Genomic DNA, 115,343 nt, shown 5'->3' with positions numbered 1-115,343 from the left:
GTTTTCAATTGGTCGATTTTCTTGCTCATTTCTTGGCGCACGGAGCGTGGAGATAAGACTTCGATTTGTCCGCCAAAGGAAAGTAGAAAACTATAAAAGCTCTCATTCACTGGGTATTCCCCTTCTACCAGCAAACGCCCATCCTCTGCTTCTTCCACCTGCTCATAATTTTCATAAACCCGATAGGCCAGCTCTGGTGTAAAGGCAAGCCGCACCATTTGCTTCTTTTCGGTATAAATTTTTTGTGGGTCAAGCACTTTTTCTGGTGCGGTTCGTTCAAAGGTTTCAGTAGTTTGCTGGAGCTGCTTGATCCGTTTCAGCTTGAAGAGACGATACGCCTGCTTCTCGCAGCAATACGCATATAAATACCACTCTCTTGCTTTAAAAATCAGCTTTAATGGTTCAACTTTACGATCAGAGCCAAGCTTTCCTCGGCTAAAATAATGAAAACGAAGGCGTGTTTTTTGAAAAATCGCTTTTTGTAAAATCTGAAATTGTTCTTCATTTTGCGGATGCCAATCTGAAAAGTCGATCTCGAGCCAATTCGTGGTTTGTTTCTGAAAAACACTACCCAGTTTTTTTAACAACGCTTGATTGTTTTTCTCATCCACTCCACTTAAACCTTGCAAAGCGGCCAAAATCTGATTTTGTTCTTCTTCTGAAATCAAGGAACGGTTCAATATAAAATTTTCCGACAGGAAGATCCCGCCGCCTTTTCCTTGTGTCGTATAAACAGGAATCCCTGCTGAACTAAGGATGTCAATATCGCGATAGATCGTTCGGATCGAAACCTCGAACTTTTCCGCTAATTCAGGTGCGGTCGTATTGCCTTTATCCATCAAATAATACACCATCTGAAATAATCGATACTCTGCCACACTACTCACCTCCATCATCAGTATAGCATCGTAAACTGGCAAACACGTGTCAGGTTAAAAAAAGACCTTACTTTGCTTGGCTGCAGTAAAGTAAGGACGATGCTGTTTATTAGATAAGTTATCAGAAAAAAGAATAAAGAGATTGCCAAACATACATCCCCTCAACTTTCCCATCTCTATTTCAAAGGTTGATTAGGCTGCAGCAACACTTTCCCGATGCTCTTTCCGTTCTCAAGATAGTCATGTGCTTTTCGTCCCTCCGCTAAAGGAAAAATTGTTGGTTCGCTGATGCTAATTTGTCCTTTAATGAAGTAGCTGAATAAGCGCTCACTACGAACTTTTCTTTCTTCATAGCTGGTCAAATAATCCCAAAGATCTCCCGTTAACAAACTTTTTGATTCAGCCATTAACGCGACTGGATCAATTTTCACTGGATCGCCTCCAGCCATTCCGAAAAAGATGACCTTTCCACGATGCTTGATCAAATCTAAGCTTTGCTGAATGGTAGAACCGACGCCATCATAAGCAGTCGAAAATTGCCCTTTAACCGCTTCAGTCCAATTGTTTTCTCGACTTGGATAAACCTGCTTAACCCCATGAGACAACGCCAATGCCTGTTTCTCTTCAGAAGAGGCAGAACCATAGACTTCTATCCCATCTGCTATCAGCATTTGTGACAATAACTGACCAACGCCGCCGCTAATTCCTGTAATAAAGACTTTCTCGCCGGGATCATTTTTGCCGAGATCATGAGCAAGAAAATCGGCTGTCATCCCCTGCAGTCCAATGCTCGCCGCTAATTTACTGTCGATGTCCGCCGGTAAAGGAATCGCTTGCACACTTGGTACTACGACATATTCCGCATTCGCTAAAGGGACATCGACAAACAGCACTGTTTCTCCAATCGCTTGTTTCGTTACTTTAGAGCCAATTTCAACAACAATGCCTGTACCTTCATAGCCATTTATATAGGGTTTATGTTTTTCAATATGATACTCACCACGGCGGCGATAGATATCGGCAAAGTTCAAACCGATATATGCTACCTGTACTAGAACATCATTTTCCCCGATCACCGGTTTAGGAAGCTCACCATATTGTAAAACGTTACTGTCGCCAAAATTTTCAAAATACAAAGCTTTCATTAACTGTCCCTCTTTTTTATTGATTATTTTCTCAAATATACTATGAAGCTTTTTTTCCGGCAAAGAATCAGATTGCATTTTCTCCCCGCGTTTGATACCTTTGAATGAACACAAATCCTTGAGAGGAGTCCTTTGCCCATGAACTTAGTCACTTTGCCACAGGAATTATCTGTCTATCAGGTTGCAGACCTGAAGGAAATAGATTTCACCCAGCAACCACTTTTTATTAGTGTAACCGAAGAGGAAATATCGGTTGTTTCCGCTACTGCCAATGTCCCTACAAATACGATCAATCGTGAGGACAGTTGGAAAGCCTTCAAGATTGAAGGTGTATTGGATTTCAGCTTAGTTGGAATTTTGGCAAAAATCGCTGCATTGTTAGCAGAGAAGGAAATTAGTATTTTTGCCGTTTCAACCTACAATACGGACTATGTTTTAATTAAGACCGATAAGTTTGATGCTGCCATTACAGCTTTACGTGAAGGTGGATATACTGTCGCATAAACGATTTTTTGCCAAAAAGAGCCTTTTAAGGTTCTTTTTTTATGTATTTTTCATTTTTTAGACTTATCCAGCCTTTTTTCCGAGAAGAAAATAGGACTTTGATTGGACGAAACGCTTTCGCTATTCTCTTATTATGAGAGTGTAGAGATAAAACAGAAATAATCATTCATAATTGGTAAATGTTGCTGGTAGAAATTAGGAGGAATAAAAAATGAAGCGAAATGGTTTAGATATGACGGTAGTAATATTGGGAATTGCTTGCATTGGTTTATTGACAGTGAATCGGTATATTTTACGCCCTTTATGGCAATCAGAATTTCGGACTGAAATGAGACAGGTTAAAAGCGACATCCGAGAAGATGTGAACGACAGCAAAGATGATATTAAAGAAGCGTCTAAAGAAGTAAAGAATGAATTGAAGGAAAGTCGTAAAACAACCAAACTTGAGCTGGCAGAACAGCAACAAGAAATCAAGGAAGAAATGAAAGAAGTGAAAAACGAGCTTAAGGATGGTCTAGAATTGTCGTATTAAAGTCAGCTGATTTTTGTTAATTTACTTGAAAATAATCATCCTATTGAAAAAGACCTTCCTTCGCGAAGGTCTTTTTTATTCGACTTGCTGCCGAATTTTACGTTTCATTTCTGTTTGGAAAAACAAGGTTAAGAGTGTCATCAAGATGGCTCCGACAAAAAAACTGCTTTTAATAATCGTCATCACTTTTGTGTCTGCTAAAAAACCTATGTATGGAAGGTAAAAATGTGGTCGGCCGATCAAATTTCGTTCATGAACAAGTCCCATCTCTGCTTTAACAGAATTGTCTCCTTTAACAAAATAACCGTCTATTTTATTGTCAACCGCTAATACTCGCCGTGTTTTGATCGATTTTCCCTGATTTTCGTAATAAGTGATTGTGTCGCCAACATGAATAGGCTCCATCACATCCTTTACGAAAACAAGTCCGTTCTTTTGATATTCTGGTGCCATTTTATTGTCTGAAATGACATATGGTGTCACATTCAACACTTTTGGAATAACGATTGTCAAAATCGCTAAGAGAAAGATCGAGAAAATCAATACAGCATATACTAGTGTTATTTTTCTGCTTTTCAACACTCGGAACCACCTCCCTTTAAAGGAAAAAACTATCTGTATTCATCATATCACACTCGTCAAAAAAATCTATTTTTTAGTTTCTAATTGAATAAAATTTTGACTGAATATCGCAATGTGTTACTATTATTATTGTATTTAACGATTTTGATTACCTTCCTCCAAATGAAAGGGTGTTGTTTATCATTACCAAACTAAGCAACCAACGCTTTTTAAAATTCTGTTCAAAACAACGATTAATTTTAATAATATTAGTTATTTTAATAGTGATTTCAACTATCACATTAAAAACTATTGACGAACTAAAAAAAACAAACGTTACAGAATTAAAAAAACATTGGACATTTATTGTCAAGAATCATTCTGATTACTATATTTACGGAAACACAGACCAGCGATTGAAAAATGTACAACCGAATAATGCACTTATAATGCAGCAACAGCTAGAGACACCACTCAAAGAACCTCAGCTAGTTGTTCGGTCTAATCATCAGTGGGTCTCGGTAGTTGTCGGAGAGCGGCTCCTTTACAAATATGCCGCTACCGAGAAGCACAAGGAACCAGGCATGCTTCAGACGACCATCCAGCTGCCAAATGATTATCGGAAACACAAGCTGCGGATCATTACGAAGACACCTTATGAATATTACGCTGGGATTCCTGCTCAAGTATTTATCGGAAATTCCACAGAAGTCAGTCGATTCTTTCTGCTTCGTTCACTGCCACAGTTTTTACTTTTAAGTATCTGCTCGGCCTTAATTGTCCTCATGCTGGGCTTGCTTTTTTTAAGACCGAACTATACGAAGAAACAGTTGCTTTCTTCTCTGCTTTTAATCGGTTTTACGTTCTTAATTGGGCTGCAATCAATCGTTCTGAATGTTCCAGCAAGTACCTTGTTCAGTCCGAAAAGCTTGTCGATTCTTTATAATCTGACGGCGATTTTGATTCCGGTTTTTCTAACGAATTACTATTTGCTGCGGACAAAAAAATATCAGCACTACTATCTCTATGGTGTCGGTTCACAGATCACTCTTTTGACTGTCGGAACATTTTGTATTGCTATCGGAAAACTATCTTTACCAATTGCAATGCAGATTTTCAGTGGGTTTAATGTCTTTATGACGTTATACACCTCAGCAATCGCTTTAGCTGAATCTGCCGATCAGAATCGTTTTTATACTATCTGCTCACCAGGAATTATTATGGCTGCATTTGTCCACTGTTTTTTCTACATTCAATTGTTTACAGGCGCTGCAAATCTTACAACAGACTGGCCGTTAGTGCTGTTTACCGCTCTAATGCTTTTAATCTCAGGCTATCATTTTGAAGAAGAAATCAACTATATTCGGAATTATCGAATAAAGCAGCAGGAATTTGCGCAACAGCAACTTATCATAAAAGAAAAGCAAAAGAATCTATTGATGACATTCAACTTATTAGCTGAAAAAGAAGCTGCTAGAAATAAGCCAGCAGCCTCCCTAACCTCTCATCTTCAACAAATGCGAGAGTATTATCAAAAAGAATTCCGTAAACAAGCAAAATTTTTCTCCTGTCAGTACACAGTTGAAGAAGAGACGAACGTGCTAAACGATGAAACATTGTATTTGCTGATCCAACTATTCGAAAAATTTCTAAGCGATCCAAGCTTTGGAACCATCGATATTTTGATCAAACAGGAGCAAAATCAACTAATCATTGAAAGCAATACCAGCGCCTTCACTCACCACTCTCTTGATGAATCCGTCGTCACAGAAACCACGAACGATTCACATCAAGAATTGGAACAAGCGGTTAAACGGTCCAATGGCGAATGGCACTGGCAAAATAAAGAAAAGCAGCAATACTTTAAGATCACACTAACCCTATAAAAAAACGGTCTTTCCAAATGCGGAAAGACCGTTTTTTATTAATAAATTAGTGATAGAAAATCTTCTTTGGTAATATTCCCAAAATAATGTGTCAGATCAATTTCATCGATACATTCTTCTAGTGCTTTTTTATCGTAACGGGTACCGATCAATTGGTTTTCAACATCCTTGATCTCACCTAAACCGAAGAAATCACCGAAAATCTTGGCTTTTTCAATTTCACCATTGGCAACATCCAAACGAACTTCGATTGAACCAATGGGGAAACGTTTTTGTCGTTCCAAGTTGAATTCTGGCGAACGTCCATAGTTCCAATCCCAATTCTTATAGTATTCCTCCGAAATTTGGTTAATGTCTTTCCAGTCTTCCTCATTCAACTCATGAGTCTTCACCTGATCCACACTATCAACACCAAAAATTTGTAAAAGAATTGCTTGACGAAATTCTTCTGTCGTCATTGCTTGCTTATCTTTAGGTAAATAATCTTTAATGTTCGTCACACGGGAACGGATCGACTTGATGCCCTTTGATGCGATCTTATCCTTTTTCACCTTTAATGCATTCACAACTTCATCAATATCACTATCAAACATTAAGGTGCCATGAGCAAACATCCGGCCATTGGTTGAGTACATGGCATTACCAGAGAATTTCTTGTCCTCAATCACAAGGTCATTCCGCCCCTTTAGTTGCGCACCCTCAATCCCCAGCTTATGCAAGGCTTCAACGATTGGTTCCGTTAATTTTTTGAAATCTCTAAAGGAGTTGCCGTCATCTGGCATAATAAAACTAAAATTTAAATTTCCAAAATCATGATACACAGCGCCTCCGCCACTTAATCGGCGAACAACATGGATACCTTTTTCATCAACATATTCTTTATTGATTTCCTCAATCGTATTTTGATTACGACCAATGATAATCGAGGGTTCATTGATGTAAAAAAGCAAGATTGGTTCATCTAGAGGCATATTTTGTAATAAATACGTCTCAATAGCAAGATTTACTCGTGGATCACGTTCTTTGTCATTTGGTACATATAACATAGTTCCAACTCCTAACCCCTATTAAGGAATAAATTCGTTTAAATCTCAAAAACTTTATGCGGCTGAGCCAACTCGACAGGAATTTTCCCGCTAGCTGCTGCAGCTTGTCGACGCAGCTCTTCTAAATCGCCATGTTGCGGTAAATGAGTCAGAATTAACTTTTTAACTGCCGCATTTTTCGCAAATGTCCCAGCTTCGCCTGCGGTAAAATGTGCTTTATGTTTTTCGTTGCCGTCAAATAAGTAGGTGTCAGCTAAGAATAGATCCGCCTTTTTAGCAAACTCATTAAAGGATTCCAGATAACCTGAATCTCCTGTAAACACAAAAACAGCACCTGTTTTTTCTTCCACAAAACGCATCGCATAGCAAGGCACTGGATGAATCGTCTTCATAAACGTAACAAGAAACGGTCCAAGTTTCAATTCTTCTGCTTCAAAGTAAGCACGGCCTTCAGTAACACCATCCATTGTCAAATCGTTAAAATGAAATTCATCTTCCGTATGTCCATAAATCGGCAAAATAGGCTTTGGTGTTTGTGTTGGATACAGCTGCCAATAATATTGCAGCACTCCAAGATCCGCAATATGATCGTGATGATAATGAGATAAAATCACTGCATCCAAATCCAACGGATCAAGTTCCTTTTCCAATTCTACAAGAGTCGAACTGCCAGCATCCAACAATAAGTTAAATCCGTCAGCCTGCAGCAAATAACTGCTGGTTCCTTGACCTTCATACGGATACGCGCCTAAACAACCGAGTACGGTCAGTTTCATGCTAATTCCCCCTGATCAATTTTTTCCTTTAACGCTTGATCATAAAAAGCAGCACTTGCCGTATTTACATAGACTGCTACAAAAAGCAAACCCACGATCAATGCGACAAATCCTAAAATGTACCAGCCAATAAATGATAGTTGTAATAAGATATATTTCCCCCAGCGATCCTTTAATAAGATCCACGCACGCTTGATGCAATCGCCGACGCTCAAATCAGGATAATCAAATTTTACCCAAACAGCAAATTTAAAGATGATACTAATAATTGTTGTTACAAGTAAAAATAGTAACGTTGAGATGACATAAAGTCCTAATACACCAATGTTCATCAGCGTAGAAACACTTTCTGTGTTCGTTGTTAATCCACCAGTTGAAATCAGCGATACATATACACTGCTACCAGCTTGCAGCAGTAACGGGATGAAAAAGATCGCTGCCAAAACATATTGTACAATTTGGGAAAGAATATTGATAATCATCAATGGAACATAATAGCCCTGCTGAAAAACAACAAAAATTTGACCTAATTCAGCTCGACCACCCCGCACGACATACAAGCTGACATAATATAATGAGTAGCTAAAAGCAAAAAGTACTAAAATACCTAATAAAAATGAGATTCCTAACTGAATATTCGTATTATCAGTCATCGTAGAAACATTACTAATTGCTCCTGTCAGCAGCCCGACAATCACTACTAACCCTACATTAATTCCCCATTGACCATTAAGACGGTCTTTGGCTGTTTGACGATATTCACTAAGACGCATAAAGACACTCCTTCTTCGTTTTGTTGACCTTGATTAGCATGAATCGACTGCTCTCTGGCTTTGAACAGAATAATCTGACTAAAGTTGGACTGATATCCTTTTCCAAAGGCAGCAGCATCTTCCTATGACTCTGCTAATTTGGCTATTTCTTCGTTTAATTTCTTTATTTTTTGTTCAATCCGTTGTTTTTCAGGTGCAATCGGAACATTCGCAAAGGTTAATCGCTTAAATGTTTGCAATTCCTTTTTCAAGTGATCCACTTCTGTACGTTTTGTATCTATCTTCGTAGTCAAATCGCATTTCTCCTTTGACAGGAACCAAGGGACATAAAACAAACAACAACCTGTTTTAGTTAAAAAATTAGTAATTCTTGATTTCTCCAACTGTATCATAGTCTAAACGAGCAACAACTTCCGTCACTAATTTGACGGTATTAAAATAATCCTCTTCGTGAATAATTGATGTATGTGAATGCAAGTAACGGACTGGTACTGTGATAGCTAATGAAGGAACACCATCACGCGTCAAGTGCATTTGACCAGCATCGGTTCCGCCGCCGGCAATCACTGTATACTGGAATGGAATTTCTAATTCTTCAGCAACATCGATCACGAAATCCAATAATTTTTTATGAGGAACCATAGATGCATCATAGATCAAAATTTGCGGTCCTTTTCCCAGTACCGAATCTGCCTCTTTTGGTGTCATCCCTGGTGTGTCACCCGCAGTACCTGTATCTAAAGCAAAGGCGATGTCTGGATTCACAATATGCGAACTTGTTCGAGCACCCCGTAAACCAACTTCCTCTTGTACATCACTGCCGGCAAACAGTACATTATGATGCTCCCGTTTTGATAAATTCTCCAACACACGCAAAGCCACAGCCGTGCCAATCCGATTATCCCACGCTTTTGCTAGTAAGAATTTTGAATCATTCATTCGTTGATATTGGATATATGGTGTGACCATATCACCAGGGCGAATCCCCCATTCTTTGGCTTCATCATCACTTGACGCACCAATATCAATAAACATGTCTTTGATTTCGAATGGTCGTTTCCGAGCTTCTGGCGTCAACACATGTGGTGGTTTAGAACCAATCACACCATGAATAACCTTGCCTTTACGCGTTTTAATTTCGACCTGCTGCGCCAACATTACTTGATTCCACCAGCCACCAATCGTTTGAAATTCTAAAAAGCCTTTTTCGGTGATCTTGGTAACCATAAAGCCGACTTCATCTAAATGACCCGAAATAAAGACTTTCGGTCCGCCTCCGCCACCATGCTTGGCGATAACACTGCCTAGTCCGTCAAAGAAAATATCGTCAGCAAAATCCTTCGCATAATTTTTAAAGACTTCTCTGACCTCATCTTCATTTCCAGCGATGCCACGTGCTGAAGTTAAATCGATCAACAACTGCTCTTCCTGTTTTTCCACTCTTACTCCTCCTGCTTTGCTAAAAAATATAATTGCTTTGTGTTTGACTATCTAAAAAAATAATCGTTCAAATTCTCTTATAACGAGAAAGCTGGATAGCGTTTATCCATAAATTAGTATACCATTGTCAAAAAATTCTGCGTAGTATGTTGTATAATCACTACGAGGTGATGAAATGACACGTTTGTTGGCGATTGAATTAACTATGATGGTCATGCTGGAAAATGAAGCAGGGGAAATCTTGGTACAGGATCGAAAGAAGAAGGATTGGCCCGGCTGGACTTTTCCTGGTGGTCATGTGGAAAAAGAAGAAGGCAGCTATGAGGCTACTTTAAGAGAAATTGAAGAAGAAACTGGATTGGTGATCCAACCAGTTCTGCGAGGAACTGCTGAATGGAACAACTTAGCTAAGGAGACTCGTGAGCTGGCATTTCTTTATACGGCGACAGTCAAAAAGCGAACCGTTCCCAAAGATCTCTTATGGGTCAAAAAAACTGATTTAAACACACATAAGCTTGCAGGAACCTTGACCGAGTTACTACCAATCTTTTTCGGTGAAGAACAACAGATTTACTTTGATGTATAAAAATCAGCGTATCCTATTGCGGACACGCTGATTTTCCTTATACTTGAACCTTTTTATAAGCCAAACTTCCCTTTTCTCGCATCGTAATCAAATGGATCACCCAAAATGCTGCCGCAAATGCTAATAGCACGCCAGATTGGAATAGGAATTTATCCAGGAAGGCTTGATTGAAATCCACTGTTTTTCCGATTAATTCATTATTCTGGGCAAACCAATAGGTCGGGGTGAAAGCAGCAATTTTATTTACTACGTCTGGTAAAAACTCGCTTGGTACAAAGATACCGCCGACAAAACAGCTACCCATAATAAAGATATTATTGACCCCCGAAATTGCATCCTCATTTTTCATAATACTGGTAACCATAATCGAAAAGCCTACGATTGCTACAAAAAATGACACTGTATTGATCACGAAGTACCCTACTACCTGATCAAAACTGTTTCTAGTAACCAACATAACGAAGGCTAAAAATAGTACTAGACAAAAGATTGAGTAAAGTAAATTGCCAGTTGAGATTTTTCGTGACAGTTTTCGTCGCGATATAGGAGAACAGCTATTCCGACGACTGATTTCCTCGCGATTAAAGGCTAAATTTATCACTGCATAACCACTGAAAATCGACATAAACATCCCATAAGCCAATAGATTGTATATTTGACCCGAAACACGCTGTTTTTTCTTTTTATGATAGGTCGAATCAAAATTTACTTTTCCATCTTCTTTCAACGTTATCTGCGTTTTCTTTAGCAAGTCCTTTTGGCTGTCTTCCGGCATTTGTTTTTGATAGGTTAAATAGGTGTTTATAAAATTATTGACCGTCGTATCTACTAATGATTTAGAAAAGGTTGCCGGACGCGTCTTACTGGCTAATTTAACACCTTCTCCTTGTGCTAATTTCTCAGAAAAGTCTTTGGGGATTTCTAAAATATATTCTACTTCATCAAAATAGAGCGCATCGTCTAATGCTTTTTGCGAAGTATCCTTCAGCGTAATAAGATTATGCTGCTTAGCTAAATAATCAACGAAGCCTTTTTCGATTGCTGAATCATCCTCTGAAAGGATCGCAATTTTTGCCCCGGTTAATTTTTCCGCGTCTTTGGTTAGTTGCCCAGCGTAGAAAAAGGTGATCACAGCCATGATGATGATTCCTAGCAGCAAACTGCCCTTTTTTCTTTTTAAAATTTCCAGAATTGCTTTATAAGTGGTCATATTGCACCTTCCTTTCAAAAGAATAATTAAGCAGGATAAACACCACGCCAAATCCAATCAGCCAAATCAAATTGGTATAAAACGGCTTCAATGATTGATAGTAGAATAATTGGTAGAGACTTTCACTGATTAAATTAACGATATTAATCCGGCCTAAAAACGGCAGATTCACATCGATCCAATATTTAATTGACTGGGAACCCATCATTCCAGCTAGGAAACTCATAATCATAGAAATTGATATCCCGATCGAAATTTTTTGTTGAAAATCCAGTTTTGAAAACACATTACCAATTAAGGTTCCAAATGAAATAGAGGTAAAGGCACCTAAAGCGCAGACAAGCAATATATAGTTCCAATGATCACCAAACTCAACTTGATAAACAAATCGATAAAACATCAAAATCAAAACTGTTTGGACAAAGAATAGGACAAAGCTTGCCAGCATATTGGCAAACGAAACAAGTAATTTATTTCGAGGAATCAGACATAAGCGGATACCTTCAGGTGATTGATTGGCCTGCTGGTCATTTGCATTGCGCAGCCCCCACATGAATCCATACATGATCGTCATACCGACTAATGTAAAGAAGTAGAAGGATTTCAAATTGAAATTACCAGTACCATTTCCATCTTTTATATAGCTCTCCTGCTGAAGCAGCTGGCTGACCTCTTGCGGTTGAACCTTCCCAGTTGCCAATAAGGTTTCTACCTTTTTCGTATTTTGTAAATATTGATTCAATACTTCTTTTAAAACGGTCTGCTGTGTGTCGCTTTTACTGACAAACAGCTCAATCTCTTTTTCATCAATTGTAAAATAACCGGAAAGCTTATCATCGGATAACTGCTCTTGAGCTTTTTTCTTAGTCATTACTCGGCTTTTAAAAACCACTTTGCCATCCTGTTTGATTTCCTTTAACACATTTTCAAAGCGTTTTTGATTGGCTTCATTAGTAGAAACAATTCCAACTGTTGATTGTTCTATCCCACCAATCTTATCGAGATCGCCAAAGGCTAGATTAAACAGCAGACCTAATACTATGGGAAAAGCAAAGGTCCAAAAAAGCAAGCTGCGATTTCTTAACAGAACACGTAATCGATACGTAAACAAACGAATAAACATCTTAGCTCCCCCCTAATCTCTCAATTCTTTTCCGGTAATTTCTAAAAAGACATCATTTAATGTCGCTTCTTGTGTATGAATATTGGCGTACATAATTTTTTCAACTTCGAAATAATTTAAAATTGGCAGCAAGGCTTCCTTCAGCTCTTTCGTCGTCACACTTAAATAGTTTTCATCATAAATTACTTCGATAATTGATGGAAAAGCTCCTACCGCCTCAACTTGTTCTTGAGATAGCCCCGGAACTTCAATAATCAGTTTTTCATTCTCACGAACCATGTTTTTCAATTGTTCTTTGCTGCCTTCTGCAATCACTTGTCCTTGGTCAATAATAACGATATGGTTACACAAAATCTCGACCTCTTCCATATAATGCGTCGTATAAACGATCGTCGCACCCAGTCGATTTAACTCCTTGATACTATCCAAAATTTTGTTTCGGCTTTGGGGATCAACTGCGACAGTTGGTTCATCTAAAAAAATCAATTCCGGCTTATGAACAATCCCGCAAGCAATGTTCAACCGTCGTTTCAATCCGCCGCTCAGCTGTTTCGGATAAAATTTACGAAACTCCTCTAAGCCAACAAGCTGGATCACTTCTTCAACATATTGTTCGCGTTTAGACTTTTCTTGAACGTACAATCCACAAAAATAGTTGATATTATCCGTTACTGTCAATTCTTCAAAGAAGGCTATTTCCTGAGGGACAACCCCGATCTTTTGCTTAATGCTATACTTTTCCGGTCCCATTTCTTCTCCAAAAATCTTGATTGATCCGCGATCATAGGTCAATAATGAAAGAATACAATTGATAGTAGTGGATTTGCCGCTGCCATTTGGACCAAGCAATCCCAATATCTCTCCTTTTTTTACAGATAAATTTAAATGATTCAAGGCGGTGAAATCCCCATAACGTTTTACTAAGTTCTCGATTTCGATCAACATTTGAAAAACCCCTTTTCCTTTTCTTCTTACATTTACTATAATGAAAATAAGCATTTGCTTGTAGTGAGTTTGCGCCAATCATACGATGACAAATGTCATTTGATCCATACAAATTTCTATCTAAATCAAATGATTCAATGTTTGATGATGCAAATCGAACCTATTTTCCAGTAATCTGAGAAATAAATCCTTTAATACAAAGTAGGAGCCGCAATGAAAAATTTAAATAGTTATTCAATAGATTTTTTCTTTTTAGAATTAATTGGTATCCTGCTGCTTTTTCAACAGGATTTTAAACCGCAAATGGTAGTTTATTTGTTGGCTAGTATCCTCTTAGCTGGTCCCGCTCTATTGCTGAAGAAGGCTTTAGGGCAAGCATTAGGCGTTTTTCCTTTACTAATCCTGAGTTTTTTCTGGCCGCCCCTGCTCCTTTTCTTGCCCGCTAACCTGCGGATCGCTTGGCGCGAAGAGATTATTTGGAGCTGGGCGCTAATCGTCTTAGCAGTTCCCTTATTGCAAGATACCTACTCTTCACCAGAGCGTATGCTGATTATACTTTTGAGTAGCTTCGCGATCCTTTTAGCCTGGCGTGGAAAAAAACAGGTCGAAGTAAAAGAAGCCTTGCTGCAATTAAAGGATGACAGTTGGGAAAAGCAAGAACTGTTGAAACTGAAAAATCAGGAGCTAATCCAATCGCAGGAAACCTTCATCGATTTAGAAATTTCCGAAGAACGAAATCGGATCGCTCGCGACATTCATGATAATGTAGGCCATCTGCTATCTAGTGCGATTATTCAGCTTGGCGCGATTGAAGCGATCAATCAATCGGAGAAGTTAAAAAAACCGTTGAACCAATTACGGACAACGATTCATACAGGGATGGATAATATTCGCGAAAGTGTTCATGATCTTCACGAGACCTCACTTTCCTTTTCGAAGGGACTTGAGTTGTTAATAGCAGATTTTCAATTTTGTGAAGTGGAGATTCGAGGGAATATTCCAGAAGGTATGGATCAGGAGCAGGAACGAACACTGCTTATGGTGCTTAAGGAAGCATTTGCTAATGTGATGAAACATAGCAATGCTAGCAATGTAACACTTTCATTTAACGAGCTACCTGCCTTTTATCGACTGCAAATTCTTGATAATGGAACACTTGCTAAGAAAAGTGGAGATGGCATTGGGTTAAAAAGCATGCGTCAGCGCGTAGAACAAATTAACGGACAGCTTCACGTCTCACAAACTCCGGATAATTTTCTGATTCACATTGTTTTGCCAAAAGATAGTCAACCATCCTTTCACAATCACCATCGAACAAGAAAATAATATTCTATCCTGCTAGGAGGAGGTATGTCATGATTCGCGTTGTTGTTGTTGATGACGATCCGTTAGTAACGGAATCATTGAAAACTATTTTAGAAATATCTGATGAAATACACGTTGTTGGTACCGGAAATTCTGCACCAGAAGCCGTCAAACTCTATTTGCAGGAACGACCGGACGTTCTATTAACAGATATTCGCATGGGAAATAGCACCGGTATCGAAGCCGCAAAAGCGATTTTTAAACAGGTGCCAGAAGCCGTCATCCTATTACTGACGACTTTTTCCGATGATGAATATATCCGAGAAGCCCTGCAGATCGGTGTCAAAGGCTATTTAATCAAGCAGGAGCTGGGCAGTATCGTTCCTGCAATCAAAGCTGTATACAATGGGCAGACAGTTTTTGGAACAGAGATCGTTGGAAAATTAGCTTCGATCTTAACAGATCAATCTCCTCAAAAACAACCAGTCATTGACTTATCTGAAAGAGAGGAAAGCATTCTCATTGCAGTGGCAAATGGCAAAAACAACAAAGAGATCGCCCAAGAGCTCTTCTTAAGTGAAGGCACTGTTCGTAACAACATCAGTCAGCTATTAGATAAATTAGGAGTTCGTGACCGAACACAGCTAGCGATCTTCTATTATAAAAATTATCAATAAGAATTGACTAGAGTCCTAAAGAATATTTTTCTTTGGGCTCTTTTATTCTGCCATTTGAAGAGGCAAAAACTATACGCACCTAAAATTAAATCACTCATCTTCTCTTCTTCTTAATACTACTCTCCTTATTTTTCCCATTGTGCTCTTTCTGATACCAATTCTCAATCAAACTCTGGACATAAGCCTCTTTATGCGTAAGCAATCTCTTCTTTTTAGTCCTCTGCGGTTTTGTCGTTGGTGGAGCAGAAACATCGTCTATGGTTTTCGGTGTAACTTTGTCTTTTAACAACGTTTGTGAACTCTGCGATTCTATCACAGGTTCGAGAAAAGATTTCTGGATTTCCAGTTCATCATCTGCTGGTTCTTCCGTCTCTTCTTCAGTAAATATAACACGGATATTTTCCAAACTAACCACATCAGGATGTCCGACGCGAACCATTGTCAGTAAATCCTGATCATTCATCGTACTCAGATCAACACCTGCTGGCACAACGATCTCGATCGTCTTCACTTCTGGTGTTTCTACTTCTGAATTTAAGACACACTCTTCCTGTTGATCTGCTGGTTGTTCCACCTGATCGACTTCTACAACTGTCTCTTTAAATGTCTCTTTTGTTCCCGGACGCTTTGCTTGAATAAATTTTACAAATCGTCTTACACCAGCAGCTGTCTCAAAGAGTGCCACAGTCGTTAGGATTTCCAGAAGTTCAGAAGTTTCTGCCCTTGAGCGTGTTTCGTCTGCATCCGCAATTGTTAAGGTATGCTTTTTACCTGACGCGTCTTCAAAGGCAGAAATGATCCGAAGAGTCAGCGCTGAATTCTGAGCCTTCTCTGTTCCAGGAGTATCTAAAAGTTTTTTATTTGAACGAGCTTCTTCGGTTAAACGATAGTATTCCTTTTTGTCGTTAAACAAGCGATGAACGACCTTATCCCAATCTCCGCTTTTTTTGAAATAATCTTTAAAATAGGCGCAGTATTCACGCAGCACATCACTAGGCTCCGCTGTCAGAAACACCTCACAAACCAATTCTTGGCAAAGAAAAGAAAAATCACTAACAACAAGCGAATTTCGTACCATGACAACTACAAGGTATTTAATGAATGTAGCAACATCTTGAGAAAATTTAAAATAGCTAGTAATTTTCGCCTCAAGTGTGGCTCTTTTTACACCAAACAATGTTCTTTGTAATAACGGTTTTTTCTGCTCAATTGTTTTCATTAAGAAATGCTCCTTCCAGCGATGTATGCGCTTTTTTATAATAAAATTATAACATTATCAATAAAACAAAAGTAAATTTAGCATAAATTTGGAGTTATTTACTTTTTTCTATAGAAAAAGAAAAATTATCATTTCCTCTTTTTAGCTGTATTTTATTAACACAATTAAAATCACAAAGCCATTTAACCATAACTTTTCTATGTTCGTTATTAGAACAGAAAAAAAGAACACCTCAAGACAAAATTAAGTCTCAAAGATGTTCTGATTAATGTTTGTGAATCACCATTAAAATCTCTAAAAAAGAACTATTTTAGATGAAATTAACGCTTTAAAACCGCTCTTTTTCTTTACTAATCCAGCCGATAAATCAGACAATCACAAGTTCACAAGCGTAATTTCCCTATTTCTATTTTATCGCTTCGGGATTCATTTCTTGCCATTCTTTGCTTAGGAAATAACGATTATTGATCGTATAATTCTCACCTTGAGAATTAGAGCTCTTCAAAAATGGAGCAATTTCTTTATCTGCCGCCAGCCAGCCCTTCCATCCTAAATGAATCGTATCTTGCATAAAGTAGGGCGTATTTTGCTGAGTTGAGTAGTCAGCGATATTGGTAAAGCCCTGCGATGTTAATTGGTATTTGATTTTAGCAGAAAATTGCTGCAGCATCTCATCAGAAAGACCCGTAAATTTTGCCCAGCGGCCATTGACTGGTGGAATGATAAAGAGTACCTTCGCATGCTTTTTCGCTAATTGATCAAGCGCCAATTGAAAATCGGAAAACTCTGGAGAATAGCGATAATCCCATTTTCGTTGCGAATTGGCAAATCGATCCATATGTGGTTCGATCCTGCGTTTAAAGAAATGCTGTTGAATCCCAAATTCATTTCCTTGGGTCGCCTGCTTGCCTAAACGATTGGCTAACTGATTCAATTTATGGGGATCATAATTTTCAGGCAGTGCTTTGACATTTTTATCGATAGCCTTCTGCTTACTAATCATGCCGATTGTACTGAACAATTCGTCCTCTCGTTCTAACATGTTTAATTTTAGTCTGCTGAAGGTGACATCCGTTTGGTCTGGTAAATTTCCCGCCATCACTGCATCTAGCATTCTTTCTAACCGTTCATCTTTTCTTACCACTCCATAGTGAGTCAAGCGTTGAGCCAAATATTTATCACTAGATTGAACTTTTTTGAGATTCATTAGCCAAGTCAAGGTCTGCTCTGGGGAATAATAGGCATCAAAGTAATCACGTTTGATCCCATTTTTAACAAACCATTGTGGGGAAATGATGAATACAACCTTGCGATCCTTCAACTCATTTCCCAATGACTGCATCATCATAAATTGGGTCAATGATTGGGTTCCAGGCGCTCCCATCAAAAAAGGCGTGTAGCCGCGATCATACTTTTCGGCTAAGACCGATGGATGGAAGGGACTGATTCGGCTCAATTCAGAAGAGCCGAAAAATGGGACGTAATGATCGGTACTTAGAGCTTCTTTTGTAATACTGTTTCCTCGCAAAACATTTCCAGCCATTGAACTTGAAGCAGCTTTGATCAGCTTTGGATCATTGCTGTTGATTTTAAATGGGGAAAAAAACAGAAGAACCAATAATACTGCCGCTAAAAGAATCGGCCCAAAGATACCGAAAAGTTTCTTTTTCATTAAGCCTGTAAAGCTTTCACTTGTTCAATAATTTTATTTGGTGTGTTCCATTGCGCGCGGTCAAACTCTGAAACAGGTACTTGCACATCTAACTGTCCTTCAATTTCAACCAATAGCTGAACGGTTGCTAGGGAGTCCATCAATCCTTCCTCGAATAAATCTACCTCAGGATTTTCTCGAACTTCCTCTGTTCCTGTGATATCTTCTAAAATACTAAATAATGTGTCTTCCATGTTACTCGCTCCATTTCGTTTTTTTGTAGTCTAGCTGTTTATCTTCCTAGAAAGAAATTGTGAAATATTAATTTATCCAAAAAACCTGAGAAGATCAAAAAGCTCAAGCAGACGGCGTTGAAGGTTAAGAAAATCGCCAACGCATGGGTAAATTTATTGGATGGAATCTGCTTCTTGTGTTTCTTCTTGAATCGCAGCCACGCATCTGTCAAACAAATCAATGCGGCATGATAGAAGCCATACAAGATGTAATACCAAGTCAAGCCGTGCCAAACGCCCATGATCAGGAACAAAGCAAAGTAGCCGACATTTGACGCGACGATCCGACTCTTGAAGGTTTTCTTTTTAATCAAGGTGAACATCAAACGCATATAAATATAATCGCGAAACCAAAAGGACAAGGTCATGTGCCAACGATTCCAGAATTCTTTGATGTTCCAGGATAAGAACGGCTTATTAAAGTTCGGTGGTGTCTCATATCCCATCAGCTTGCTGGTACCTACTGCAAACAGGCTGTAGCCAGCGAAATCGAAGAACAAATACATACTATAGACATACATATAGCCGACTAGGCCCCAAGAAATACCACCATGCTGCATCGCCATTCGATCAACGATTGGCAGAAGCACTTGACCAAAATAATAGCCGATTACAAATTTATATAAAAAGCCGACAAAAATATCGTGAACACCAGCACCTAATAAATCGACGTATTTTTCTGGTGTAGGCGGCTCCTTCAAATCCTTTTCAAAGCGGCGATACCGATCGATCGGACCAGAGGAAATCGTTGGGAAAAACAGCAGGAACTTGATATAGTTCAACGGGCTGTATTCCTTGATCATCCCATCCCGCATTTCCATGATGATCTGAACCGATTTAAAGGTCAGATAAGAAATCCCTAGAAATCCAAAGATGGAGTTTTCTCCATCTATAAATGGGGTGATCTTAACTAAAATCAAAGGAACGATACTTAAAAATACGGCTAAGTAAAAGATGCCCGCTTGATTCTTGTTTTTACGATAATGGTTGTAACACCAAACAAGAATACTTTGGAAGATCACGTAGCCGATCAATGCCAGCCCTTGGCGATAATCCTTTCCGCCAAAAGAAACATACAAGAAGAACAGTGTGATCAGTGACTGGTACCAGCCGATTCGTTTACCGCGAATCAGTAGACTTATTATCAGCGGCAACAGTGCCACACATAAGATAATGAAATAAATCGGTGACGCATAAGGCACCATGTGAGGAATCAACATCAGCTATTCACCTCGTTAATTAGTCGCTTGCGATCAATTTTGCCGTTTGCCGTCCGCGGTAATTGATCGACATAGACAAATTTTTGCGGAATCATGTAGTCCATGACAGCTTCCGCTAATTCTTCTTTCACTGCCTTGCTTAGCTGATACGTTTTCTCAAAGTCATTGTCATTGGCAACAACATAAGCCACTAATTGCTGAACCTTGTGGTCTTGATACTTGGGAACCACTGTCGCCTGCTTAACATAAGAAACCTGTTCTAAATGATGATCGATGTCTTCCAATTCGATTCGAAAGCCGTGCAGCTTCACTTGAAAATCAATCCGTCCTTCATATAGCAGTAACCCATCCTTCTGAAGTCTTCCAGCATCTCCTGTACGATAAGCAGGAACGCCATCGATCTTGAAAAAGGCAGCTGCCGTTTTTTCTGGATTATGCATGTAGCCCTTTGAAACACTCGGACCTTTAATAATGATCTCCCCGGCAATGCCGTCTGTTACTGCTCGATTTCCGTCATAAATCAGAACTTCGGTATCTTCTTTGATATAACCGATCGGCACACGATCATATTTGCTTAACACCTCTTCAGTCACTTCAATTTGCGTCATGGCAACCGTTGCTTCCGTTGGCCCGTAAGTATTAAAGACCTTCGCATGCGGAAAGCGCCGTAATAACTCTTCTGCCGTCTTTCTTGGCAGCTCCTCTCCACAGAATTGGAAAATCTTCAGTGAAGGCACATGTTCGCCATCAAAGGTCTTCTCCATTAGACAGATATCCATGAATGACGGTGTTGATACCCAGACCTCCAAAGCTAAATTTGGTAAAAAGTTGAATAATTTCTTGAAATCATTGATCACTGCTTTTTCCATCGGAATTAATGTTCCACCGCTGCAAAGTGCAGGATAGATACTCATAACGGATAAATCGAAGGAATAGGGTGCCTGCGATAAAAAACGCATGCCCGCTTCGATCTCAAAATCCTTTAGATTCCAATTTACAAAACTCAATAAATTTTTGTGACTAATCTGAACACCCTTCGGTACCCCAGTCGTTCCAGAAGTGAAGATGATATAGAAGGTTTCATCGCCCATCACTGGCTGCAATTTTTCATATGCATGTTCTGTTGTAAAAATCTCAGCTAGTTTTTCAGGCGACACGACTGGAATCGTCACGTTTAATTCTTCTGGCCAAGGCAAAACACTTAAAATCATTGCTGGCTGTGCTACCTTTAGGATCAGTTGGATACGATCCAATGGGGTAGTTGATTCAATCGGAATATAGGCATGTCCGCTTTTGGCCGCTCCTAAGAAACTGGCGATCATAGCAAATTCCAATTCTCCGAAGACAACAATCGGTGTTTTAGCTTCTATATTTTGATTCAAATAGTGTGCTAAGTTATCTGACCACTGACGTAATGTTTGATAACTGAATTCTTCCTTTTCTGATTGATAAGCGAGTGCCTCTGGCTTTTCATTAGCCCATTGGTCAATCGCTGTAATGATATTTTGCATGTTGGTCCCCTTCCCGTTCAGTTCAAGAACGAACTCTTTTCAATCGATTAAAATTCGTTATAGATAAAATTACCGCCTTGGATACTCTTGTAATGGTATAAGTAAACGAGTATTAAAAGGACGGCAAAGTAGAAAAGCGTCTTTCCAATAAAACTTAACCAGTAACGAGTAGCGGGGCGTTTAAAAAATTTCTTCATCCGATCGCCCTCTCCCTTTTATTTAGTACTCATTATAGGAGGATGCCAAAAATCTACCATTTGTTTTTCTTACATATACCGCTTTCAAACGAACAGTTTTGTCACATTGGTATCCACGGCGTTTAGAACATTTTTTTAATGGAAAAACTGCCTGCTATCATTGGTTTTCTGCCAATGTAACTGGGAAGATAACTAGACGAAAAAACAGGATATACCGAATATCGATACATCCTGTTCTTAAGATTTTATGAAAGCTTTTTCTGATATACGCACGTTGCCCAATAAAATAGCGCATAGACCACCAGCATCAGTCCACAAAACAGATAGACAAATCCATAGTTGGCATTTTTGGCAATGTGAGAAATGACCGAGATAGCTAACATACTATGAATCAGAGCCAAAATCGCTGGAATAAAGAAAACCACTCGATTTTCACGCTTAATTTCTTGATAAATTGTTTTATCGGGTATTCCCATTTGTCGTAATAAACCATATTTCTTTCGCTTTTGCTTAAACTCAGAAAGTTGCCGCAGTGTGACCATACTTGCTGTCACAATGATAAAGGTGGTGGTCACAAAGGTCACTACGAACAGCACCAACCCCATACTGCTGCGAGTCATTCGATAAACTTCTTGATACGAGGTATACTCGGAACGATATACCGTCGACCCATCTTTATTAGTTCCTTCTCCTTCTACAATATCTCCGACAATCTGTTCATTTTTCCAAGTCAGATCATAATGTATCGGATAATCCCAATCGCCCTTCAGGTTTGCACGAATAACCTGATTCAGCTTATTCTCAAAACGATCTTCTACATCGATCACCTCTAACGCATAAGAAATGCCTGATAATTCATCAAAAAGTTCATCAGAAACGACAATCATTCCCGTACCATATCGCAAGCTCGTATCACCAAAAAAATTGGGGTGCGTTTCTTGAACCTTTAGCTTCTGACTTTTCAAATATATGATTTTACTGTAACGAGCATAATCATTCAGATAACGCTGATAGGAGCTCAAAACAACTGTCGAATCAGCAGACTTTAACTGAATATTCTGCAAGGTAGGATTGGTTTTTCGAAAAGCCAGATAATCAGATATCGAAACGACATCCGTAATTTCCGGCTGAGAATTTACACCCTCTCCAGAAATTGCTACGCTTTGTTTGGCTGGCACTGCTTTTAAGTGTAAGGTCTGCCGTTGATAAGGAGCAACGCTTTGCAGCTTCGGTTCTAGCTTCTGATAGCTTTGTTGTGTCATCATTACAGAGGCCGGAGCAATTTCATCAACTAAACGCATTTGTAGTGACACAAGTGCCGCCATTCCCCCTAAAATCGCCAATGCTAAACCTAACGCAACTGTGATAGAACCCAAAAAACGCCATTCACTAAATAATCGTAATTGCCATTCGCTTCTTGATAGCATTCCCAAATTTTTGTTTAAGCGCTTTGGCCGATAGGAATTATACCAGCGCAATGTAAAAGCAAAAAATAAATAGCTGCCAAATACACATAGTAAAAAGATCAAGCCCATTAACAAAGCATTGCCTCGAAGCAAGCCGAAACGATCACTGGCTGTCCGGGAAAAAACAACATAGGTCATCGCCATTCCCCAGCCGCTTAATAAAAAGAGAGCCCCGATACTACCAGCGATTTTCTGCGGCAAAGATACCTTCATCGCTTGAATTTTACGTAAGCGAAGCGTCTTTAAATGTGAAAACTTAGACCCTGATACCAGCCATAAAATCTGGAAAGAAACAACCGCCAATATAAAGAGCACCACTAAGCCAGTTGCTATGATCGCATCGGTCGAGAAAAAGAAATGCACTCTTAGCGGCAGGTCCATAGCTTTCACAAGAATCATACTAAACAGCTTAGAAAGCAAAACTCCAACGCCGATCCCGATTACAAAAGAAAAAATCCCGATAAAGAAAATTTCTAAAATGAACCAGAGACAAATCTGATAGTAGTTCAATCCATATAAATGGAAGATGCTGATATCCTTTCGCCGATTTTCTATAAAAAAACGATTGGTATTCGTCATAAAAAACAGCAAAATCAGTACAACCGCAAAACTGCCGAAGCCTAACATCCCAACTAGCTGTGTATTTTTTCCAGCACTGCGAATTAACGGCTGCTCATAGGTCATCGCTGTAAAAGAATAATAAACCATTACTGCAAAAATCAGACTGAAGAAAAAAATCAAATAGTTCGACAACTGCTTTTTAAAGCTTCGCCAAACGATTTTAATCAGCATTGGCTTTTCCTCCTCCGCCGATCGTTGCCTGCATATCAATGACCTTTTCAAAAAAATCCTTGCGAGAAGAACGCCGGACAATTTCAGAGAAAAAACGCCCATCTTTAATAAACAATACTCGGTTACAATAACTAGCAGTGTAAGGATCATGGGTCACCATTAAGATTGTGGTTTCCTCATGAAGATTCACCTCATCTAAATAATTCAAAAATTCTGAAGCAGACTTAGAATCTAAAGAGCCCGTGGGTTCATCAGCAAACAAAACCAATGGACGGCTGATCAAAGCGCGGGCCGCTGCTGTTCGCTGCTGCTGCCCGATGGATATTTCTTCCGGGTAACGTGCTAAGATCTGCTCAATCTTCAAAATTTTCGTCAACCGAAGCACCCGTTCTTCAATCTCTTCATTAGAGAGCTTACTGACAGTCAATGGCAAAATAATATTATCCTTAACTGTTAAACTATCGATTAGATTAAAGTCCTGAAAGATAAATCCTAAATTTTCCCGCCGAAAATCCGTCAAACGAGCCTCTCGCATCTGGGTAATATCTGCTCCGTCGATTTTAACGGAACCCATTGTCGGCAATAAAATTGTGGAGAGGATATTCATCAAGGTCGTCTTCCCAGCTCCACTAGGTCCCATAATACCGATGAACTCGCCTTTTTCTACACTGAAGTTCAGGTCATTTAAAACCGTGACTTTATTGTTTCGTGTGCCAAAGCTTTTACTAAGATGCTGCACATCGATCATTTTTTTCATGAGTGCCTCCTTATTCGTTTTAATGTAATTATTTTTTTCTAAAAGAAAAAATTAGGTTGATTCGAATGCCGTATATCATTCAACTAAAGTGTTCAATCAATGTATTAGCTAATTTTGATAATTTCTTTTTTGCCTACGTCTCCTGCAAAAAGTTGAACTGACATCCTTATTCGTTTTAATGTAATCATTTTTTCTAAAAGAAAAAATTAGGTTGATTCGAATGCCGTATATCATTCAACTAAAGTGTTCAATCAATGTATTAGCTAGTTTTGATATTTTCTCTTTTGCCTACGTCTCCTGCAAAAAGTTGAACTGACATCCTTATTCGTTTTAATGTACTATTTTTCTCAAATAGAAAAATGAGTTGGTCCTTGTCTGACGCAGCAGTGATCAACATATTCAAAAAATTAATATGACGAATACTTATTTTTAATATCTAAATTTTTTTCTTTATGGTATCATATTTGAGGCGGATTCCTATGTGAAACGTCCTTCAATAGTCTTACAATTTTTTCACTTTTTTGGAAAAATATTTTTCAGTTATTTTATCATAAAGGGAAGCTTGACCTCATCAGTTTTCTTATATCTTTCAGTAAACGAGCACACTATATATAGTGTGCTTTTCTTTTTTTGACAAAAAATAATACTATATATCGTTGCAACAAACTCAGAAATGCTATATGATTGATAATGAACTTTAAAGGAAATGGAGTGTTTGCAATGATGGAAATCCACACAAAAGATTCGTTGTTCAACGAATATCAACCGTCGCTAAAAAATATTAAGGTCGTAAAACGTGATGGTCGTCACACAGCATTTGATGATCAAAAGATTTATGATGCTTTAATCAAGGCAGAAACGAAAATTAAAGGATCTGTTGATCCATTGGCTCATGAACGTATCCAGTCAATCGTTGAGCGTGTAGATGCAGAAATTTCAGAACGTTTTACTAGCGATATCAAAATATATGAAATCCAAAACATCGTGGAGCATACATTATTAGAACACAACGAATATGAATTAGCGGAAGAATATATCAATTATCGGACGCGCCGCGACTTCCAGCGCAGCAAAGCCACCGATATCAACTTTACGATCGGAAAATTGATCAACAAGGATCAAACCGTCGTTAACGAAAATGCCAATAAAGATAGTGATGTCTTTAACACGCAGCGTGATTTAACAGCTGGAATTGTCGGCAAATCAATTGGTTTGAAGATGCTGCCGCCTCATGTGGCGAACGCGCACCAAAAAGGCGACATCCATTATCATGATTTAGATTATCATCCATATACACCGATGACCAACTGCTGTTTGATTGACTTCAAAGGCATGTTGAACAACGGCTTTAAAATCGGGAATGCGGAAGTTGAAAGTCCTAAATCAATCCAAACAGCAACAGCCCAGATTTCACAAATCATCGCCAACGTGGCTTCAAGCCAATACGGTGGCTGTTCAGCAGACCGTACGGACGAATTATTAGCTCCTTTTGCGCGTCTAAATTACGCAAAACACTTAAAAGACGCTGAAGAGTGGATCGATGACCCTGAAAAACAAAAAGCGTTCGCGAAACAAAAAACACGTAAAGATATTTATGACGCGATGCAAAGCTTAGAATATGAAATCAATACCCTATTTACTTCAAACGGACAAACGCCTTTCACTTCTCTTGGCTTTGGTCTTGGAACAGACTGGTTTGAACGTGAAATTCAAAAAGCGATTCTGCAAATCCGAATCAAAGGTCTAGGCAGCGAAAAACGGACAGCAATCTTTCCTAAATTGATCTTTACTTTGCGTCGTGGTACAAACTTAGAACCAACTGATCCAAACTACGATATCAAAGAATTGGCGTTAGAATGTGCAACTAAACGGATGTATCCAGATATCTTGAACTATGATAAATTGATCGAATTAACCGGCAGCTTCAAAGTGCCAATGGGATGCCGCTCATTCTTACAAGGCTGGAAAAATGAACAAGGAGAAGAAGTCAACGCAGGTCGTATGAACCTTGGCGTTGTTACCTTAAACTTACCGCGGATCGCTTTAGAGTCTGGCGGCAACAAAGAAAAATTCTGGTCTCTATTAGAAGAACGCCTGCAAATCGCCAAAGACGCGTTAGTCTTCCGTATCGATCGTTGTAAAGAAGCTACACCAGCAAACGCTCCGATCCTTTATCAATATGGCGCGTTCGGCAAACGTCTGAAACGGACCGATGCGGTTAACGAATTATTCAAAAATAAACGGGCAACGATTTCTTTGGGCTATATCGGACTTTATGAAGTAGCCAGTGTCTTTTACGGCGGCGAATGGGAAAACAATCCAGAAGCAAAAGACTTTACCATTGACATCATGAAAGACTTGAAAGAACACGCCGATGCATGGGGCAACGAATATGGCTACCATTTCAGTGTGTATTCAACACCAAGTGAAAGCTTAACTGACCGCTTCTGTCGTTTAGATACAGAACGTTTTGGTATTGTCGAAAATATTACAGACAAGGACTACTATACAAATAGTTTCCATTACGACGTTCGTAAAAATCCAACACCATTTGAAAAACTAGACTTTGAAAAGGATTATCCTAAATACTGCTCTGGCGGGTTTATCCATTATTGTGAATACCCTGTTCTTCAACAAAATCCAAAATCATTGGAAGCTGTGTGGGATTACGGTTACGATCGCATCGCCTATCTAGGAACGAATACACCAATTGACCACTGCTACGAATGTGGCTTCGAAGGTGACTTCAAACCAACCAAACGTGGCTTTGAATGCCCACAATGCGGCAATCACGATCCAAAATCATGTGACGTAGTCAAACGGACTTGCGGATACTTAGGAAACCCTCAAGCACGTCCAATGGTGCACGGACGTCACGAAGAAATCGCCTCACGTGTAAAACACATGTAAAAAAAAACTCAACGAACATTCTTCGTTCATTGAGCCAAACAGAAATACGATTGACAGGGACGGCGCTCTTTGCCGCTCCCTGTTTTACTTGAAAGGGGAAAAATATGCGTAATCCTAAACCAAAAGAATGGCTGGCCAGCGAGTTGAGCCAACAATATATCGCAGACTACAAGGCCTTCAACTTTGTTGATGGCGAAGGCGTCCGTAACAGTCTTTACGTCAGCGGCTGTCCCTTTGCCTGTGAAGGCTGCTTCAACGCGGCTTCGCAAAATTTTCATTACGGCAAGCCTTTCACTCAAGAATTAGAAGACCAGCTAATTGCGGATACCGCTCATGACTATGTCCAAGGTGTGACCTTCTTAGGCGGTGAACCCTTCTTAAATACGCAGGTCTGCTTAAAAGTTATCAATCGAATTCGCGCTGAATTCGGCGATACGAAGGACATCTGGTCTTGGAGCGGCTACACCTTTGAAGAACTGTTGTTAGACAGCGATGATAAGCTAGAAATGCTAAGCAAGATCGATATTTTAGTTGACGGTCGTTTCGAACTCTCAAAGAAAAACTTGATGCTACAATTTCGTGGTAGTTCCAACCAACGCATCATCGATGTAAAAAAATCATTGGCTAAAGGTGAAGTCGTCATTTGGGAGAAGCTTCATGACTCCGAAAAAGCTTTCGAGCAAATCAAAAAGAGCGAACTAATTTGAACGCTCTTCCCACAAAGGCAACACAATATTTTCAAATGCAATGGGATCAAGATTAGTCAGAGTAATTCCGACTAAGCGGATCCCTTTTTCTACGCCGCCAATCTCCTCCCAAATCAAACTGGCCTGTGAAAACAAGTCTTCTTTCTTTTCTATGTAATAAGGCAAAGTGACCCGTCGTGTGACTGTCGTGTAATCCGCATAGCGAACTTTAAGAACAACCGTCTTGCCGTGACGCTGTACGCGTTTTAAGGAGCCCTCGACTTTTTCCGCCAATTGCCTTAACTGACTTAACACCTCATCATCTGTCGATAACGGGCGGCCATACGTATGTTCTTTCCCGACAGACTTTCGTTCACGCGTGATACTAACAGGTGAATCATGGATTCCCCGTACCTTTCGATACAAGGAATAGCCCATCTTGCCGAATTCTTGAATCAGGAACATTTCACTCTTCTCGTACAAGTCCGCTCCAGTAAAAATTCCCAGCTCATTCATTTTAGGAACAGTCTTCTTCCCTACGCCATGAAATTTCTCAATCGGCAAACGTTTTAAAAAGACGACGGATTCCTCTGGCGAGATTACTGTCATTCCCTGAGGCTTTTGGTAATCCGAAGCCAGCTTGGCCAGGAACTTATTGTAGCTGACTCCAGCAGAACAGGTTAATTGCAGCTCCTGCCAAATCTCTTGCTGAATCAGACGAGCAATTTTGATGGCCGAACGCGCATTGATCTTATTTTCCGTTACATCCAGATAAGCTTCATCGATCGACACCGGCTCAATAATATCCGTATAGCGATGAAAAATTTTTCGAACCTGTTGTGAAACAGCACTGTACTTAGCATGGTCACCAGGCTTAAAAATAGCCTGAGGACACAATTCATACGCCTTCTGGGCACTCATCGCCGAATGAATCCCATAAATCCGAGCCTTGTAATTCGCCGTCGTCACGACACCCTTGCCGCCAGTATCAGAAGGATGACGAGCGATTACTAAAGGATGCTTCGCCAGTTCCGGATCGTCCCGTTCCTCGACGGAGGCAAAAAAAGCATCCATGTCAATATGGATAATTTTTCGCGATGTATCATTTTTCAAAGGAAAAACCAAATCTGCCATTCTGCTCTCCCCTTCCTATCTTATCTTCATTATAACCGAACGTCTGTTCAGAGACAATTATTCCCACTAGAAGATAGAAAAACATAATTTCTGCAAAAAAAAGAACAACCTGTCCTATCAAAAACAATAGAAACAGCGTTGTCCGAATAAGTTTTTTAAGTCAATTACCTTATCTCTCGATTAAGTTCACTTTGCGAATCATCAGCTTGTCTGCCGATCCGCGTTGGAACTCCTGCGGCTCACCAAAAATTTCAGCATAGATGACCTTGTTGTGCTCCCGCCGCCTTAGCTGGTAGATGATCTTTCCAGTATCCTCCAGCTCCTTCATCATTTCTGTCACACCGCCAAAGCCGGTTTTCTTCGTGATAAAACCAGTCGCCACCATGCGTTCATCCAAATAGCGCGCCGAAATCACCGAACCTTTGGCTAATGTTGTTCTTAGAGCTGTCGCTAATTCCTCTAATTCTTCAGGAACAGGTAATTCTCGTTCCACTGGTTGATATAACGTATCTCGCAAGGTATTTAACTCCTCTACTAAGGCTTCATACTGTTCCTTAGTCAGCATCACACCAGCGATTTTTTCGCGGTTAAAAATATAAACCCCGGTCTCTGCTTTACGAGCTTGAGCAAAAACATCCATTGGTGATTTTTTTACTTCTGTAATTGAAGATGTCGGAACATCTAACTTTCGCAATCCCATTCTGCTCTCCTCCTACTTCCTAGCCCTTCAAATGAAAGAACTACCCCTTATTTTCAACTGTATCCCCTTCTACAAATCACGCGAATGTTCAAGAAACACGTGAAATAGAATGACACTCTTATCGTAGTCCTCATCATTATAGCATAACCTTTCTTTAAGAAAAATCTTGATCCAATTTTCCTTAATCAGATAATAAAACCGTCTGATATCTCTCTTGAATCAATAAAGAAGAGTCTAAAGTGGGCGTCGTTTTCAAAGCAACTTGATGACTTGCAACCACAATGTTTTTCAAGGCCAAAGCCAGCCCTTCATTTTGACAATTCCTTAGCATCGGAATTTGCCGCTTTACTTCCCTACTAAGATGATCATAACTTGACGGAACCGGTCCCTGCTTCCATTTTAAATTGAAGAGTAGTATTGGAAGTCCTTGAGATAGTCCAAAGAAAAGATCAAAAAGCTTTACGTTGAATGTACTCCTTAATAGTTCGCCTTCCAAAGCAATCGTTTCTTCAATAATTCTACTCGCCTTCCTGACTTCCTGATATAAATCAGTCTGATATTGTTGGTGGCAATGGTAAAACTCAGTAAAGCTTTGAAAATGATAGCGCAAATGATCAAAGAAGAAAAACTCTGTTAAATTTCCCTGTAAATCGAATTTTTCAATGAATCGGCTGATTAGTACTTTATCTGGATACAATACCTGGTTCACTGAAGGTGTTGGTTGATCTTTATAATACTGTTCGATTTGCTGGTAGACCTCGCCTTCTTCAAAATAATAAAAATCTCTCAAATAGCGTAATTGTAACAATAAAATGATACCTGGATCACCTAAAAGCCTGCCTGCTCGTCGATTTACCCAAAGGTTCAAATGAATCAGTTGTCGATTCAGTTCTCTCATTTTTGTGTAATCTGTGTCAGCAGAAGTCTGTTGCCAAAGAAATTGTTTGAAAAGTTTAAAGCGTGGATCTTCTGTTAACACTTTCCGATGAAGCTCTAAGAAATTTGGATGGTGCTGCCGATTAATTCGCCATGGTTTTCCTTTTATCACATAGCCCTTTTGCTGTAATTCATCACTATAACGCATCGCTGTTCGAATACTCACCTTTAGTTGCTTAGCCATTTCAGTAATCGTGTACTGTTCTTTATTTATTAATTCAAGTAGCTGCAAATAGCCATGGGTTTTCTTTCTTATTATAAATTGCCAAATCATGCCTTGTGTCTCCTCTTTTACTCATTGAATTTCCTCTTCTTTAAAAATAACATAAATAGACACAAAGTTTTTTATCAACTTTTTTTCAAAAAAAAAAGCGTCTGAATTCTCAGACGCGTAAAGTCATAGCATTTATCGCCACAATAATCGTACTTAAGGACATTAAAATCGCACCAATAGCGGGACTCAGTAAAATTCCGATAGGTGCTAAAATACCTGCCGCTAAAGGGATTGCTAAAATATTATAACCGGCACCCCACCAAAGATTTTGTATCATTTTACGATGTGTTTTCTTCGCCAAACGGACAAATTTTAAAATATCCTGTAAATTGCTATTAGTCAACACAACGTCAGCCGAATCAATCGCAATATCAGTTCCAGCACCGATCGCCATTCCGATTGTCGCTCTAGCTAAAGCAGGAGCATCATTGATCCCATCTCCTACCATCATGACTTTCTTACCATCATCGGTGTAGCGTTTAATAATTTTTTCTTTATCATCTGGTAATAGCTCGCCAAAAAATTCTTTAAGACCCAGATAATCAGCCACTGCTTTTGCAGCCTCTTGATTGTCTCCAGTCAGCATAACAGGTTCGATTCCAGCATTACGCAAGTCTTTGATGAACGCTTTGGCTTGTGGCTTTATCGAGTCTCCCATCGCAAAGAAAGCAACCAGCTCTTCATCAATTAATAGGAAGGAAATCGTATTTCCCTGTGCTTGGTACTCCTTCAATTTTTCTTGATCAAAGCTCAATGCACGGCGTTCGATTTCTTTTTGATTCGCTAAAATGACCTGATGACCTTCTACTGTCCCGCTTACACCGATTCCCTTTAAGGTCGACACCTCTTGTGCTTGATAAGGGTCAATACCTTCAGCTTTCAAATAATTCATAACGCCAACAGCAAGGGGATGGTTGGTTTGCGCTTCAAGGGCTCCGATATATTTCAGCGCCTCTTCTTTACTTGTCTCTGCCAATTTCTCAATCCCTGTCACCGTAAACTTACCCTCTGTTAAGGTGCCTGTTTTATCAAGAAAAACATAATCTAATTGATTTCCCTGTTCCAAGGCTTGACGACTTTTCAGCAGCAAGCCATTTTTAGCCGCTAATGAGGTGGAACGAGCGATCACTAAAGGAATCGCTAAACCTAAAGCATGCGGACAAGCGATGACAAAAACGGTAACCATTCGATCCAATGCTTGTGGCAAATCCGCTACAAACAGCCAGACAGTAAAAGTTAGAAGCCCAGCAACTAACGCAATGTAGAATAACCATTTCGCTACTTTATCTGAAATTGATTCTAATTTTGATTTTTCCTGCTGAGCTTGCTGTACCATTGTCATGACCTTGGCAAGGTAACCATCTTCGCCAGTGCCAGTGACCTTTACTCTGATCGTACCATCACCGTTGACCGAACCGCCAATGACTGTGTCACCGACGTTCTTTTGAACACCTTTGGATTCACCGGTCACAGCCGATTCATCGACAATCGTTGTCCCTTTGATGATCTGTCCATCGGTCGGCATTTTATCTCCAGCACGAACTAAGAGCATGTCACCACTCTTGATTTCCTGAAGCTTGACCTTTTGTGTGGAGCCATCTTCTTGGATCTGATTCACCTCGTCCGGCAGTAATTCTGCTAACTTCTTCAAGGCATTGCTGGCATTGGATACGGCGTTCATTTCGACCCAATGACCTAAGAGCATAATGACAATCAGTGTTGCCAACTCCCAGAAGAAATCCATCACGTGCTCATGAGGATTCAACTTATTGGCAATAAAGGAATACAAACTATAGATGTAAGCAACTGTAATGCCCATTGCGATCAACGTCATCATAGCTGGACTCTTCATCTTCAGCTCCATTTTCGCCCCACTCAAGAAGGGTTGTCCGCCGTAAACAAACAGAACAGTTGCTAACACTAGAACAACCCACTCAGAACCCGGAAAAGTGAATTGGAAGGGCAACTGCATTCCCATCATCGGCGAAAGAACGATGATCGGAATCGATAAAACAAGTGAGAGCCAAAATTTTTGTTTGAAATTTCCCATATGCATCGAATGATCCATGCCTCCATGCGCCATCTCGTGATGGTCATGTCCACTCATTTCCTGATTCATATTGTGATGATCGTGTCCATTCATTGAATGATTCATTTCGTGATGATCATGCTTGGAATGGTCCATTTTCATCGATTCATCCATTTGATCTCCTTGTTTCATGTTGCATGCCTCCTATTTTTTACAGCATTCTTATCCTGAGAGAATTACTTTCTGTTAAAGCTTCTTTTGATTCAAACTAAGAGAATTGAGCAGCACACTGACCGAACTAAAGGCCATCGCACCGCCGGCAATGATAGGATTCAAAAAGCCTAAAGCAGCAAAAGGAATCCCAATCACATTGTATAAAAACGCCCAGAATAAATTTTGCTTGATTTTTCTTAAGGTTAATTTGGATAGATGAATACTCTTTTCAACCGACAAAAGATCGCTGTTCATTAAGGTAATATCGGCGGTCTCCATCGCGATATCTGTACCACTGCCCATGGCAATGCCGATATCTGCTAAAGCCAGTGCAGGCGCATCATTGATCCCATCGCCGACCATCCCGACCGATTGACCATTAGACTGAAGCTCTTTAACAACCTGAGCCTTATCCTCCGGTAAAACTTCTGCAACGATATCTGATGCCTGTAAGCCAACCTGTTCACCAATATATTGCGCTGTCTGAGGATTATCACCTGTCAGCATTTTTACCTTGATTCCTGATTGATGAAGAGCAGCAATAGCGGCTTTAGAAGACGCTTTGACTTGATCCGTTACCGAGATCATTGCCAGCATTTTCTTACTGTCAGTTAAGAACATCACCGTTTTTCCTTCTTCTTCTAACGCTAACACACGATCTTCAGGAAATGAAATGTTTCGCTCTTTCAAGCCGCGTTTTGAACCAACAAAATAGGATTGCCCATTGATTACGCCGGTAACGCCTTGCCCTGTTAAGCTCTCAAAATTGTCGACGGGCAAGATTTCAACCTGATCTTTTCCATAATGATAGATTGCTTTTGCCAAAGGATGCTCTGAATGCTGTTCTAGACTTGTTAAATAAGCCAAGGCCTGCGGATCCACTGCTTCAAAATCTGCTACTACTGGCTTGCCTTCTGTAATCGTTCCAGTTTTGTCCAAAACGATTGTTGTCAGGTGAGCAATTTTTTCTAACGCGCCGCCGCCCTTAATCAGAATTCCTGATTTCGCGCCTAAACCCGTTCCTACCATAATAGCTGTCGGTGTCGCTAAACCAAGTGCACATGGACACGCAATCACCAGCACAGAGACGCTATGGACGATGGCCTGTTGCCAATCACCAGTCACTAAACCGGTCGCGAGCAACGTAAGTAACGCCAATCCCAATACTGTCGGAACAAAAATACTAGAGATTTTGTCCGCGATCTGCTGGATCGGTGCTTTTTCACCCTGCGCATCCTCCACCATCCGGATAATCCGTGAAAGGACGGTCATACTGCCGACTTGTGTAGCACTAAATTGAATGCTGCCTGTGGTATTAACGGTGCCGCCAAACACTTGATCGTCTACCTGTTTATCCACTGGTAAGCTTTCCCCGGTAAGCATGCTTTCATCAATCGTTGTCTGTCCTTTTAAAATCTTTCCATCTACCGGAATTTGTTCCCCAGGACGAACCCTCAAAATGTCACCAACCTGTACCTCTTCGATTGGTACTTCCTTTTCTTCGCCTGCCACAACAATCATTGCCGTCTTGGCTTGCAGACTCATTAACTGCTTGATCGCATCACTGGTCTTGGTCTTAGCTTTTTGTTCTAAATACTTCCCTAACAAGATCAAGGTGATAATCATGCCGCTGCTTTCAAAATACAGATCTGAATTGTGAGGATTGAAGAAACCATTATACACACTTAACGCAAAAGCAGCCGAGGTTCCCATCGCTACCAGCACATCCATATTCGGAGCTTTGGTTTTCAACGCATGATATGCCCCGCGATAAAAACGCTGCCCAACACCAAATTGCACAGGTGTCACTAGAATTAATTGAACTAATGGAAGGTGTAAAAAGTGTACCCAGCCTGCATGACTGCCTAAAAGCATCGCGATCATGGCAATCATCAAAGGAGCTGTTAGTACCGCACTTAAAATCAAATCCCGCTTCATCTTTCCAAGGTAAGCGGCCTTTTCTTCTTGGATTTTTTGCTTATGCGCCTCATCAAACAAAATCGCGCCATAGCCAATAGCCTCAACTCGTTGAATTAAATTTTCCGCCGTCAAGTTTCCATCAAACTGAACGGTTGCCTTTTCCGTTGCCAGATTCACATTCGCCTCTAGCACACCTTCTGTTGCTTTCAGCTCCTTCTCTACTCGAGCAGAACAATTGGCACAGGTCATGCCAGTGATGGCAAATGTTTCTACTGTCGTGTCTGCCAATTAGATCACCTCAGTTTCATACCCAGCTTCAGTCACTGCTGCAGCAATTTGGTCTGCGGAAACTTGCGCTTCATCGAATTTAACAACGCCTTGATTCTTCTTTAAATTGATTTTGACCTTATCGATCCCATCTAATTGATTGATCGCCTTTTCCACGTTCGCTACGCAGTGATTACAGCTCATTCCGTTGATTGCAAATTGTTTTTTCATAATAATGATCTCCCATTCCTATTTTTTTATGGCTGTCGCCAATTATTTATGATGATTGCATTCACACTGACCGGGAATACAATTGCATTCGATCGTGGCTACAGTTTTCTTATTAATTAACTGCGCTTTGATCATTTCCACATCTGCATCTGTCAGTTCCGCTTCCGCAACTAACTCCGCGATTGTTTCGCCGATTCGTTTCGCACAAATATGAGAAAACAAATTTTCCGTCGCACTTTTGACCGTTTCGCCTTCACTGATTGCCGGATAATAAATGTATTTTTTCCCAGCTTGCTCTGTCCGAACTGCTTCTTTTTTTACTAATCGACCCAGCAATGTTTTGATCGTCGCTGGTTTCCAATCCATGGTTTGTCCTAAAATATCAATAATTTCTTGCGCTGTAGTAGATTCCTGCGTCCAAATTACCCGCATGACTTCCCACTCCGAGTCACTGATTTTGATCGGTGTCACCGTCATTGTCATTACTCTTCGCCTCCTTCGTTTACATTTGTAATCTACAAACACAGTTTACATTTGTAATCTGTTTTAGTCAACTGATAAGCGAAATTTTTTTAACTACCTCCAACATACACACTACTCATTCATATTACGAAAAGGGAAACTGGCAGCTAACTCATTCAATTAGGAAATTCATTTTTCTAAAATCAGGAAAAATGAGCTTTTTTTCGTTCGCATACCATCATGCTAAACTGGACGTATAAAAATTTCTTTTTCCGTATTAAACGATCCTCTTTCCATAAAAACTGCGAAAAGCATGACTGGCAGCTAACTCATTCAATTAAGAAATTCATTTTTCCAAAACCAAGAAAAATGAGCTTTTTTTCGTTCGCATACCATCATGCTAAACTGGACGTATAAAAATTTCTTTTTCCGTATTAAACGATTCTCTTTCCATAAAAACTGCGAAAAGCATGACTGGCAGCTAACTCATTCAATTAAGAAATTCATTTTTCCAAAACCAAGAAAAATGAGCTTTTTTTCGTTCGCATACCATCATGCTAAACTGGACGTATAAAAATTTCTTTTTCCGTGTTAAACGATTCTCTTTCCATAAAAACTGCGAAAAGCATGACTGGCAAAAAGGCTCTGCAACTAGAAATAGTCGCAAAGCCTTTTCTTCTATATAATCTTATTTCACTCGCAAACAACGCATCGCATTCAACACTGCGATCACTGTCACACCAACATCAGCAAATACAGCGGCGTACATCGTTGCAAATCCTAGAGCACCTAGCAATAGAACGATGACCTTCACTCCGATCGCAAAAACGATATTTTGTTTCACAATGCCCATCGTCTTGCGAGCAATTTGGATTGCAACCGGAATTTTAGCTGGCTGATCATCCATGATCACGACATCCGCTGCTTCGATCGCTGCATCCGAACCAAGTCCCCCCATAGCGATCCCGATATCTGCTCGAGCTAATACAGGCGCGTCATTCATTCCATCACCGACAAAGGCGGTCTTTTGCTCATCAGACAATTCTGCTTCCAAATGATTGACCTTATCTTCCGGCAACAATTCACTGTAGACCTGATCAATCCCGACCTTCTTGCCAATCGCATCTGCGATCATCCGGTTATCACCTGTCAGCATCACCGTCCGTTTCACACCTAAGCTTTTCACTTCTGATAAGGCTTCTGAGACATTGTCCTTCAGTTCATCCGCGATCAATAGATGACCAATGTATTTTCCGTCCATTGCCACATAAACGATCGTGCCGATTTCATTAACTGCTTGGAAGGGAATATCGTATTTCGCTAACAGCTTTTCATTCCCGACTAAGAAATGATGCCCTTCAATCTCAACGGAAATCCCAAAGCCGGCAATTTCTTCCAATTTACTAACTGGTGATAACGGTTGGTCCACGTACTTCACAATTGATTGTGCAATTGGATGACTGGAGCTTTGTTCAGCGCTGGCAACATAGCGTAAGAAATCCTTTTGATTGATCGTTGTTTCCACCTTTTGAACTTCGAAAACGCCTTTAGTCAAGGTTCCGGTTTTATCAAAGACCAGCGTTTCCACATTCGCCAACGTTTCAATGTAGTTACTTCCTTTAATCAAGATCCCAGCTTTACTAGCGCCACCGATTCCGCCAAAGAAGCTCAACGGTACGGAGATCACCAAAGCACAAGGGCAAGAAATAACTAAGAAAGTCAACGCTCGATACACCCAACCATAAAAAGGTTCACCCATAACTAACGGCGGCACAATTGCTAACAACACAGCCAGACCAACAACGATCGGTGTGTAGTAGCGGGCAAAACTGGTAATAAAGTTTTCCGCCGGCGCCTTTTTACTGCTGGCATTTTCAACTAAGTCTAAAATCTTGCTGACGGTCGATTCACCAAAAGTCGTCGTGACCTCCACCGTCAATTGTCCGCTTTGATTAATGAATCCGCTAAGTATTTGTTCACCCGCATTGATACTACGTGGGACGGATTCACCAGTCAACGCCGAAGTATCCAGCATCGAACGTCCTTCTTTGACGATCCCATCTAATGGGACCTTCTCCCCAGGCTTAACTAAAATCTGATCGCCAACACGAATTGTTTCCGGCGCAACCTTTCTTACTTCGCCATTTTGGATTAAGTTCGCCGAATCAGGACGTATCGCCAATAGGGAACTGATGGATTTTCTTGATTTTGCCACAGCATAATCTTGGAAAAATTCTCCGACTTGGTAAAACAACATCACTGCCACAGCCTCAGGATATTCACCGATCGCAATCGCACCAATCGTTGCCACAGCCATCAAGAAATTTTCGTCGAAGATTTCACCATGAAAAATATTTGTTATCGCAGTCTTCAAAACATCGTAACCAATCCATAAATATAAAATCAGATAAGCGATGAACTCCCAAGGCATTGTTGGTTTAACAATAACTAACACGCCTAACGCTAAAATTGCCATACAAATTTGAATGATTTTCCCTTTAGAACTCTCTTCGACTTTTTCTGTTTGCACGCTATTCACTTCAACATCTGGCTCTAATTTGTTCACGACCTCTTTAGCTTCCTCGCAAACCCGCGCGATTTCCTTTTCAGGCGCTTGAATCGTTAGCTTCGTGCTCATAAAATCAACCTGCGCATTTTCTACCCCTTTAATTTGTTGGACGGAACGCTCGATTTTTGCTGCACAGTTAGCACAATCCAACCCATCCAAACGATATACTTTTTCCATGAGATACCCTTCTCTCTAAAATTACATATGAATGTTTCTTCATGTATATTATATATGAGCGACTATTCATGTGTCAAGCGGAAAAGAAAGCTTTTTCAAAAATAATTTAACAGTATAAACCCTGATATGAAAGTATTTCTATTAAATAAGGAACTTTTTTTAAAAAAAGTGGTTGACTTCTAGACCCGCGGTCGGTATTATTAAGTCAGAAGCAACGACCGACAGTCGGTTTAAAGAAAGGAGGTAAGACATGCGCATCGTAAAAGAGCATGATGAACGAAGAAATGAGATCATCATCACCGCCGAAGAATTCTTCTTAACCAAAGGATTCAACAAAACAACCGTCAATGACATTCTGAAACGAATCGGCATCGCGAAAGGGACCTTCTATCATTACTTCGTTTCAAAAGAAGAAGTCTTAGATGCCGTCATTGGTCAAATCATTGATCAAGAAATTTCAAGAGCGAAAGAAATCCAAGCTTCAAATGGATCAGCACTAGAAAAGCTCATCACCTTCCTTGCACAAAATAGTCAGGAAGATGAACGAAAAGAAGAAATCGTCGACAAATTCCAAATGCCGGAGAATTCCTTAATGAAACAGCGAGCGCTAGCCGGTACCATCAATCAAGTTTGTCCCGTCTTAGCAGAAATGATTGAAGTTGGCAGACAGCAAGGAGAATTCAACACAGCTTATCCGCTGGAGAGTATCCAATTCTTAATCGCCGGGATTCAAACGATGTTTGACGAAATTGAAAAATTACCACCTGAAATCATTCAAAACCGAATCATTGCTGCAACAGATTTAATTTACAAAACCTTGGATGTGAACCCAGAAATCCATCCTTACGATCAAACTACCGAACAATTACAAAAAATCTTTATCCCATAAGCTCAACAAAACCTGTTGAGTTTAACATTTAAAACTAAAGTGACCGACAGTCGGTCAAGAAAGAGGAATTTACTATGAACAATACAGAAATGATGGAAACACTAGCTATCCAAACAAACGAAGACGCTATGACAATCGAAAGCATTTTAAAAAGCTACGAACACTATTGCAACGAAAATATTACTCGGTACTCCAGCAAACACTTAGCTGCAATCATCGACTTTATCACTGCTGAAACTCATTTGCCAGAAGAAACCTGCTCAAAAGTAATGACCCAGTTCTTTGACACAGTGAAAAAACAAATTAAACATAAATTCTTTTAACCTAAAAAAATGAAAAGAGGAAAATAAAATGAAAAAACTTACTATCATCGCAGTGGCACTCATTACTCTAGGTGCGACTTCGCAAATCGTCGAAAAGAACATCGACAAAGAAGAAGTGAAAACTGTTGTTACTACGAATCTCAAAGAAAATGCTTCCGAGAATGAATCAATCTACTTCCAACATGAAGATGACAAACAAGGATCATTAATAGAAAAAATTGGATTTTAAAAAAGCGTCGAGGCTATCCTCGACGCTTTTGCTCTATTTCAATTATGGATAAATACGGTTCAACAGACGTGGGAATGGAATAGCCTCACGCACATGATCGATCCCAGCAATAAAGGTAATCGTTCGTTCAAGGCCTAAACCAAAACCTGAGTGTGGAACAGTACCATATCTGCGTAAATCTAAATACCATGAGTATTCTTCTTCACTAAGATTATGCTCACGGATTTGTTCTAACAAGAAATCATAATCCGTTGCACGTTCTGAACCGCCGATAATTTCACCATAGCCTTCAGGCGCAATCAAGTCCGCACAGATGACAACATCTTCCCGAGTTGGATGTGGTTTCATGTAGAATGGTTTGATCGCCTTTGGATAATTTAAAATGAAGACTGGGCGGTCAAAGGAGTTCGCGATAAAGGTTTCATGCGGCGAACCGAAATCATCGCCCCATTCGATATCATCAAAACCATTTTTCTTCAATAATTCTACGGCATCATCATAAGAGATTCGCGGATAAGGAAGTTTTGTATAGTTCTTCAAAATTTCTTTGTCACGGCCCAGTACATCTAACGCGTAATCGCAATTATCCAATACGTTTTGAACTAAGTAAGCAACGTACTGTTCTTGAACCTCTAGGCTATCCTCTTGGTGCATGAAGGCCATTTCTGGTTCAATCATCCAAAACTCAATTAAGTGACGGCGTGTTTTTGATTTTTCTGCACGGAAAGTTGGACCAAATGAAAATACTTTTCCTAGTGCCATTGCGGCTGCTTCCATATACAATTGTCCACTTTGAGATAAATAAGCCTTATGGTCAAAATAGTTCGTTTCAAATAAGTCGCTGGTGCCTTCAGGAGCTGAACCTGTCAAAATCGGCGGATCAACTTTCACGAAGCCGTTGTTGTTAAAGAATTCATAGGTCGCACGAATCACTTCGTTACGAATTAGCATGATCGCGTGCTGTTGTGACGAACGCAACCATAAGTGACGATGATCCATCAAGAAATCAACACCGTGTTCTTTTGGTGTAATGGGATAGTCATGGCTTTCACCGATCACTTCGATCTCTTTCACACCTAGTTCATACCCGAATTTTGAACGAGTATCTTCCCGAATTTCTCCAGTCACAATGATTGATGTTTCTTGCGTCAATTCTTTGGCTAAATGAAAGACCTCTTCTGACACTTCACTTTTTACAACAACTGCTTGGAAATAAGCCGTTCCATCACGCAATTGTAAAAAAGAGATTTTTCCGCTTGAACGCTTATTAGCGACCCAAGCACCGATTTTTACTGTTTCGCCAACATGATTCTTGGCATCAATGATTTGAATTTGTTCCACAAATGTCTCTCCTAACTTATTTATCCCGAATTGATGTTTTACTTTTTACTATTTTCAATAAAGCGGCGAATCCGTACAACGGCTTCTTCTAAGTCCTCCATGCTGGCTGAATAACTCATCCGTACACTATCATCAGATCCAAATCCTTCACCAGTTACCAGCGCTACTTGTTCTTGCTCCAACAGATCGTTAACCCAAGTCGTTACATTGTCATAGCCGCCCATCTCCATGGCTCCCTTGATATTTGGAAATAGATAAAATGCCCCTTGCGGTTTTTTCAGCTTAAAGCCTGGTAAATCAGCCACCTTCGGATAGATCGTATTTAAGCGCGCTTCAAAGGCTTGCCGCATTTTTTCTGCCGTTTCTTGTTCGCCAGTTAAAGCTTCAACAGCCGCTACCTGGCTGACGGAGGTTGGATTACTTGTCGCTTGAGAGGCGATTGACGTCATTCCGCCAATGATCTCAGCATTCCCAATCGCATAACCGATTCGCCAACCGGTCATAGAATAGGTTTTTGATACCCCGTTGATGATCACTGTATGATGGAAAATCTCGTCAGATAATGAAGCCATATGCGGCGCTTCGTTCCCATTATAAACAAGATGATCATAAATATCATCTGAGACAATCAGCAGTTCATGACGGACGGCCCATTCGCCAATTTCCCGCAGCTCATCTTCTGTGTAGATCATTCCTGTAGGATTTGACGGCGAATTAATAATAATCGCTTTTGTCTTCTCAGTCCGAGCTGCTTCAAGTTGATCAACGGTTATCTTATAATCATTGTCCTGAGCACCAGTAACAAAAATCGGCATTCCCTGTGCCAATTTAACCTGCTCTCCGTAACTCACCCAATAAGGCACTGGGATAATCACTTCATCGCCTGCGTCCAAAATCGTTTGGAACAATGTGTACAACGCAAATTTTGCGCCGCTGGTTACGATGATGTTCTTCGGCTCAATAGTTAGATCGTAATTCTTCTTCGTAAAGTCCACAATTGCCGTCTTTAATTCTGGTGTACCGCCGGAAGCAGTATAGAAACTAACCATTCCGCTCTTGATTCCTTCAATCGCAGCTTGCTCGATATTCTCCGGAGTCGTAAAATCCGGTTCTCCGACAGTTAGACTAATAACATCTAAGCCTTGAGCCTTCAACTCTTTGGCTTTAGCTGTAGCGGCTAAAGTGACGGACGGTTCTAGGTTTGTTACACGCTGTGACAATTTCATAACTGATAACTCCCTTACCAAGATTTTTTAAATTTTTTTGATCTCTTTGATCGTCTTGCCGTCATTAAATGCCAGCAAGTAATAATAAATCGCGCCCTGTTCATCTTTCGCAGTAATCTCCCAAGCAGTCTGGTCGCGATAGATTCCCAGATCAGCCTTTTCAAAGATTAGCTCTGGGTGATCACTTTCAAAACGTTTTTCAGCTTGCTGCTCTGTCAGACCATCCTTTTGATTAAGAACGCGGATTTTTTCCCCCGATTCTGGAACGATCACAATAATCGCTTCTCCAGAGTTGCTTTCACCAGTGACGGTGAAATACGTTTTGTCACGGTTAAACCAATAGAATTGATCTACCGTTTTTAAATCGGCATATTTCTCTGCCATTTGAACAGCCTCTCTTTTGGCTTGCTGCATCGGACGATTTGAACGAATAAAAATCATGGTCGCTACCACAATGATAATCAGTAAAAATGCCACGATTCCTAAAAGCCATCGGTTGAGCCGTTGTTGTCCTGCACTATTCGTATCCAAAATCATACTCCTCTCAGACAAGCTACATTATACCAAAAGAAGAGCTTCGCCTCATTAATTCTCTGTACTTTTGTCAGAATTTAAAAATTGGTCGGTCTCAAGTAAGATTTCTTCCAACGGTAGCTGTTTGATCGGCAATTCTTTTGGCAAAGCTTTGCGTAATTTTTCCCCATAGCCAGCAGTGATAAAGCGTTGATCTAATAACAGCATCACACCCTTATCCTTTTCTGAGCGAATCAAGCGTCCCAATGCTTGCCGCAATCGCAATGCAGCATGAGGAACCGCTTCTTGGAAAAAGGGATTGATTCCTTCTGCTGCTAAAAAATCATTGCGCGCTTTTACTTGAAGCCGCTGCGGATTTTCAAATGGTAGACGTGTTACGATTAAAATCTGCAAAATATCTCCTGGTAAATCTATCCCTTCCCAAAAACTATCCGCACCGAACAGCAACGCGTCTTTAGACAATAAGAACCGCTTCAGCAGTTTTTCACGACTGCCGCCGATACCTTGAGCTAATACTTCTCTGCCTTCGTTTAGTAAAGGGACACGCACACGCTGATAAACACGATTCAAGATATCGTGTGAAGTAAACAGAACCAAGATCGGCCGTTTTTGATTTTCTGCCATCTTATGTACGACACTCGCTACGTAATTCGCGTACTGATCAGGCGAGGTCGACTGGATACTGATACTATTAGTCGGCAAATACAAACGCGCTTGTTCGGCATAATCATAGGGACTGCTAATGATTTTCAATGCGGCATCTGGAATTCCCCAGCGCTTCGCAAAATAATGACGATCACTGCCGATTTTTAGCGTACCGCCTAAATAAAGAATCTGTTGATAGCGATCATACCATTTTGTCTGGCTGATCAATGAAGCATCTAAATCCTGTACTTGAAAGGTTTTACGTTTCGCATTAAACCAATGAATATAGCGAGCGTCCCATTTTTCGTTAAAGGTCTCAAACGCCTGCTGTTGCTGAGCCAAATTCTCTAACAATAATTGGAGGTCACTCCACTCCGCCTGTTCCTTGATACCAAATGTCTCTTTGTACATCGTAAAATACGCCTGCAACTGATCCCCTAGCGTCAAGGCGTCCTGATAAAGACGACCGATACGCTGTAAAACTTGTTCGCCAGCTAGAGAAAGCTGATTGATCATATCTTTAGTAATCAACCGCTCATTTTCTGTTGGGTATTCGTCCTTGAAAATTTGATAAAAATCAGTCAAATCCTCATTCAATTCCTGCAATACATCTTGAAAAATTTCAAGTAGATGCTGCGTCTGTTGATCCTTTTGTACGAGTGCTTGCCAAACAGAAAATTGCTGATTATCGAACAAATGAGTGATCATGCGTTGAATTGCTAGAAGATTAAAATGCTGGCTAGTAACTTTTTCCAACACCCGATTCAAATGATGTGCCTCATCAATGATCAAATAAGGACTCTTCGGCAGCTGTGGCTCTTTGCGCTGATCCTCTTGGGCTAAGTAAGCGTGATTTGTCACAATTAAATTACTTTGAGTCAATTTTTTCTGACGGTGACGAATAAAATCAACCGCATAAAAAGGGCTATTAGGGTTCAATGTATGCGTTCCTAAATGAGCTACTTCTTGCCAAAAAGGATGCTTTAAACTGGTCATATTCAGTTCATCAAAATCCCCGGTCTCGGTTTGGGTGAGCCAAACGAGCAAAGCCATTTGATAAAAAGTATATTGCTTTTGCTCAGATTTCTTTTCAAAGCTTTGATAGAAGCGTTCTAAATCAATATAATGTCGACTGCTTTTCATCACCACCGCCTGCAAAGGCTGATCCAATAAACGATTGAACAGTGGCAGATCATGATTCAAAATCTGTTCCTGCAGCAATAAAGACACCGTACTAACAACTATCGGCTTTTCTGGTGTTGCTAAAAAACTCATAGGCAACAAGTAGCCTAGTGTCTTGCCGATTCCTGTTGCGGCTTCCACCAAAACATTTTTGTCATCCTTTTTATTAAAGAAATCATACACCAGGTTCATCAAACGAGCCTGTTCTTTTCGAAAATCCAATTCACCTTGATAGACCTTCTCCTTCGCCTTTCGCGAACGCGGATAAGCCTTCGTACCAAAATAATTCTCTGAAAAGAGCGGCACCTGTTTCTTTCGCAAAGCCAAACCATGAATAATGGCTAAATCTTTTGATAATGGTTTAGGATTGGCCTGCATCTCTCTTAAGCAATTTTCCAAGTAATTCTTTGTTTGAAAAGCCATCTGATCAGCAGTATCAACTATTTTTTCTAAGGTAATGATTGGCAGCTCTTTTATTTTCGCTTCTAAGTGCAGCAATAATTGCGCTGTCACATCTGCATCGCTATCAGCCTGATGCGGGTTTTCATGAACCAAATGCAGTTCTTCTGCCAAATCCTTTAAGCGAAAGCTCAAAGTGGTAGGCATGAATACTTGCGCTAATTCTACAGTATCAATACCAGGAATCGTCAGCGGCGGCATCCCACAGCGTTCTAATTCATTACTTAAAAAGGGATAGTCAAAATGAATATTGTGAGCTACAAAGATCGTATCCGCTAATAAGTTCGTAATCGTTTGCGCCACGTCTTCAAAATAGGGGGCCCTTTTGATTCGCTGATTCGTGATTCCAGTCAACGTTTGGATCTGCGCTGGGATCGGTTGATCCGGATTGATATCAGTCGAAAAATGCGTGACAATCTTCCCATCTTCAATTAATACACAACCGAATTGAATGATTCGATCCGTTTTAGGGTCTGTTCCAGTCGTTTCAATATCAACAACGGCATAATTTTTTTTCACCTGCGCCCCTCCTTTCTCAGATTCGTAATAATTAGAAGAACTATACGTGATCGACGAAGATTTATGCTCCGTTTGTTATTAGCTTACCTCACGCATTATATCTGAATAGTACCACTTTCTACAAGAAAGTTCTTTGTTTAAAACGATTCGACTTTCTTTCGTACTCACAAATAAGTCCTTCCTTTTCAAAATCTAAAGTAAAAAATCACAAAAAAAGCCAGATGCTTACGCATCTGGCATAAAAGTCTACTATAATTAAGCTTTGTTAACGTTTGTAGCTTGAGGTCCACGTTGGCCTTCTTCAACGTCGAAAGTCACTGCTTGACCTTCTTCTAAAGTTTTGAAGCCGTCGCCTTGGATAGCTGAGAAATGAACGAATACGTCGTTTCCGTTTTCAGCAGTGATAAATCCGTAGCCTTTTTCTGAGTTGAACCATTTTACTGTACCTTGTTCCATGTTAAACATCCTCCTAGGATAAAAAATTGATTTGTAATTACTTGAATGGTGAAATAGGAAAGATGTTGTCTGAAACAAACTTGCCAATATTACCGTACAAAAACTACAATTAGAAGTATAACATAGATAAAGCGATAACACTAGGTTATCGCTCAAAAAACTTTTTCTTAATATATTTGAAATATTTCGTTTCTAATACCGCAGGATCGCCAATAAGCTTTTCTCATCCGGTGCATCCTTTTGGTCTAGAACAAAGACCTGTCCACCATTTTTGATAACATTGTCGGCAATTTCGTTCAATACTTGTCGACGATCATATTCTACGTCGGGATCTTCGCCAAACCCATCTACAAGATTTGCGGTCGCAATAAATAAATGGGAGACTTTTCCTTCTTTCGCTGCTGGAACGATATCAATCAATTGATCAATAAATTTTCTATTAATCAATTTTTGATAGGTTTGTGTTTCCACTTCTGCTAGCTGATCCGCTATTTTTTGTGCTTCTTGTTTAATATCATTGATATTCATCTGAGCAGGAGATCCACTGATCGCTGCTTTATCTGAGTAATAAGGATTTTTAGCAATTTTTTTGAATTGCGCTTGATTTTCTGGCAAAGCAAAAAGATACACTGGCAATTGATCCGGATTCTCTAATTCCTTCAGAAAATTATCGACAGCTTGGTAATAATTCACCCAATCAATTTCAACTTCTTCATCCTTCGTACTGACTCCATGAATACTACCGGCCTCACCGCCTCTTGTAGAAACACTTAGATTTCCTCCAGTCAGCTCGTCACCTAAAGCAGTCACGATATCCTTTGGTGCATCTTCTGGAAGCTCGATCAGCTCGACTTCTTTATTGCGTACAAAATAAAGTTTCATAGAATCTCTATTTAAAGCCATTAAATAATAAGCATAGTTGAATTGTGCATTCTTAATGATTGCCAAAAGATACGGCAGATCACTTACATAGTATTGATCATCAACTGCAATACTTAAACGATGAACATACATCTCTTTTGCAGTTAGGATTACTGCGACACTTTTTGTTCCGCTGCGCCAAAAATCTCCATCTGCTAGTAATTGATCGATTTTTTCTTGGAATGGTTCAAAGCTGTGATCAGTGTACTTCTTCTCAAAGCGTCGCTTCGCTTCTTTAGCAAAGTTTTTAAACATGATTTGATCTTTTTCAACATCTTGATGCGCATGATGAGTATTCAACATAAATGTGATAAAAGGACCGGTTGCTTCTTCTGAAGTCAATTCAGTTAGTAACTTTTTACTGATATTTGCCATAAATGTACCCTCCTATTTAATCTTCCAACCCAAGTGTAACATAGCTCTCAATTTCCTTAAAACGAAATGCAACCCTTACATTATGAAATAATCCTAAAAATTTTACTGTAATTTGCATAAGTCTTTTCTAATACATTTCTTAGTGATTAACAAACAGTCGTTCATGATTTCATTGATTGAATGCTTTATCATGAATTTATACCAATTATCCCGAATTGGTTTTTCATACTTACTCCTACCAAGAGTAAATAACAACCTTCATTTCCACCATAGTGACGGCTATGGTGGTTTTTGTCATTCCAACTTTTCGCAGTTCCTCAAAGTCAGACTGACAAATTTCATTCTCAAATTAGATATTGATACGAGGCGGGTAGTTGGATGATATGCGTGATGAGAATCAAATTAACTTTTTTTCGGTTTTTGAAAAAAGTTAGTACGCTAAAACGAATTAGCTGCCTGCCAGTTGCCTCTTCCAATACGTTAGTGGAATCGTATGCGTGACGCCTATCCATTTCCCTCAACAAAAATTTGTTTGCGTTTCCAAATTTTGCTAAACTAAAACTAACAAAACAAGGGGGTGGACCATGAAAACTGCCGAGGAAATGTACCAATTCTGTCAAGATACCGGGTTTTTCTCTGGTTCAGATCGTCAATGGGGTGTCAGACTTTTTTCTGTCTTAGAAAAGCAGCTAAGGACGGATGAAGAGGTACTGATTTGCTTCATTGGACTGCACAATCGAACATCTGCTACAAAGAATGATGGATTTTATGCCTACGCCTTGACTGATCAACGTTTTATACTAGGACAAAAAAAGTTGATCGGTGATGATTTCAAAGTCATTCCTTTGACAAATCTCCAAGACCTTCGACTAACCAAAGTAACCAGCTTAGATATATTGGAAATTGCTTCTTTAGAAGGAACAATTAAAATTGTCCTAACAGAAGAAGAAGCTCCAAAAGTACTGACACAATTAAAGGAAAATATACCACTCGTCACTAAAGAAAAAAACTCTGAAAAGCAATTAAGCAAAGCAGAACAACTTTTAAAGATGAAGGAATTACTGGATCAAGGAATCTTAACAGAAGCAGAATTCGCAAAAATAAAAGAAGACATTCTTAATTAAAAACACCTATCTAAGAAGGAAACAATTTCTTAGATAGGCGCTTTTTTATTGGATCGCTGCTTTACCTGTTTCACGCGTACGAATGCGTATCGCTTCTTCAATCGGATAAACAAATATTTTTCCCGTTCCGCATTCCTCCGATTGACACGTTTCTAAGATCAAATCAACCACTCGCTCGACATCTTCATCCGCTAAGATAAAACTCACCGACACTTTAGGTAATAACGTAGTGATAACTTCTTGTCCGCGAACATGGCTTTTTTGCCCCTTTTGAAGTCCACAGCCTAATACTTGACTGACTGTCATCCCGTTCACTTCTATTTCTTGATCAATCGCTGCTTTGATCATCTCTAATTTTTCTTGTCTAATAATCGCTTCAACTTTTTTCATTGCGTCCTCCTCAGGCTATTTTTAAGAATCCATTCCCATAAATGTCGGATAAGCATTTTCATCATGCTCGATTTTATCCAACCCTAGGGCTTCTTCCTGTTGTGATACTCGAATAGGCATGAAGGCTCTAATTAATGAAATAATCAAATAGCTTGCTGCTCCAGCAAATACCAGCGTAAACAGCACACTTTCAATTTGAGCGATAAATAAATGAGTTTCACCATAAATTAGCCCAACTTTTCCACCAACTGAAGGATCAGCGAAAATTCCTGTTACAATTCCGCCAAAAATTCCGCCAACACCATGACAACCGAACGCATCCAAAGCATCATCAAACCCAAGCTTTTGCTTGATGACTGAAATGAAGAAGAAACAAAATGGACTTACTAAAGCACCAATTAACAGACTAGACCAAATTGATACAAAGCCAGCCCCAGGTGTAATAGCGACCAATCCTACCACAGCACCTGTACATGCCCCAACAACAGTTGGTTTACCATTTAAAATTTTCTCAATCAACATCCAAGATAGCATCGCACAGGCGGCCGCTGTATTCGTCGTAATCATTGCATGAATTGCCAAACCATCAGCAGCTAATGCTGAGCCGCCATTAAATCCAAACCAGCCAAACCATAAAAGCCCTGTTCCCAAAACAACAAAAGGAACATTGTGTGGTCGATAATCACCAAGATGGTACTCGCGACGACGACCTAATACGATTGCTAAAACCAGCCCTGAAATTCCTGAACTAATATGCACGACATTTCCTCCGGCAAAGTCAATTGAGCCGATCTTATCAAGGAAGCCTCCGCCCCAAACCATGTGTGCCATTGGAAAGTAAACCACGACCAACCAAATCGCGATAAATAGAAAAATCGCAGAAAATCGCATCCGACCAGCAACTGATCCTGTTAAAATCGCTGTTGTAATCAAGGCAAACATCATTTGAAAGAAAGCAAACAATCCTTCGGGAATTCCATCACCTTTAGTCATAGAGACCCCATTGAAAAGTACTTTATCCAAATTTCCGATAAAATCTCCATCACCACTAAATGATAGCGAGTAGCCAATCACTATCCAAATCAAGGATGCTAGTCCCATTGTACAAATGACCATCATCATTGTGTTCAAAATATTTTTTCGTCGTTCTAGCCCACCATAGAAAAATGCTAATGCGGGAGTCATGAGAAAAACTAATCCTGAACAAATCAAAATAAATGCAATATTCGCTGCCATCAAACCACTCCATTTCTTTTTATGTTAAGTATTCTAACATCAATCTTAAATAAAAAAAGAGTTTTTACTCATTTTTTTCATTTTTTTCTAATTTAATCACTTTCCATGTCAGAAAACTTCACATAAAAAGAGCAGGGATAAATCCCTGCTCTTATAATTCGTGGTACTCTCTGTAAACATCTTGTTTCTTCAATCCATGTCGTTTGGCTACCGATTTAATTGCTTCTTTAGCTAGCTGTCCTTCTTCAACTAATGCTTCAACCTGCTCTTTCAACGTTCCTTGGAATACTTCCTCTTCCAATACCTCCGTTGTGCCAGAAACTAACAAGCAGCACTCCCCTTTTAAAGAATGCTCTGATAGATAATCCATCAATTCTGTTACCGTCCCCCGCAGATATTCCTCATATAGTTTGGTTAATTCCCGACAAATCACCACATCACGGTTTCCAAGAATTTCAGAAATATTTTTGAGTGTTTCTTTTACACGATGAGGCGACTCATAGAAAATCAATGTTGCTGTCTGATTTTTCAACTCTTCTAATTCTTTCTTCTGAGCGCTTTTCTTTCGTTGTAAAAAGCCATAAAAATAAAAGGGTTGAGGCAATAATCCAGAAGCAATCAAAGCTGTCATTCCGGCAGTGGCTCCAGGCAAGGCAACCACTGGAATATCCTCTTCTATGCAAGCTACCACTAATTCATGTCCCGGATCACTAATTGAAGGCATCCCAGCATCACTGACCTGAGCAATCGATCGGCCTTTTTTTAGGAAATCCAATAACTCAGGGATTCTTTCGTTATAGTTATGTTCATGTAGGCTCTTTTGTGGAATCTTCACATCAAAGTGATTCAGCAGCTTCTGGGTATTCCGTGTATCCTCACTGGCGATTAAATCAACGGTTTGCAATGTCTTGACTGCACGAAAAGTCATATCCTCCAAATTACCGATCGGTGTCGGTACTAAATACAATGTGCCAACTTCCTGTGAGAAACTTTTCTGGATCTTCACGATCATTCTCCTAACTCATTTTCATTTTTTATCTGTTAAAAATTACTATTTCTAATTCTTTCTCGTAAATCCAATCAAAAATTTGAAAAACTAGCGTTATCTTCGTGTACAGATCAATGCAACGATAGACTAAATCCAAAACTGATTAAAAAAGTGGGTGTGACGAACAGCGTCATACCCACTATTTCTAATTCATTTTATTTTTGTTTGCTTTCACGATAAATAACATCTAAACAAAAAGCACAGGGCTCATCTGCTTCACGCCTTGATCCATAAAGCAAGTTACATACGTGAAAGCCATCTTCATAAATTTTTTCAAGATTCAAACGAGATTCTGACAATTCTTGTCGCTCATCCAAGACTGGGGACTTCTTCTCATCAATCTCACGAATCCGCTCCCGCAATCGTTCATTTTCCATCTCTAATTTAGCATTTTTTTCAACGAGCTCCAGTAAAGTCTCTTTCATCGAGACTAAATCTTCGAGATTCTTTTGCATGTCAAGCTCTAATTGATTCAAGCCATCATACAAGGAACGTCGATCCATCATGACAGATCACCTGCTTCAACTAGTTCTTGATAATCAAAATCAATCGTCGCATCACGGCCAAACAAACGAACTTTAACAACTTTACTAAGTAAATTCAGGCCGATTACTTTTCCCCGACCTTCTGGTGTATTAATTTCCTTACCATAATCAGGCATTTCTTTTTTCGCAGCTTCATATTCACCGTTTTCATATTTTAAACAACACATTAAACGACCGCAAAGTCCAGAAATTTTCGTTGGATTCAACGATAATCCTTGATCTTTAGCCATCTTGATCGAAACCGGAATAAAATCACCTAAGAAGGTCGAACAACATAATGGACGCCCGCATGGTCCGATTCCACCAAGTATTTTTGCTTCATCACGAACACCAATCTGCCTTAACTCAATTCGTGTACGGAAAACGCCTGCTAGATCTTTTACCAGCTCGCGAAAATCAATCCGTCCGTCTGCGGTAAAATAAAAAATCATTTTACTGCGATCAAAAGTATATTCTACTCGGATCAATTTCATTTCCAATTCATGAGCGCGGATTTTTTCCTTGGCAGTTTTGAAGGCCGCCTCCGCATCCGCTTCGTTTTGAGCTACTTTTTTTAATTCCTTGTCTGATGCTTTATGTAAAATTGTTTTTAAATCATCGGACAAATCTTTTTTTTCAATCTCTATTTTTGGAATTGCCACTGTCGCAATCTGGTGCGCCTGCTGTGACTCGACCAAGACTTTATCATTATAAAAATATTCGTTTTTTCCTGGCGCGTAATAGTAAATATGCCCTGCGTCTCGAAAACGAACACCCACAACTTCAACCATGGTTCTCCCTACTCTCTTAAATAACGTTAAGCATAAACGATGTGCAACGTTACTTGTTCTGCGATATTTTGAAATGATACGTTTGCTTCTAGTTTCTGACTGGCGGATAAAACATCTTCCAATAGGTAATTGTATTTTTCTACACCTATTTGATTTTGTCTCATCACTTGATCACGTTTTTCCTTCACAAAATACGCCAACATCTCAAAGGCGAGCTGTTGCTGTGCTTTGTCCTTAAACGTCCTGACCATTTTTTTCTGAACATAGATAAACGCTTGCGGATCATTTTTTTCGAGATAATTAAACCATTGAATAACAACATCTCTAGCTTCATTAAACCATTCATCTTTTGAGATTTCAACAGCTTTTGTATAACTATTTGTTAAATTTGCTAAGAGTTTTGCAGTTTTTTCAGGAATTTGTTCTGCCTCTAAACGAGACTGCAAGCGTTCTGTGGACAACGCTTGGAAGTGGATGATCTGACAACGAGAGCGAATCGTAGGTAAAATTTTTCCTAGCGATTGGGTCTCTAGAATAATCATAAAGTTAGCTGGTGGTTCTTCCAAAAACTTTAGTAGGCTGTTAGCCGAGTTCATATTCATTTTTTCCGCTTGGTGAATAATCACGACTTTTTTCGCAGATTCAAAGCCGCTTTTGGTTAACTCACTTTGCAGTGCTCTTATTTGATCAACTTTGATGGATTGTCCATCAGGTTCGATTTCAACTACATCGGGATGATCTTTACTGGTTATCCTCAGACAATTGTTACATGTTTCGCAAGGCATTTCCTCTTGCAAATTTAAACAGAACTGATGCTTGGCAAACCATAATGCCAATTCTGCTTTGCCTGTTCCTTGGTCGCCTTCAAAAAGATAAGCATGGGCCAAACGCCCATGCTCAAAACTGTTTTGTAATTGACGAAAAACAATGGGCTGAATTGTCTGGAGTTTTTTCGCTTCTTCCATCTTAATACTGGTGGAAGCCTTCGACTGGCAAGACAAATACTGTCGCACCGCCGACTTCAACTTCAACTGGATAAGGGACTTGTCCATCCAACGAAATGTCTAAAGTTACTGGTGTTGTAACGTATTGCGTCCGCGCTTGGCATGTTTCTTTGATTAAAGCCAAAGCATCTTCCACTCGTTCGTCTTCGATCCCAATAATAAAGGTACTGTTACCAGCTTTTAAGAAGCCTCCAGTAGAAGAAAGTTTAGTTGCTCGAATGTTCGCATCAATAAATTCATTGGCCAAACGATTTGAGTCTTTGTCTTGAACGATCGCTAAAATAAGTTTCATAGTTTACACCTCTCATGATTGGAAATAGTCTGGATAACGTGTCAACAATTCGTAAAAACAAGCTCTCACGACTTCGTCTAAACGCTTCCGAGCATCGATTTTTATGATCCGATCTGGATTTTCTTCTGCTAATTTTAGATAAGCATGTCGGACCCTCTGATGAAATTGTAACCCTTCCGAGTCCAAACGGTCAATTTGATTGGTTCGGTTCTTCATGATTCGTTGCAAGCCAGTATCGGAATCAACATCCAGATACAGCGTAATGTCAGGAGTCGTCCCTTCAATCGCAAATTCATTAATCTTAGCAACTTCTTCTATACCAATACCACGACCGGCACCCTGATAAGCTAATGAGCTATCAACAAAACGATCACACAAGACAATTTTATCTTCATCAAGTGCAGGCCAGACCTTTTCAATCAGATGCTGACGGCGTGCTGCGGCATAAAGCAAAGCCTCCGTTCGATCATCCATTCGATCATTGCTAGGGTCAAGGATCACGTGACGAATTTTTTCTGCGATCGGAATGCCTCCAGGTTCTCTTGTTTTGACGATAGATCGTTTCGCCGTTAATTGTAATCTAGGATAGAGCTCATTCAAAACACTGGTTTTCCCAGCACCATCTGGCCCCTCAATCGTAATAAATAATCCGTTCACGTTCTTGTCCCCCAAAATAATTTTGATCTTCTCTCTCTAAAAAAACACCGCGAAATTTTTATAATTCACGGCGTCCTTCCACTGCTTTTAACAAAGTGATTTCGTCAGCATATTCGATGTCGCTGCCAACGGATAATCCGTGAGCAAGTCGAGTAACCTTGATACCTGCTGGTTTGATCAGACGCGATAGATACATCGCAGTTGCTTCGCCTTCTGTCGTTGCATTTGTTGCGATGATAACTTCCTTTACCTCATCGTCATGTAGACGTTTGATTAAAGGTGCGATATTGATGTCTTCAGGACCTGTACCTTCCATCGGTGACAAAACACCGTGAAGGACATGATAAAGACCGTGATATTCACGAACCTTTTCCATTGACATCACATCTTTTGGTTCTTCCACAACTAGAATCGTGCCACGATCACGAGTTGTATCCGAACAAATCTCGCAAGGATCTTCTTCCGTGATATTCCCACAAACACTGCAAAAACGCAAATCCCTTTTAACACTGATCAACGAGCGTGCAAATTCATTTACCGATTCGTCTTTCATATCAATTGTAAAAAAGGCTAAACGTGTCGCTGTTTTTTGACCGATTCCCGGCAGCTTCATATAGCTTTCAATCAACTTTGCAATTGGTTCTGGATATTGCATTCTGTCCTTCCTCTCTTCCAGAAAGGCTTCACGAACTCGTTCAGCTTTTGAGCTCCAAGTAGGTACTTGTTCCACATCAGCTCTGCAAGCAGTCACTGTATGCGTAGCTTGCGTAGAAAAGCTAGTTCGTTAAGCCGGACATGGATAATACTACTAGCAAAAACAATATATCTTTGAAAAAGTAATATTTTTTGCTGAGATCAAAGTCGCTTACATTCCAGGAAGTCCCTTTGTATATTTCCCCATCGTTTGATCGGTTTCTTTTGTAATCTTAGTAATCGCATCATTAACTGCTAAAACAATCATGTCTTGTAACATATCAGGATCTTCTGGATCAATTAATTCCGGATTGATTGTCATTGCTTTCATATTTTTATCCCCAGTAAATGTCACTGTGACTAAATCGTTGGTTGAACTTCCAGTGAATTCTTTCGCATTCAGTTCATCCTGAGCCTTTACCATTTCTTTTTGCATTTTTTGCATTTGTTTCATCATGCCTTGCATGTTTCCCATTCCGCGCATCATTGTATCTATTCGCTCCTTTAATTAATAAATTTATTTCATAAAACTACTTACCAATTGCCTTAAAGCTTAAAGTATGAAGAAAACCTAATACACTTTAATCATCTTTAATTGTTACAAGATCGCCAAACAGACTCTTTGCTTGCTCAACAACTTCATTCGTTTCCTCAGGTATTAAAGTAATTTCATCATCTGTCTCATTCGTTTCAGCTGCTACTGGGCGATCATGATGCTGACTGACAAAAGCTTGTCGTAATCGTGGCCAGCTTTCACGAGTAATAAAGACAAATTCTGGCGTGTACCCCTTGATCATCATACTCAAAGTGTTTTGCATATTCAAGCGAAGCTCATCGCTGCTATCAGCTCGTTGACAGACAATCTCATAATCAAATGCGATTAACATCAGATCAGGTCCTGCCGCCATTGGTTCGCTAGCCTTCAACATCGCCCGTTGTGTGACTGGCAAAGCCATTAACAGGTCTTCCCAAACATTCTTCACACTTAGTAAATGATCTTTAGTTGCCTCACTTAACACTTGATACACACGTTCTGTCGGAACACGATAGGTGCTTGCAGTTTTCTTCGGTGCCGTTTTGCGCTCTTCTTTTTCAACCGTTGGCTGTTTTTTTAATTGTTGAACTTCTTTTTGAAGCTGCTGTATTTGAGTCTTCAAGGCAGTGAATTCTGCTTGATCTGCTGGTTGTGTCGCAGATGCTACTGCTATTTGGTTGCTTGAAGAATCACCAATTGCAATATTAGCAGACGTTTGCGGTGTCGCCAATTTCACCGTCGCTACTTCTAAATAAACATTGGCATGATTGGTAAATCGAATCTCGTTTTGTGTCTCGCTCAAAATTTTAATCATGACATACAAACGGTCAGAAGGTGTAGAACCCGCTAATTGTTTAAACGTTTCAGTTAAATAAGCAGCACGACTTTCCAATAACTTGGGTGCTTGCTGGTAGATCAGCAAATCACGACAGTACAGTAACAAATCTTCCGTTAAGCGTCGAGCTTCTTTCCCCTCTGCTAAAATATTTTCCAGAACTTCTAGCGCTCCACTCACATCTTGCTGCAAACAAGCACCGATAAAACTGTCCATCATTTCTGTAGTCAAACTGCCAGTCACGGCTAACGCATCTTCTAAGGTAATTTTTTCATTACTGAAGGAAATCGCTTGATCCAAAATACTTAACGCATCTCGCATCCCGCCTTCAGCCGCTCGTGCGATTACGGACAGCGCCTGCTCTTCATAAGGCTGATTGCTTTGTTCAAGAATATAAGCCATCCGTCCAATAATTGCTTGAACATCAATGCGTTTAAAATCAAATCGTTGTGTTCGTGAAATGATCGTAGCTGGAATCTTATGCGGCTCAGTTGTTGCTAAGACGAAGATCACATGTTCCTTCGGTTCTTCTAACGTTTTTAATAAGGCATTGAAGGCACCCGTAGAAAGCATATGGACTTCATCGATAATGTAGACTTTATATTTCGCTGTCGTCGGCGCGTAGTTCGCTCGATCGCGAATAAAACGGATTTCTTCCACACCGTTGTTGCTGGCCGCATCAATCTCAATCACGTCTTCTTGTCGTCCGTCTGTAATTGAACGACACATCTCACACTCGTTGCAAGGTTCCCCATCCACACTATTCGGACAATTGATGGCTTTGGCAAAAATTTTCGCCGCACTAGTTTTCCCTGTTCCGCGGGGACCGGTAAATAAATAGGCATGGGAAGTTTTCTGTTGTTGGATTGCATTTTTCAGCGTTTTGGTAATCGCTTCCTGTCCAACAAGGTCATCAAACCGTTGCGACCGCCAAACGCGGTAAAGTGCTTGATACGCCATAATTCTCCTCTTTTCTTTCAAAATCACTGCTTTTTATTATACGTGATTTCGAGTAAAAAAACTATAGAAACCAATTGTCTAATGCAATTGTTTAGTGTCTTTTAATTTGTCGGTTGGCTTCCTTTCTATTTAGAAAAAGCCCTGTGGTATAATAGAAAAAACGTTTTTATGGAGGGATATTCATGGGACTATTTAAAGCAGCGACTAGCAGTATTGGCGGTGGTTTAGCCGATCAATGGCTGGAAATTATCGAACCAGCCGATATGGGACAAACAACAGTTATGTCAAAAGGCGTGGCCGTTCGAAAGGATGATAAACGCGGAAGCAATAAAAAAGGAACCAGCGATGTAATCACAGATGGTTCTGTGATTCATGTCTATCCAAATATGATGATGCTCTTAGTAGACGGTGGTAAGATTATTGATTATACCGCCGAAGAAGGCTACTACACCGTTGAAAACAATTCTGCTCCATCCATGTTTAATGGTTCATTAAAAGATGCGGTCGCTGAAACATTCAGTCGCTTCAAGTTTGGCGGTGTGACCCCACAGAAACAGCAAGTCTTTTATATTAACTTGCAAGAAATTAAAGGAATCAAATTCGGGACCAGTACTCCGTTGAATTATTTTGATAATTTCTACAATGCAGAGCTATTCTTGCGGGCGCACGGAACCTACTCCATCAAAGTAACTGATCCAATTCTTTTCTTCGCAAATGCGATCCCAAGAAATATGGATCAGGTTGATATTAGCGATATCAATGAACAATATTTGCAAGAATTTCTAACAGGCTTACAAGCTGCAATTAATCAAATGTCTGCCGATGGACAACGAATCTCATATGTTCCATCAAAAAGCTTGGAACTTAGCAAATACTTATCTGATGCATTAGATGACAGCTGGAAAGAATTGCGAGGAATGGAAATTGTTTCAGTGGCAGTTGCCAGCATCTCTTATACCGATGACTCAACGAAATTAATCAACATGCGAAATGAAGGTGCCATGTTAGGTGATCCTAACGTGCGTGAAGGCTACGTCCAAGGCTCAGTTGCTCGTGGCATGGAAGCTGCTGGTAAAAATGATGCAGGCGCTGCTACTGGTTTCTTCGGAATGGGTATGGGAATGAACGCTGGCGGAGACTATCTCAACCAAGCTTCGCAAAATAATAATCAACAAATGCAACAGAATCAACAGGCTCAACAAAAAAACACAGGTGATCAATGGACTTGCCCGAAATGCGGCGAAAAAAATTCTGGTAAATTCTGCAGCAACTGCGGAGAACCAAAGCCAGCTCCAGCAGCCGCAGCAAAAATCCAAATGAAGTGCAGCGACTGCGGTGAAACAGTTGATTTAAGCAATGGCGTTCCGAAATTCTGTCCGCATTGCGGTAAGCCCTTCAAAGGTGTTCCGATCGACTAAACTATTACTAACCATAGGAGGACCTGCAAATGGCAGATGTATTGACGCATCATTGTCCCAACTGTGGCGGACCTTTGACATTTAATCCAAGTGATCAAAAATTCCATTGTGATTATTGTTTAAGTATTTTTACAGTGGAGGATATCGAAAAATTTGAAGCTAAAGAAGCTGCCCCAGCTGAGGATGGAGTAACAGAAACTACTACCGTTAAGGAAGAAAGTACTGATGATGTCGATCTCTTTCTATGTCCCAGCTGTGGTGCTCAAATTGTCACTGATCACACTACCGCCGCAACCTACTGTTACTTTTGTCATAATCCTGTCGTATTGTCAGGACGTTTGACAGGAGAATTTTTACCGAATAAAGTTTTACCTTTTAAAATCGACCGCGAAAAAGCCACCGCAGATTTTTTAGCATGGACACAAAAGAAACGCTTTATTCCAAAAGATTTTTTCAACAAAGAACAAATCGAAAAAATGACTGGTGTTTATTTTCCCTATTGGGTAGTTGACGCTGAGACTGCTGGTAATTTGACGGGCAAAGGGACCTCTTTGCGGGTCTGGATCGTCGGTGAAATTGAATACACTGAAACAAAAGTCTATCAGATTTTCCGAAAAGGCAAAGCGAAGATTCGTCATTTAACCAAGAATGCCCTTCAAAAAAATCTGCAGCAAAAAATGGTCGAAGGAGTACAGCCTTTCCCGATTGATCAAGCCGTGGACTTCCATACTGAGTACTTATCAGGCTTCCAAGCAGAAAAGCGGGATATTGAAATCAAGGACTTAGCTGATCAGATTGAACATGAATTAACCGAGTACACAGAAGACTTGTTACGAGATACGGTTTCGGGATATACCACCTTTACAGCCGGCAATAAATCCGTAAATGTAGAGAAACAGGACAATCACTATATGTTACTCCCTGTCTGGCTTGTGACGTATCAAGATGCTTCGAAGAAAACCTATTATTATGCGATGAATGGCCAAACAGGTAAAGTCAGCGGAATTCTGCCGATCAGTAATAAACGTTTAGGATTGTTCTCAGCTGGGATTTTCGCTGCGATTATGATAATTGCTGTGATTGTGGGGTATTTCCTATGAAAAAAATCCTATTATTGATTGGCTTTTTAGCATTCTTGAGCCCGTTGAAGGTCTCTGCCGCTTCTAATACGGTAGATGATCAGGCAAATCTTCTAACACCGGAAGAACGAACCGAATTGTCTAATCAAGCAGATGCCATTAATCAAAAGATCAAAGGCGAAGTGTTTATTTTAACTACTGATACCAACTCAGAGGAACCACGAAAATTTGCGGATGATCAGCTAAGAGCACGCATCGGAAATGATCATAATGGTGCCTTGCTTTTATTGGATATGAACCAACGCGAAATTTATCTCTCAACTTCAGGGAATCTGATCGACTACATCAATGATAAACGGCGTGATAAGCTTTTAGATGATGTCGAGGGAGCAATGAGAGACGGCGATTATTATCAAGCAAGTAAAAATTTCTTGTTTAATGCACAAGAATTCGTTGACGATGGCGTTCCTGGTGGGGCTTATCGTATTGATGAAAAAACCGGAAAAATCACCCGTTATAAATCCATCAGACCAATTGAATTCATTATCGGTTTTGTCATTGCAGCAGTGGCGGCAATCGCCTTTTTTGTTTCTGTACGCTTGCGTTATCAATTAAAAGCTGGGACTTATCGTTACCCATATCGTCAAAATGCGCAATTAGATTTGACTGAACGTCAAGACCAATTAGTGAATTCCTTTGTTACCACTCGGCGGATTCCTAAACCTTCTAACAACAATGGAGGCGGCGGTGGTGGCAGTACCACTCACTCTAGCGGTGGTGGAACCTTTGGCGGTGGCGGACGCAGTTTTTAATCAAATAAAATAAAAAATGTTATCACTATACACCAGAGCCTTTCAAAACTAATGAAAAACTCTGGTGTTTTCATGTATTTTCTTGAATTCACCCTATGATTTTGCTAAACTTTTAGGGTTAATAGAAATAAAGGAGCACATCGATGAAAAAAAAGAGAAGTTTCCCCCTTGTTTTGGTTGCCCTAGTACTTTTCTTCCAAAGTCTCATTGGAATCCCCGTCCATGCGGCAGATGAGTTTTCAGTCAATGCGAATGCAGGATACGCCATTGATGCTGATTCAGGAAAAGTTTTTTTCAACCAAGACGGCGACTCTCCCAAAGGCATTGCTTCTATCACTAAAACGATCACGGCATACCTCGTTTTAGAAGCGATTAAACAGCAAAAAATCTCTTGGGAGCAAGAAGTACCGATCTCTGAATACGCTGAACAATTAAGTACTGTTCCTGAATTGTCAAATGTAACGTTGGTTCGTGATCAGAAATATACAGTCAAAGATCTTTTTGAAGCCATGATCGTTCAATCAGCCAATGCCTGTGCGGTTGCTCTAGCTGAACTCATTGCCGGCAATGAGCATACCTTTGTGAATCAAATGCGCGAACAGCTCACAGAGTGGGGCATCAAAGACGCGACAATCATTAATGCTTCTGGTTTGAGTAATGTTTATCTAGGCGAACATATCTATCCTGGTACCGAAGAAAATGATGAGAATCTAATGTCGGCTAGAGATGTGGCAATCGTAGCCCAGCACCTGATCAAGGATTTCCCAGAAATTTTGGAAATTTCTAAGATCAAGGAAAAGACATTCGCTCCAAATTCAACTCAACCAACTGAAATGGAAAATTGGAATGTTATGTTATTTGATGGTCCGAATTATAAAGAAGGCGTTGATGGCTTAAAAACTGGTACTACTGATTTAGCTGGTGCTTGTTTTGTCGGTACGATCCAAAAAGACGGACGCCGTGTTATCACAGTCATCTTAAATGCACTAAATCAACCAAATGATGAGAACGCACGATATGTCGAAACAAGTAACTTGATGGATTATTGTTTAAATAATTGGAGTCAGCAAGACGTAACTGTTGCTGGACAGACACCCACTGATAAAAAAGAACTAAAAGTCACAGATGGCAAGAAAAAAACAGTTGCTTTAGCCATGGAAAAACCTGTTAAGCTTTGGATTCGAAACGATATGGATCCTAAAAATTTAACGATTAAGACAACCTTAGATCATTCATTGCTGGACAATAATGCAATCATTGCACCGGTCCACAAGAATGAAAAAATTGGTACTGTCAGTGTCGCTTTAGCCCAAGATACTTTGGGCTATGTCCAAGAAAACGAAGGTGCAAAAACAGATCTCGTAACCAAGAGTGCCGTTGAAAAAGCCAGTACATTCGAATTGATTTGGCAAAAAATTACAGGTATCTTTGCATAAAATAAAAAAATTTCAAGAACATCGACAGTTTCAGACTGTAGAAAAAAGCTGTTCCAAGTTCATATTTCGAGCTTGGAACAGCTTCTTTTATCTAATTTATTTCTTTTCCTTTGTTTTAAAGGGAAAATACAACTCGACTTCCCCTTCTGCGAAATGTGGTAAATAATGTTCATGGATCGCACCGGCAAGCTTCAGATTTTCCATAGGGAAGATTTCTCCCAACATTAGATTTGTCGCCTCTTCAATTTTTTCCGCACTAGCCTTAACTGTCAAATAGCTCATTGGCGGTATTTCCCAACGAATCCATCCTTCAGGTGCTTGGGCTTTTTCCGGCACTTGAACACCAGCTAAATAACGTCCCTCATTTTGCCACGGCTCTAACCAATGCTCCGCATCACTCATCAGACCCCATAGCTGCAAATCCTTCATTTCTTGTCCTGCCAAAAGATCAACCAATTCTTCAAAATGAGTGTTCATTTGATCCCATAATAATGGCACCCACGATTGCCCATCCTCAGCTAAACCATGTCCTTCTTTTCCGACAACAAAAATAGTGGGCAGATCCACGCGATCAATGCCTTTAATCTTCATCCATATCCCTCCTAGATCATTTTAGTAAATTACTTTTTGAAATATACTCTTATTACGAATACTATCTTACTTAATTTATTCATCCTTTATACTCAGTTCATTAAAAATGAAAAGAGTAACTGTAAAAAGCAAAAACCGACATCCTCCACTTAAGTTTACTAATCTTCCTAAATAAAACCAACTAATAGTTCTTAACTGCGCATTTCACCCGTTCTTTGTTATACTGACATATAAACAAGCATAAGCTAATCATCAAAAAAGCTTAAAAATATATTTCCCAAATTTCAAAGGAGTGATGGGATGGATTTTCAACGAGATTTACTTGCTTTAGCCATCTATTTTATTGTTTTAATTAGTGTAATGATTCGTTTCAAACAAAACAAATTTAGTAATTTTGCATTGTGGACAGGCATTTTTCTTGTCTTATATTTTTGTGTGATTGAAATTCAAAAGAAAACCTTTTATATTTTGATCCCGCTTTTCTTCTTTTTATTGTTTCGCTATTTTTATATTAAAGAGAAATGCCGCTTACGAAATGGCTGGCTACTGAATCTTGCACTAATAAGTTTTATGGGCTACGTAGCGCTTGTAACCCTTACCGCAAGCTCTTTGATTGGTATGGGTATCTTAGGACTATTAGCACTCTTATTTTTAATGACCATATTGTTTGGTATCTACGCGGCCGTAATCTTCTTGATTGGCAATAGTTTCATTGTCTTGCGACACGAATCACGCAAACTGCCTAACTTGTTGACCTTGATTCTGGGTTTGGCGATCGTAGCATTGATTATTTTACGAACGATCGGTCCACGAATACTTCCTGATTGGTCAGTCATTTTGCTTTCGATTCCGACGACGATCGCGTTTTATTTCTTTGTCGTCTTTTGGAATTTTTTATCGATCTCATTGATTTATCAACTCAATAAACCAAAATATAATCAGGATTTTGTGATTGTTTTAGGTGCTGGATTAATCGGTGGTAAAAAAGTCACGCCATTATTGGCCAAACGGATTGATCGTGCAATTCAATTTTACCGCGAACAAAGCGAAAAAACATTATCACCGCCCCAGCTTTTAATGTCTGGTGGACAAGGACCTGATGAAAAGATTCCTGAATCGCAAGCAATGAGAGAATATGCTTTGGAGCAGGGAATTCCAGACGAAGATATTATTATGGAGGCACAATCTACCAATACTCTTGAAAACATGAAGTTTAGTAAAGAAATTATGGAACGTGAAAAACCGAGTGGCTATCACGCAATCTTTACTTCAAATAACTACCACATTTTTAGGGCCGGAATGTATGCCGAAGATGTTGGTTTAAAAATCGACGGTATCGGTTCAAAAACTGCACGCTACTATTTGCCGAATGCTTTTCTTAGAGAATTTATTGCAGTAGCCTTAATGAATAAACGTCTTCATCTGATTGTTTGTGGATTGATTACCTTTGGGTTTGTAGCCTTGGCGATCCTTAATTTTCTTTTTGTCCGATAACTAATATGCTTTTGCCCTTCAAGAATCACAAAAAGGCAGCTTCTCCTTATCTTTTAGAGAAGCTGCCTTTATTTCTATTCTGCTCGCAATGCAATTGCAGCATCTTTCTTCGCTGCCATTCTTGCTGGAATATGACCACCGATCATGGTTAATACCGTTGAAACAATGATCAAGATAACGCCGTGAACTGGATTTAATTGCGCAACATTTTCTAATTCAGTCATATTGTATAAAATCGCATTGATTGGAAAAGTTGCCAAGTAGGCAATCAATACGCCAAGTGTTCCAGATGCAACCCCTAAAATACAGGTTTCTGCATCAAATACACGAGTAATATCTTTTTTTCGTGCCCCTAAAGCTTTCAAAACACCAATTTCCTTCGTCCGTTCAATGACTGACGTATAGGTAATAATACCGATCATGATCATACTGGTCACTAAAGAAATTCCAGCAAAGGCGATCAATACATAAGTGATGGCATCCATCAAACCACCAGTCAATTCAGTCATCGTTCCTGCTAGATCAGTATAGATGATTTTATCTTCTTTTTTCTTTCCTTTGTTGTAATCATCTAAATAGCTCAAGATTTGTTCTTTGTCCTTGTAGTTATTTGGATAGATCATAATACTGCTAGGGATACTATCTCCCCCTAGATAAGCCAATGTACTTTCTTTAGTTGCATCGTCTAATTTTTCATTTGTCATGACGTTTATGTCTGTATCTCTTTGTGCTTTAACAATTTCAGAGTTTTCATTATCTTTAACGATTTTAGAGGTTAGCTCGTTACTATAGGCAATTCCCGGTGCTAAAAGATTCATTGTTGATGATTCCTTCACCCGTAAAATTCCAGAAATTTTCAGTGTGTCATTGTTGGCATTATCATACATCGCTTTGTAATCATTATTAGGAATAAAGTTACCTGTCGGTATTTTTGAATAGTATTCATTGTTATTAATCAACTTAAATTCAGTACCAACGATTTTGTCAAAATCTACCTTTTCGTCATCCTTAACGTCAAATCCAAGATTTTTCAACGAATTGATATTGGTACTATTATTCGCATCAACAATCAATACAACGTCTGTATTGGCTTTTGGATAAGCACCAGCCAGCAATTTATAGTTATCCTTTAAGAAATTACCTGAGTCTTTATCTAGCTGTGTTGGAAACGAAGACACACCCATTCCTGTCATACTAGACATCGCACTCATCATTGAAGGACCATTATCTGGCGAATCATTAGATAGTTTTACTGGCTTCACATCGCCATCAATATCACGTAAAAGATTCATACCAACCACACGAGTAAAGCCAATATTATTACTCAATTTAGGATCGATATCATTAATATAATCAACATAATCCTGATTGATTTTATTCGTATGCTGGGCTTTGTCCTCATCACTGATCTTTGCCACAACACTATTTTTCGTGTCTTTATTTGACCCGCTGGCCTTTTCTGAACCGAGTGCCCGATCGCGATTAGCCGATTGATCTGTTGTTGTTTTTGAGATCGTGATTGGATACTTCGCCATAGTCTCAGCTTGCGTGCTATCGATTTGCTTTTGGAATCCACTGGATAGTGAAAGCACAATCCCGATACTGATGATCCCAATACTTGAAGCGAAGGCAGTTAAGAAGGTCCGACCTTTTTTCGTCCGTAAATTATTAAAGGAAAGCTTCAATGCGGTCACGAATTTCATTTTCGTACGTTTTAATTGAAATTGTTCTCCTTTTTTTCCTTCAATATGCGGATGAGAATCATCCATAATCCGACCATCGGAAAATCTGATGGTCCGATCAGCATATTTATCTGCTAATTCAGGGTTATGAGTCACCATGATGACTAATTTCTCTTTCGACAATTCTTGAATTAGATTCATGATTTGCACACTGGTTTCCGTATCTAACGCCCCGGTTGGCTCATCACAAAGTAAAATATCAGGATCGTTCGCCAACGCTCGAGCAATGGCGACCCGCTGCATCTGGCCCCCAGAAAGTTGGTTCGGTTTCTTATGCATATGATCGGCCAATCCGACTCGTCGTAAAGCGTCCTCTGCTCTTTGTTGTTTCTCTTCTTTTGAAACCCCGCTTAACGTCATACCAAGTTCCACGTTGTCGATGATTCCTAAATGACTAATCAAATTATAGCTTTGAAAAACGAATCCGATGGAGTTATTACGATAAGCATCCCAATCGGCATCCTTAAAGGTTTTAGTTGATTTCCCATCAATCACCATATCACCAGAATCATAGTTATCTAAGCCGCCAATCACATTCAACATAGTCGTCTTACCTGATCCGCTGGCACCTAAAATTGCGACAAATTCTTGCCGCCGAAATGCGACTGATACACCATCTAAAGCCTTGGTTGTCGTATCCCCCACATGATAGTATTTCTTAATGTCTTTTAATTCTAACATTACGTCACCCTTTTCTTTCTGTTTACATCGTAAAGATAGCATGGCATTATTAACTCAAAATGAACAAGAATTCATACTAGGTTCACAGTGATTTGTTACTATTATTAAGCAAAAAGGAAGGTGACGCAAATGAATCGAATACTTATTGTAGAAGATGATGAAAACTTATCATTACTTTATCAATCTGCTTTAAAAAATGAACGCTTCGAGGTATTTCGTGCGATGAATGGTGTAGATGCCTTAAATATCCTAGATAAGCAATTCATTGATCTGATCATCAGCGACATCATGATGCCGGATATGGACGGCTATGAGTTAGCCGAAAGTTTACGAGAAGCAGGCTATGATTTACCTATTTTATTTATCACAGCTAAGGACTCTTTCGAAGATAAAAAACGTGGCTTTACAATAGGTATAGATGATTATATGGTTAAGCCAATTGATGTAAACGAAATGATACTGCGGGTGGATGCTTTATTGCGTCGAGCACAAATTGTCCACACAAAAGAATTAGTAGTAGGAAAAACTCGGCTGGACCAAGAAACCTACCAGATCAAAACAAGCGACCAAACGGAAACCTTGCCGCAAAAAGAATTTTTATTACTATATAAATTACTGGCTTATCCTAACAAAATTTTTACCCGTCAGCAATTAATGGACGAGATATGGGGCTTGGACTCTGATACTGATGAGCGAACCATCGATGTTCATATCAAACGACTGCGTACTCGCTTGGAAAAAAATTCGGATTTTTCGATTGAAACAATTCGCGGATTAGGCTACAAGGCGGTCATTCACTCATGAGAAAAAAATTATTTCCACAATTATGGATGTACTTCGTTGCGATCACGTTTTTAATGATGGTCGTTGTATTAGCGGTTTTTGTCGGCCTGCTTTTTATAGTCAATCACTACCAGCTGCTGGCACCTGAAAAAGAAGGGCACCTTTTCCCTTTTTATTTCATTATTTTCTTAAGCCTAGTGATTGGTGCTACCCTTTCATTTTTTGTAGGAAAGCGAATCCTTTTACCAATCGGCAATCTAAGGCAAGCGATGAGCAAAGTCTCAAAAGGCGATTTCACTGTACAATTAGACGAACAACAGCAAATGGAAGACGTTGAAGAGCTTTACCATGATTTCAATGTTATGGTAAAAGAATTAAGTAGTATCGAAACATTACGAAATGACTTTGTTTCGACGGTCTCTCATGAATTTAAAACACCGATTGCTACAATCAAGGGTTATGTACAATTATTACAAAATGAGGAATTATCAAAAGAGGAACGGCAAATTTACTTAGAACGAATGCTGGATGGTACACATCAGCTAACACATCTTACCGATAATATTCTAAAACTAAGCAAACTGGAAAACCAAGGCATCGGACTGGATTTCCAATACTTTCGTTTAGATGAACAAATTCGTGAGGTCATTTTATTTCTACAACCAAAATGGGAGCAGCTAAACTTGTCGCTAGATTTGGATCTTCCTTGGACGGAGTATTATGGCAACGAGGAATTTCTTTATCAAGTCTGGCTGAATTTAATGGACAATGCAATTAAATACAGTCGTAAGAACAGCAACATCCGTGTTTATCTAAAAAATGATAACGCTGGGCAAACCATTATGATCAGCGACGAAGGTATCGGCATGACTGAAGATGTCGCCGATCGTATTTTCGACAAATTTTATCAAAGCGATACAAGTCGTAAAACGAAAGGCAACGGCTTAGGTCTAGCTTTAGCAAAGCAAATCATTGAACTACACCATGGAACGATCAAAGTCAACAGTTCACCAAATAAAGGCAGTAATTTTAAAATATTTTTGCCAAGCAACCTAAAAAATTCATAATTAATTGACGTAAAAAACGAATTAATTCATCATTAGTTAATATTTGTCTTGTAAGCTATGAGTAACTTAAAGAAAGGGTGACTCATATGGTGGAGAAAGAAAAGGTTACCAAGTCCGTGTACTTTGTCGAAGAAACCCAAAATATCGAGGGCGCATATGTTGAAGTCAACACACTTTTTGTCGCAGATAACCAAGAACAAGCAACTGAGTTCTACGAAAAATTAGTTAAAGAGCAGCCAAAAAAATCCTTTGGCTTATTATTAAATGAATATATCATTAATGCAGATGGCGGTTTTTTCCATAACCTTTTGCAGTCCTGGAAAAATCTACCAGCAGAATTCTATCGAAAAATGCAGGTCCTAACCTATCGACCTATAGCTGAGTACCAAAACTAACAATCAAACAGGAAAAAGAGACACTCTAAAAAAGATTCTTTCTCAAGTTTGAATATGACTGAAAAACTTAGTAATCTATTTGGCTCTTATTGAAGATAAGAACAAATACGTCACTAACTTTTCTCCATACTCAACGTTAAGAAAGAACCCTTACAAGAGTGTCTCATTTTTAAATCATGGACAATAAGAAGATAGCCGCTAATCCAGTAATCACTGAAATAGCCATCGAACGAGTCTTGTATGCTACCCCAGCGACTAAAAACATTGCGATGATCCGTACATTGCCGATCACTTCAAAATGATTTCCGCTGATAAATACATCTTTAAAAACTAAAGCTGCAAATAATGAGATTGGCACATATTTCATCCAATCACTGAACCATTGCGGCACCTGTCGTTGGGAAAAATACAACATCGGAAAAAGACGCGGTAAATAGGAGGCTCCAAATAAGCAAAGAATTAGCAATAGCAAAGAAGTATTACTCATGATGAACCTCCCCACCGGTCAGATCGTAATGATCCGGTCCATCATTTTTATTATGGGCAGTTTTCCAAAAACGTTCAACCAAATAGCCGGTTAATGAAGCCAATAAAGTCGCTAAAATCAACCCAAAGGTATTTTTGAAAAGGAGCATGAAAATAATTGCTAAGACGCCAGACAATAAACCAGTGGCTAATAATAGACCATTGCTTAATTGCATCATAAACATAAAAATGAACATGGCTGTCAAAGCAAAATGAACCAATTCAGTGTCGACATGGATCACAGAACCGAAAATGGTTCCTAAAACTGTACTCCCTGTCCAAGACGCCATCGAAAACCAATTAACATATAACGCTTTCTTACGGTTCCATTCAGGATCAGTAGAATATTTCAAATAGTTGACTGCGTAATTTTCATCATTCATTGATTGTGAAAAAAGCGCAATGAATGATCGTTTTTCTTTTTTAAAAAATTGCGACAAACTGGAACCAAGTAAAGCATAACGTAGCTCCAAGAAGAAAACCATTAGGATAGTAGACACAAATGATGCATGCACACTAATCATTGAGACGACTAAAAATTGTGCGCCTCCTGAAAAAACAAGCATCGATAGTAAGGCTGTTAAGAAGATGTTAAATCCCGCTTTTTGTAAAAGCATACCACATGCCAAACCAACCGGAATGTAACTAAAACAGAGCGGCATCGCCGCGTATAACGCCTCTAACCATGGTGTCCTTTTTTTTACAGGCATGGTAAGTTCTCAATTCCCTTCACGTTCACAGGATAAAAAGCATTTTCATTCTAACACATTCTTTCGAAAAAGAGAGCACCTTTTGAATATCTTCACTCGCTGTTCTTTTCCTTCTAATCATTCGTGAAATAAGCCAATAACATTAATTTATTTTTAAGATTCTATCTATTAAAGCCAATAATCCGAATTATATTTCCATCAAAAATAAAATCATTTGTTTTCGGCTGCTAAAAAGAGGAAACTTTTAAATGATTCTTATGAAAAATTCATGTACGTTTTCTGCTATATCAGCTTTTTACTAGAAAATTCAAGAGCTGATTGTGAATCGCATAAAATTTTATCTTAATCCGCTGAATAATTTAATATATGAAAATACCTATGATATTGATTATCATTTTTCTGAAAAAATATGGTAAGATAGTCAGCGAAAAGAGATGAGTAACAAATGACTACTAGTTTTCATGAGAATCGTTCGGTCGGATTGCTATTGACCTTCATTGGCGGAATGATGGATAGTTATACCTATATTCGTTACAGCGCCTTCGCTTCAGCCCAAACGGGGAATATAATTTTAGCAATCATTCAAGCCTACGATCGGCAGTGGAGCATGGTTGGAAAAAAAATGCTTTCCACCCTATTCTTTTTTATCGGAATTCTTTTAGCAAAATTTATGATTGATTATTTCAAAAAGAAGGAAATGCATTTCTGGCGATTATTTCTGCTTTATTTTGAAGCGGTTGTCTTTTTTATAATCAGCTTAGATTTTATACAACCACATCCTGCAATTATTACTATCATGATTGCCTTTACTGCGGCAATTCAATGGGTATCCTTTGATAAAATTAACGGGCTTGCTTATACAAATTTATTTACAACTGGTAATTTAAAAGGGGTCGCAACAAATCTTTACGATTATTTGGCTACCAAAAACTCCGAGGCTAAATCACGCTTTGTGCATTTTCTATTAGTGGTTTTGGCTTTCATCGCTGGTGCGATTGTCTCAGTTTTTTCTTATCGAATGATTGGTACCGATGCGGTCTTGATTATAGCTGGTTTATTCCTATATTTAGCCGTTTCTGAATCGTTCTTGGTATGGCGGTTCCAACGAAATACGAATGCTTTCCAAAAAAAATAACTCTTCAGCGACCTTGCTGAAGAGTTTCTTTGTCTTTAACGATTAATAAAAATGATAAACAGTACCATTCCTAAACATAGGCCCCCCATTACAGTACCTATGGCAATGAGACGCTTATCTAATTTTGTTTCAGGAACAATCCGCCGTAACCCTTGATAAATACAAATTCCTAAGAAACCACCGATAAAATTCATCAGAACATCCGTTACATCGGTCGCCCCCTATTCTTAAGACAAATTGCATTCCTTCAATGAATAGCGAGAATAAAAAGAGAAACGCCAACTTCTTCATGAACGGCAAGCCCTTTGCTGAAATTCCTAGAAGAACTCCTAACAAATCAATTATCGAACAAAGGCAATCTCAATATCTGCATTACTAGTCCTAACTTCTAACTCTTTTGAACCATTCTTTTGATTGCCTAAATTGTTTGAGGCATTACTTGTTTTTGACGTGATCGAAAAATCTTCTTTATTACCAATAATCGTTCCATTCACCTCTGAATTACTGGTTTCAAGAGAAAGCGATTCTTTCGGTTTCACATTCATTAGATTAATCTTCCCATTTGACGTTTGGAATTCTCCCTCATTAAAATTCAAATCTGAAAGATCCATTTTACCATTGCTCGTTTCAAAGGACCCATCATCAAATTTGAGCTGTGAAAGCTCCACTTTTCCATTGCTGGTTTCTGCATCCACACTATTGGCATCGACATCATTGATAATCATTTTGCTATTGCTAGTTTCCAAATTTAAATTATCCAACACTAAATTTTCTGTTGACAGCTTGCCATTAGACGTTTCAACCTGCAAATCCTTCAGCTTAGCTTTTGGCACTTCAATTGTTACTCTAGGGCTGCTGTTTCCGAAATTAAAGAAATCAAAATTAAAACCAATACTTCTTTTACGCTCCAAAGTTAAGGTATTATTCGTTTGTTTAATGTTGTATTTGATATCTCTGCTCTTTTTATAGTTGATTCGCGTTCGATTCCCAGACACACCCACAATATCGACCGGCATATTCCGATCATCTACAACCAATTCCCGAACGGGCTTTGTTGTAGTGAATGTCTCATTACTCATACGATTGTGAACAAACATACTGCTAATACACACTAAAGCCGCACCAATTAAAATCAACCCTAAAACTATCTTTTTCATATTTATACCCCTTACCTGTTTTCTTATCTTTATCATAAAGAAGTTTTCAACCGTTTACATGGGACAAAAGACTGATTCTTTCTCATCACTTGTTCCGATTAAATCCAGCTTTGATCTCAATGAAATCTTGAAATAGTCGAAAAAGTTGGAAAAGCATAGCTCGTTCTTCGAAAGACTGACGACTTTCTGGTAACTTTTTTTGTTGATATCGCTGATCTGTTTCAGCAATCTTCGTTAAAATCTCTGCACCATCGTTGTCCTCTGCTAAAGTCTGAGCAGTAAATTCAAACAGTTCTTGTAGTTCCTGCACATCTTCTGGTTCTGCATCTAGACGATTTAATATCTGCAACATGTCAGATAGGACTTTTAATTGTAAGCGGCGCATCGCAAAATACTCAAAATAGTAACTATTGCCAGAAAAGAACCGATTCTCTTCATATTCTTGAGCGCGAACTTGAGCTTCTCGAACAAAGTCGCGTAAGGATAAACATTCCTGCCGCAAAAGCTCTTCCTTAGCTGGTTGATTCAGATAGGCGGACATTTGTCCCAGCATTTTTTTCATGGAAACTTCGACGACTGCTTGATCTTCTTGAATTTTTTTCTCCGTATTTGGCATATAAAGATTGGCGGCCAGCGCACAGCCCACCCCAATGATCATCAGTAGGTATTCATTAATGATCAACGGTACAGGCATCTCACCTGCTGCTAAGTAATGTGTGATCAAAACAGAACTAACGGCAATTCCCTCTGCTAAATCAAACTGAATCGACAAGGGGATGAAGAATAATAGATACAAACCGAAGACAATTGGATGAAATCCCAAGAGTGAAAAACAGATAGCCGCAATACTCGTTGCTAATGTTAATGAAAAAAGTCTATTCAGTGCAGTCTTTGCTGTAGAGCGTTTAGTATTGGTGACAGTCAAGATCGTTATGATAGCAGCTGATGCAGCCGACTCTAAGCTTAAACCTCCAGCTAATAATAAAGCGATAGGTGCAGCCACCGCGGTCTTGATCGTACGTAATCCTATTTTCATGTATATCCTCCCTCCTTAAAAGCTTACACTAAAGTCACTTAGGAAAAAAGTCGCAACTTGACGAATTATCTTGTATAGTAGATACGTTGTGAAAGTCCAAATTAATTATAGAAGAAAAATTAGTTTATATATACAAAGAAGGAGTGAATAAAATGGAGAGTTGGCTTTTTTTAGGTGTCATTTTAATAATCGCCCTTATTGCGAAAAATCAAAGTTTAATGATCGCGACACTTGCGATACTAGTTTTAAAATTAATTCCCCATTCAGATAAATTTTTATCAATCTTAAACAAACAAGGAATCAACTGGGGTGTTACGCTAATATCAGCAACGATCCTGGTTCCTATCGCTACTGGTGATATTGTCTTAAAAGATTTATTGAACACCTTAAAATCACCGTTGGGCTGGGTTGCAACACTCTGTGGCGTTTTGGTTGCGGTCTTATCTTCAAAAGGGGTTGGATTGATTAATCAATCTCCTGAAGTTACCGTTGCTTTAGTGTTTGGTACGATTATGGGGGTTGTTTTTCTAAAAGGGATAGCCGCTGGCCCCGTAATTGCCGCAGGTATCACCTACTGCATCATGCAGGTCATTCAAGTCGTGACAAATCGTTAATTTCTTGAACCCCTAATTCTTTTCTAGCGGAAATAATTAGGGGTTGTTTGTATCTCATAAAAATCTTTTGTAAGATAGAAACAAATGATATCCATCATACTCTTCATAATAGTTGCTTTAATACCTACTAGGGGGTGTAATAATGCGAGAAAAATCCAAAGCTGCTCGTTTGCGTCAAATCGTGAAAATCGTTAACCACTACAGCGTCGTTAAAAATATTACTCAACAAAAGAATCCAGAGGAAGTTCGTAAGGCCTTCGAGGAATTAGGACCCACCTTCATCAAAGTGGGGCAAATGATGTCAGTCAGGACAGATATTTTTACCTTAGACTTCACTAAAGAGCTGCGAAAATTACAAGATGACGTGAAAACAGATGATTTTGACTCTGTTAAAGCCTTAGTTGAAAAAGAATTAGAGCTACCTTTAACAGAAATTTTCGAGAGCTTTGATGAACAGCCCTTTGCCTCTGCTTCAATTGCACAAGCGCATCATGCGCGGCTAAAAAACGGGCAAAAAGTTGTCGCTAAAGTTCAACATCCTGGGATTGCTTCCGAAATCGAGTTAGATCTATCTTTGTTTGAAAAAGCCATCCCAATCGCCAATTGGGTTCCAGAAAGCAAAGTCATTGATCTCAAAAATATTTTAAAAGAGATTCGTGTGTCTCTACAAAATGAATTAGATTTTCAAAAAGAACTAGAATTAGCGGAGGAATTTTATCGTTTAAACAATGATTGGAAAGAAATTCGAGTTCCTAAAATGGAACCAGCTTACTCTTCTAAAAAAGTCATCGTAATGGAGTTAATGCCTGGGACAAATTTAAAGGAACTAATCAATACGAAGGATGAAAAAATCGTCCAAGGCGAAACAACCTATAAGGAATTAAAAAAGACGATTAGTCAATTATTGATCGAGCATTTTATGAAAGAAGTTTTTGAGGATGGTTTCTTTCATGCTGATCCACACCCAGGTAATCTTCTATTGCAGCTGATGAGCGAGGAAGAAAATCGAAAGGATCAACAGTTGAAAACAAAGGAACGTCAAGGAAAAATTGGCAATATCCCTTATGAGATTACCATTTCTCGCAATGAACAGCTGCGACCCTTTCGTCTGAACGTGATCGACTTTGGAATGATGGGTACTATCAACCACGAGATGCAGGCCAAGATGAGTAATACGATCATTGCCATTTATAGTAAAGACAATCAACGAATTACGAATGCTGTTCACGCTATTTGCAAACAAGTCGGCAGCTTTGATGAGGAGAAATTTACTTATGAGCTAGATGATTTCTTAAATCGTTATTTGAACTTACCTGTCAAAGAAATCGACCTGCAGAAAGTATTTTCTCAAGTAGTGATTATCTGTCATGATAACAATCTACAGATCGATGATTCAGTCACCATGTTGATTAAAGCCTTCGGTACCCTAGAAGGAGTCATCGAGGATCTTAATCCAGATCTCTCTTTATTTGAAGTCGTTGCCCCCTTTGCACAAAAATATTTTCTTCAACAATTGAATCTGAAAGATGAATTGCAAGAAACTGGTTTAGATTACTTAACTTCTCTAAAAGCTTTGCCAAAAATACCTAACCGTACCTTAAATGTACTTGATACGTTTGCTAAAGGTAAGGGCAAGTTAAATTTAGAGCTTAAAAATCAGCATAATTTCTTAGAACGAGCAGAAGCAATGGTCAATCGTTTGGTAATTGGCTTAATTCTTTCCGCTTTGGTTATCGGCTCATCAATTTTGGTCCAGACATCTCCTGAAGGTGATACCTTGATCTCTGATCTTGGTGTCTTTGGCTATTCCGTAGCAGCTCTTTCGATTCTTTTCTTAGTCATTGAAAGTCTCTATCGTCGATACCGTAAATGGAAAGAACGATAACAAGTTTAATTATGTAAGAAGTGGGTTCCTAGCCCACTTCTTTTTTTCAAAAATAATGCTCTTTCATTTTTTTCCGATTCAATAAAAAAAATGAAAATTTCCAAAAAAAGTTATTATCTCCTTAATTATATTACTTTTATCCACATGTAAAGAGGAAATTTACTATGGCAATAGGCAGATTCTTTTACATAAAAGGGGTGTCATTTTACTATTTGAGTGTAAACAATTTAAAAATATTGAAGTAAGGAGGTGCGGTATGAACAAATTTCTCAAAACCATCTTGATTATTTTCTCACTGGTTTTACTTTCCATTTTTCTATCCGTTGTAGCAATCTATTACTTCATCGCTTCAAACCCATTGGACTTTAGCTCACTGCAGCAATTTGTGCTGACAAATCAATATGCTCAGCTCTATTTATTTTGGGTAGCAGCAGCTTTAGCGATCTTAACGGTAATCGGTATCTTCGTAATCATATTCTATCCAAAGAGAGTAACCAAATTCTCCTTGAAAGAAAATCGTGGCGAGTTAGCTCTGGATAAGCGAGCGATCGAAGGGTATGTTCGGACAAGTATCAAACAGGAAGACTTTATGAATAACCCTAAGGTCAATGTAGCGGCGACGAAAAATAGAATTAAAGTAAATGTTCATGGTCAGTTAAAGAAAACTTCTGGTTTAATTGGTCAAACAGATCAATGGACTAAAAACGTGGAAACAAAACTTCGAGAATTATTAGGTTCTGAAGAAAAAGTTTCAATTAAAGTAAAACTACAGGCAATTGAACCAACTTCATCAGAAGCAACGGTAACTCGGCCGCGAGTAGAATAGGAGGAACAGCGATGCAAGAATTTTTAACACGAGACAAACTGCCTATGATCTTTGGTATCCTCGGTTTTATCTTAGCTGTGCTATTCTTTACAATCGGCTTTTTTAAAACGATTTTATTGATTCTGATCACGATCATCGGCGTAGCTATCGGCATCTATTTAAAAAATAATCATATTTTAGATGACTATTTAAAAAAATAGTTACACACATCAGATTACCATGATCTTTTCTTTTGAAAAGAATCATCCATTAACACAATAGGAGGACAAAAGAATGGAAAACACAACAATCAAACCAACAGAACCAAAAAAAGATATTAAAGGTGAATTAACCTATGAAGACAAAGTCATCCAAAAAATTATCGGCATTGCTTTGGAAAATGTAAATGGCTTATTAACTGTAGATGGCGGATTTTTCTCGAATATCAAAGACAAATTAGTCAATAGTGATGATGTAACTTCTGGAATCAGCACAGAGGTTGGCAAACAACAAGTCGCTGTCGATATGGATGTTGTTGTTGAATATGGTAAAGACATCGAAAATATTTATGATCAAATGAAGAAATTGATCTCTGAGGAAGTCAATAAAATGACTCACTTAGATGTAATTGAAGTCAATGTGAACGTCGTAGATATTAAAACTCGCGCAGAATACGAAGAAGACAGCGAGACTGTTCAAGATAAAGTTACTAGTGCCGCTCAAACGACTGGAAGATTCGCCTCAAAACAAACAAATCGTGCAAAAAGTGCTTTGAGCAATCAAACAGACAAAATCAGCGACAATTTAGAATCAGAACCACGCGTTAAATAACTCTTCCCCATTGACTAGCTGAACCTTAGCTAGTCTTTTTGCAGTGCTTCTAGTTGGACTGGCAAAAATTATTCCTAAAAACATGACTTCCTTCGCGATGTTTAGTTGGATGGTAGGCGGAATGAGTATTGGTTCAATTTTTTCAGGTTTTGAAAAAATTGTTTCCTTATAACGAATTAGCCGCGAGTTGCCAGTTCTGCTTTTAGCAAGTTAGTGGAATCGTAGACAGGGTTAAAATCAATTGATAAAACAAACGGCCAAGACAATGTTAGTCTTGGCCGTTTGTTTATCGATTCTGATATCCTAAATAGTCCCCATAGGTCGCTGCAGCTTTAGTTCCTTTTACAATTGCCTGACGAACAGCTTCAACCGCTAAAATCGAGACTGCTTCAAAACTAGCATTAATTTGATTTGCACCTAAAACAAATAAGGTATCACCATCATAGGTTGTATGTGAAGGACGAATCGCCCGCGCAATCCCATTATGACTGATATCAGCTAATTTGTTCATCTTAGCTTTTGGGAAAGTCGCGTTAGTCATCACACAGCCAATCACTGTATTCCCATCAAACAAGGCTGCTTCATTTTGATAATACTCGAGGAACAACTCCTCCGAGAAGCCGATTCGCTGCTCACCTGGTTTACGAGCACCAGCGATTATCTTTCCAACTTCTTCGTCAAAAACATCTCCTACAGCATTGACAGCAATCACTGCGGTTACCCATAAATTTCCATGTGCAATCGTATGAAGTCCGATCCCGCCTTTCATAGCGTTTTTTGCACCATTGATCGTTCCGACACTGCAGCCTGTTCCAGCACCATAATTTCCCGCTTGAAATGGCTGATCGTTAAATGCTGCTTCACACGCTTGGCGTCCGGCTTGATAATTTGGTCGAACATCTGAACGACCGATTCGTAAATCAAATAAACTCGCACCAACAACATTGGGTACAAAGGTGATTCCCATATCTCGTCCGATTTTGTTTTCTTCTAAAAAATCCACAATTCCAGCATTCGCGGCTAAACCAAAAGCACTGCCGCCAGATAATGTCACGCCATGGACAAATTTTCGATTATTCTCAGATTTCAAAGCGTCTGTATCCCGTGTGTTCGGTGATCCCCCTCGTACAGAAACGCCACCTGTAACTCCATCTTCGCAAAGAATTACTGTGCAGCCCGTCATCGCTTCAGAATCGGTATATTGCCCAATATGAAAAAAATTTTGATATGCTTCCATCTTGTCCTCCAGAGATATTTTCTCTAATTCTAGCTATTCCCATAAAAGAAAACAACCGCCTGTTATAGACGGTTGATTACTTCATCGACATTTTTGATCGTCACAGAAATCGTACCGTCAGGATTGTTGATAAATTCGATTAACTCTGGATTACGATAAACATCCAATGGCACAATCAATTCAATTCCATTCGATAATTTTAATTTTTGTTTGCCATATTTTTTTTCAGTGATCTCACGGACTTCTCTCAACAATGGCGCTTGATCCACATAGCCTTTTTCAACGACTTCTTCTTGAAACGCAACTTGAGCTGAAACATTGTCTTTGAAAACCTTTTGCGCCACAACTTTAGCATCAATCTGTCCGCTTTCTTCTACAATGTCGTAAACAGCTTCCTTCACGTCAGCGATTACATCATGTTTTTGATTTTCAAACTTTTCCCCAATTTTTTCCGCGACCTTCTTAATCACTCGAACATTTTCTTCCAATGATGGTGCGGGACGACTTTCGATCACTTGCGTTGAAAAGTATAAACGCTTTTCTCCTGAAAATGGGTATTTTTTTTCGATCACTTCATAACTCAGATTGTTCAGATTAACTACAATGCCTTCATCGGCTTTTTGTGTCTTACCCGAAAGCAACGCACGATGAATGATCAATTCATTTTTCAAGCCAGTATCGTCTGAATCTACGATATGTGTATAACCTTCATGGTAATTCACTTTTAGAAAGGCCAAATATAGTTGAGTGTCTTCTTCGTATAACACGACAAAGGCATCCGCACTTGGTGCTTCCTCACTTTCTTTATAAGCTTCATACCAACGCGTCACAATTTTTTCACTAGCGGGTAAAAAATCATGTTCTGCTTGTTGGCTTAATAATGCAAATGTTGAGTCCTCTGCTAGCGTTCCTGTTTTGGTTTGGGCGGAAGATAACTTTTGAATTTTTTTTATCAAATACTCACGAACGTATTCTTTTGTTAAATCTAATTCACTCTGACTATAAATCGGATCCCCTGATTCGCGATCCACAATGTGAAGTGCAGCTTTTTTTAAATAAATATCCATAAGTTCCCTGCTTTCTAAAATTGTGACTTTTAATTCTTTCTATGAGCTAAAAAAGCCAGCTTTTTTTAACGTAACTGCGTAAAACAGTATTGCCAACCTGACTATCATACACAGGAAACAGGGAAAATGGCAACTATTGTTTTAATAAAAGTTCCCTAGTTGCTTATAGGTATCAAAAAAGCTGGAAAAATTCCAGCTTTTTTAATACCTATCTTGCTTTAATAATATTGATGATTTTTTTCTTGGATCTGCTGTTTAACCAAGTTCATAAATTCGAGCTTGGTCATTTGCTTGATTTTATCGCTGCCATGTTTACGAACTGCAAATGTTCCTTCTTTTATTTCCCTGTCGCCAATTACCAAGATGTAAGGAATTTTCCGTAATTCAGCCTCGCGGATTTTTTTGCCTAATTTTTCATTTCGCAAATCTTTCTCTACACGAATACCTGCGGCATGAAACTCTTGAAATAGTTCTTCTACACCAGACTCATGAGGCGGAGCTACATTGATAAGTGCGACTTGCTTCGGAGCTAACCAGAAGGGAAATGCTCCTGCATAATGCTCGATCAAGATACCTAAGAAACGATCCAATGAACCAAAAACCGCACGATGAATCATCACTGGCTGAGCCTCCTGATTATCTTCATCAACATAAGTCAGATCAAATTTTTCTGGCATTTGAAAGTCTAATTGCACGGTGGCACATTGATGGCTTCGATTTAAGGCATCTTTGATATGAATATCGATCTTCGGTCCATAAAATGCGCCATCGCCTTCATTGATATTGTATTTGTAGCCAAGATCAGTCAATACTTTTCCTAAGGATGCTTCTGCTTCATCCCATAACTCAATTTCACCCATAAAGTCATCTGGTCGCGTCGAAAGCTCGACACCATATTCAAAGCCAAAAATCTTGTAAACCTCATCAATAATTTTCAAGGCCAAGGCGATTTCTTGTTCGATTTGATTCCGTCGTACAAAAATATGAGCATCATCTTGACAGAAGGTCCGAACTCTCAATAATCCGTTCAAAGCACCACTGAATTCATGACGGTGGACTTGGCCAAACTCTGCCATCCGCATCGGTAAATCACGATATGATCGTTTGCGATCCTTGAAGATCAAGCAATGACCAGGACAATTCATTGGTTTCAAAGCATAATCTTCATCTGCAACCTTCGTGAAGTACATATTATTTTTATAATGATCCCAATGCCCTGAACGTTCCCACAATCGTTGATTCAAGATCAATGGTGTTTTAACTTCTTTATAATCATATTTTGCCTGCAATTCTCGTAAGAATCTCTGCAATTCATTCCGAATAGTCAAGCCATTTTCCAAGTAGAAAGGCATCCCAGGAGCTTCTTCAGAAAACATAAATAAATCAAGCTCTTTCCCTAATTTCTGATGACTGCGTTTTTCTGACTCTTCCAGATAATCTAAGTGAGCAAGGAGCTGTGACTTCTCAGCAAAAACAACTCCCATGACCCGTTGCAGCATTTCATTTTCCGGGTTTCCCTGCCAGTAAGCGCCAGAAACTTTTAATAATGAAAAATATTGCGCTGTCGCTAATTCAAGCGCCATCGGTTCAAGGAAAAATTCTGTTACATTACCGAAAGAATAAACAAAGACTTGCTGATCTGCCATTAACTCAGCCAGCGCAAATAGCTTCAACTCATTGTCTTTAAAGATTTCTCTTGCCTCGGACACGCTTACCGCCGCACTTTCAATCGTAGCCCCCATTTTAATTTGCTTTTTGATATGGTGCTCCAAATCTTTTAAGATCAATGCACTCAATGGCTGATTCACACGTAAATCGACCCAAACTGTTTGCTCATCACGCTGAGCCTTAGCAAAAAGAGCTTCCGGATAAAGCGTCTTGATCGCCTCTTCCAGCAGGAGGCTAACAAGCTGACAAATTGCCGTAGTTCCTTCAGGAGAAGAACAATCATAAAAAGCGATTTCAGCATTATCTTTCACTGGAGTTGCTAAATCAACCAACTCGCCATCAATACTACCAACGACTGCTTCTTCCATCAGCTGATTTTTTATCTCGAATAAGGTGGTATATTTTGTCACCTTTTGTTTGCTTCCATCTGGTAAAACAATTTCGATTTCTTTTGACATCCAACTCAACTCCGATCCGCTTTTTCATAATATTCTTTCCTGCGTACCTTTTCTAATTAATTTTAACAAAAGGCCTGAAGGGTTTTCAATAAAAAAACGTCCCTATAAAAAATAGGGACGTCAGACTGTAGACAAAGTCCATTTTATGGATGATGTCTACAGTCTTTTCTTTTATAATAGATTTATGAAAACGAATGCAAGGAGTGATAGTTATGATGTCTAAAAACAATACGAATGGTAGAAATCAATTTGCGATGCTTACGATTGATGATCTAGTTCCTCAAGATCATCTCGTTCGAAAGATTGATGCCGCGCTTGATTTTGAATTTATTTATCCAATCGTCGAAGCCACTTACTCCGATTTAGGTCGCCCAAGTATCGATCCAGTGATTCTGATCAAATTGGTGTTTATTCAGTATTTATTCGGTATCCGTTCCATGCGACAAACCATTAAGGAAGTCGATACCAATGTCGCTTACCGCTGGTTTTTAGGCTATTCCTTCGAGGAGAAAATCCCCCATTTCTCAACTTTTGGAAAGAATTATGTCCGCCGATTTAGAGAAACGACGGTGTTTGAGGATATTTTTGCCTATATTTTAGAACAAGCAGTTAAAGCAGGTTTTGTAACAGAGGATAATTTGTATCTTGATTCTACCCACATCAAAGCTAACGCCAATAAACATAAGTTTACGAAAGAAATGACCCATGATGAAGCGAAAGCCTATCAGGATGAATTAGAAGATGAGATCAATCGTCAACGAATAGAGGCCGGAAAACGCCCTTTTACTTTGGACTTAGAAAAGGAAGTGAAGCTGAAAGAAAGAAAAATAAGTAAGGCTGATCCGGAAAGCGGCTACTACGTCAAAGGCGAACGAGAAAAACAATTTGCTTATTCTGCCCATACTTCATGCGACGACAACGGATTTATTCTTAGCACAATCATCACTCCTGGAAATATTCATGACAGTCAAGTCGCCTTTCAGCTCGTCAAACAATCGAAGAGACTTTTTCCTGAAATCAACTGTGTTGTCGCTGATGCTGGGTATAAGACACCTAAGTTTGTTCACTTTTTGACTCATTTGAACCTTCGACCTTGTTTGCCTTATTCAAGGCCCAAAGGGAAAAAGGGGTTATTATCAAAAAACGAGTTTCTCTATGACGAGTATTATGATTGTTACATTTGTCCGCAAGATCAAATGCTCGCTTTTTCAACGGTTAATCGAGAAGGGTACCGAGAATACAAATCCAATCCAAAAGAATGTGTGAACTGTCCTCTGCTAAACCAATGTACCAAAAGTAAAAATCATCAACGAGTCATCACGAGACATGTTTGGGGAGATCTGATGGATGAAGTGGAACATCTTCGCCTAACGGATCTGAATAAATCAATTTACAAAAAACGGAAACAAACGATTGAACGAATATTTGCGGATGCAAAAGAAAAGCATGGGATGCGTTGGACCAAGTATCGAGGCTTGGAAAAAGTCGCGACGCATACGATGCTAGTGTTTGCTGCAATGAATTTAAAGAAATTAGCCACCTGGCTATGGAAAGGCAAGGAGCCTTTATTTTTTTGTTCAAAATTTCGAAAGAAATCAGATAAAAAGACGTCTCAAACTCAAATTACGAGTTCGAGACGTCTTTTGTCTACAGTCTGACGTCCCTATAAAAAATAGGGACGTGAATAGACGTGTTACCACCCAAGTTCCCAAAAAGTGTAGACTTTCTGGCTTGTAAGATAGATAACGGGTATCACCCGGACCGTTTGCGGCCGCTCAAAGGGAGTAATCTGGTTTTATCGTTCAGAAGCTTCCAGCCATGGCTTCTTTCTCTGGTGAGACGAGAAACAAACTCAGATATTGTCCTTTTCATTGCATTGTATTATTGAGTAAAGCATAGCCCCACAAAAAATATTTGTCAACGCTTTTCTTCCAAGGTTATTCATTTGATTTCAGAGCATCAATCATATTGATATGCCGCAACCGAAAATGTGTCGCGACCATTACAATGACGGAAAAAAGAATAGTCAATCCGCCAGACGAAAGATATGCACCTAAGCGAATTACTAACGGAAATGTGATAGTCTCCATCGATGCTTGATCTAAAATAAATTTGGTCAAAATAATCCCTAGACCGTAACCAAACAAAATTCCTAAAATAGTAAAGACAAAATTCTCACGAAAAATGTATGAAGTGACTTCTCGGTCATAAAAGCCTAATACTTTGATTGTTGACAGTTCCCGTACTCGTTCTGAAACATTTATATTCGTCAAATTATACAACACAATGAACGCCAATAAGCCTGATAAAACGACAAAGATCCATACAATCCCATCAAGATTATCCATTGATTGTTCTTGAGCTTCTATTTGCGTAGAGATAAAAGAAGTATTTACCACTTGACCAGAACTCAACAGTTTTTGAGACAGTTCTTTTTCCTCTGATTTAGTCATTTTTTTACTTTTCAATAAATAACTATTCATTTTGAAATCTTTTCCCCGAGCCTGCTGATAGTAATCCTTTGATAAATACAAAAAGTTTCCTAGATAATTGTCAGCGATATTGGCGATTTTAACTTTAAAGGTTTGTTGATCCTCATCATGGACTGTTAAGCTGTCGCCTTTCTCTAGATTAAACAGTTCTGCCATCTTTTGTGTAATCACGGCACCATCATTTGGCAAATTAAATTTCTCACCTTGATTCTTCAAATGCAAGTAATTTATAAACTTTTGCTGATCTTTTGGCACCATCATGGTAAGTTTCTGATTGGCCTGTCCTTTTTGTTTTAATTCAACGGTTTGATTCATCATTGCCAATTCGCTAGTAAGCTTTTTATTCTGAGAAAAGATCATATTAACTTTTGCTTCATCAGGTTGATCTTTCAGAGTGACAATCGCATCATAATCAATGATCGGGCCAAATTGTTTATCACCGACTGAACTTAGTGAATCTTTCAAGCCGACTCCAGCAACCATCAACGCAGCACAGCCAGCAATTCCGATCACAGCCATGATCATCCGCGATTTATAGCGAAATAAATTGCGATAGCTAACCTTTGAGTTAAAACTCATACGCGACCATATCGGTGTGAGCCGTTCCAAGAAAATCCGTTTACCAGGTTTTGGAGCCTTCGGTTGAAGGAGGTCGGCCGGTTTTTCATGCAGCTCACGGAACAATACCAGTAGAGCAGCTCCCAAACTAGCAAATAGAAAAGCAATGGAGGCTTGGATGATGGGACGCGGCAAATAAAATGCAGTCACTCCTGAAAAATTATAGCGATCACTGGAAAGTACAAAAATTAATCGAGGCAATGTATGTGTCCCAATCACACTACCTAAAACAATTCCTATAGCCGCTGCTGATAAAGCATAAATAATATACTTGATCGAAATTTCAAAACGTGAATAGCCCAGTGCCTTTAAAGTACCAATCTCTCGTCGATTTTCCTCTACCATCCGAGTCATTGTTGTAAATGTGATTAATGCTGCAATGAAAAAGAAAAAAATAGGAAAGACATTAGCGATCGCTGCAATCCGCTCGGAAAGGTCTCCATATTCTTGAAAGCCTGGATTGTCTGCCCGTTGGTCAAAAGAATAACTAGGCGTTTTCAACTCGCTGATTTCTTTTTCACTATCGCTGATTTTTTGTTGAGCCTCGACTAGTTGTTCACGGTTTCTAGTAAGTTCTTTTTGCTGTGCATCTAGTTCTTCCTGAGCCTTTGCCAATTCTGGATTTCCAGTTGGTACCATGACGGCCTGTTGTTCTAACTGAGCCTTGGCTTGATCCAACTCCTTTTGTCCGGCATCCGCCTTCGCCAAATTATCAGTTACTTCAACTTTTCTTGGCAGTAAATCCTTTTCTGCTTCTGCTTTGATCTCTGCCGCGCGTTCTTGCGGTCGTTCTGCAAAAAGCTTTTCAACTTTGTCGATATTTTGATTCATCTTTTTCTCGTAAGCTTTACCATAGGTTTCTTTCCCATCGACATTTGAAAATCGGAGATAGATTACCGATTTTATCTCACTGGAAAAATTATTCTCTGGTAAATAAGCGAAGAAATCAACACTGCCGTTTCCGACGTTCGAAAGACCGCGTTCTTCTGTACTTATATACATTGGTGATTGTACAAATCCAACGATTTTAAAGTTTTTACGTTTCAACTGATCTGGCTGATCAATTTTATATGTTTGATTGAGACGATAGCCTTCCTCTTTGGCTTTTTCATCCAAGACAATCTCATTATCTTTTTTTGGCAAATGTCCCGATTTTACAATCAATTGATTCTGCTGATTGTCTTTGTCATAAGAATAAAGCTTCACTACTTGATTCTTATCACTATCAGCATAAAACAATTGATATCCACTTTCGACTTCAGCATTTGGGACTGTCTCTGCCAATTTTTCATCTTCTTTTGTCAAACCACCAGTTGAAATAATTTGCAGGTTCGATAACTCCTGCTTATCCACAAACTGACTAGCCGAATGATTTAAGATTGGGCCAGTTGCTTTGATCCCTACGTACAATAATGTGCCTAATAAAATAATTAAAACGATTGAAATGAAACGGCCTTTTGAGTAAATGATTTCTCGTAAACTCGCCTTTAGATATGTTTTATTTTTCATCTGTCTACTCCTGTTTTTTCGTCCATTTCATTCTAACACAAAACGTTTTCATGACTGGCACAAAAAATTTCAACTAAAATTAAGAAAGGCTTCGCGAACTCGCTCAGCTTTTGAGCAATAAGACCAAAATATTTCTAAATTGCTTCTCAAATTTAGAAATATTTTTGCTTATTGCCGATAAAGCTAGTTTGTGAAGCCGGACATGAATATTCCCGTTGTAAAGCAATTAACTCATGTGAAAATTTTATACTTTCTATATTGTCAAAAAAAGAACACTACAAAAGTTTCCACTCTTGCAGCGTTCTCTTAACAATCACTTCTATTAAATTTAGTTCTTAAATGAGTGAATCGGAGCTGGAATTCGTCCACCGCGAGCGATGAAATCATCAGAGCCAGCTGCATTAACAGCCATAACTGGTGCTCTACCCAGCAAACCGCCAAATTCAACCATATCACCAATTTTTTTATCTTTCGCTGGAATGATCCGAACAGCGGTAGTTTTATGATTGATCACACCTATTGCCGCTTCGTCTGCGATCATTGCCCCAATGGTACTAGCTGGTGTATCGCCAGGAATTGCGATCATATCTAAACCTACCGAACAAATCGCCGTCATAGCTTCTAGTTTTTCAATCGATAAAGAACCATTATTCACCGCATCAATCATCCCGGCATCTTCTGAAACAGGAATGAATGCACCAGATAATCCACCAACATGATTACATGCCATGACACCGCCTTTTTTCACTGCATCATTTAATAAAGCCAATGCTGCTGTCGTTCCATGAGTTCCGACTGTTTCTAAGCCCATTTCTTCCAGCACATGAGCCACTGAATCACCCACTGCTGGTGTCGGTGCTAATGATAAGTCCACGATTCCAAAAGGTACATTCAATCGTTCTGACGCAATCTTCCCGACCAGTTGTCCCATGCGTGTGATTTTGAAAGCTGTTTGCTTCACCGTTTCCGCGACAACATCAAAAGATTCACCTTTGACTTTTTCTAATGCACGCTTCACAACTCCTGGGCCGCTGACGCCAACATTGATCACACAATCTGCTTCACCTACGCCATGAAAGGCACCAGCCATGAACGGGTTGTCTTCCACTGCATTGGCAAAAATTACTAATTTCGCACAGCCGAGATCAGAAGCTGCTGCTGTCTCTTTAACAATTCTTCCTGTATGTGCAACAGCATCCATGTTAATTCCCGCTCTTGTTGAACCGATATTAACTGAAGCACAGACAAAATCTGTTTCTGCTAACGCTTGAGGAATTGAATCGATTAGAATTCTGTCTCCATGCTGATAGCCCTTTTCAACTAAGGCTGAGAAACCGCCTAAGAAGTTAACGCCCACGTCTTTCGCTGCTTTATCTAATATTTTAGCAAATTTTACATAGTCTGTATCGGGAGTCGCCGCTGCAATAATTCCAATCGGTGTAACAGAGATACGTTTGTTAATGATAGGAATACCATATTCAGCTTCAATCGACTCACCAACTTTAACCAAGTCTTTTGCTTTCGTAGTAATTTTGTTATAAATCTTTTCACAGGCGCGATCACTGTCGCTATTAATACAATCTAGCAATGATATCCCCATGGTAATCGTTCGAATATCTAAATTTTCTTCTTCGATCATTCGAATCGTTTCCATTATTTGATTGATTTCCACAAAGAGTCCTCCCTATAATTTATGCATCGTGTCAAAAATTTCTTGATTTTGAATACTAATCTTCACGCCTAAGTTTTTCCCTAGTTCATGAAGCTGTTCACGTGCTCCTTCAAAATCTGCTGTAGCATTGGTCAAGTCCACTAACATCATCATGGTAAAATAATCTCCCATAATTGTTTGAGAAACATCAAGAATATTAATTTTTAATTCCGCTAATTTTTGACTGGTACCGGCTACGATACCAACCTTGTCCTTTCCAATAACCGTTACTACGCCACGCATTTGCATAACTCCCTTCAGATAATTGTTTCTCATTATAGCACAGTGATGACAAAACGATGAGATTTTTATGAATTAAATCAAACCTTTTTATCAAAATGTTCGGATTTTGCGAGTTTCGCTTCGTATTTTTAGTGCGATTAGTAGAATCGTATGCGTCCAAAGATAGTTTGATTTTTTCTTTACGCTTTGTCAGTTCATCTTCTTGCTTCAACAGGTTAAGTAGAATCACATATCTTCTCTTCGAAAATAGTTTGATTTTTCTGTTGGCTGCTTGTGCATACCCACAAGCTCTCCAATATCGCTTTACTTCCTATTGTCTTTTCCCTGTGATATATTCAGTTTGACGAGTAAATTACTATAAAAAGAGGAGGTTTCTTAATGGAACTTTTTGAAACAATGCTCCAACACACATCAGTACGGTCCTTCACCCAGCAAAAACTAACTGACGAACTAAGAGAACAGTTAATCTTATCCGCCCAAAGTGCCAGCAGCTCTAACTTTTTACAAGCCTTCTCGATAATTGAAATTACCGAAGCTAAAAAAAGAAAAAAGATTGAACAAATCGCAAATTTTCCTGTTGATAATGGGGAAAAAGGCGCTCTTTACATTTTTGTTGCAGATTTAAATAAACACGCACAAGTCTTAGCTATGAACAACGACTCTATGGAACACTTGCGCACAATGGAGTCATTAGTGGTTTCAATCGTTGACGCAACCTTAGCTGCACAATCGATGGCAATTTATGCTGAATCGGTTAGTCTAGGAATTTGTTATGTCGGTGGTATTCGGAATAACTTATTTCAGATGAAGGATATTCTTGAACTCCCTGAGTTAACTTATCCAGTATTTGGTATGTTTGTCGGCTATCCAGTTAAAAAAAATGAGGTAAAACCAAGACTGCCACTCAATACTATACTTGGAACCAATACCTACCAATCATTAACAGCCGAGATGATCAATGCTTATGATGAAAAAACTGCTGACTATTATCAAGCTCGAAGCACGAATGTTCAGAGCACTAACTGGTCAGAAAAAGTTCGACAACATTTTGAGTATCCAAGACGTCAAAATACTGTTGAATTTCTAAAAAAACAAGGCTTCGTTTTTTAAACGAAACCTTGCTTTTTTCATGCTGGAATGATAGCAATCGCACGAACATTAAACCCTGGAGCATCTTTGACTTTTGGTACACCAATCGAGATAGCGCCGCCAACTGGTGGAAGCTCCGTCAACCGATTTAAGACCTCCACTTGAAATTTGTCCTGCTGTAGCCAGTACAGCTCTCCAATTAGTCCCCCATTTCGGGTACAATTCACTGCTGAATCAGTATCCAGTGTCTCATGACCTATCGCTGTAACTTGTCGTTCTTCATGTAAGAATTTTAAGGCCTCCAAGGACCAACCTGGCGTGTGGGCCTGCCCTTCTTGATCGACATTATAGAATGCCTCCAAATCCTCCCAGCGTTTAGACCAGCCACTGGCAAATGCGACAAAGCTTTCTGCTGGAATGTTTCCATGCTCTTCTTCAAAAGTAAGAATATCTTCCACCGTCAGAGAATAATCAGGATTTTCTGCAACTTCTTTTTCTTTGTTGATAACTATTAAAGGCAATAAAAAATCTTTGATTGGTAACTGATCCACCGCCACACGATCTTCTACGAAATGCACTGGAGCATCAATATGAGTTCCATATTGTGTCACTAATTGATACTCTTTAGCAAAAAATCCATCATTTTTGACTGTAACTAGTGTTTTTTCCTGCATTGGCTGAAATGATTGAAAATAAGGAATACCACCATATATGCTATGACTTAAATCCACCCATTTTTGTTGTTTTAAAAAGTGTACACTATTCACAATTTCATTCATATTACTCCTCCTTAAATCGCTTTCATTTTTATCTTAACGATACCGATAAATAAATTCGCTGTCAAATTACTATTTATCTTCAATTACTGAACCTACGATTTTAAAAACGTTATAGAAAAAAAGCTGCACCAAGTTTAGGTACAGCTTCTTAACTATTCATTGACTAAGACAATTTTTCCTTTAGCATGGTGAGTCTCGCTTAATTCATGTGCTTTTTTCACACCCTCTGCCGTTAGAGGATAAGTATGTCCAACGACACTTTTCACTTTTCCTTCAGTCATTAAATCTGCTATCTCTTGTAATTGCTTGCCATCCGGTTGAAGCCAGATGCTTTCTGCTACAGCAACGTTTTTAGCTAACTCTTCATCTGGTTGACTGACGATTGAGATTAAACGGCCATTTTCATTCAATACTTTAAAGCTGTCTCTTTGAACATCGCCGCCCATTGTATCAAAAACTAGATCAATATCTTCTAAAACCTCTGAAAAATCAGTCGTATGATAATCGATTACTTGATCGGCTCCTAGTTCTTTTAATAGTGCGTGATTTTTTTTGCTTGCTGTAGTGATTACTGTTGCACCAATATTCTTCGCTAATTGAACAGCGTAAATGCCTACTCCACCCGCACCTGCGTGAATCAAGACCTTTTCACCTGCTTTTAGTTTTCCGTGAGTGAACAATGCTTGATAAGCTGTTAATCCTGCTAAAGGCACTGCGGCAGCATCTTCAAAAGAAGCCCCTTCAGGTTTGCGTGCTAACAAATGATCATCCACAATTGTGTAGTCCGCATATGTACCAAAACGAGTGGTCTCTGGACGAGAAAAAATTTCTTGACCAACTTGCCAATCTTTTACTGCTGAACCAATCTCTACAATTTCGCCAGCGACATCCCATCCTAAAATGATTGGAAAATCCCAAGGCATCATTTGTGCTAAATAACCTTCTCGTAATTTCCAATCGATTGGGTTAACTGACGTAGCCTTTATTTTAACCAAAACTTGGTGTTCACCTAGCTCAGGTAATGCTACGTTACTTTCTTTTAATTGATCTGCATGACCGTATTCTTCTATTACAATTGCACGTGTTTCCATTCATACATCCCTCCATATCCTTCCATTATAAAAGTCCTGTTAGAAATTCGGAAACGATTTGCTTTAATCAAATAAATGAGATTCTAAAAGATAATTCGTTTGATACTTTTGCGCTAACTTTTTCAAATAAGACAATGCGTCATTGTTAGTTTCTGTCATCTGATTTAGCAATGTAAAAAAGTGTTGTTTTTCTTCTATCGTAGCTACTTTTTTGAAATACCCCCAAACATGTTCGTAAGCATTTCTTTGAGCATTTAAATTAATAGGCAACTTTTTCACCTCAGCCAAATGCTGATAAAATTGCTCAGTTTTCTTCTCTGACCACTGATTGCCGGAAAAAAGCTGTCGCAATACTAAATACTCCTTTTGCGACCGTGCCATGACAAAATACTTTCATTGTGCCCATTCTTTCTGAAGCTCATGCATTGTTCCCACCTCCTCTTCAGCTTAACATCTGATAATCTGATTTTTGAAGAGAAAAGCTTGCTGATTCGTCTAATCATGTATCTCTATCTCGAAATAGAGCATTCATTTTTCAAAAAAAAGACTGTAGACCTCATCTACAGTCATAAAAATATTTTTGTGTTTTTGTTATAAATCAGCAACTGTTGTTCCTTCTCCGAAAATTGCCTCCCAATCTCCTGTAAAATCAGTCACTGCTTGGGCAATTGATGGCATTGCTAACGCTTGTTGAATAATATCAACACCCATTGTGGCTGCTTGACTGCCATTTTCCAAGGCGGCATTTACTTGACCAACATTCTTGAAACTAGCTGCCAATATTTTTGTTTCACTCTTTGTTCGAGCGATTTCTTCTGCCATTTCGAAAATAGCTTCCCGTGGATCGATATTCAAGTTTTCCATCCGATTAAAATACGGTGCGATATAATCCGCACCAGCTGCGATTGCAAGATAAGCCTGAAACTTCGTATAGATAGCTGTTGCAGTGACGTTAACACCGCGGCGTTTTAATTCTTTGATCGCCTTCAAGCCGGGTTCATTGACCGGAATCTTGATGAATACCTTTTGATCAATGTTTGCTAAGATCGTTTCAGCATCTTTGATAATTCCTTCATAGTCTGTTGCCACTACTTGTACATGTAATGAACGGTGTTCTCCAATGATGCCGCGAATTTCTTTCATGTGGTGGAAAAAATCTATTTTTCCTTCTTTTTTAACAATTGAAGGATTCGAAGTGACTCCCGCAATCGGTAAAAAATCCGCAAATTTCTTAATATCAGCAAGATTGGCTGTATCTAACATAAATTCCATCTTTGAAAACTCCCTTACTTTTTTGTATAGAACTAGCATAGCACCTTCAAAAAAAGATTTGTGCCTTCTCATTACAAAAAATGCGGAAAGCTTTTACGCAAGCCTTCCGCAGATAAATTTCTTAAGTGAATCGCACAAATGTGCATTTTGTAATTAATAAACTACTTTCGTTGATTCAGCCGTAAAATCTCTTGGGCCGTCTCTTGATCGGTAATCAATGTTTTAAGGTACCCTTTTTCCAGCAATGGAGCGATTGAACGAGCCTTCGAAACGCCGCGAGCAATTCCCACTGTTTGAGGAACCCTAGCTAGCTCAGCTAATGACAAGCCTATTGTTCGTTGATTTAAAGGTCCATTCAAAAGCTTTCCGTAGCCGTCATAGAAACGACAACAACAATCTCCTACTGCTTCACGTAATTTTAACTCCTCATAATCTGCCTGCGATAGCAAATCTCGCCACTGACTTTTATGATAGCTTAAAGGTCCACCAACACCTACAATGACTAAATCGAGTCGTTTCCAATATTCTTTTAGATCGTGGAAATATTTCGAATTGAAGATTCCTTCTGCTAGTTCTTTTGTTTCTTGAATAACTGTGGCATTTACAAATAAGCTTTGTCCATTCAATTTGCGGGCCAACTCATAGACCAGTGTATTCACATGATAGCGCGAATTAATATGACTTGGTCCACCGACTATCGGAACGACAGAAACATTTGACAATTGCTTTGGATCAATCCTGTTCACTGCTCTTCCAACGCTGGCACCCCAAGACAAGCCAATCACCATATCATCCGATAAATGACGACGAATCCAAGCACCGGCTGCTTCAGCTAACTGCTCTTCTTTAGCCTCTTCACTGTTGTCACTTTCATTTGGGACTATTTCAACGGCAGTCAGATTAAAGGCATGTTTTAACTGCTCTTCTAACTCAAACAGACTCGCATCAAAATGATTAATCTTGATCTCTACAATTCCTTCTGCTTTCGCTTGACTCAACATGCGGCTAACCGTTGTACGATAGATATCCAACTCTTTAGCAATCTGAGCCTGTGTCATTTCTTGTTCATAATACATATAGGCAATCTTAGCTAGCAGCTTCTTTTTATCCTCTTTCATATTCGATTCCTCCTATGAGAACCTCTTTTCCTATTCTAACAAAATATTATTTACTACGTCCGATAAAGCGTGTATCATTATTAATTAAATAAACGTACAGATGAAATGATCACATTAAGAATGTCAACTCTTCGCAGAATATTTAGCTAAAAAGAATTTCGACATTCAGATCCACCTAATTTCTCTCTTGAGAAAAATTTTATTGCTTTTAAATAAATAAGGAGGAAAATATATGTCAGTTGAAGCTGTAAAAGAGTACTTCTCACACTATGGAATGGCTGACCGGATTCAAGAATTCCCTGTCTCTAGTGCAACGGTTGAACTAGCGGCCCAAGCTCTAAATTGTGCTCCTGAACGCATCGCAAAAACTCTGTCCTTTAAACTAAAAAGAGCGGATAAAAGTATTTTGATTGTTACTGCCGGTGATGCAAAGATCGACAATGCAAAATTCAAAGCTACTTTTGGTGAACGTGCTCTAATGTTGAAGGCAGAGAAGGTAGAATCAACCATTGGACACCCAGTCGGCGGTGTTTGTCCTTTTGGAATCAATGATGGTATCGATGTTTTTCTTGATGATTCCTTAAAGCGCTTCGAAAGTGTTTATCCTGCTTGCGGTAGTTCAAATAATGCCATCGAACTGACCATACCTGAATTAGAAAAATATACACAGTTCAAGCAATGGATCGATGTTTGTAAAAATTGGGAATAGACAACGAGGCAGATTTTTGCCTCGTTTTTTATATAACCCCTTGTTCAATGATTCGACAGTCAGCCAAATATCTTTCCAGAATAGATCTGACTTCTGCTTGATCAATAACCGTTTCATCCTCAAATTGGTACCCAACCAATAATGCACGTGTTGTTTCCTCAGCAATCATCCCGCGTGTCGAATCAGATGTTGGGCTACCGAATGGTCCGGCATCGTCCGCTAACACCAAAAGATTTTCAATATTGACGGATTTTTTTCCAATCCCTGTATAACGTGCGCCTGCTTGTCCCACGGTCAATTGAATTGGTTCTGTGATTTTTTCTAGATCGTAGGCCCCAAATGGCAGTTTCCATTTTAATGAAAAATAGTTATTCAGATCAACGAGTGCATTAATCTGGTACAGTCCTTTTTGCTGAACAATCCGCCGCCATAAACTATCAGAAGACGGTCTAAAACGAGCAGGGTCTTTTCCTAACAGTTTATAAACTTTTTTTGTTGTGATAATCTGCGGATTTTCTTTAATAGTATCTAATGTGTCAGTTGATTCAATACTTTTTAATAAAGGATTCAACATTTCCTGCCAAATTTTCTCGTTGTGTGCTTCATTTTTAAACTCGATAACACTATAAGCTAGTGATACACCTTGTTCTTTCACTTTTGGATCAATCGCTAATTTCATCTTCTTCCCTCCGTTAGTTTCTGATTTGCTTTTCTCCTATTTTAAACGATTTCAAACGAAAGCAAAAGCTTACTTATTATTGTGTAGCTTCGATATAATAGCTTTATAGAAAGAGAGGGATACACTATGAAAATCACTTATCATGGTCACTCCGTTCTATCGATCATTACAGAAGACGGACAAAAATTGTTGTTTGACCCTTTTATTACAGGAAATTCTTTGACAGACTTAAAGACAAATGAAGTAGAAACGGATTGGCTCTTGATCACCCATGGACATAGCGATCACATCGGAGATATGATTCCAATTGCGAAACACAATGATGCCACAGTTATTAGTAACGTTGAAATCTGCAGTTTTGCAGAAAAAAATGGCGTGAATAAGACTCATGGTATGAATATCGGTGGAAAATTTGATTTTCCCTTTGGGCGAGTAAAAATGGTCCATGCTCAACATAGCTCGGGATATGAAGTAGATGGACAAATGATTTATATGGGTGAACCGGCTGGTTTTATTTTTCAGACAGAAGGTAAAACAATCTATCATGCTGGAGACACCTCAAATTTCGGGGATATGTCACTTTTTGGTGAGGCCTTTGATATCGATATCGCCTTTTTACCAATTGGAGATAATTTCACGATGGGACCATCTGAAGCGGCTAATGCTGCGAAACGTTTAAGGGCAAAAAAGGTTGTACCGATTCATTTCAATACCTTCCCGCTCATCAAACAAGATCCTGAAGCTTTTATCAAGCTATTACCAGAAAATGTCGGTAAGGTTATGGCTGTTGGAGAAACGATTACTCTTTAATTAAATTGAGACATGTGAGCAATTTTGCCGCATGTCTTTTTATCATTTCTACACTCTGTCAATCTGCTACAATAAAAGAGAACTATTTTAAATGAAAGGGGTACACTATGTTAAATTTTGAAAGTGATTATTTAGAAGGGGCGCACGAAAAAATCCTGCAACGCATGCTAGAAACAAATGAGGAAAAATTGAGCGGGTATGGACGAGATAAATATTCAGCCTCCGCTATTAACAAAATTCGTCAAGCATGTCATTGCCCTGATGCCGATGTCTTTTTCATCTCTGGTGGCACAATGACTAATGCTTTAGTGATCGCCTCTCTGTTAAAAAAAATTGAAGGTGTTATTGCTGCTGAAACAGGCCACATCGCTACACATGAGACAGGCGCAATCGAGTTTTCTGGACACAAGGTTTTGAGTTTAACTCCAACCAATGGCAAGATTTCAGCACAACAAATCCGTGCTTATCTTGAACAATTTTGGTCAGATGATAATAAAGAATTCATGGTTTTCCCAGGAATGGTCTATCTCTCCCACCCAACCGAGTATGGCACGCTGTATTCCAAACAAGAATTAAAAAATATTTCTGATGTCTGCCGCGAATACCAAATCCCCTTATTCTTAGATGGGGCTCGATTGGGCTACGGTTTAGCTAGTCCAGAATCTGATTTGACGTTGCCGTTAATTGCAGAGTATTGTGATGTCTTTTACATCGGAGGTACTAAAGTTGGGGCCTTATTAGGCGAAGCCATTGTTTTTACGAAAAACAACGTACCTGAATACTTTGTTGCCCATATGAAGCAACAAGGAGCATTATTGGCCAAAGGTCGATTGCTTGGGTTGCAATTTGATACCTTATTCACTGACCAACTGTATTTCGAGATTAGTCAACACGCTATCGCGATGGCAATGCGATTGAAGCAAGGATTGGCTGAAAAGAATTACCGTTTTTATTTAGAATCACCTACAAATCAGCAATTCGTTATTCTGGAAAATGAACAAATGGCGGAACTAAAAAAAGCAGTCGCTTTTAGCTTTTGGGAAAAATATGATGATACCCATACAGTGATTCGTTTTGCAACTAGTTGGGCAACGAAGGAAAAAGATATTGATGCTTTATTGGCATTATTATGAGGTTCTATAATATTTTGTGTTGGTGGAAAATCGAAGGCGATTTTCTACTAACACTTTTTTCTTCGTTTCAACTCAAAAAGAGACTCACTTTTGGTAAAATTTAGTCGACCAAAACGTCACCCTACCAAAGGAGTCTCTCAATGGATAATCATACTAGAAAATTACTCGGATTAACAGATAAACATTTATTTTTTGATGAAGAATGGCTGATTGAAAAAGAATATAAAGGCGTTCAAGCGCAGTTTATTAAAGGAAAATTGGATGACTCTCCTTCCTGTTGTGAACACTGTCGATCGGTTCGTATTATCCGCAACGGTTCCTATACGACACGCACTCAGATGTTGAAAGTCAAAGAAAAGTTAACTATTTTAGAATTAAAACGTACCCGTTTTCTCTGTCATGATTGTGGAAGGACCTTTTCTGCGAAAACGGACTTAGTTGATGAACATCATCAACTAACAAAGGAACTGAAGCAGGCGATTCTCATGGAACTGTACGAAAATCAATCACGTAAACTAATCGCTAAGAAGTACTTCGTCTCGGATGGGACGGTGACACGGATCTTGCGTGAAGCAACGAAGCATTACCAGCCACGTATGAACTTCCTTCCGACGGTGTTATGCATGGATGAGTTCAAATCAATGAAGTCTGTTTCTGGTTCCATGAGTTTTATTTGTGTTGATGGAACAACCAATCAGCTATTTACGATCCTTGAAGATCGTAGACTTTACAAACTAACTCAATACTTCCTGCGCTTTCCTAGAAAAGCTCGTTTAAAGGTCAAGTACCTAGTGATGGACATGAATGCCAGCTATTGTCAGCTGCTTAAAACGGTCTTTCCAAATGCGGAGATCGTAACTGACCGCTTTCATATTGTCCAACATATCAATCGCAGCTTCAATCAATTGCGTGTCCAGATCATGAATCGTTTTCGAACCTCACACTCTGAAAATCAGAAGAAGTACCGTCGGCTCAAGCGATATTGGAAACTCTTACTCAAAGATTCCACGACATTGGAGCCACTCAAAAGACATTATCACCGACTGTTTAAACGACCGATTAGTCAAACAGAAATCGTCGATGAACTGTTAAGCTACAACGAAGAATTGCGAACAGCGTATCATTTTTGTCAATTATTACGCTATTATTTCGTTAAACGAGATACGGAAGGCTTTCAAGAAACCCTTAAAACAATTTCATCTACGTTACCTCAGTCGTTTAAAAAGAAATTTACGATCTTCCATCGCTACCAATCGGGTATTTCAAATGCCTTTAAGGTGTCCCACTCAAACGGCGTCACTGAGGGGCTGAATAACAAGATCAAGCTGATTAAACGAATTGCGTTTGGTTATCGCAACTTTTATAACTTTCGGGCACGGATCTATTTACAACAAGGTCTGATCTTTGAAAACTAAAAATATGCGGCGCACAGAACGCGCCGCATATCGGACTAAGTTTTATTCAAATTTGTCTTCACCAACACGATTTGACGAAGAGCCTATTATGAAAAAGGCGGCTCGGAATTCCGAGCCACCTTCAGTTTAAAAATTATAAACTGATTAAACGGTAGGTCAAACAAGCGATGTAACATTCATAACTCTCTGAAAAACGCATAACGTTATAACCTAATGCTTCACTAATTTTTTTAATTCGATACTTCACTGTATTTTTGTGAATAAACAGCTGTTCGCTGCAAATTTGAAAATCGGCTCCAGCATCTAATAAAAAACTGCACAACGTCATCAGCTGTTCCTTGCTATCCATAATCGGCGATAATACGCTCAGTGTCTCTTCCACTTCTGCTTCACCCGATTGAATCAGCTTACTCGCATTCGCCACTTGCCGGATCTCACTGATAGAAAAGCTCTTTTTCCCATGAAATAGTTTTGGCAATTGTAACGCAACTTTATTGACTAACTGATAGGTCGTTCTTACATCCATGGTGTTGCGCAAACGTGGACACAAAACGATACTGTCAATCATTTCTTGATAAGGACTTGTCCGCAGATAAGACTCCCCTAGCTCTAGCTCAGAATCATTATGACAATAATTTCCTAATAGTACGATCAATTGATCATCCATTAATTGAGCAACACAGGTCTTATAAAATTTTGAGGCGTAATCTAGAATATCCTGTCTTAATTTCTTTTCTTCTCTCAAATCGTTCAACTGTAGGAGCCACATCAAACCGATTCCCTTAACATCAATCTTCAAATGATTAGCCAGACGATACATTTTTTCGCTTTCATCACTCAAAATTGCCTGCACTAAAGCATACTCACTGATTTCTCCATGCTTCTTTCCCCAAAAATTCATCGCCACCTGCAGCAATTCAACGGATTGATTGCATTCAACCTCCGTCAATAACTCGTTCTCCTTTATTAAATAGAATCGCAGAAGACCGTTTTCTTTGTGATAAAGCTCTTTGTAAAAAATCGCGAAATCATTTTTTTGAACCTGTTTATCATCCTCCACTACGACTCGACGTAACAGTTGCTCTAGATCAACAGAAGAATTACGCGGCCATTTGACCTGATTAATCACCTCATTATCAGGATTAGTCAAAATGATATTCGTCCGTAGTAAGTCAGAAAGCAATCTCAATGTCACCTCGACTGTTCGCAAATGGTCTGGCAATAATGAGGCCTTCTCCAAAACCTCGTTTACAATATTTTCTGTCGGGCGACTCTCAAGAATTGCTGTCATCACTTCTACGATGACTTCACTATAGCGAAGCTGATTTTGATTTTTCGGCATTTGAATAATCACAAAATCTAGATCTTCTGCTGTTTGGATCACTTCTGATGATAATTTTGGAACTACGATCCCTACGTAATAGAGGACGATCCCCAGCACACCCATTTTATGTAACCGCCGAATTGTTTCACATTGCTTTTCTATGTCGTCTTTGATGCTGAAAAAAGAAGTCAGTGCTAACTCGCCAGAATGGTATTCATTTGTCTCAAGCAAAGTAACATAATCATCCATATCTGAAATATCCAAGAAAGATAAGGATGTGACCGTTTGATTTAAGCAATTTTGTCCACTCATTAACTGAGCTTCACGTAAAGATGGCAGCCCTAACAACTCTTTTAATTTAGCACCCACATTTATTCCTCCTTATTCCTATCAAAGTAAAATTAATATCGTTAAAATTTTCACATCAAATTTTATTTTTCTTCTAACATTATCAGATTCACTTTTTATTGTCTATCCATTTTTATTCAAAAATTATAAAATCTCTTTAATCATATGATGTTAGAAGCAGTTATATAGGAAATGGGACAAAAAAAGATAGGCTTTCGCCTACCTCGAAAAATATATCTTCTCTTATTTTACTGCAGAGTCAGATTCTATAATTTTCCCAACAATTCCGTAATCTTTTGCTTCTTCGGCTGACAGCCAAAAATTACGATCTGTATCTTTTTCGATTTGCTCCAATGTTTGACCAGTTGCTTTGGCAATCAATTTGTTTACACGTTTACGCATACGTAAAATTTCTTTTGCCTCGATCTGGATTTCAGTTGATTGACCTTGTACACCACCTGCTGGCTGATGGATCATATATCGTGTATTTGGCAGACTATAGCGATCCTTTTTGTCTGCAGCCAAATAGATTGTAATTCCCGCACTTGCAACCCAACCAGTCCCAATCATTTTCACTTTCGGCTTAATGAAACGGATGACGTCATGGATCGTATCACCAGATTCCACATGACCGCCTTGACTGTTGATAAACATCGTGATGGGATCATCACTGACAGCAGATAGATAAAGCAATTGCTCTGTCACGGACTTCGCCAAGTCCTGGTTAATTTCTCCGTAAATCAATATCGTGCGCTGCTTCAATAATTTTAACATCATCGGATTTTTTTCTTCCGATTTCTCCAATTCTTCCTCGGCTAAAAATTCATTCATATGAACGTCCTCCTTTTCTTCTAAAACCAGTATAGCTAAAAAGAAGAGGAATGAACAGAATAAGCCTATAATCAATGATATTCTGTACCAATAAGGTTTCTATGCTAAACTATGAATGAAAAAATAGTTATTAGTAGCGAAATTCTATTATCTATGGGATGATAAATCGTATTTTGTGAATAGAAAGGGGATTTTCGTGACCTATCGGAATAAGCCTCCATCACCATCACTGTCTCCAGAGAGATAACCTTTCTCATATTTCAGTAAGTTAAAAAAATTAAGACCTTAATAGAAATAGGAGCAATTTGTATGATTGAGGAAAAGAAAAGCTTTATCTCATGGCCTGTACTTGCCATGATGTCATTTGTTACAGTCATCGGCTTTGATGATATTATTTATAATTTTGCTAATCAAGGATTAGGTGTGATCACTTCTTGGATAATTTTACTGCTATTATACGTGATTCCCTATTCTTTAATGGTTGGCCAATTGGGTTCTGTTTTTAATCATGAAGGCGGCGGTCTGACCTCGTGGGTTCGAGGAACCAGCGGTGATCGTTTAGGTTATTTCACTGCCTGGACCTACTGGGCAGCGTCAATTCCTTATGTAGTTGATACTGCCAATGCCGTTGTTGTCGGCTTTGGTTGGTTGATCAATGGAAATGATTCAATGGAAGACAAAATGTCTAATTCGATGTTTGCCTTATTAACCTTCTGTGTTTTCCTAGCTTTTATTTTCTTGCAACGTCATTTTAAAAAATCACTAGAAGTATTGAGCACATTAGGTGGCGGCGCCATGTTCATCATGGCAATCTTATTCGTCTTCATGACGTTCGCTTCATTGTTTATGCCCAATGGACACATTGAAACGCAGCCAATGAATCTTGGAGCTGTCATACCGAAGTTTGATCTTCATTATTTGACTACGATTGGTCTTTTAATCTATGCCATTAACGGAGCCGAACTGGTTGCTCCATTTGTCACGCGGATGCGTAAACCGCAACGAGAATTTCCCAAAGCCATGATTATGTTGACCGTGATGACAATTTTCTTAACAGTTTTTGGTTCTTTCTCATTAGGCGTCTTCTTCAATGCGCATCACCTGCCAGATAACTTAAAGATGAATGGCTCTTATTATGCCTTTCAGCGTTTGGGAGAGTTCTTCCATTTAGGCAATACTCTGATGTATATTTTTGCCGTTACACAAATTATTTATATGTGTGCGTTGCTAGCCGTCTTACTAGATGCTATGACGCGTATGCTGATTTCTGATACTGGTAAACAATTCATGCCAAAAAAATTAACGAAATTGAACGCTGAAGGCTTACCAATCAACGGCTACATTTTAACCACAGCCTTAAGTGCGTTTATTCTATTATTGGGCGTTTTCTTACCTGAAATGAATGACATTTTCAATTGGTTATTGAATCTTAACGGCATCATTTCGCCAGGTGTAACTTGCTGGATTTTCTATGCCTTTATTCGGATTCGTCTAGATAGTCAAAAATTTCAATCAGACTATGTCTTCATTAAGAATGATCGAATGGCCGTGTTTGTTGGCGGCTGGTGTTTAGTTGTTACTATTATCGCTACTTTATTCGGTGTTTTACCACAGGATGCCCCTTATGGTTCAAGCCTGTTTTGGCACGAACTAATTATCAATATTGTTGGAATCGCTGTGCTGATTGGTTTGGGCTTCATTATGCCAACCTTAGCTAAACGTGAACGAGAAAAAACGACATAATATCTAGCTATCAGACTATACACCACTTTCTTTTAAGGAAGTGGTGTACAGTTTTTTTTACTATTCAAAAAAAATCCCACTCATGGTAAGATGATGTCTAAATAAGAATTAATTATTTTTTAATCGAAATCATAGAAACGGGTGAATAGTATGTTGTTGGGGTCATTGGTAAATTGCCTTGCGATTATGGCTGGAAGTTTTTCTGGTATCATTTTACGAAATATTACGGAACAAACGAAAGATACAGTAACAAAAGGGATTTCTTTAGGGGTTGTTGCATTGGCCATTCAAATGTCGTTACAAGCAAGTTCTTTTATCATTATCATCATCAGTATTTGCCTTGGGGGAATGATCGGCGAATTTCTAAAAATCGAAGACTCCATGACACGCTTAGGACTTTTTCTTGAAAATCGTTTTGCTCGGGGCAATAGCAACTTCGCAGAGGGCTTTGTCACTGCAACTTTGATTTATGTCATTGGCTCAATGGGGATTATTGGAGCTATCGAAAGTGGCGTTACCGGTAACCACCAGACCCTATTTACTAAAGCGGTAATGGATGGCTTCATGTCCATCATGCTGACTGCTTCACTGGGCATCGGTGTTCTGTTCTCGGCATTTCCAGTTTTGATTTATCAAGGCGCTATCACGATTTTTGCTAGCGTCATTGTTCGTTATTTACCTACAGAGCTGCTAGATAGTCTAATGAATGAAATCAGTGCAATCGGCGGTTTGATGATCTTAGCCATTGGCTTAAACGTCATGAAACTGACCAAGATTCGTGTCTCTAACTATTTGCCAGGTATTCTCGTTTTGATAGCTATTATGGTCGTACAGTATTATTACTTTTAATAAGCAGATGAAGGGAGCTTTCCTTCATCTGCTTATTTTTTTTACCAGATAATATTTTGTTGTGCCTATCATCGGAACATCTTCCAGTTCGCCAAACACCTCATACCCTTGCTTTAAATAGAAGCCTAATGCTTGATAAGCTTTTGTCGTTAAAGTAATCGTCGTAACTTGGTGTTTTAAAGCTACTTGTTCCATTTTAGCCAACAATTGACTACCTATACCGTCTTTACGATAAGCTGGATCAACAGCTAATAATGAAATGTGCATTGTCTGATATTGCTTTTTCGCTGTGATTCCACCAACTATATGCTTATCCTCCTTCGCACAAAAAGCCCATTCAGACGCATCGGGTTCAGGTTCCGATGCAAAAAAATCAACCTGCTGCTGATCCAATATTTCTAATAATCTATCTGTAACCTCACCCTTAGTAACAGCTTGGATCTTCATTGAGGAGTCCTCCTTTCCAACGAAACATTTCAATACACTATTTACATTTCTCTAACTCATTCATGCTTTAAACCCCTGTGGAATTCAATCAAAAGAAATGAAATAAACAGCTTAAAATTTTAGTTCCATCTTCATATCTGCTTCGATATATTTATTTTGAGCTACTGGTACCTCTTTAAAACCAAACTTTTCGTAAAGGTTAATCGCTGGCAATAACCTTCGATTTGTATATAGAAAAACAGTAATTGCTTTTCTTTGACTTGCAAATTCCAAAGATTTCTCCATCAGCAGATTTCCGATTTTTAAACCTTTATAGCCTTCCGTTACGGCTAATTTGGCTAGTTCGAAGCTCCCATCTTTCTGTCTTATCATAGCAACAGTTCCAACGATTAGACCATCACAAAGGGCAAAGAAGATCATTCCACCATTGTCTAAAATACTCCTATGGGGATTATTTATGATTTCTAAGTCTGCTGGTTCAACAGAAACATATTTTTCCAACCACTCCAATGAAAGTCGTTTAAACTGTTCGGCATACTTATCTTCCCATTCAATAATTTTAATAGCCACCATAAAATCGTCCTCCCCTAACCCTTATTTAATACAATACTTCAATTATAATGGACTGCTTAGTTTTTTTTCAAATGTAATTGAACAGTTTCTGCTTTTCCAATAACAAAAATCTTCGTAATTTTCTGTTCATTAAACATACTATCTGTTTTATTGGCACAATTTCGTGAATTTATCCATCAACGAGGTGTATACTGAAGTCAATTAACACTTAGAAAGAGGATTTATTATGACTGATTATCTGAATGAGCTTGAAACATTTTGGGATGAGTTTGCCGAAGAATATGAAGCGATTCAACAAGAATCAATATTTCCCATTGCTGAAGAGCTGCGAGATTTTTTACTAGCAGAAAATCTCCTTCCCTGCCAAACTTTTTTGGATCTTGCTGGAGGTTCCGGTCGTTATTTATCTACATTAAAAGCATATGTAGAAAAATATGATCTTGTAGATTTATCAGCGGAAATGTTGAAACTTGCAGCTGCTAAATCTAGTAGTACTGTTCAGTTGATCAAAAACGATCAAAAAAGTTTCTTATCACAGAATAAACAGCGTTATGGCATTGTTTTTTCAGCCATGAATCCTGCTTTACAAACAAAAGAAGAGCTACTCGATTTTTGCCAAGCAAGTCATGATTGGTGTTTGATTTTACGTGTTATAACAGACGAGGATCAGCTCTTCTCGCCTTACGAGGAGATAAACTCTGATTTGTTATTGAATGAACGTTATAAAGCATTTTTAAATGAGCTGCACATTCCATATCTTACAAAAAAATTTGCGTATACAAATTCTGAAGATGTCCCTCGTGATTTTTTTCAGGAATACTTTTTGGGGGAGTTTTCTCCAGTGGAATTAGCTAAAATCACCGAGAAAACCTTTGGGAACAAACAACAAAAAATGAATCAGCAGTCACTCGTCTTTGAATTGATTTATTTTCACGTACCAAAGACTTATAATGAGAACGGATTTTAATATCAAGGGGGATTTTTAATGGAAGAAAAAACGTTTCAACGAATTAAAGATTTAACGGAACTGCAAGGAACGAGCGGTTTTGAAGAAGATATTCGCGACTATCTGCGAACTGCTATCACGCCTTTAGTAGATGATGTGCAGCAAGATGGTTTAGGCGGAATTTTTGGTCTGCGTCAAGCTGATGAAAGCAAACCACGTGTGATGGTTGCAGCTCATATGGATGAGGTTGGCTTCATGTTAACAGAAATCACCTCGCGCGGATTATTCAGGGTTGTGCCTTTAGGTGGTTGGAATCCTTATGTGGTTTCTGCTCAACGCTTTACTCTAAAAACTAGCAAAGGTAATTATCCATGCATCTCTTCTTCTGTGCCCCCACATTTGTTACGCGGAACAAACGGACAAGGACAGGTTAAAGTTGAAGATATTCTTTTTGATGCTGGATTTGAATCAAAGGATGAAGCTTTGGCTTACGGTGTTCTTCCAGGCGACACGATTGTTCCGCAAACTGAAACAATCAAAACCGCGAATGGAAAAAACATTATCAGTAAAGCTTGGGACAATCGCTACGGCTGCACTGTCGTTTTGGAAGCCTTAGAGGCACTGCAAAAAGAAGAACTAGATTATACGCTGATCGCTGGCGCAAACGTGCAAGAAGAAGTCGGCTTACGTGGAGCAAAACCGGCTGTTACAAAATTCAAGCCAGATTTATTCTTTGCAGTTGATTGTTCAGCCGCTGATGATCTAGTGACAACGAATGGGACTTTTGGCCACTTAGGCGAAGGGACGCTTTTACGTATCCAAGATCCCGGTATGATCCTATTACCGCGGTTACGGGAATATCTATTGGACACTGCCGAAACACACAATATTCCTTATCAATACTTTGTTTCTAAAGGTGGAACCGATGCCGGCGCTGCTCATACGGCAAATGAAGGAATCCCAAGTACCGTTATTGGTGTTTGTGGTCGTTACATTCATACCCATCAAACCATGTTCAGCATTGCAGATTTTGATGCTGCTCGGGAAATGCTAATCCACGTTTTAAAGGGCTTGGACGAAAGCACAATCAACACAATCATCAAAGGAAAATAGTCGCTTAAGAAAAATTAAATAACTTCAGATAAATCGAGATTATCAAGGCTTTCCTAACTTATTTGATGACTTTATTAAGTGAAACCAGCATTTTTCTTGCAATCAAAAATCATTTCCGTTAAGATTTAAACATATTAATAACTCCTTAGGGGAGTAACCGGCAACGTTGTTGTTGTGATATCAACAGTAAGTTAACCAGCGATGGTTTTCTGGTATCGTATGAAATGGTGAGACCTAAGACAAGTTTAAACACTTGCCTTAGGTCTCTTTTTGTCAGTTTTTCTTCACGCTTCAGCGTGATTAGAAAAATGATATGCGTACGAAAATAAATTCCTTTTTTCGTTTTTTGAAAAAGGATTTCGTAAATATTGAGCTAGCCACTATTAACGGATTAGTCAATCACACGCACAGAACAGTATCAACTGCCAAAAGTTACGAATCAAGTGAAATAAAAATTATTGGAGGCTATAAATTGACAAAACACGTGTACCAACAAGAAACAGACGGATTAATGAAAGACTTGAATACCTCACCAGAAGGTTTGAGCCAAACAGAAGCTCAACAGCGATTACAAGAAAATGGTTCAAATCAATTAAAAGAAGCGAAGAAAAAATCCTCGCTAACTTTATTTTTAGAAACCTTCAAAGACGCGATGGTGATTGTCTTATTGATCGTTGCCGTTGTTCAAATGATTATGGGAGCCCACATTGAATCAATCGTTATTTTTGCTGTGTTATTACTTAATTCAGTCGTAAGTGTCATCCAAACAAAAAAGGCTGAGGGCTCATTAGATGCTTTGAAAAAACTTTCTGCACCTGATGCTAGTGTTCTTCGTGGTGGACAGGAGCAAAGTATTCCGGCTAAAGAAATCGTTACTGGAGATATCGTTATTCTAGAAGCTGGTGACTATGTGCCAGCTGACGGGCGATTGCTCGAAGCCGGATCGCTAAAAGTTGATGAGGGGATGCTGACTGGTGAATCGACACCAGCTGAAAAAGAAATCAAAACATTTGGTAATGATGTCCCTATTGGTGATCGTATCAACATGGTCTTTAGCGGAACAATCGTGACTTATGGTCGCGGGAAATTTTTAGTAACTGCTACAGGCAATGATACTGAGATTGGTCAAGTCGCTGGTTTATTAGAATCAACGACCGAACAAAAAACACCGCTTCAACGAGGATTAGACAGTTTCAGTAAGAAATTAAGTATGGCGATTTTGGTTCTATCTTTAGTGATCCTAGGTGTTCAATTATTGCGCGTTTTCTTAGATGGTTCAGCCGATATGACGCAAGATATTGTCAATGCCTTTATGTTCGCTGTCGCCGTAGCCGTAGCGGCAATTCCCGAAGCGCTGCAATCAATCGTTACAATCGTTCTTTCATTAGGAACAAAGAAAATGGCGAAACAGCATGCGATCATTCGTAAGCTGCCTGCGGTAGAAACACTAGGCTCAACGAGTATTATTTGTACTGACAAAACAGGGACCTTGACACAAAATAAAATGACCGTTGTTGATCACTTCTTAGCCGACGGACAAAGCGGAGAATTTTCAAATGATCCCAAGCAATGGGAAGCAGATGAACAACGTTTAATCGAAATTAGCGTTCTAGCCAATGATGCAACGATTAGTGAAGACGGGACAAAATTAGGCGATCCAACGGAGATTGCATTGATCGATTATAGCGAAGAACAAAACCAATCGTATCGTGACTTGCGTAAGAAATATCCACGACAGGCGGAACTGCCTTTTGACTCTGATCGTAAATTAATGTCAACACTTCACACGATCGATCAACAAAAAACCATGGTAACGAAAGGTGGCCCGGATATCGTTTTTGAGCGCAGCTCGAAAGTGTTGCTTGACGGACAGGTTGTCGATTTTACACCAGAGCTTAAAGCACGTTTCCAAAAACAAAACGAAGCTTTTTCTGAGCGGGCATTACGTGTATTGGCCTTTGCTTATAAAGAAGTAGCAACGGATTCGCTAACGTTAGATGATGAAAAAGATCTGATCTTAGTCGGATTGCTGGCAATGATCGACCCGCCGCGGGAAGAAGTTTTCCAAGCAGTTGCTGATGCCAACTCTGCCGGTATCCAAACAGTGATGATCACCGGTGACCATAAAACGACTGCTGTTGCCATTGCGAAAGAAATTGGGATTTTCCAACAAGGCGATCTTGCATTGACTGGTGCTGAATTGGATCAATTGAGTGAAGCTGAGTTAGCCGAACAATTAGAACAAATCACGGTCTACGCTCGTGTCTCACCAGAAAACAAAATCCGAATCGTCCGTGCTTGGCAGGACAAAGGCAAAATCTCCGCTATGACTGGCGATGGTGTCAATGATGCTCCAGCCTTGAAGCAGGCAGATATCGGAATTGCGATGGGAACCGGAACAGATGTTGCGAAAGATGCTGCCGCGATGGTTCTAACGGATGACAACTTTGCTTCAATCATTAAAGCCGTCGAAGTTGGACGAAATGTTTTTGATAATATCAAAAAGGCTGTTGCTTATCTATTTGCTGGGAATTTAGGTGCGATCATCGCAATCATCTTTGCCTTAGCAATTGGTTGGGCAAATCCCTTTACCGCTTTGCAGCTACTTTTTATCAATTTGGTAAATGATTCACTGCCGGCAATTGCTTTAGGCATGGAAAAAGCGGAGCCAACGATTATGAAGCGTCAGCCACGGGATCCAGATAGCGGGATTTTCACTGGAAAAACATTGATTTCTGTAACCTATCGAGGGATTTTGATCGCCATTGCCGTGATTACTGCTCAATGGATCGGAAATCTGCAATCAGCTGAAATGGGAGTCGCGATGGCCTTTTCAACCTTGATTTTAAGTCGGACACTACAAACTTTTGCAGCTCGTTCCAACACGCAAACTTCTATACAAGTTGGTTTATTCTCCAATAAAATGGTTTTGCTGGCAATTCTTGTTTGTGGTGGATTCTTCAGTCTGACATTATTACCAGGGTTACGAGAAGTTTTCGCTATTCCAGCAACCTTTGCTTTGAAGGAAATTGGTTTGGCTCTAGTTCTAGCGATTTCAGCAGTTTTATTGATGGAAATCACTAAGATGATCATAATAAAAGTTCAAGAACCAAAAACAAAGGCACAATTGAATAAATATTAAGCTAGATCAACCGCATGAAAAAACCGACATCAAAATTCTGATGTCGGTTTTTAGCTTATAATAATTGTTGCAGATAACGTTGAATTCGCGGATTGTCACTTTCAAAGAAAGCCTGACTGCTGCCGCTAAAAGTAACTTGTCCTTCTTCAAGGAAAACGATTCGATCTGCTACCTTGCGAGCAAACTCTAAATGGTGAGTTACAACAATTTGGCCGTTTCCTGATTCTGCTAAATCCTTGATTACTTGCAGCACTTCTTGTGCCAACTCTGGGTCTAGCGCACTCGTTGGTTCATCATAAAGCATAAACTCCGGTTCCATTGCTAATGCACGAGCAATCGCTACCCGTTGCATTTGTCCACCAGATAATTGTTTTGGATGCTCGTTTGCTTTGTCTAATAATCCGACCTTTGTCAGTAATTGCTCTGCCTGCGTCTTTGCTTGCTCTTTCGAAATTTTCTTCACCTGTGTAGGACCCTCCATGACGTTTTGGAGTACCGTCAAGTGAGGAAAAAGGTTATAGGCTTGGAAAACGATACTGAAATGTCCACGATATTCCTTCAATTGACGAAAGGATAGATTTTGTGGGAAAGAAAGATTGTCCTGATCGATTTTGATTCTGCCGCTGTCTGGTGTCTCCAATAAATCGATCGAACGCAACAAAGTACTTTTCCCTGAACCCGAAGGTCCTAAGATAACAGTTGTCTCTCCGGGTTGAAAGGTTAAATCAATTTCCTTTAACACTTGATTATCATTAAAGCTTTTATTTAATTTCTCGATGGTTAACATGTTGCTTCCCCCTAATAGACCATCCGTTTTTCAAGTACGGACTGCAAATAATTCAAGAAGGTACAAAACACTAAATAATAGACCGCCACCATGCAGTAAAGCAATAATGGTTCGTAAGTGCGAGCAGCGATTCGTTGAGCAGTCATAAAAATTTCTACAATCGTGATACTTGCTGCCAACGAGGTATCTTTGACGAGACTAACAAAGTTGTTGGACAAGGGCGGCAAAGCGATCTTAAAAGCTTGCGGCGCAATAATACGATACAAAATCTGCCAACGGCTCATCCCTAAAGAAGCGGCGGACTCATATTGACCCTGAGGAATCGCTAGTAAAGCGGAACGAATGTTTTCAGAAGCATACGCGCCGGTATTCAATGAAAAAGTCAAAATCGCTGCAGTCCATGCGTCCATTTGGATTCCTACAGAAGGGAGTCCAAAAAAGACGATAAATAATTGGACTAATAAAGGCGTTCCGCGGAAGACCCAAACATATAGGAAAAAGATTCCATTTAAAATGCGATTTTTTGAAATCCGTGCTAAGGCAGTGATTAATGCCAAGACCATTCCCAAAGCGAAAGAAATCAGAGTTAAGGGAATCGTCATTTTTAAGAGTGCCCAAAACAACGGCAGCGCTGAGCTTTGAATAATATCAATTGTTCGTTCCATTTTACTTAGTCCTTCCCTCTATTTAGAAATGTCCTTCTTGAAATATTTTTCTGATAGCTTCGTCAAGGTACCATCTGCTTCTAACTCTTTGATGGCCTTATCGACTTTCTCAGCTAATTCTTTATCATCTTTATGGAACATTGCGGCTACTTCTGTGGCTTCATCCGAAGTTTTAACGATTTTGATTGGCGCATTTGGCTTTTGATTCAAATAATCGTAATAGGTCACATCATCGTTTAAAGTAGCATCTGCACGATTGTCGCCAACCAGTTCCACTGCCTTACTAAAACCATCAACACTGGAGATCTCTGCACCAAGATCTTCTGCCATTTGAGCGTAGTTACTAGTTAATGACTGAGCGGAGGTTTTGCCCTTCAAATCAGCGAAGTCCTTAATCTCATTATTGTCTTTATTTACGATCAATGCTGGATGAGAAACTGAATACGGTGTACTAAACAAATATTTTTCTTTACGTTCAGGGGTGATCGACACTTGGTTGAAGATCACATCGGATTTATTTGCATCAAAGGCTGCTAACATCGAATCCCAAGGTGCTTCCACAAATTTAACTTTGTAGTTGATTTTTTTCGCCACTGCTTTTGCGACATCCACATCGTAACCAGTCAACTTATCATTATCATCCCGAAAAGAAAATGGTGAATACGTTCCTTCTGTTCCTACACGCAAAACCTTTTCCGAGTTTGCTTCACCATCACCTTTTGACTGGCAGCCTGCCAAAAACAAGGCACCGACGACTAATAAACTAGCAACTACAATAATTGATTTTTTCATTTTATTTTTTCCCTTCTAACGCTTGGTTTAAATCCTGCTTTAAATCTTCAATATCTTCAATTCCCACCGATAATCGAATCAAGCCATCATTAATGCCAGACGCTTCTCGTTTTTCTTTTGGTATCGAGGCATGAGTCATCACCGCTGGAACCTCAATTAAACTTTCAACACCACCGAGGCTTTCGGCCAAAGTAACGACTTCCAGTGCTTCAACAAATTCGGCAACTTTACTTTCATTCACTAACTCAAAAGCCACCATTCCTCCAAAACCGCGCATCTGTTTCGCAGCGATTTCATGTCCAGTATGGCCAAATAGTCCAGGATAGTATACTTTTTCCACGGCAGGATGGGCAACTAAATAGTTTGCAAGTGTTGCCGCATTCTTTTGATGAGCTTCCATTCGTACAGCTAAGGTTTTGATTCCTCTTTGAAGCAACCAGCTGTCTTGTGGTCCAAGAACTCCGCCAATCGAATTCTGATAGAAACCAATTTTTTCAGCTAACTCCTGACTATTCGTTGTTGCTAAACCAGCCACTAAATCACTGTGTCCCCCTAAATATTTTGTCCCACTATGCAAAACAATATCTGCGCCCAGTAATAACGGCTGCTGAAAATAAGGGGTTGCAAATGTATTATCAACAATTGTCAGTAACTCATGATTCTTTGCCCACGCTGCACTCTCTTTTATATCGACAATTTTTAATAACGGATTACTTGGTGTTTCTAAATAGAGTGCCTTTGTTTTTTCGGTAAAAGCCGCTTCTAATTGTGAAAGTTCCCGACTGTCTACCATCGTGTAGCTTAAACCCAGCGGCTTAAAGACTTTTTCCAATAAACGGAACGTTCCACCATACACATCATCACCTAGAATCAAATGATCTCCCGGTTGGAATAAGGATAATGTCGCATGAATAGCTGCTAAGCCAGACCCAAAAGCAAAACCCTTCACTCCACCTTCAAGTTCGGCAATTAGTTCTTCTAGGGCTAAACGAGTCGGATTACCAGAACGTGAGTATTCAAAATCTCCCGGTTCTCCTAATTTTGTTTGACGGTATGTCGAGGTTTGATAGATTGGTACACTGACCGATCCTGTCAATGGGTCTTCACTGATTCCTCCGTGAATTAATTTCGTTGATAAATGCATTTGATTTCCTCCTAATATTTAGTCATTTCTTCAGCGTTCATCTGTTAAGCAACAACACATGGTGGTTCCTCCTGTCTTTTTTTATATGGGTACTATTTTCTAATCACGTTAGAATGTGATAACAACGGCATCTAGCTCATTTTTGATGTAATCATTTTTCTAAAAACCAGAAAAATGAAGTTATTTTCGTACGCATATCATTCCGCTAAACAGCACGATCATAAATTTTCTGATCCAATGAACCTCCCTCGATCTTTTTACACTCAGAAAAGCGAGACTGACAAAAAAGAGGTGCAGCTATTAAAGCTGCACCTCTTGGAATCGTTAAAATGAGAAGTATCCTTCTTTTCAAACGAACTCAGAACAGTTAATAGGCATGACAAAATGGTATACTGCTTTTATGCACCATACAACAACATGCTGATTCAACTGTCTGAAGATTCATAGATTTCGCAATGTTGTTTGTCATGAGTCCTGACCTCCTTAAATGATTGGATTAAACTTAGCACTTAAAAAATGAGAAGTCAATCAATAAACTATCAGAAAAAAAGTAAAATAACTAATTAAATAATTAGATAAATCTAAATAGCACATTAATTTCAGGCATTTATCCAATAAAAACAGAGTTATAAAAAACGATGTATTTAAATTTTTAATACATCAGAAACCGAGTAATTACCTGGTGGCTGTTTAGCCAAAAATAGTGCGCAATCGCAAGCTCCTTTTGCGAACCCTCGCCAATCGGTCGAATGATGACTAATCTCTAACCGTTCACCGAATCCGCCAAAGAAAACGGTGTGGCTACTTGGTGTATCTCCCATACGAACAGAGTGATAACCGATCGTTCCCTTTCCACGTTCGCCAGTTCCTTCACGTCCATAGATCGCTAAATTCGAAAGCTCAGCTCCTAACTCATGTGCAATCAACTCACCTATTTCTTTTGACGTTCCGCTTGGTGCGTCCTTTTTCCAGCGATCATGCATTTCTACAATTTCAATATCCGTTTCTTCTCCAATAGCCGCGGTGGCCAACTGCAATAATTTATTCATGACATTTACCAGTTTTGAAGTATTGGCGGCATAGAGCATTGGAATTGTCTCTCCAGCTTCACGAAATAATTTCATTTCTTCTGAACTAAATCCAGTCGTTCCACAAA

At 39.2% G+C, this 115,343-nt stretch carries 109 protein-coding genes (2 of these 109 running past the window's edge); 37 read left to right on the top strand and 72 right to left on the bottom strand.

From position 1 onward, the window contains the following. Positions 1 to 878 carry the 5' portion of a helix-turn-helix transcriptional regulator gene (locus tag AUF14_RS01505; RefSeq protein ID WP_016180864.1) on the bottom strand. The gene continues 10 nt to the left of window position 1, outside the view, so 878 of the gene's 888 nt are visible here — the first part of the coding sequence; it begins with the start codon at positions 876 to 878; its stop codon lies off the left edge, out of view. Positions 879 to 1,054: 176 nt separating this feature from the next. Next, positions 1,055 to 2,023: a zinc-binding dehydrogenase gene (locus AUF14_RS01500; protein ID WP_016180866.1), complete on the bottom strand. Its 969-nt coding sequence runs from the start codon at positions 2,021 to 2,023 to the stop codon at positions 1,055 to 1,057. A gap of 138 nt (positions 2,024 to 2,161) precedes the next feature. Between AUF14_RS01500 and AUF14_RS01495 the strand changes: the two genes are divergently transcribed. Together AUF14_RS01495 and AUF14_RS01490 are read left to right on the top strand one after the other, a co-directional pair. Continuing rightward, entirely contained in the window at positions 2,162 to 2,527 is a 366-nt protein-coding gene (locus tag AUF14_RS01495) for an ACT domain-containing protein (RefSeq protein WP_016180867.1), read from the top strand. A gap of 211 nt (positions 2,528 to 2,738) precedes the next feature. Beyond that, entirely contained in the window at positions 2,739 to 3,059 is a 321-nt protein-coding gene (locus tag AUF14_RS01490; RefSeq protein ID WP_016180868.1) for a YtxH domain-containing protein, read from the top strand. A gap of 75 nt (positions 3,060 to 3,134) precedes the next feature. Here AUF14_RS01490 and AUF14_RS01485 read toward each other — a convergent pair whose 3' ends face one another. Beyond that, positions 3,135 to 3,641 (bottom strand): S26 family signal peptidase, encoded by a 507-nt coding sequence (locus AUF14_RS01485; protein ID WP_016180869.1) that lies wholly within the window; start codon positions 3,639 to 3,641, stop codon positions 3,135 to 3,137. A gap of 395 nt (positions 3,642 to 4,036) precedes the next feature. On the opposite strand from AUF14_RS01485, the gene AUF14_RS01480 reads away from it, so the two are divergent. Beyond that, a complete protein-coding gene (locus AUF14_RS01480; RefSeq protein WP_225844242.1) occupies positions 4,037 to 5,506 on the top strand; it encodes an MFS transporter in 1,470 nt (489 codons plus the stop codon). A gap of 38 nt (positions 5,507 to 5,544) precedes the next feature. Here AUF14_RS01480 and AUF14_RS01475 read toward each other — a convergent pair whose 3' ends face one another. From AUF14_RS01475 to AUF14_RS01460, 5 genes are all read right to left on the bottom strand, one after another. After that, entirely contained in the window at positions 5,545 to 6,552 is a 1,008-nt protein-coding gene (locus tag AUF14_RS01475) for a lipoate--protein ligase (protein WP_016180871.1), read from the bottom strand. Between the two features lie 38 nt (positions 6,553 to 6,590). After that, positions 6,591 to 7,328 (bottom strand): MBL fold metallo-hydrolase, encoded by a 738-nt coding sequence (locus AUF14_RS01470; protein WP_016180872.1) that lies wholly within the window; start codon positions 7,326 to 7,328, stop codon positions 6,591 to 6,593. Then, entirely contained in the window at positions 7,325 to 8,101 is a 777-nt protein-coding gene (locus AUF14_RS01465; RefSeq protein ID WP_016180873.1) for a DUF975 family protein, read from the bottom strand. The genes AUF14_RS01470 and AUF14_RS01465 overlap by 4 nt, the downstream gene beginning before the upstream one ends. Before the next feature lie 122 nt (positions 8,102 to 8,223). Beyond that, complete coding sequence (locus AUF14_RS22410) at positions 8,224 to 8,394, bottom strand: hypothetical protein (RefSeq protein WP_016180874.1); 171 nt, start codon at positions 8,392 to 8,394, stop codon at positions 8,224 to 8,226. 67 nt (positions 8,395 to 8,461) lie between these two features. Further along, entirely contained in the window at positions 8,462 to 9,541 is a 1,080-nt protein-coding gene (locus AUF14_RS01460) for a M42 family metallopeptidase (protein ID WP_016180875.1), read from the bottom strand. Between the two features lie 175 nt (positions 9,542 to 9,716). Between AUF14_RS01460 and AUF14_RS01455 the strand changes: the two genes are divergently transcribed. After that, on the top strand, positions 9,717 to 10,127 hold the full coding sequence (locus AUF14_RS01455) for an NUDIX domain-containing protein (RefSeq protein ID WP_016180876.1): 411 nt from the start codon (positions 9,717 to 9,719) through the stop codon (positions 10,125 to 10,127). Positions 10,128 to 10,164: 37 nt separating this feature from the next. On the opposite strand, the gene AUF14_RS01450 is transcribed toward AUF14_RS01455, so the two are convergent. The 3 genes from AUF14_RS01450 to AUF14_RS01440 are packed head-to-tail and all read right to left on the bottom strand — an operon-like array spanning position 10,165 to position 13,405. Then, complete coding sequence (locus tag AUF14_RS01450) at positions 10,165 to 11,337, bottom strand: ABC transporter permease (RefSeq protein WP_016180877.1); 1,173 nt, start codon at positions 11,335 to 11,337, stop codon at positions 10,165 to 10,167. Beyond that, a complete protein-coding gene (locus AUF14_RS01445; protein WP_016180878.1) occupies positions 11,324 to 12,460 on the bottom strand; it encodes an ABC transporter permease in 1,137 nt (378 codons plus the stop codon). The genes AUF14_RS01450 and AUF14_RS01445 overlap by 14 nt, the downstream gene beginning before the upstream one ends. A gap of 12 nt (positions 12,461 to 12,472) precedes the next feature. Then, complete coding sequence (locus AUF14_RS01440) at positions 12,473 to 13,405, bottom strand: ABC transporter ATP-binding protein (RefSeq protein WP_016180879.1); 933 nt, start codon at positions 13,403 to 13,405, stop codon at positions 12,473 to 12,475. A gap of 213 nt (positions 13,406 to 13,618) precedes the next feature. On the opposite strand from AUF14_RS01440, the gene AUF14_RS01435 reads away from it, so the two are divergent. Beyond that, complete coding sequence (locus AUF14_RS01435) at positions 13,619 to 14,731, top strand: sensor histidine kinase (protein ID WP_016180880.1); 1,113 nt, start codon at positions 13,619 to 13,621, stop codon at positions 14,729 to 14,731. 29 nt (positions 14,732 to 14,760) lie between these two features. Beyond that, a complete protein-coding gene (locus tag AUF14_RS01430; RefSeq protein ID WP_016180881.1) occupies positions 14,761 to 15,387 on the top strand; it encodes a response regulator transcription factor in 627 nt (208 codons plus the stop codon). Positions 15,388 to 15,481: 94 nt separating this feature from the next. Here AUF14_RS01430 and AUF14_RS01425 read toward each other — a convergent pair whose 3' ends face one another. The 8 genes from AUF14_RS01425 to AUF14_RS01390 all read right to left on the bottom strand — a co-directional run bounded on the left by AUF14_RS01425 (position 15,482) and on the right by AUF14_RS01390 (position 24,493). Then, positions 15,482 to 16,606 (bottom strand): hypothetical protein, encoded by a 1,125-nt coding sequence (locus AUF14_RS01425; RefSeq protein WP_016180882.1) that lies wholly within the window; start codon positions 16,604 to 16,606, stop codon positions 15,482 to 15,484. 406 nt (positions 16,607 to 17,012) lie between these two features. Further along, positions 17,013 to 18,278 (bottom strand): D-alanyl-lipoteichoic acid biosynthesis protein DltD, encoded by a 1,266-nt coding sequence (gene dltD, locus AUF14_RS01420; RefSeq protein WP_016180883.1) that lies wholly within the window; start codon positions 18,276 to 18,278, stop codon positions 17,013 to 17,015. Beyond that, complete coding sequence (dltC, locus tag AUF14_RS01415; RefSeq protein WP_016180884.1) at positions 18,278 to 18,511, bottom strand: D-alanine--poly(phosphoribitol) ligase subunit DltC; 234 nt, start codon at positions 18,509 to 18,511, stop codon at positions 18,278 to 18,280. Before dltC ends, dltD begins: the two co-directional genes overlap by 1 nt. Positions 18,512 to 18,549: 38 nt before the next feature. Beyond that, positions 18,550 to 19,770: a D-alanyl-lipoteichoic acid biosynthesis protein DltB gene (gene dltB / locus AUF14_RS01410; RefSeq protein WP_016180885.1), complete on the bottom strand. Its 1,221-nt coding sequence runs from the start codon at positions 19,768 to 19,770 to the stop codon at positions 18,550 to 18,552. Beyond that, entirely contained in the window at positions 19,770 to 21,281 is a 1,512-nt protein-coding gene (dltA, locus tag AUF14_RS01405; protein WP_016180886.1) for a D-alanine--poly(phosphoribitol) ligase subunit DltA, read from the bottom strand. The genes dltB and dltA overlap by 1 nt, the downstream gene beginning before the upstream one ends. A 47-nt stretch (positions 21,282 to 21,328) precedes the next feature. After that, positions 21,329 to 21,478, bottom strand: a complete 150-nt coding sequence (locus AUF14_RS01400; protein ID WP_016180887.1) for a teichoic acid D-Ala incorporation-associated protein DltX — start codon at positions 21,476 to 21,478, stop codon at positions 21,329 to 21,331. A 245-nt stretch (positions 21,479 to 21,723) separates the two neighbouring features. Beyond that, positions 21,724 to 23,736, bottom strand: a complete 2,013-nt coding sequence (locus AUF14_RS01395) for an FtsX-like permease family protein (protein WP_016180888.1) — start codon at positions 23,734 to 23,736, stop codon at positions 21,724 to 21,726. Beyond that, entirely contained in the window at positions 23,726 to 24,493 is a 768-nt protein-coding gene (locus AUF14_RS01390) for an ABC transporter ATP-binding protein (RefSeq protein WP_016180889.1), read from the bottom strand. Before AUF14_RS01390 ends, AUF14_RS01395 begins: the two co-directional genes overlap by 11 nt. 720 nt (positions 24,494 to 25,213) lie before the next feature. On the opposite strand from AUF14_RS01390, the gene nrdD reads away from it, so the two are divergent. Continuing rightward, the gene (gene nrdD / locus AUF14_RS01385) at positions 25,214 to 27,403 is read left to right on the top strand and encodes an anaerobic ribonucleoside-triphosphate reductase (RefSeq protein WP_102865862.1); all 2,190 of its coding nucleotides are present in this window, start codon (positions 25,214 to 25,216) and stop codon (positions 27,401 to 27,403) included. Between the two features lie 104 nt (positions 27,404 to 27,507). Further along, positions 27,508 to 28,110 carry an anaerobic ribonucleoside-triphosphate reductase activating protein gene (gene nrdG, locus AUF14_RS01380; protein WP_016180891.1) on the top strand — a complete coding sequence of 201 codons (603 nt, stop codon included), beginning with the start codon at positions 27,508 to 27,510 and terminating at the stop codon, positions 28,108 to 28,110. On the opposite strand, the gene dinB is transcribed toward nrdG, so the two are convergent. The 8 genes from dinB to AUF14_RS01340 all read right to left on the bottom strand — a co-directional run bounded on the left by dinB (position 28,102) and on the right by AUF14_RS01340 (position 39,001). Then, entirely contained in the window at positions 28,102 to 29,223 is a 1,122-nt protein-coding gene (gene dinB, locus AUF14_RS01375) for a DNA polymerase IV (protein WP_016180892.1), read from the bottom strand. The genes nrdG and dinB overlap by 9 nt on opposite strands. A 169-nt stretch (positions 29,224 to 29,392) precedes the next feature. Beyond that, positions 29,393 to 29,923 carry a hypothetical protein gene (locus AUF14_RS01370; protein ID WP_010745652.1) on the bottom strand — a complete coding sequence of 177 codons (531 nt, stop codon included), beginning with the start codon at positions 29,921 to 29,923 and terminating at the stop codon, positions 29,393 to 29,395. A gap of 181 nt (positions 29,924 to 30,104) precedes the next feature. Beyond that, on the bottom strand, positions 30,105 to 31,133 hold the full coding sequence (locus AUF14_RS01365) for a helix-turn-helix domain-containing protein (protein WP_049221860.1): 1,029 nt from the start codon (positions 31,131 to 31,133) through the stop codon (positions 30,105 to 30,107). 109 nt (positions 31,134 to 31,242) lie between these two features. Continuing rightward, positions 31,243 to 33,354, bottom strand: coding sequence for a heavy metal translocating P-type ATPase (locus AUF14_RS01360; RefSeq protein ID WP_049221862.1), 2,112 nt, complete (start codon positions 33,352 to 33,354; stop codon positions 31,243 to 31,245). A gap of 54 nt (positions 33,355 to 33,408) precedes the next feature. Continuing rightward, positions 33,409 to 35,583, bottom strand: a complete 2,175-nt coding sequence (locus AUF14_RS01355; protein ID WP_016180895.1) for a heavy metal translocating P-type ATPase — start codon at positions 35,581 to 35,583, stop codon at positions 33,409 to 33,411. Next, positions 35,584 to 35,793 carry a copper chaperone CopZ gene (copZ, locus tag AUF14_RS01350; RefSeq protein ID WP_010745648.1) on the bottom strand — a complete coding sequence of 70 codons (210 nt, stop codon included), beginning with the start codon at positions 35,791 to 35,793 and terminating at the stop codon, positions 35,584 to 35,586. Between the two features lie 42 nt (positions 35,794 to 35,835). Then, positions 35,836 to 36,276, bottom strand: a complete 441-nt coding sequence (locus tag AUF14_RS01345) for a CopY/TcrY family copper transport repressor (protein WP_016180896.1) — start codon at positions 36,274 to 36,276, stop codon at positions 35,836 to 35,838. Positions 36,277 to 36,943: 667 nt separating this feature from the next. Then, a complete protein-coding gene (locus AUF14_RS01340; RefSeq protein ID WP_016180897.1) occupies positions 36,944 to 39,001 on the bottom strand; it encodes a heavy metal translocating P-type ATPase in 2,058 nt (685 codons plus the stop codon). 250 nt (positions 39,002 to 39,251) lie between these two features. Between AUF14_RS01340 and AUF14_RS01335 the strand changes: the two genes are divergently transcribed. The 3 genes from AUF14_RS01335 to AUF14_RS01325 all read left to right on the top strand — a co-directional run bounded on the left by AUF14_RS01335 (position 39,252) and on the right by AUF14_RS01325 (position 40,442). Next, positions 39,252 to 39,890 carry a TetR/AcrR family transcriptional regulator gene (locus tag AUF14_RS01335; protein ID WP_016180898.1) on the top strand — a complete coding sequence of 213 codons (639 nt, stop codon included), beginning with the start codon at positions 39,252 to 39,254 and terminating at the stop codon, positions 39,888 to 39,890. A gap of 74 nt (positions 39,891 to 39,964) precedes the next feature. After that, complete coding sequence (locus AUF14_RS01330; RefSeq protein ID WP_016180899.1) at positions 39,965 to 40,213, top strand: hypothetical protein; 249 nt, start codon at positions 39,965 to 39,967, stop codon at positions 40,211 to 40,213. 28 nt (positions 40,214 to 40,241) lie between these two features. After that, positions 40,242 to 40,442 (top strand): hypothetical protein, encoded by a 201-nt coding sequence (locus AUF14_RS01325; protein WP_016180900.1) that lies wholly within the window; start codon positions 40,242 to 40,244, stop codon positions 40,440 to 40,442. A 42-nt stretch (positions 40,443 to 40,484) separates the two neighbouring features. Here AUF14_RS01325 and asnS read toward each other — a convergent pair whose 3' ends face one another. From asnS to AUF14_RS01295, 6 genes are all read right to left on the bottom strand, one after another. Then, a complete protein-coding gene (asnS, locus tag AUF14_RS01320; RefSeq protein WP_016180901.1) occupies positions 40,485 to 41,783 on the bottom strand; it encodes an asparagine--tRNA ligase in 1,299 nt (432 codons plus the stop codon). Positions 41,784 to 41,821: 38 nt separating this feature from the next. Next, positions 41,822 to 43,009, bottom strand: a complete 1,188-nt coding sequence (locus tag AUF14_RS01315) for a pyridoxal phosphate-dependent aminotransferase (RefSeq protein ID WP_016180902.1) — start codon at positions 43,007 to 43,009, stop codon at positions 41,822 to 41,824. 27 nt (positions 43,010 to 43,036) lie between these two features. Next, complete coding sequence (locus AUF14_RS01310; protein WP_016180903.1) at positions 43,037 to 43,540, bottom strand: cell wall elongation regulator TseB-like domain-containing protein; 504 nt, start codon at positions 43,538 to 43,540, stop codon at positions 43,037 to 43,039. A 54-nt stretch (positions 43,541 to 43,594) separates the two neighbouring features. Then, positions 43,595 to 46,348 carry a helicase C-terminal domain-containing protein gene (locus tag AUF14_RS01305; protein WP_049219934.1) on the bottom strand — a complete coding sequence of 918 codons (2,754 nt, stop codon included), beginning with the start codon at positions 46,346 to 46,348 and terminating at the stop codon, positions 43,595 to 43,597. A gap of 255 nt (positions 46,349 to 46,603) precedes the next feature. Further along, positions 46,604 to 46,804 (bottom strand): cold-shock protein, encoded by a 201-nt coding sequence (locus AUF14_RS01300; protein ID WP_010745638.1) that lies wholly within the window; start codon positions 46,802 to 46,804, stop codon positions 46,604 to 46,606. Positions 46,805 to 46,996: 192 nt separating this feature from the next. Beyond that, complete coding sequence (locus AUF14_RS01295; RefSeq protein WP_016180905.1) at positions 46,997 to 48,100, bottom strand: baeRF6 domain-containing protein; 1,104 nt, start codon at positions 48,098 to 48,100, stop codon at positions 46,997 to 46,999. A 584-nt stretch (positions 48,101 to 48,684) separates the two neighbouring features. On the opposite strand from AUF14_RS01295, the gene AUF14_RS01290 reads away from it, so the two are divergent. Continuing rightward, positions 48,685 to 49,224, top strand: a complete 540-nt coding sequence (locus tag AUF14_RS01290) for a PH domain-containing protein (protein WP_016180906.1) — start codon at positions 48,685 to 48,687, stop codon at positions 49,222 to 49,224. A gap of 45 nt (positions 49,225 to 49,269) precedes the next feature. On the opposite strand, the gene AUF14_RS01285 is transcribed toward AUF14_RS01290, so the two are convergent. From AUF14_RS01285 to dnaX, 11 genes are all read right to left on the bottom strand, one after another. After that, on the bottom strand, positions 49,270 to 49,614 hold the full coding sequence (locus AUF14_RS01285; protein WP_016180907.1) for a P-II family nitrogen regulator: 345 nt from the start codon (positions 49,612 to 49,614) through the stop codon (positions 49,270 to 49,272). Between the two features lie 21 nt (positions 49,615 to 49,635). Continuing rightward, the gene (locus AUF14_RS01280; protein ID WP_016180908.1) at positions 49,636 to 50,850 is read right to left on the bottom strand and encodes an ammonium transporter; all 1,215 of its coding nucleotides are present in this window, start codon (positions 50,848 to 50,850) and stop codon (positions 49,636 to 49,638) included. A gap of 151 nt (positions 50,851 to 51,001) precedes the next feature. After that, entirely contained in the window at positions 51,002 to 51,862 is an 861-nt protein-coding gene (gene rsmI / locus AUF14_RS01275) for a 16S rRNA (cytidine(1402)-2'-O)-methyltransferase (protein WP_034876563.1), read from the bottom strand. Between the two features lie 191 nt (positions 51,863 to 52,053). Beyond that, positions 52,054 to 52,401: a DNA replication initiation control protein YabA gene (locus AUF14_RS01270; RefSeq protein WP_034876619.1), complete on the bottom strand. Its 348-nt coding sequence runs from the start codon at positions 52,399 to 52,401 to the stop codon at positions 52,054 to 52,056. Next, entirely contained in the window at positions 52,401 to 53,213 is an 813-nt protein-coding gene (locus tag AUF14_RS01265) for a PSP1 domain-containing protein (RefSeq protein ID WP_016180911.1), read from the bottom strand. The genes AUF14_RS01270 and AUF14_RS01265 overlap by 1 nt, the downstream gene beginning before the upstream one ends. A gap of 26 nt (positions 53,214 to 53,239) precedes the next feature. Continuing rightward, positions 53,240 to 54,178: a DNA polymerase III subunit delta' gene (gene holB, locus AUF14_RS01260; protein WP_016180912.1), complete on the bottom strand. Its 939-nt coding sequence runs from the start codon at positions 54,176 to 54,178 to the stop codon at positions 53,240 to 53,242. Position 54,179: 1 nt separating this feature from the next. Further along, complete coding sequence (locus AUF14_RS01255) at positions 54,180 to 54,509, bottom strand: cyclic-di-AMP receptor (RefSeq protein ID WP_010740793.1); 330 nt, start codon at positions 54,507 to 54,509, stop codon at positions 54,180 to 54,182. A gap of 12 nt (positions 54,510 to 54,521) precedes the next feature. Further along, on the bottom strand, positions 54,522 to 55,166 hold the full coding sequence (tmk, locus tag AUF14_RS01250) for a dTMP kinase (protein ID WP_016180913.1): 645 nt from the start codon (positions 55,164 to 55,166) through the stop codon (positions 54,522 to 54,524). A gap of 58 nt (positions 55,167 to 55,224) precedes the next feature. Beyond that, positions 55,225 to 55,821 (bottom strand): recombination mediator RecR, encoded by a 597-nt coding sequence (gene recR, locus AUF14_RS01245; RefSeq protein ID WP_016180914.1) that lies wholly within the window; start codon positions 55,819 to 55,821, stop codon positions 55,225 to 55,227. A 210-nt stretch (positions 55,822 to 56,031) separates the two neighbouring features. Further along, on the bottom strand, positions 56,032 to 56,346 hold the full coding sequence (locus AUF14_RS01240) for a YbaB/EbfC family nucleoid-associated protein (RefSeq protein ID WP_016180915.1): 315 nt from the start codon (positions 56,344 to 56,346) through the stop codon (positions 56,032 to 56,034). A gap of 94 nt (positions 56,347 to 56,440) precedes the next feature. Beyond that, on the bottom strand, positions 56,441 to 58,189 hold the full coding sequence (gene dnaX, locus AUF14_RS01235) for a DNA polymerase III subunit gamma/tau (protein WP_016180916.1): 1,749 nt from the start codon (positions 58,187 to 58,189) through the stop codon (positions 56,441 to 56,443). Positions 58,190 to 58,371: 182 nt separating this feature from the next. Between dnaX and AUF14_RS01230 the strand changes: the two genes are divergently transcribed. The 4 genes from AUF14_RS01230 (at position 58,372) to AUF14_RS01215 (ending at position 62,934) form a co-directional block, all read left to right on the top strand. Further along, positions 58,372 to 59,607 (top strand): SPFH domain-containing protein, encoded by a 1,236-nt coding sequence (locus tag AUF14_RS01230; protein WP_016180917.1) that lies wholly within the window; start codon positions 58,372 to 58,374, stop codon positions 59,605 to 59,607. A 29-nt stretch (positions 59,608 to 59,636) separates the two neighbouring features. Further along, on the top strand, positions 59,637 to 60,707 hold the full coding sequence (locus AUF14_RS01225) for a hypothetical protein (RefSeq protein WP_016180918.1): 1,071 nt from the start codon (positions 59,637 to 59,639) through the stop codon (positions 60,705 to 60,707). Next, a complete protein-coding gene (locus AUF14_RS01220; RefSeq protein WP_016180919.1) occupies positions 60,704 to 61,498 on the top strand; it encodes a TPM domain-containing protein in 795 nt (264 codons plus the stop codon). Before AUF14_RS01225 ends, AUF14_RS01220 begins: the two co-directional genes overlap by 4 nt. A 143-nt stretch (positions 61,499 to 61,641) precedes the next feature. After that, a complete protein-coding gene (locus AUF14_RS01215; RefSeq protein WP_016180920.1) occupies positions 61,642 to 62,934 on the top strand; it encodes a serine hydrolase in 1,293 nt (430 codons plus the stop codon). Positions 62,935 to 63,030: 96 nt separating this feature from the next. Here the strand turns inward: AUF14_RS01215 and AUF14_RS01210 are convergent, their stop codons facing one another. Beyond that, positions 63,031 to 63,525: a GyrI-like domain-containing protein gene (locus tag AUF14_RS01210; RefSeq protein WP_016180921.1), complete on the bottom strand. Its 495-nt coding sequence runs from the start codon at positions 63,523 to 63,525 to the stop codon at positions 63,031 to 63,033. A gap of 300 nt (positions 63,526 to 63,825) precedes the next feature. Here AUF14_RS01210 and AUF14_RS01205 point away from each other — a divergent pair, with 300 nt between their 5' ends. Then, on the top strand, positions 63,826 to 65,019 hold the full coding sequence (locus tag AUF14_RS01205) for a YdcF family protein (RefSeq protein ID WP_016180922.1): 1,194 nt from the start codon (positions 63,826 to 63,828) through the stop codon (positions 65,017 to 65,019). A gap of 74 nt (positions 65,020 to 65,093) precedes the next feature. Here AUF14_RS01205 and AUF14_RS01200 read toward each other — a convergent pair whose 3' ends face one another. Continuing rightward, on the bottom strand, positions 65,094 to 67,442 hold the full coding sequence (locus tag AUF14_RS01200; RefSeq protein ID WP_048719442.1) for an ABC transporter ATP-binding protein/permease: 2,349 nt from the start codon (positions 67,440 to 67,442) through the stop codon (positions 65,094 to 65,096). Between the two features lie 129 nt (positions 67,443 to 67,571). Between AUF14_RS01200 and AUF14_RS01195 the strand changes: the two genes are divergently transcribed. The 3 genes from AUF14_RS01195 (at position 67,572) to AUF14_RS01185 (ending at position 69,687) form a co-directional block, all read left to right on the top strand. Beyond that, entirely contained in the window at positions 67,572 to 68,246 is a 675-nt protein-coding gene (locus tag AUF14_RS01195) for a response regulator transcription factor (RefSeq protein WP_016180924.1), read from the top strand. Further along, entirely contained in the window at positions 68,243 to 69,292 is a 1,050-nt protein-coding gene (locus tag AUF14_RS01190; RefSeq protein ID WP_016180925.1) for a sensor histidine kinase, read from the top strand. The genes AUF14_RS01195 and AUF14_RS01190 overlap by 4 nt, the downstream gene beginning before the upstream one ends. 86 nt (positions 69,293 to 69,378) lie before the next feature. Beyond that, the gene (locus AUF14_RS01185; protein WP_016180926.1) at positions 69,379 to 69,687 is read left to right on the top strand and encodes a hypothetical protein; all 309 of its coding nucleotides are present in this window, start codon (positions 69,379 to 69,381) and stop codon (positions 69,685 to 69,687) included. A gap of 169 nt (positions 69,688 to 69,856) precedes the next feature. On the opposite strand, the gene AUF14_RS01180 is transcribed toward AUF14_RS01185, so the two are convergent. Both AUF14_RS01180 and AUF14_RS01175 read right to left on the bottom strand, forming a co-directional pair. After that, positions 69,857 to 70,174 (bottom strand): AzlD domain-containing protein, encoded by a 318-nt coding sequence (locus AUF14_RS01180; RefSeq protein WP_016180927.1) that lies wholly within the window; start codon positions 70,172 to 70,174, stop codon positions 69,857 to 69,859. Next, positions 70,167 to 70,922, bottom strand: coding sequence for an AzlC family ABC transporter permease (locus AUF14_RS01175; protein ID WP_016180928.1), 756 nt, complete (start codon positions 70,920 to 70,922; stop codon positions 70,167 to 70,169). Before AUF14_RS01175 ends, AUF14_RS01180 begins: the two co-directional genes overlap by 8 nt. A 445-nt stretch (positions 70,923 to 71,367) precedes the next feature. On the opposite strand from AUF14_RS01175, the gene AUF14_RS01170 reads away from it, so the two are divergent. Further along, a complete protein-coding gene (locus AUF14_RS01170) occupies positions 71,368 to 72,057 on the top strand; it encodes a YoaK family protein (RefSeq protein WP_016180929.1) in 690 nt (229 codons plus the stop codon). A 35-nt stretch (positions 72,058 to 72,092) separates the two neighbouring features. On the opposite strand, the gene AUF14_RS22405 is transcribed toward AUF14_RS01170, so the two are convergent. From AUF14_RS22405 to AUF14_RS01160, 3 genes are all read right to left on the bottom strand, one after another. Then, a complete protein-coding gene (locus AUF14_RS22405) occupies positions 72,093 to 72,251 on the bottom strand; it encodes a hypothetical protein (RefSeq protein ID WP_016180930.1) in 159 nt (52 codons plus the stop codon). Positions 72,252 to 72,398: 147 nt separating this feature from the next. Next, positions 72,399 to 73,214, bottom strand: a complete 816-nt coding sequence (locus AUF14_RS01165) for a DUF4097 family beta strand repeat-containing protein (RefSeq protein ID WP_016180931.1) — start codon at positions 73,212 to 73,214, stop codon at positions 72,399 to 72,401. 85 nt (positions 73,215 to 73,299) lie between these two features. Next, positions 73,300 to 74,250 (bottom strand): aromatic acid exporter family protein, encoded by a 951-nt coding sequence (locus AUF14_RS01160; RefSeq protein ID WP_016180932.1) that lies wholly within the window; start codon positions 74,248 to 74,250, stop codon positions 73,300 to 73,302. Positions 74,251 to 74,402: 152 nt separating this feature from the next. On the opposite strand from AUF14_RS01160, the gene AUF14_RS01155 reads away from it, so the two are divergent. The 5 genes from AUF14_RS01155 to AUF14_RS01135 all read left to right on the top strand — a co-directional run bounded on the left by AUF14_RS01155 (position 74,403) and on the right by AUF14_RS01135 (position 78,385). Beyond that, a complete protein-coding gene (locus AUF14_RS01155) occupies positions 74,403 to 74,864 on the top strand; it encodes a DUF441 domain-containing protein (protein WP_016180933.1) in 462 nt (153 codons plus the stop codon). A 142-nt stretch (positions 74,865 to 75,006) separates the two neighbouring features. Next, positions 75,007 to 76,749, top strand: a complete 1,743-nt coding sequence (locus AUF14_RS01150; RefSeq protein ID WP_016180934.1) for an ABC1 kinase family protein — start codon at positions 75,007 to 75,009, stop codon at positions 76,747 to 76,749. A 256-nt stretch (positions 76,750 to 77,005) separates the two neighbouring features. Beyond that, the gene (gene amaP / locus AUF14_RS01145; RefSeq protein ID WP_016180935.1) at positions 77,006 to 77,575 is read left to right on the top strand and encodes an alkaline shock response membrane anchor protein AmaP; all 570 of its coding nucleotides are present in this window, start codon (positions 77,006 to 77,008) and stop codon (positions 77,573 to 77,575) included. Positions 77,576 to 77,586: 11 nt separating this feature from the next. Further along, a complete protein-coding gene (locus AUF14_RS01140; RefSeq protein WP_016180936.1) occupies positions 77,587 to 77,775 on the top strand; it encodes a DUF2273 domain-containing protein in 189 nt (62 codons plus the stop codon). A gap of 73 nt (positions 77,776 to 77,848) precedes the next feature. Continuing rightward, complete coding sequence (locus tag AUF14_RS01135) at positions 77,849 to 78,385, top strand: Asp23/Gls24 family envelope stress response protein (protein ID WP_016180937.1); 537 nt, start codon at positions 77,849 to 77,851, stop codon at positions 78,383 to 78,385. Positions 78,386 to 78,671: 286 nt separating this feature from the next. On the opposite strand, the gene AUF14_RS01130 is transcribed toward AUF14_RS01135, so the two are convergent. The 3 genes from AUF14_RS01130 to thrS all read right to left on the bottom strand — a co-directional run bounded on the left by AUF14_RS01130 (position 78,672) and on the right by thrS (position 82,815). Then, the gene (locus AUF14_RS01130; RefSeq protein ID WP_049219932.1) at positions 78,672 to 79,622 is read right to left on the bottom strand and encodes a P1 family peptidase; all 951 of its coding nucleotides are present in this window, start codon (positions 79,620 to 79,622) and stop codon (positions 78,672 to 78,674) included. A 62-nt stretch (positions 79,623 to 79,684) separates the two neighbouring features. After that, positions 79,685 to 80,689, bottom strand: coding sequence for a nucleoid-associated protein (locus AUF14_RS01125; protein WP_016180939.1), 1,005 nt, complete (start codon positions 80,687 to 80,689; stop codon positions 79,685 to 79,687). A gap of 218 nt (positions 80,690 to 80,907) precedes the next feature. After that, a complete protein-coding gene (gene thrS / locus AUF14_RS01120; RefSeq protein ID WP_016180940.1) occupies positions 80,908 to 82,815 on the bottom strand; it encodes a threonine--tRNA ligase in 1,908 nt (635 codons plus the stop codon). Between the two features lie 212 nt (positions 82,816 to 83,027). Here thrS and AUF14_RS01115 point away from each other — a divergent pair, with 212 nt between their 5' ends. Next, entirely contained in the window at positions 83,028 to 84,473 is a 1,446-nt protein-coding gene (locus AUF14_RS01115; protein WP_016181586.1) for an IS1182 family transposase, read from the top strand. 279 nt (positions 84,474 to 84,752) lie between these two features. On the opposite strand, the gene AUF14_RS01110 is transcribed toward AUF14_RS01115, so the two are convergent. The 3 genes from AUF14_RS01110 to AUF14_RS01100 all read right to left on the bottom strand — a co-directional run bounded on the left by AUF14_RS01110 (position 84,753) and on the right by AUF14_RS01100 (position 89,388). Next, entirely contained in the window at positions 84,753 to 87,434 is a 2,682-nt protein-coding gene (locus AUF14_RS01110; protein ID WP_016180941.1) for an ABC transporter permease, read from the bottom strand. 328 nt (positions 87,435 to 87,762) lie between these two features. Then, a complete protein-coding gene (locus AUF14_RS01105) occupies positions 87,763 to 89,106 on the bottom strand; it encodes a PFL family protein (protein ID WP_016180942.1) in 1,344 nt (447 codons plus the stop codon). Between the two features lie 12 nt (positions 89,107 to 89,118). Next, positions 89,119 to 89,388 (bottom strand): ACT domain-containing protein, encoded by a 270-nt coding sequence (locus AUF14_RS01100; protein WP_016180943.1) that lies wholly within the window; start codon positions 89,386 to 89,388, stop codon positions 89,119 to 89,121. Positions 89,389 to 89,766: 378 nt separating this feature from the next. Here AUF14_RS01100 and AUF14_RS01095 point away from each other — a divergent pair, with 378 nt between their 5' ends. Continuing rightward, complete coding sequence (locus AUF14_RS01095; RefSeq protein ID WP_016180944.1) at positions 89,767 to 90,498, top strand: NADPH-dependent oxidoreductase; 732 nt, start codon at positions 89,767 to 89,769, stop codon at positions 90,496 to 90,498. Positions 90,499 to 90,515: 17 nt separating this feature from the next. Here AUF14_RS01095 and AUF14_RS01090 read toward each other — a convergent pair whose 3' ends face one another. From AUF14_RS01090 to AUF14_RS01070, 5 genes are all read right to left on the bottom strand, one after another. Next, a complete protein-coding gene (locus AUF14_RS01090; RefSeq protein ID WP_016180945.1) occupies positions 90,516 to 91,256 on the bottom strand; it encodes a cyclase family protein in 741 nt (246 codons plus the stop codon). A 152-nt stretch (positions 91,257 to 91,408) separates the two neighbouring features. Continuing rightward, positions 91,409 to 92,347, bottom strand: coding sequence for an NADP-dependent oxidoreductase (locus AUF14_RS01085; RefSeq protein WP_016180946.1), 939 nt, complete (start codon positions 92,345 to 92,347; stop codon positions 91,409 to 91,411). A 63-nt stretch (positions 92,348 to 92,410) separates the two neighbouring features. Further along, positions 92,411 to 92,728 carry a DUF1722 domain-containing protein gene (locus AUF14_RS01080; protein ID WP_071879929.1) on the bottom strand — a complete coding sequence of 106 codons (318 nt, stop codon included), beginning with the start codon at positions 92,726 to 92,728 and terminating at the stop codon, positions 92,411 to 92,413. A 210-nt stretch (positions 92,729 to 92,938) separates the two neighbouring features. Continuing rightward, positions 92,939 to 93,619 carry a fructose-6-phosphate aldolase gene (locus tag AUF14_RS01075; protein WP_016180948.1) on the bottom strand — a complete coding sequence of 227 codons (681 nt, stop codon included), beginning with the start codon at positions 93,617 to 93,619 and terminating at the stop codon, positions 92,939 to 92,941. A 161-nt stretch (positions 93,620 to 93,780) separates the two neighbouring features. Continuing rightward, positions 93,781 to 94,737 (bottom strand): sugar-binding transcriptional regulator, encoded by a 957-nt coding sequence (locus tag AUF14_RS01070; protein WP_016180949.1) that lies wholly within the window; start codon positions 94,735 to 94,737, stop codon positions 93,781 to 93,783. Positions 94,738 to 94,969: 232 nt separating this feature from the next. On the opposite strand from AUF14_RS01070, the gene AUF14_RS01065 reads away from it, so the two are divergent. Next, entirely contained in the window at positions 94,970 to 95,446 is a 477-nt protein-coding gene (locus AUF14_RS01065) for a YbaK/EbsC family protein (protein WP_016180950.1), read from the top strand. Between the two features lie 28 nt (positions 95,447 to 95,474). On the opposite strand, the gene AUF14_RS01060 is transcribed toward AUF14_RS01065, so the two are convergent. Next, positions 95,475 to 96,125, bottom strand: a complete 651-nt coding sequence (locus AUF14_RS01060) for a B3/B4 domain-containing protein (protein WP_016180951.1) — start codon at positions 96,123 to 96,125, stop codon at positions 95,475 to 95,477. A 126-nt stretch (positions 96,126 to 96,251) separates the two neighbouring features. Between AUF14_RS01060 and AUF14_RS01055 the strand changes: the two genes are divergently transcribed. The 3 genes from AUF14_RS01055 (at position 96,252) to AUF14_RS01045 (ending at position 99,483) form a co-directional block, all read left to right on the top strand. Next, the gene (locus AUF14_RS01055; protein ID WP_016180952.1) at positions 96,252 to 96,935 is read left to right on the top strand and encodes a metal-dependent hydrolase; all 684 of its coding nucleotides are present in this window, start codon (positions 96,252 to 96,254) and stop codon (positions 96,933 to 96,935) included. Between the two features lie 107 nt (positions 96,936 to 97,042). After that, positions 97,043 to 98,068, top strand: coding sequence for a threonine aldolase family protein (locus AUF14_RS01050; RefSeq protein ID WP_016180953.1), 1,026 nt, complete (start codon positions 97,043 to 97,045; stop codon positions 98,066 to 98,068). Between the two features lie 140 nt (positions 98,069 to 98,208). After that, positions 98,209 to 99,483 (top strand): ISL3-like element IS1476 family transposase, encoded by a 1,275-nt coding sequence (locus AUF14_RS01045; protein WP_016252543.1) that lies wholly within the window; start codon positions 98,209 to 98,211, stop codon positions 99,481 to 99,483. Between the two features lie 133 nt (positions 99,484 to 99,616). On the opposite strand, the gene AUF14_RS01040 is transcribed toward AUF14_RS01045, so the two are convergent. Both AUF14_RS01040 and AUF14_RS01035 read right to left on the bottom strand, forming a co-directional pair. Next, complete coding sequence (locus tag AUF14_RS01040; RefSeq protein WP_016180954.1) at positions 99,617 to 101,176, bottom strand: PucR family transcriptional regulator; 1,560 nt, start codon at positions 101,174 to 101,176, stop codon at positions 99,617 to 99,619. 222 nt (positions 101,177 to 101,398) lie between these two features. Then, positions 101,399 to 101,986, bottom strand: coding sequence for an ATP-dependent Clp protease proteolytic subunit (locus AUF14_RS01035; RefSeq protein WP_016180955.1), 588 nt, complete (start codon positions 101,984 to 101,986; stop codon positions 101,399 to 101,401). A 309-nt stretch (positions 101,987 to 102,295) separates the two neighbouring features. Here AUF14_RS01035 and AUF14_RS01030 point away from each other — a divergent pair, with 309 nt between their 5' ends. Both AUF14_RS01030 and AUF14_RS01025 read left to right on the top strand, forming a co-directional pair. Then, positions 102,296 to 103,729 carry an amino acid permease gene (locus AUF14_RS01030; protein ID WP_016180956.1) on the top strand — a complete coding sequence of 478 codons (1,434 nt, stop codon included), beginning with the start codon at positions 102,296 to 102,298 and terminating at the stop codon, positions 103,727 to 103,729. A gap of 150 nt (positions 103,730 to 103,879) precedes the next feature. Further along, a complete protein-coding gene (locus AUF14_RS01025) occupies positions 103,880 to 104,578 on the top strand; it encodes a DUF554 domain-containing protein (protein ID WP_016180957.1) in 699 nt (232 codons plus the stop codon). A gap of 24 nt (positions 104,579 to 104,602) precedes the next feature. Here AUF14_RS01025 and AUF14_RS01020 read toward each other — a convergent pair whose 3' ends face one another. Both AUF14_RS01020 and AUF14_RS01015 read right to left on the bottom strand, forming a co-directional pair. Further along, positions 104,603 to 105,025, bottom strand: a complete 423-nt coding sequence (locus tag AUF14_RS01020; RefSeq protein ID WP_016180958.1) for a GNAT family N-acetyltransferase — start codon at positions 105,023 to 105,025, stop codon at positions 104,603 to 104,605. A 111-nt stretch (positions 105,026 to 105,136) separates the two neighbouring features. Beyond that, on the bottom strand, positions 105,137 to 105,598 hold the full coding sequence (locus AUF14_RS01015) for a GNAT family N-acetyltransferase (RefSeq protein WP_016180959.1): 462 nt from the start codon (positions 105,596 to 105,598) through the stop codon (positions 105,137 to 105,139). 226 nt (positions 105,599 to 105,824) lie between these two features. Between AUF14_RS01015 and AUF14_RS01010 the strand changes: the two genes are divergently transcribed. From AUF14_RS01010 to AUF14_RS01000, 3 genes are all read left to right on the top strand, one after another. Then, positions 105,825 to 106,565, top strand: coding sequence for a methyltransferase domain-containing protein (locus tag AUF14_RS01010; RefSeq protein WP_016180960.1), 741 nt, complete (start codon positions 105,825 to 105,827; stop codon positions 106,563 to 106,565). 18 nt (positions 106,566 to 106,583) lie between these two features. Next, positions 106,584 to 107,657, top strand: coding sequence for a glutamyl aminopeptidase (pepA, locus tag AUF14_RS01005; RefSeq protein WP_016180961.1), 1,074 nt, complete (start codon positions 106,584 to 106,586; stop codon positions 107,655 to 107,657). A 472-nt stretch (positions 107,658 to 108,129) separates the two neighbouring features. Continuing rightward, positions 108,130 to 110,799: a cation-translocating P-type ATPase gene (locus AUF14_RS01000; protein WP_016180962.1), complete on the top strand. Its 2,670-nt coding sequence runs from the start codon at positions 108,130 to 108,132 to the stop codon at positions 110,797 to 110,799. Positions 110,800 to 110,854: 55 nt separating this feature from the next. On the opposite strand, the gene AUF14_RS00995 is transcribed toward AUF14_RS01000, so the two are convergent. The 5 genes from AUF14_RS00995 to dapB form a co-directional block, all read right to left on the bottom strand. Then, a complete protein-coding gene (locus tag AUF14_RS00995; RefSeq protein WP_016180963.1) occupies positions 110,855 to 111,586 on the bottom strand; it encodes an amino acid ABC transporter ATP-binding protein in 732 nt (243 codons plus the stop codon). Between the two features lie 11 nt (positions 111,587 to 111,597). Then, positions 111,598 to 112,251: an amino acid ABC transporter permease gene (locus AUF14_RS00990; protein WP_016180964.1), complete on the bottom strand. Its 654-nt coding sequence runs from the start codon at positions 112,249 to 112,251 to the stop codon at positions 111,598 to 111,600. An 18-nt stretch (positions 112,252 to 112,269) separates the two neighbouring features. Then, the gene (locus tag AUF14_RS00985; RefSeq protein WP_016180965.1) at positions 112,270 to 113,043 is read right to left on the bottom strand and encodes an amino acid ABC transporter substrate-binding protein; all 774 of its coding nucleotides are present in this window, start codon (positions 113,041 to 113,043) and stop codon (positions 112,270 to 112,272) included. Position 113,044: 1 nt separating this feature from the next. Then, on the bottom strand, positions 113,045 to 114,187 hold the full coding sequence (locus AUF14_RS00980; RefSeq protein WP_016180966.1) for a cystathionine gamma-synthase: 1,143 nt from the start codon (positions 114,185 to 114,187) through the stop codon (positions 113,045 to 113,047). Positions 114,188 to 114,831: 644 nt separating this feature from the next. After that, positions 114,832 to 115,343, bottom strand: partial view of a 4-hydroxy-tetrahydrodipicolinate reductase gene (gene dapB, locus AUF14_RS00975; protein WP_016180967.1) — the 3' portion only. The gene runs 289 nt beyond the window's last position; only the last 512 of its 801 coding nucleotides appear in the window; its start codon lies off the right edge, out of view; its stop codon occupies positions 114,832 to 114,834.

The organism is Enterococcus avium (assembly GCF_002891025.1).
Lineage (GTDB): Bacteria > Bacillota > Bacilli > Lactobacillales > Enterococcaceae > Enterococcus_A > Enterococcus_A avium.
This window is presented reverse-complemented; position numbering and strand designations above follow the sequence as displayed.

Bases quoted from the DNA above. Each gene is read 5' to 3' on its own strand.
- AUF14_RS01095 (WP_016180944.1), top strand. From the start codon at position 89,767: ATGGAACTTTTTGAAACAATGCTCCAACACACATCAGTACGGTCCTTC.
- AUF14_RS01055 (WP_016180952.1), top strand. From the start codon at position 96,252: ATGAAAATCACTTATCATGGTCACTCCGTTCTATCGATCATTACAGAA.
- AUF14_RS01185 (WP_016180926.1), top strand. From the start codon at position 69,379: ATGGTGGAGAAAGAAAAGGTTACCAAGTCCGTGTACTTTGTCGAAGAA.
- AUF14_RS01210 (WP_016180921.1), bottom strand. From the start codon at position 63,525: ATGAAGATTAAAGGCATTGATCGCGTGGATCTGCCCACTATTTTTGTT.
- dltD (WP_016180883.1), bottom strand. From the start codon at position 18,278: ATGAAAAAGAAACTTTTCGGTATCTTTGGGCCGATTCTTTTAGCGGCA.
- AUF14_RS01030 (WP_016180956.1), top strand. From the start codon at position 102,296: ATGATTGAGGAAAAGAAAAGCTTTATCTCATGGCCTGTACTTGCCATG.
- AUF14_RS01060 (WP_016180951.1), bottom strand. From the start codon at position 96,125: ATGAAATTAGCGATTGATCCAAAAGTGAAAGAACAAGGTGTATCACTA.
- AUF14_RS01080 (WP_071879929.1), bottom strand. From the start codon at position 92,728: ATGGCACGGTCGCAAAAGGAGTATTTAGTATTGCGACAGCTTTTTTCC.
- AUF14_RS01450 (WP_016180877.1), bottom strand. From the start codon at position 11,337: ATGACCACTTATAAAGCAATTCTGGAAATTTTAAAAAGAAAAAAGGGC.
- AUF14_RS01345 (WP_016180896.1), bottom strand. From the start codon at position 36,276: ATGACAATGACGGTGACACCGATCAAAATCAGTGACTCGGAGTGGGAA.
- AUF14_RS01135 (WP_016180937.1), top strand. From the start codon at position 77,849: ATGGAAAACACAACAATCAAACCAACAGAACCAAAAAAAGATATTAAA.
- AUF14_RS01425 (WP_016180882.1), bottom strand. From the start codon at position 16,606: ATGAAAACAATTGAGCAGAAAAAACCGTTATTACAAAGAACATTGTTT.
- AUF14_RS01065 (WP_016180950.1), top strand. From the start codon at position 94,970: ATGTCAGTTGAAGCTGTAAAAGAGTACTTCTCACACTATGGAATGGCT.
- AUF14_RS01195 (WP_016180924.1), top strand. From the start codon at position 67,572: ATGAATCGAATACTTATTGTAGAAGATGATGAAAACTTATCATTACTT.
- AUF14_RS01470 (WP_016180872.1), bottom strand. From the start codon at position 7,328: ATGAAACTGACCGTACTCGGTTGTTTAGGCGCGTATCCGTATGAAGGT.
- pepA (WP_016180961.1), top strand. From the start codon at position 106,584: ATGGAAGAAAAAACGTTTCAACGAATTAAAGATTTAACGGAACTGCAA.
- AUF14_RS01085 (WP_016180946.1), bottom strand. From the start codon at position 92,347: ATGGAAACACGTGCAATTGTAATAGAAGAATACGGTCATGCAGATCAA.
- AUF14_RS01225 (WP_016180918.1), top strand. From the start codon at position 59,637: ATGGCAGATGTATTGACGCATCATTGTCCCAACTGTGGCGGACCTTTG.
- AUF14_RS01205 (WP_016180922.1), top strand. From the start codon at position 63,826: ATGGATTTTCAACGAGATTTACTTGCTTTAGCCATCTATTTTATTGTT.
- AUF14_RS01300 (WP_010745638.1), bottom strand. From the start codon at position 46,804: ATGGAACAAGGTACAGTAAAATGGTTCAACTCAGAAAAAGGCTACGGA.
- AUF14_RS01150 (WP_016180934.1), top strand. From the start codon at position 75,007: ATGCGAGAAAAATCCAAAGCTGCTCGTTTGCGTCAAATCGTGAAAATC.
- AUF14_RS01290 (WP_016180906.1), top strand. From the start codon at position 48,685: ATGAAAACTGCCGAGGAAATGTACCAATTCTGTCAAGATACCGGGTTT.
- AUF14_RS01360 (WP_049221862.1), bottom strand. From the start codon at position 33,354: ATGAAACAAGGAGATCAAATGGATGAATCGATGAAAATGGACCATTCC.
- AUF14_RS22405 (WP_016180930.1), bottom strand. From the start codon at position 72,251: ATGAATTTTATCGGTGGTTTCTTAGGAATTTGTATTTATCAAGGGTTA.
- AUF14_RS01070 (WP_016180949.1), bottom strand. From the start codon at position 94,737: ATGAAAGAGGATAAAAAGAAGCTGCTAGCTAAGATTGCCTATATGTAT.
- thrS (WP_016180940.1), bottom strand. From the start codon at position 82,815: ATGTCAAAAGAAATCGAAATTGTTTTACCAGATGGAAGCAAACAAAAG.
- AUF14_RS01335 (WP_016180898.1), top strand. From the start codon at position 39,252: ATGCGCATCGTAAAAGAGCATGATGAACGAAGAAATGAGATCATCATC.
- AUF14_RS01465 (WP_016180873.1), bottom strand. From the start codon at position 8,101: ATGCGTCTTAGTGAATATCGTCAAACAGCCAAAGACCGTCTTAATGGT.
- AUF14_RS01390 (WP_016180889.1), bottom strand. From the start codon at position 24,493: ATGAAAAAAATGATCGATGTGCAGCATCTTAGTAAAAGCTTTGGCACA.
- AUF14_RS00990 (WP_016180964.1), bottom strand. From the start codon at position 112,251: ATGGAACGAACAATTGATATTATTCAAAGCTCAGCGCTGCCGTTGTTT.
- nrdD (WP_102865862.1), top strand. From the start codon at position 25,214: ATGATGGAAATCCACACAAAAGATTCGTTGTTCAACGAATATCAACCG.
- AUF14_RS01170 (WP_016180929.1), top strand. From the start codon at position 71,368: ATGACTACTAGTTTTCATGAGAATCGTTCGGTCGGATTGCTATTGACC.
- AUF14_RS01315 (WP_016180902.1), bottom strand. From the start codon at position 43,009: ATGAAATTGTCACAGCGTGTAACAAACCTAGAACCGTCCGTCACTTTA.
- recR (WP_016180914.1), bottom strand. From the start codon at position 55,821: ATGCAATATCCAGAACCAATTGCAAAGTTGATTGAAAGCTATATGAAG.
- AUF14_RS01220 (WP_016180919.1), top strand. From the start codon at position 60,704: ATGAAAAAAATCCTATTATTGATTGGCTTTTTAGCATTCTTGAGCCCG.
- dltB (WP_016180885.1), bottom strand. From the start codon at position 19,770: ATGTTGATTCCTCACATGGTGCCTTATGCGTCACCGATTTATTTCATT.
- copZ (WP_010745648.1), bottom strand. From the start codon at position 35,793: ATGAAAAAACAATTTGCAATCAACGGAATGAGCTGTAATCACTGCGTA.
- AUF14_RS01340 (WP_016180897.1), bottom strand. From the start codon at position 39,001: ATGGAAAAAGTATATCGTTTGGATGGGTTGGATTGTGCTAACTGTGCA.
- dltC (WP_016180884.1), bottom strand. From the start codon at position 18,511: ATGGAAGACACATTATTTAGTATTTTAGAAGATATCACAGGAACAGAG.
- AUF14_RS01475 (WP_016180871.1), bottom strand. From the start codon at position 6,552: ATGTTATATGTACCAAATGACAAAGAACGTGATCCACGAGTAAATCTT.
- AUF14_RS01325 (WP_016180900.1), top strand. From the start codon at position 40,242: ATGAAAAAACTTACTATCATCGCAGTGGCACTCATTACTCTAGGTGCG.
- amaP (WP_016180935.1), top strand. From the start codon at position 77,006: ATGAACAAATTTCTCAAAACCATCTTGATTATTTTCTCACTGGTTTTA.
- AUF14_RS01455 (WP_016180876.1), top strand. From the start codon at position 9,717: ATGACACGTTTGTTGGCGATTGAATTAACTATGATGGTCATGCTGGAA.
- AUF14_RS01130 (WP_049219932.1), bottom strand. From the start codon at position 79,622: ATGGAAGCATATCAAAATTTTTTTCATATTGGGCAATATACCGATTCT.
- AUF14_RS01155 (WP_016180933.1), top strand. From the start codon at position 74,403: ATGGAGAGTTGGCTTTTTTTAGGTGTCATTTTAATAATCGCCCTTATT.
- rsmI (WP_034876563.1), bottom strand. From the start codon at position 51,862: ATGATCGTGAAGATCCAGAAAAGTTTCTCACAGGAAGTTGGCACATTG.
- AUF14_RS01240 (WP_016180915.1), bottom strand. From the start codon at position 56,346: ATGATGCGCGGAATGGGAAACATGCAAGGCATGATGAAACAAATGCAA.
- dnaX (WP_016180916.1), bottom strand. From the start codon at position 58,189: ATGGCGTATCAAGCACTTTACCGCGTTTGGCGGTCGCAACGGTTTGAT.
- AUF14_RS01255 (WP_010740793.1), bottom strand. From the start codon at position 54,509: ATGAAACTTATTTTAGCGATCGTTCAAGACAAAGACTCAAATCGTTTG.
- dltA (WP_016180886.1), bottom strand. From the start codon at position 21,281: ATGCAAAATATCATTACAGCGATTGACCAATGGGCTAATGAAAAGCCA.
- AUF14_RS01500 (WP_016180866.1), bottom strand. From the start codon at position 2,023: ATGAAAGCTTTGTATTTTGAAAATTTTGGCGACAGTAACGTTTTACAA.
- AUF14_RS01160 (WP_016180932.1), bottom strand. From the start codon at position 74,250: ATGAAAATAGGATTACGTACGATCAAGACCGCGGTGGCTGCACCTATC.
- AUF14_RS01295 (WP_016180905.1), bottom strand. From the start codon at position 48,100: ATGGCAAATATCAGTAAAAAGTTACTAACTGAATTGACTTCAGAAGAA.
- holB (WP_016180912.1), bottom strand. From the start codon at position 54,178: ATGGAAGAAGCGAAAAAACTCCAGACAATTCAGCCCATTGTTTTTCGT.
- AUF14_RS01015 (WP_016180959.1), bottom strand. From the start codon at position 105,598: ATGGTGGCTATTAAAATTATTGAATGGGAAGATAAGTATGCCGAACAG.
- AUF14_RS01180 (WP_016180927.1), bottom strand. From the start codon at position 70,174: ATGAGTAATACTTCTTTGCTATTGCTAATTCTTTGCTTATTTGGAGCC.
- AUF14_RS01370 (WP_010745652.1), bottom strand. From the start codon at position 29,923: ATGGGATTGCGAAAGTTAGATGTTCCGACATCTTCAATTACAGAAGTA.
- nrdG (WP_016180891.1), top strand. From the start codon at position 27,508: ATGCGTAATCCTAAACCAAAAGAATGGCTGGCCAGCGAGTTGAGCCAA.
- AUF14_RS01445 (WP_016180878.1), bottom strand. From the start codon at position 12,460: ATGTTTATTCGTTTGTTTACGTATCGATTACGTGTTCTGTTAAGAAAT.
- AUF14_RS01230 (WP_016180917.1), top strand. From the start codon at position 58,372: ATGGGACTATTTAAAGCAGCGACTAGCAGTATTGGCGGTGGTTTAGCC.
- AUF14_RS01050 (WP_016180953.1), top strand. From the start codon at position 97,043: ATGTTAAATTTTGAAAGTGATTATTTAGAAGGGGCGCACGAAAAAATC.
- AUF14_RS01265 (WP_016180911.1), bottom strand. From the start codon at position 53,213: ATGGTTGAAGTTGTGGGTGTTCGTTTTCGAGACGCAGGGCATATTTAC.
- AUF14_RS01330 (WP_016180899.1), top strand. From the start codon at position 39,965: ATGAACAATACAGAAATGATGGAAACACTAGCTATCCAAACAAACGAA.
- AUF14_RS00995 (WP_016180963.1), bottom strand. From the start codon at position 111,586: ATGTTAACCATCGAGAAATTAAATAAAAGCTTTAATGATAATCAAGTG.
- AUF14_RS01020 (WP_016180958.1), bottom strand. From the start codon at position 105,025: ATGAAGATCCAAGCTGTTACTAAGGGTGAGGTTACAGATAGATTATTA.
- AUF14_RS01035 (WP_016180955.1), bottom strand. From the start codon at position 101,986: ATGAATGAATTTTTAGCCGAGGAAGAATTGGAGAAATCGGAAGAAAAA.
- AUF14_RS01400 (WP_016180887.1), bottom strand. From the start codon at position 21,478: ATGAAGAAATTTTTTAAACGCCCCGCTACTCGTTACTGGTTAAGTTTT.
- AUF14_RS01395 (WP_016180888.1), bottom strand. From the start codon at position 23,736: ATGCTGATTAAAATCGTTTGGCGAAGCTTTAAAAAGCAGTTGTCGAAC.
- AUF14_RS01285 (WP_016180907.1), bottom strand. From the start codon at position 49,614: ATGAAAAAAGTTGAAGCGATTATTAGACAAGAAAAATTAGAGATGATC.
- AUF14_RS01010 (WP_016180960.1), top strand. From the start codon at position 105,825: ATGACTGATTATCTGAATGAGCTTGAAACATTTTGGGATGAGTTTGCC.
- AUF14_RS01280 (WP_016180908.1), bottom strand. From the start codon at position 50,850: ATGGCAGCGAATATTGCATTTATTTTGATTTGTTCAGGATTAGTTTTT.
- AUF14_RS01365 (WP_049221860.1), bottom strand. From the start codon at position 31,133: ATGATTTGGCAATTTATAATAAGAAAGAAAACCCATGGCTATTTGCAG.
- AUF14_RS01490 (WP_016180868.1), top strand. From the start codon at position 2,739: ATGAAGCGAAATGGTTTAGATATGACGGTAGTAATATTGGGAATTGCT.
- AUF14_RS01495 (WP_016180867.1), top strand. From the start codon at position 2,162: ATGAACTTAGTCACTTTGCCACAGGAATTATCTGTCTATCAGGTTGCA.
- AUF14_RS01090 (WP_016180945.1), bottom strand. From the start codon at position 91,256: ATGAATGAAATTGTGAATAGTGTACACTTTTTAAAACAACAAAAATGG.
- AUF14_RS00985 (WP_016180965.1), bottom strand. From the start codon at position 113,043: ATGAAAAAATCAATTATTGTAGTTGCTAGTTTATTAGTCGTCGGTGCC.
- AUF14_RS01075 (WP_016180948.1), bottom strand. From the start codon at position 93,619: ATGGAATTTATGTTAGATACAGCCAATCTTGCTGATATTAAGAAATTT.
- AUF14_RS01140 (WP_016180936.1), top strand. From the start codon at position 77,587: ATGCAAGAATTTTTAACACGAGACAAACTGCCTATGATCTTTGGTATC.
- AUF14_RS01125 (WP_016180939.1), bottom strand. From the start codon at position 80,689: ATGGATATTTATTTAAAAAAAGCTGCACTTCACATTGTGGATCGCGAA.
- AUF14_RS01435 (WP_016180880.1), top strand. From the start codon at position 13,619: ATGAAAAATTTAAATAGTTATTCAATAGATTTTTTCTTTTTAGAATTA.
- AUF14_RS01215 (WP_016180920.1), top strand. From the start codon at position 61,642: ATGAAAAAAAAGAGAAGTTTCCCCCTTGTTTTGGTTGCCCTAGTACTT.
- AUF14_RS01110 (WP_016180941.1), bottom strand. From the start codon at position 87,434: ATGAAAAATAAAACATATCTAAAGGCGAGTTTACGAGAAATCATTTAC.
- AUF14_RS01025 (WP_016180957.1), top strand. From the start codon at position 103,880: ATGTTGTTGGGGTCATTGGTAAATTGCCTTGCGATTATGGCTGGAAGT.
- AUF14_RS01100 (WP_016180943.1), bottom strand. From the start codon at position 89,388: ATGCGTGGCGTAGTAACGGTTATTGGAAAGGACAAGGTTGGTATCGTA.
- AUF14_RS01165 (WP_016180931.1), bottom strand. From the start codon at position 73,214: ATGAAAAAGATAGTTTTAGGGTTGATTTTAATTGGTGCGGCTTTAGTG.
- AUF14_RS01430 (WP_016180881.1), top strand. From the start codon at position 14,761: ATGATTCGCGTTGTTGTTGTTGATGACGATCCGTTAGTAACGGAATCA.
- dinB (WP_016180892.1), bottom strand. From the start codon at position 29,223: ATGGCAGATTTGGTTTTTCCTTTGAAAAATGATACATCGCGAAAAATT.
- AUF14_RS01115 (WP_016181586.1), top strand. From the start codon at position 83,028: ATGATGTCTAAAAACAATACGAATGGTAGAAATCAATTTGCGATGCTT.
- AUF14_RS01045 (WP_016252543.1), top strand. From the start codon at position 98,209: ATGGATAATCATACTAGAAAATTACTCGGATTAACAGATAAACATTTA.
- AUF14_RS00980 (WP_016180966.1), bottom strand. From the start codon at position 114,187: ATGCATTTATCAACGAAATTAATTCACGGAGGAATCAGTGAAGACCCA.
- AUF14_RS01270 (WP_034876619.1), bottom strand. From the start codon at position 52,401: ATGGATCGACGTTCCTTGTATGATGGCTTGAATCAATTAGAGCTTGAC.
- AUF14_RS01175 (WP_016180928.1), bottom strand. From the start codon at position 70,922: ATGCCTGTAAAAAAAAGGACACCATGGTTAGAGGCGTTATACGCGGCG.
- AUF14_RS01200 (WP_048719442.1), bottom strand. From the start codon at position 67,442: ATGTTAGAATTAAAAGACATTAAGAAATACTATCATGTGGGGGATACG.
- AUF14_RS01440 (WP_016180879.1), bottom strand. From the start codon at position 13,405: ATGTTGATCGAAATCGAGAACTTAGTAAAACGTTATGGGGATTTCACC.
- AUF14_RS01190 (WP_016180925.1), top strand. From the start codon at position 68,243: ATGAGAAAAAAATTATTTCCACAATTATGGATGTACTTCGTTGCGATC.